The sequence below is a fragment of the Stenotrophomonas sp. 05N423 genome, from assembly GCF_056397145.1.
The window spans coordinates 56920-170922 of the sequence record NZ_JBFTMV010000002.1; the positions used below are offsets into that span (position 1 = coordinate 56920).

A 114003-nucleotide genomic window follows, 5' to 3' on the forward strand; every position below is an offset into this window, starting at 1 on the left:
GCGGCGCAGGTACAGCGCCTCACTGGTTTTCATGGTGGCGGACATCAGTTGCCCTCCTTGCGGGACAGGCGCAGCAGCATCAGGCGGGCGATGGCGAGTACCACGAAGGTGACGATGAACAGCACGAAGCCGAGCAGCAGCAGGGCCGAGCGGTAGGTCTCGGTGGCTTCGCCGAAATCGTTGGCGATCAGTGCGGCGATGGTGGTGCCCGGCTCCAGCAGCGAGGGTGTCAGGCGCACGCTGTTGCCGATCACGAAGGCCACCGCCATGGTTTCGCCAAGGGCGCGGCCGAGGCCGAGGAACACGCCGCCGATCACCGCCGAGCGGGTATAGGGCAGGACGATGTCCCAGCTCACTTCCCACTTGGTCGAGCCCAGCGCGTAGGCCGATTCCTTCAGCCGGGTCGGCACGGTGAGGAACACTTCGCGCATCACCGAGGAGATGAAGGGGATCACCATGATTGCCAGCACGAAGCCGGCGGTGAGCATGCCGATGCCCAGTGGCGGGCCCTGGAACAGCGGGCCAATGACCGGCAGCTCGCCCAGATAGTCGTTGAGGAACGGGGTGACGTATTCGGTCATCACCGGCACCAGCACGAACAGGCCCCACATGCCGTAGATGATCGACGGGATGCCGGCCAGCAGTTCGATGGCGGTGCCGACCGGGCCGCGCAGCCAGCGCGGGGCGACTTCGGTCAGGAAGAAGGCGATGCCGAAACTGACCGGCACGGCGATCAGCATGGCGATGACGGCGGTGACGAGGGTGCCGTAGATCGGCGCCAGCGCGCCGAACCGGTTCTCGACCGGATTCCAGTCGGCGGTGTAGAAGAAGCTCAGCCCCTGCTCCTGCAGGGCATGGCGTCCGCCCCACAGCATCGACAGCGCGGCGCAGGCCAGTGCGGTGAGCACCAGTACGACGGTGACGATCAGGAACCCGCGGAACAGGCGGTCGTTGCGGGCGTCGCGCAGGTCGCGCGAGGTGGGCGGTGCGAGGGACGATGCGGTGGCATTCATGGCAGCGGCATGGCCTGTGGGGGAGGGCGGCGGGAGGCGGTGCGGAGCGCCGCGCCCGGCGGGCGCGGCGTCCTCTCACGGGGTCCCGGTCACTTGAACTCGCTGGCCCAGTAGCCCTCGATCTGCGTCACCAGTTCGGCCGGCAGCGGCACGTAGTGCAGGTCGTTGGCCTGTTGCCGGCCGTTCTCGAACGCCCACTTGAAGAAGGCCAGCGTGTCCTGGTTGCGCTTGGCGTCCTTGGGCTGCTTGTGCATCAGCATGAAGTTGGTCGCGGTGATCGGCCACGCCTGTTCGCCCGGGGCATTGGTGATGACCAGGTTGAAGTCCTTGGCATTGGCCCAGTCGGCGCTGGCGGCAGCGGCGGCGAAGGTCTCGGCGGTCGGCTGCACCCAGTTGCCGGCGGCGTTCTGCATCGACGCATACGGCATGCCGTTCTGCAGCGCATAGGCCAGCTCGACATAGCCGAGCGCGCCCTTGATCTGCTGCACATAGGACGCAACGCCTTCGTTGCCCTTGCCGCCGACGCCGTCCGGCCACTGCACCGAGGTGCCTTCGCCGACCTTGTCCTTCCACTCGCCGCTGACCTTGGACAGGTAGTTGGAGAAGTTGAAGGTGGTACCCGAACCGTCGGAGCGGTGCACCAGGGTGATCTTGGTGTCGGGCAGGGTCACGCCCGGGTTGGCGGCGGCAATGGCCTTGTCGTTCCAGGTCTTGATCTTGCCCAGGAAGATGTCGGCGAGCAGCGCGCCGCTCAGGCGCAGCTGGCCCGGCTGGATGCCTTCCAGGTTCACCACCGGCACCACGCCGCCGATGGCCGACGGAAACTGGCCCAGGCCGGCCTGGGCCAGTTCCTCGGAGGAAAGCGGCTTGTCGGACGAGCCGAAGTCGACGGTGCCGGCCTTGATCTGGGCGATGCCGCCGCCCGAGCCGATGGACTGGTAGTTGATCTTCGCGCCGGTGGCGGCGTTGTAGTCGGCCGACCACTTGGAGACCAGCGGGAAGATGAACGAGGCGCCGGCGCCGGAGATCTCGGCGGCGACCTTGTCACCGGCGGCCGGTGCCGATGCCGTGGTGGACTCCGGGCTGGAAGCGGCGGAATCGCTCTTGCCGCCGCAGGCCGACAGGCCCAGCGCGATGGCCAGGGAAAGGGCGGCAAGGCCGGTCGTGTGCAGTTTCATGGGAGCTCCATGGCGGGAGAAGTGCCGGCGTCGCCGGCGGATGCGGCTATGAAATGATGTTTTTGTTACAGCCTGATTACATCGGGCGGGGAAGGGGAGGCGGGAGCGGGAAAGGGGGGCTTCGCAGGAGCCTCGAATCGCGGACATGCCGCGTTCCACAGGTCGACGCCCCGGGCGCACCATCACTTCGCGCTTCCCCGTTCCCGCTTCCCGTTCCAATAAAAAAAGGCGCGGATCACTTGATCCGCGCCCGAGGCGACGAGGGAGAGGGACCCGCCGGCTCTTTGCCTGATTACTTCAGGTTCTGCTGGTTCCAGTAGGTCTCGATCTGGCGGACCAGGGTGTCCGGCAGCGGGACGTAGTCCAGCGACTTGGCCTGGTTCTTGCCGCTGCTGTAGACCCAGCGGAAGAAGTCGGTGGTGTTCTTCAGGCTGCCCGCCTTGGAACGCTTGCGCACCAGGATGAAGTTGGTGGCGGTGATCGGCCAGGCATTGGCGCCCGGGGCGTTGGTGATCACCAGGTTGAAGTCGCGGGCGTTGGCCCAGTCGGCGCTGGCGGCCGCGGCGGCGAAGGTCTCGTCGCCCGGCTGCACGAAGCGGCCGGCGGCGTTCTTCATCTGCGCATAGGCCAGGCGGTTCTGCAGCGCATAGGCCAGCTCGACATAGCCGACGCCACCGCGGATCTGCTTGACGTAGGCGGCGACGCCTTCGTTGCCCTTGCCGCCGATGCCGACCGGCCACTGCACCGTGGTGCCTTCGCCGACCTGGCTCTTCCAGTCGGCGCTGACCTTGGACAGGTAGTTGGTGTAGTTGAAGCTGGTGCCCGAACCATCCGAGCGGTGCACGACGGTGATCTTCAGGTCGGGCAGGGCCAGGCCGGCGTTCAGCGCGACGATGGCCGGATCGTTCCACTTGCTGATCTTGCCCAGGAAGATGTTGGCCAGGGTCGGGCCATCCAGCTTCAGCGCGCCCGGCTGCAGGCCCGGCACGTTGGCCACCGGCACCACGCCGCCGATCACCGACGGGAACTGCGCCAGGCCCGAGGACGCCAGGTCTTCGGACTTCAGCGGCGCATCGGACGAACCGAAGTCGACGGTGCCGGCCTTGATCTGGGCGATGCCGCCGCCCGAACCGATGGACTGGTAGTTGACCTTGTTGCCGGTGGCGGTGGCGTAGTCGGCCGACCACTTGGACATCACCGGGAAGACGAACGACGCACCTGCGCCCGTGATATCGGCGGCCTGCGCGGCCAGGGCGAACGAGGCAATGGCGGCGCCGGTGAGCAGGCGGAGTTTGAAGGAAGACATCGCGGTGTGGCTCCTGAGGGTAATGGTGACCGGCGCTGGCCGGCAGACCGCTATTGCAGGGGCTGACCATGAATCTTTTGCGACCCGGCGATGACGATTCGATGACAGTCGCGCCCTTTCGCCGCTGTCGCCACAACGTCATCGCGTTGTCGCATTGCTGTCATGTGGTTAACGGAATCTTCGCAAAACGCTTGTCCGGCGATCGTGCTGGGCGGGCGTCCACCTGAAGCCCTTCCACATCCCTTGGAGAGATCCCCGATGCGTTCCCATTCGCTCGCCCTGGCAGTCGCCGCCAGCCTCGGCCTGGCCTCGGCGCCGGCCTTCGCCGCCGGCCCCGCCGTGACTCCCGCGCAGATCGAACAGTTGCAGGCGCAGATCGCCGCCCTGCAGGCGCAGGTGCAGCAGTTGCAGACCCAGTCCGAATCGCTGCAGGCCCAGTCCGACGCGCAGTCGGAAGTGAACGTCACCCAGGCGCAGGCTCTGGAAGGCGCGCAGAAGACGCAGACCAGCGTCGACAAGCTGGCCAAGCTGGTCAACGACAACAAGATCGGCGGCCGCATGTTCTTCGATGTCAGCAGCATCGACCAGAAGACCAACGGCAAGAAGACCGACGCCACCGGCACCGGCTTCGATGTCAAGCGCTTCTACCTGACCGTCGACCACAAGTTCAATGACATCTGGTCGGCCAACCTGACCACCGACTTCCAGTACAGCTCGGCCATCGGCAACACCGAACTGTTCGTCAAGAACGCCTACGTGCAGGGCACGTTCGATCCGGCCTTCGTGCTGAAGATCGGTGCGGCGGGCATGCCGTGGACCGGCTATGTCGAGAAGTACTACGGCATGCGCTATGTCGAGAACACCCTGACCGACCGCCTGAAGTACGCCAACTCGGCCGACTGGGGCGTGCACGCCAGCGGCGACCTGGGCCAGGGCATCAACTACGCCGTGTCCGTGGTCAACGGTGCCGGCTACAAGAACCCGAGCCGCAGCAAGGGCGTGGACGTGGAAGGCCGCCTGGCATGGGAAATCACCCCGGAATTCGCGGTCGCCCTGGGCGGCTACAGCGGCTACCTCGGCCAGGACAAGCAGACCAACAGCGCCGAGAAGCGTTACAGCCGCGGCGACGTGATGGTCGCCTATGCCGGCCCGGTGTTCCGCCTGGGTGGCGAATATTTCACCGCCAAGAACCTGAGCCAGGTGCAGCAGACCGTCGCCTCGCCGGTCAGCGACAAGGCCACCGGTTGGTCGCTGTGGAGCAGCGTGCGCCTGGCGCAGACCGCCAACGGCGACGTCAGCGTGTTCGGCCGCTATGACAACACCGACACCAGCAAGACGCTCAACCCGTTCCGCGAGGACAAATACTGGAACGTCGGCGTCGAGTACCCGGTGCTGAAGAACTTCAAGCTGGCCGCGGTGTACAAGGACACCGATGCCACCGTGGGTTCGCTGGCCAGCCCGTCGCAGACCAAGACCAAGGAACTGGGCATCTGGGGCGACCTGAAGTTCTAAGGTTCCGTTCCCCGGTGTGATGCATGCGACGGCGGGCTTCGGCCCGCCGTCTTCGTTTCACCATCGCCGCCCCTGCGGAAGGCCGGGAGCGCGGTAACGGCGCAGGTCGCGGATCACATTGTGGGCAGTCCGGTTTGCGCGCCGGCCCGCAGCGACGGATCGGCGCCATCGGGGTCGATGCCGCGTCCGCGGCTGGCCATGCCGCCGCATCAGGCGACGGTTTTGTCCTTGTAATGACACAGGTCGCGGATCACGCACTGTGTGTGGGCAATCCGGTTTGCGCGCCGGCCCGTAGTGGCGGATCGGCGCCATTGTGTCGAAGCCGCGCCTGCGGCAGGCAGTGCCGACGCGTCAGGCAGCGGTCTTTTCCTTGTAATGACACAGGTCGCGGATCACGCACTGTGCGCAGTCCGGTTTGCGTGCCTTGCACACATAACGGCCGTGCAGGATCAACCAGTGATGCGCATCCTGCAGAAATTCTTCGGGAATCACCTTCAACAGCCCGTCCTCCACCGCGCGCACATCCTTGCCCGGCGCCAGGCCGGTGCGGTTGGAGACGCGGAAGATGTGCGTGTCCACCGCCATGGTCGGTTCGCCGAAGGCGGTGTTGAGCACCACGTTGGCGGTCTTGCGGCCGACCCCGGGCAGGGCTTCGAGCGCGGCGCGGTCGGCCGGCACCTCACCGCCATGTTTTTCGACCAGGATCGCGCAGGCGGCGATCACGTTCTTCGCCTTGGCGTTGAACAGGCCGATGGTGGAGATGTACGGCTTCAGGCCATCCTCGCCCAGGGCAAGGATGGCCTGCGCGGTGTTGGCCACCGGAAACAGCTTGCGCGTGGCCTTGTTCACGCCCACGTCGGTGGCCTGCGCCGACAGCGTCACCGCCACCAGCAGCTCGAACGGCGTGCTGTATTCCAGTTCGGTGGTCGGATGCGGATTCAGTTCGCGCAGGCGCGTGAACATCTCCCGCACCTGCTCGCGGGTCATGCGTTTGGAAACAGGAACGAGCGGAGAGGAACGAGGAACGGGAGAAGAGCGCTGTTTCTTCACGTTTTTCGCTGCTTTGGCGCCCGCTTTTGTTTCGGCCTTTGCTTTCACTCGATCCTCTTCACTCGTTCCTGGCTTTCGCCTGGGCGCGGGCCAGGATGGCCGCCGCGGCCGGGGGCAGGGCGGGCTTGCGGTCGGGAGCCGGCGGCGGCGCGCGCCGTGCCTCGCGTTCGGCCGCGCGGCGCGCCAGGCGCACGCTGCGGGCGCGATGGCGTTCGCGCGCCGCCCAGGCGCCGCGCAGGCGCTGCTGCGCCTGTGCCAGCAGTCGTGGCAGGTCCGGCTGCCGCGGGTCCAGCGTCGCGTCGCCGGGCTGGGGCACGTAGTCCATCAGGCCGGCATCCAGCGCGGCGTCCAGATCGTCGTCCAGCACGTGCTGCAACAGCAGGAGGGGGGATATGGAGGGAACGGGCATCGCGGCGTAGATCAGCAGTTGCGGAATTCCGGCTTGCGGCGTTCGAGGAAGGCGCTGGTGCCTTCGCGCATGTCCTGGGTGGAGAACATCAGCCCGAACTGGGCGCTTTCGTACTCCAGGCCTTCTTCGATGGCGCATTCGCCGCCGACGTTGACCGCGTCGAGGGTGCCGCGCAGCGCCAGCGGTGCGGCGTTCGCCAGCTGCGTGGCGATCTTCAGCGTTTCCGCCTCCAGTTCGGCGGCCGGCACCACGCGGTTGACGATGCCCAGCTGCTGGGCGCGGGCGGCGTCGATCGGCGCGCCCAGCAGGCACAGCTCCAGTGCCGCTGCACGGCCGGCCAGGCGCAGCAGGCGCTGGGTGCCGCCGAAGCCCGGGATCAGGCCGAGGTTGATCTCTGGCTGGCCGACCTTGGCGCTGTCGGCGGCGATGCGCAGGTGGCAGGCCATCGCCAGTTCCAGGCCGCCGCCCAGGGCGAAACCATTCACCATGGCGATCACCGGCTTGGGCAGGCGCTCGATGCGCCGCATCAGGCGCTGGCCCAGCAGGGAGAAATCGCGCCCCTGCACCGGTGTGAGGCTGTTCATCTCGGCGATGTCGGCCCCGGCCACGAAGGCCTTGGCGCCGGCACCGGTCAGGACCACCACCCGCACGTCGCCGGCCTGGGCGGCCTCGGCGAAGGCCGCGTCCAGCGCTTCCAGGGTCTGGCGGTTGAGCGCGTTGAGTTTTTCCGGGCGCTGCACGGTGAGGGTGCGGACGCCATCACGGGTGCTGATCGAAACCGGTGCGTCGGACATGCGGACTCCAGGAAAAAGTTAAGAAAAAGTAATCGGGGAACTCCGGCCACGACCGTTGGTCAGAAGCCCTTGTCGTCAGTGGCGGTCCGCCGTTGTGGCGGCTATCCTAACCCGTCGCCTCTAGCGGCATGGTTGCCCTGAGACATCTTTCCTGGAGAACTGTTTGATGAAGTTGCGTTCTATCGCGGTCGCCGTGGCCGCTCTGGCCCTCACCGGCACTGCAATCGCCCAGGACATTTCGTCCGAGAAGGGCAAGCTGAGCTACTACTTCGGATACGACTACGGCAACAACCTGGCCGAGCTCACCGGCCGCGGCGAACAGCTGGACATCGCCTCGGTGGTCAAGGGCCTGCAGGACGCCTATGCGAAGAAGCAGCCGGCGATCACCAGCGACCAGCTGAAGCCGGCTGTCGAGGCGTTCCAGCGCCGCGAGCAGGGTCGTGCCGAAGCCGCCAAGGCCGAGTACGAGAAGGCCGCTTCCGAGAACAAGACCCGCAGCGACCAGTTCATGGCCGCCAACAAGGCCAAGGCCGGCGTGCAGACCCTGCCCAGCGGCGTGCAGTACCGCGTGATCGAAGCCGGCGCCGGCGCCAAGCCGACCCAGGCCAGCACCGTCGCGCTGGAAGTGGCCGGTCCGTTCCCGTATGGCCAGCGTCCGCAGGAGGCCCGCCCGGCCCAGCAGATCCCGTCGATCAAGGTCAGCGAAGTTGAAATGGCGGCCATGCGCGAGACCCTGCTGCAGATGCCGACCGGCGCCAAGTGGGAAGTCACCCTGCCGCCGGAGAAGGCCTACGGCGCCGATCCGCGCACCCCGTTCCCGCCGAACGTGGCCGTGCAGTTCGAAATCAAGCTGGTCAGCGTCAAGTAACCAGCAAGTGACGGAACGACGCGCCGGTGGCCTCCACCGGCGCGTTTTTCGTTTGTGCGGCCGGCCGTTCCATGGCGACAGGCCCGTCCATGCGGCGCCATCGCGTCGGGGACGATTGCAGTAGGCTTGGGAGTGTCGTGACCGATGGATGCCGTACGCCGTGCCATTTCCAGTCCCTGCATCGGAATCTGCTCGCTGGATGGCGCCGGCCGCTGCCGCGGCTGCCTGCGCACGGGCGACGAGATCGCCGGCTGGATGCGCATGAGCGAGCAGCACCGCCAGCACCTGATGCGGGACGTGTTGCCGGCGCGCGCGCTGGAAGCCGGCTCGCTGGCCGCCGCGCTGCCGGGCCATGAGCGCCTGCTGCGCGCGTTGAATCCGCTGGCCACCGCGCCTACCGACAAGGGCTGGAACTACAGCGAACTGGCTGACCTGCTGCCGCCCGGCCCGCCGGCCGAGGCGGCGGTGCTGGCCGGGCTGGTGCCGCGCCCGCAGGGCGTGCAGGTGCTGCTTACCCGCCGCACCGAGACGCTGCGCAACCATGGCGGCCAGGTCGGCTTTCCCGGCGGGCGCATCGAGCCGGGCGACCGCAACCCGGTGGCGGCGGCGCTGCGCGAGAGTGGCGAGGAGATCGCGCTGCCGCATGAGCGGGTGCAGGCGCTGGGTTATCTCGATCCGTTCGTCACCATTTCCAGCTTCCGCGTCACGCCGGTGGTGGCGGTGATCGACCCGGCGTTCGTGCCGGTGCCGGAGCCGTCGGAAGTGGCCGAAGTGTTCGAGGTGCCGCTGGATTTCCTGATGGATCCGGACAACCTGCGCCAGGTCGAGATCGACCACCGCGGCCGCGTCCGCCACGTACTCGAATACACCTGGCCGGGCCAGCGCATCTGGGGCGCGACCGCGGCCATCCTCTACAACCTGCGTCGCCGACTGGAGCAGACCCCATGAATGCCATCGACCCGCCGTGGACCACGCTGGTGGACGCGGCCTCGCTTGCCGCAGTCCTTGCCTCCACATCGCCGCGCCTGGTCGATGCGCGCGCCACCGCCAGCACCGCCACGCGGCTGGTGGACGCGCGCTTCTCGCTGGCCGATCCACAGTCCGGCGCGGCACAGTACGCGGCGGGGCATCTGCCCGGCGCGGTGTACGCCGATCTCAACCGCGATCTTTCCGACCTGTCGCGGCAGGGCCACGGCCGTCATCCGCTGCCGGACAGCGATGCCTTCGCCGCCACGCTGGGGCGCTGGGGCATCGGCCCGGACACGCAGGTGGTGGTCTACGACGCCGGCGATGGCAGCATGGCGGCGGCGCGGCTGTGGTGGCTGCTGCGGCTGATCGGCCACCGCAAGGTCGCGGTGCTCGATGGCGGGCTGGTGGCATGGCAGGCCGCCGGGCAGCCGCTGGTGGCCGATGAGACGCAGGTGCCGCCGCTGCCGCCGTATCCGGGGCGCTTCGATCTGGACCAGGTCGCCAGTGCCGACGAAATCGCCGCGCGCCTGGCGCAGGCGCCGGGCTGGCTGATCGACGCGCGCGCCGGCGAGCGCTATCGCGGGGAGGTCGAGCCGCTGGACCGCGTTGCCGGCCATGTGCCCGGTGCGCTCAACCGCCCGTTCGCGCTCAACCTGCGCGATGGCCGGTTCCGACCCGCCGCGGAGCTGCGTGCCGAACTGGAACCGCTGCTGGGTGCGCGTGCGCCGGGCGAGGCAGTGATGATGTGCGGCTCCGGCGTCACCGCCTGCCATCTGCTGCTGGCTTTCGAGATCGCCGGCCTGCCTGGCGCGCGGGTATTCGCCGATTCGTGGAGCGGCTGGTCGTCCGATCCCTCGCGCCCGGTGGAGCGGTCGTAGCCGCAGCCGCAGGAGCAGTTGACGCCGCCGCTACGGGTGCTCCGGCAGGCGTTGCAGCGGGATGGCGGCCAGCACGTCGTCCCACGGGAACCGAGGCCCCGGATCACGCTTGCGCGGCACCTTGAGCGATGGGGCGTCGCTGGCCGCCACCTGTTCGGTATCCAGGTCCTCGTGGCCGGCGACCCAGCGCAGTGCCGGCAGGCGCTGCGGCAGCCAGCGCAGCAGCGCGACCAGCGCGGCGATCTGCGCCTGCGGATACGGCTCATCCATCGCCTGGTGGCGGGAATCCAGCCAGTCGGGATAGCGGCCGGTGTTGACCAGTTCGATGCCGAGCGCGCGCGGGTTGATGCCGCGTACGTGGTGGGCGCTGCGCTCGGGCGCGACGTACTGGTGGATGCTGCCGTCGCGATCGATGTAGTAGTGGCCGCTGTTGCCGGTGCCGCTGTCGTAGAGCACGCGCTCGCCGTATTCGCGCGCCATCGCCAGGTCCGGCAGCTCGGTGCAGTGGATCACCACCAGGTCGATCGCCACCGGCTCGCGCAGCGGCAGCAGCGGCTCGTAGGGCAGGGGCTCGAGGTGGATGGCGGGCATCGCGTGCATCGGCGGATGCTAGCATTGCCGCCCCGTTCCGCTTCGTTTCACGGTGTCCGATGAGCCGCGGCCATTGCATTCTTTCCCACGGTTTCGAGAGCGGTCCCGAGGCGACCAAGGTCACCGCGCTGGCCGACGTGGCGCAGCGCCTGGGCTGGACCCATGAGCGCCCGGACTACACCGATCTGGATGCCCGTCGCGACATCAGCGAGGTGGGCGACGTGCCCGGGCGCCTGCAACGCCTGATCCGCCTGGCCGGCGAGGCCGCCGCGCGCGGCCCGGTGGTGCTGGCCGGTTCCAGCCTGGGTGCCTATATCTCTGCCATCGCCTCGCTGCACGTACCGGTGCGCGGGCTGTTCCTGATGGTGCCGCCAACGAAGATGGGACCGATGCCGGCGCTGGACGCGGCGCCGGTGCCGACCAGCGTGGTCCATGCCTGGCGCGACGAGCTGATTCCGCCCGCCGCGGTCATCGACTGGGCGCAGGCCCGCGCCGCGCGCCTGCTGCTGGTCGACGACGGCCATCGACTGGAGAACCATGTCCAGGCCTCGACGCGGGAATTCGAGGCCCTGCTGCAGACACTGTAGGGCGGGGCAACGCCACGCGGGGGGCTGCATCGGCAATGTCCGCCGGGCACGGCAGGGCCGGCCACGTACAATACGCGCCCCGGCATCGCGCCCGCCTTCTGTGATCGTCACCCCGTGAAATTCTTCGTTTCCTGCGCCAAGGGCCTGGAGTACCTCCTGGCCGACGAACTGCTGGCGCTGGGCCTGTCCAGGGCCACCGCCACCATCGCCGGGGTCAATGCCGAAGGAGAACTGCGCGACGCGCAGCGCGTGGTGCTGTGGTCGCGCCTGGCCAGCCGCGTGCTGTGGCCGCTGACCGAATTCGACTGTCCCGACGAGACCGCGCTGTACCACGGCGTGCTGGCGATGCCGTGGGAAGACCATCTCGATGCCGAGCTGACGCTGGCGGTCGATGCGCATGTCTCTGGTACCGCCATCACCCACGCGCGCTTCGCGGCGCAGCGGATCAAGGATGCGGTGGTGGACCGCCTGCGCGGGGAAGGCCTGGAGCGGCCGTCGGTGAACGTCGAGTTGCCGGATGTGCGCATCAACCTGTCGCTGCGCAAGGGGCGAGCCACGATCTCCATCGACCTCGGTGGCGGTTCGCTGCACAAGCGTGGCTGGCGGCTGGCGCAGAACGACGCGCCGCTGAAGGAAAACCTCGCGGCCGCGGTGCTGCTGCGCGCCGGCTGGCCGAAGATCCATGCCGAAGGTGGTGGCCTGCTCGACCCGATGTGCGGCGGCGGCACCCTGTTGATCGAAGGCGCGCTGATGGCGGCCGACGTGGCCCCCGGCCTGCAGCGCCATGGCAGCCTTCCGCCCAGCCGCTGGCGCGGCTTCGACCAGGTGCAGTGGCGCGAACTGACCGCCGAAGCGCGCGAGCGCGAGCGCATCGGCCGCGCCGCGCTGAAACAGGTCATCCACGGCAGCGACCTCGACCCGCAGGCGATCCGCGCGGCAAAACAGAACGCGGAGGAGGCCGGCGTCGGCGAAGCGATCTGGTTCGGCGTGCGCGACGTGGCCGATGTGCAGGTGCCGCCGCAGGAAACCGGCTGCGTGGTCTGCAATCCGCCCTACGACGAACGCCTGGCCGCCGACGCCGCGCTGTACCGTCGTCTCGGCGACGCGCTCAAGCAGGCGGTGCCGCAATGGCGCGCCAGCCTGCTGTGCGGCAATGCCGAACTGGCCTTCGCTACCGGCCTGCGCGCGCGCAGGACCTACCAGCTGTTCAACGGCGCCATCGAGTGCACGCTGATCGTCTGCGATCCCATCGCGGTGGCCGGTCGCGCGGACGATGGCCGGCCGCGCGAGCTCAGCGAGGGCGCGCAGATGGTGGCCAACCGCCTGCGCAAGAACCTGAAGAAGTTCAAGAGCTGGCGTGCGCGGGAGAACGTGAGCTGCTTCCGCGCCTACGATGCCGATCTGCCGGAGTACGCGGCGGCCATCGACGTCTACCAGGAGGACGGCGGCAAGCGCCGCACTTTCCTGCACGTGCAGGAATATGCCGCGCCGGCCGCCATTCCCGATGCCGACGTGCGCCGCCGCCGCAACGAACTGCTGGCCGCCGCGCGCGAGGTGTTCGAGGTACCGGCCGAGCAGGTGGCGCTGAAATCGCGCGAGCGTGGCAAGGGCGGCAGCAAGTATGGCCGCTTCGAACAGCGCGGCGAGTTCATCCTGGTGCGCGAGAACGAAGCGCTGCTGCGGGTGAATCTGTTCGATTACCTGGACACCGGCCTGTTCCTGGACCACCGCCCGCTGCGCCGGCACATGGCCGAACAGGCGCGCGGCAAGCGTTTCCTCAACCTGTTCTGCTACACCGGCGTGGCCAGCGTGGAAGCAGCGGTGGCCGGCGCGGCCTCGACCACCAGCGTCGATCTGTCCGGCACCTACCTGCAGTGGTGCGCCGACAACCTGGCCCTGAACGGCATGGGCGGCAGCCGCCACCAGCTGGTGCAGGCCGATGCGATCCAGTGGCTGGAGGCCGAACGGGGTCAGTTCGATGTGATCTTCTGCGACCCGCCGACCTTCTCCAATTCCGCGCGCGCCGAGGACTTCGACGTGCAGCGCGAGCAGCTGCGCCTGCTGCGCGCGGCGGTGGCGCGGCTGGCGCCGGGCGGGGTGCTGTATTTCTCCAACAACTTCCGCCGCTTCAAGCTGGAAGAAAACGCGATCGCCGAGTTCGCACGCTGCCGCGAGATCAGCGCCAAGACCATCGGTCCGGATTTCGAACGCAATGCGCGCATCCACCGCGCGTGGGAGCTGCAGCGGCTGCCTTAAGCGCGGCACGGGCCGTAGGAGCGCACTTGTAGGAGCGCACTTCAGTGCGCGAAGGGGCCTTCCCGGTAAAGCCCCTTCGCGCACTGAAGTGCGCTCCTGCCAGCATGCAGGGAGCCACGCCGCGCGCCAGCGCCCGCCGCCGGCGCTTCTAGGGATGCGTCGGCTCCAGCACGATGCAGTCCACCGGGCAGGGCGGGATGCACAGCTCGCAGCCGGTGCACAGGTCGGCCAGCACGGTGTGCATGTACTTCGCGCCGCCGACGATGGCGTCCACCGGGCAGGCCTGGATGCACTTGGTGCAGCCGATGCAGTCGGCCTCGATGATGACCGCCACCTGCGCCGGCTTGTGCTCGCCGCGACTGCGGTCGAAGGGCCGCGCCGGCACGTCGAGGATGCGTGCCAGCGTGCGCGCGCCAGCATCGCCGCCGGGCGGGCAATGGTCGATGCCCGCCTCGCCGCGCGCCATTGCTTCGGCGTACGGGCGGCAGCCCTCGTAGCCGCATTGCCCGCACTGGGTCTGCGGCAGCACCCGGTCCAGGCGTTCGATCAGTTTTTGCCGTGTGTCTTGCATGCGTGGAGTGGAGTACGGTCGCGCGGGAGTCAGGAGACGAGTTTGCCGCGGTACCAGCGCTCGTGCGCCAGCGCCAGCATCGCCTTGTCCTCGCGGCTGTCGCCATAAGCGTGGATGCGCCGGAAGGCACCCAGATCGAACAGCCGGCGGATATGCGCCACCTTGCGCGGGCCGCAATCGCCGTCGGCGTAGCGGCCGGTCAGGCGGTTGTCCTGCACTTCCAGCCGGTTGCAGATCACCTGCAGGCCCCACGCGTCGCACCACGCCTGCAGGTACAGGTCGATGGAGGCCGAGACCACCGCCACGGTATGCCCCTGCGCCTTGTGCCACTGGATCTGCTCCAGCATCTCCGGGCGCATCATGCCCGGCAGGTGCTCGCGGGCGTAGTCGGCGGCCATCTGCGCGATCTCGCCGGCATGGCGGCCGGTGAACACCTGCGCGGTGACCCGGCGGCGGATGCGCTCGGCCGAGATCAGCTTCAGGCGGAAGGCCAGCAGCCACGGCCCGACCCGCCACCAGGCCTGCGCGCGCTGCTCGGGCGTGGCCACGCGCCGCAGGAAGCGGCTGTAGGTATCGCAGACAGTGATGGTGTGGTCGAAATCGAACAGCGCCAGTTCCATTGTTCCAGTGCCGATATAGGGCCCCCTCAGGTGAAGGGGGCGGCCGCGAAGCGGCGGGGGAATGGCGGGCGGGGAGCGGGGGCCATGGTCTGCGTGGGCAGGCCATGGGGCATCAGCCGCATGGCGGCTGGTGTCAGCGGACCGGCATGCCCGGCTGCGCGCCGCTGTCGGCGTCGAGCAGGGCCAGCGCGCCGCCATCGAAGCCGGCCGAAAGGATCATGCCTTCGCTCAGGCCGAAGCGCATCTTGCGCGGCGCCAGGTTGGCGATGAACACCACGCTGCGGCCGACCAGCTTTTCCGGCTCGCCGTAGCTGCCGCGGATGCCGGAGAAGATCTGGCGCTGGCCGAGGTCGCCGGCATCGAGCAGGAAACGCAGCAGCTTGTCCGAGCCTTCGACGAAGCCGCATTCGAGCACCTTGCCGATGCGCAGGTCGAGCCTGGCGAAATCGTCGATGCCGATGTACGCGGGCGCTTCCCCTTCGGCCTTGGCCTCCGCCTTCGCTTCGACCTTCGCAGGCTTTTCGGCCTTGGCCGGCTTGGCGTCGGCGGCGGGCGCGGCGGCGAGGGTGTCCTTGGAGGCGTCGGTCATGGCGTCGATCATCTTGGGGTCGATACGGGTGAACAGCGCCACGTAGGTGGCGATGGTGTGGGCGGTGAGCGGCCGGGCGATGTCGTCCCAACCGTGCATCGGCGCATCGAGGAAGCCTTCGGCCTGCTGCGCGGTGGCCGGCAGCACCGGCTTGAGCGCGGCGACCAGCACGCGGAACAGATTCAGGCCCTGGGTGCAGACGGCCTGCAGTTCGGCATCGGCGCCTTCTTGTTTGGCGATCACCCACGGCTTGGTGTCGTCGATGTACTTGTTGGCTTCGTCGGCCAGCGCCATGGTCAGGCGGATCGCGGCGGCCGGGTCGTTGCGCTCGTACGCCTCGCGCACCGGCGCCAGCGCGGCGACGAAGCGGTCGTACTGGGCCGGGTCCGGCAGCGCGTCGGCCAGGCGGCCGTCGAAGCGCTTGCTGATGAACCCGGCGCAGCGGCTGGCGAGGTTGACGAACTTGCCGACCAGATCGGCGTTCACCCGCGCGGTGAAGTCGGCCAGGTTCAGGTCCAGGTCGTCCACGCCGCCGGAGGACTTGGCGGCGAAGTAGTAGCGCAGCGCTTCCGGTGCCAGGCCTACGTCCAGGTAGGTGCGGGCCATGACGAAGGTGCCGCGCGACTTGCTCATCTTGGCGCCATCCACGGTCAGGTAGCCGTTGACGTGCAGTTTCGTCGGCGCGCGCAGGCCGGCGCCGTGCAGCACCGACGGCCAGAACAGGCCATGGAAGTTGACGATGTCCTTGCCGATGAAGTGGTGCAGTTCGGTGTCGCTGCCGGCGGCCAGCACCGCGTCGAAATCGTCGCCGGTCTTCGCGCACAGGTTCCTGAAGCTGGACAGGTAGCCGATCGGCGCGTCCAGCCACACGTAGAAGTACTTGCCCGGCGCGCCGGGAATCTCGAAGCCGAAATAGGGCGCGTCGCGGGAGATGTCCCAGGCGCGCAGGCCACCTTCGGCGTCCAGCCATTCGGCCAGCTTGGCCTTGACGCCCGGCAGGGCGACGTCGCCGGCAAGCCAGTCGCGCAGGAAGTCCTGGAAGCGGCCCACTTCGAAGAAGTAGTGCTCCGAATCGCGGATCTCCGGCGTTGCGCCGGACACCACCGACTTCGGATCGATCAGGTCGGTCGGGCCGTAGGTGGCGCCGCAGACCTCGCAGTTGTCGCCGTACTGGTCGGGCGACTTGCACTTCGGGCAGGTGCCCTTGATGTAGCGGTCGGGCAGGAACATGCCCTTGGCCGGGTCGTAGAACTGCGCCACCGAGCGGCGGCTGATGTGGCCGGCGGCGTCGAGCCTGTTGTACAGCGCTTCGGTCAGTTCGCGGTTGGCGGCCGAGTTGGTCGAGTCGTAATGGTCGAAATCCACGCCGAAGGCAGCGAAGTCGCGCTCATGGCTGGCCTGGATGTTGGCGATGAAGGTTTCAGGGGACACCCCGGCCTTCTCGGCGGCCAGCATGATCGGCGTGCCATGGGTGTCGTCGGCGCAGACGTACCAGACCTTGCCGCCCATCAGCCGGCGCGCGCGTACCCAGATGTCGGCCTGGATATAGCCGACCAGGTGGCCCAGGTGCAGCGGGCCGTTGGCGTAGGGCAGGGCGTTGGTGACGAGCGCGGTACGGGTCATGGCCGTTGGGGAGAACAGGGGGACCGCGGATTATCGCATGCCGCGCCGCGGCGGCCGGAATACCGCCCGCCGGATAGGCGAAACCCGGCCTTGGCCGGGTTTTGCGGGAGCAACAGGTGGAAAGCGTGTCTTACATGCGTTCCCAGGTCTGCGACTTGCAGATGAACATGATGCAGCCGGAAACCTGCAGCTTGGCACCGCCCTCGATCAGCTCCATCTTCGACTTGTAGACCTTGCCCTCGTCGGGCTTGAGGATGTTGCCGCCGCTCCACTTGCCGGCGCCGTCGGCGCGCATGTCGCGGATGATCTCCATGCCGGTGATCGGCTTGTCCTTGCGGTCGTCGCTGCACTTGTCGCAGGTCGGATTGGGACGGCTGGGGTTGAGCAGTTCGACGATGCGGCCGTGCAGGCTGCCATTGCTGGCGCGGCTGATCTCGACGATGGACTTGGCGCGGTGGGTATCCGGGTCGATCTGGCGCCAGCGGCCTTCGGCGCTGGTGTTGTCGGCCTGCGCGGCGGTGATGCCGGCCATGGCCAGCGGCAGGGCCAGCAACAGGGTCTTGAAGGTCTTGCGCATGTGTCCCCTCCCAGGGCGGGTGTTCGGTGGCCGGCAGAGCCGGGTTGCAGCCGAATGTAGCTCCATTCGTGGAGGTACGGAAGGGTGGGGGGAGTCAGGAGCGAGTGGAGAGGAGCGAGAAGCGCATGGCGGCCAAAGCAACGGCATCGCGGGTTTCCGTTTTCCCCCCGTCCCGCCCTTCTTCACTCACTCCTGGCTCTCATACAGCTCCAGCGGCAGGTCGTCCGGATCGGCGAAGAAGGTGAAGCGGCGACCGGTGTATTCGTCCACGCGCACCGGTTCGCAGGCCACGCCCTCGGCCTGCAGGTGGGCCACGACCGCGTCCAGTGCGGCGACGCGGAAGGCGAGATGGCGCAGGCCGCGCGCTTCCGGGCGGCTGGGTCGCGGCGGCGGTGCGGGGAAGGAGAACAGTTCCAGCTGGCCGCCGTCGGGCAGGCGCAGGTCCAGCTTCCACGACTGGCGCTCGGCGCGGAAATGCTCGGCGACCACCTCCAGCCCGAGGATGCGCGTGTAGAAATCGCGCGAGCGCGCGTAGTCGGAGGCGATCAGCGCGACATGGTGGATGCCGTGCAGCAGCTTCATCATTTCGTTTCCTGCCAGCGCCGGGCGATCTCCAGGGCCAGCGGGTACGGTTCCGGATCGTTGCGGTTGGTCAGCACGATCACCGTCAGCTTCTGCTTCGGGTAGCGCAGGATCACGTTGCGGAAGCCGATGCTCTCGCCGCTGTGCCACAGCGCGTCGCCGTTGATGCGCCAGCCGAAGCCGTAATACGGCACGTCCGGTTCCGGCGTTTTCGTCGCCGGGCTGAAGGCAAGCCGCAGCGAATCGCGGCGCAGCAGGCGTTCGTCGTACAGCGCGGCGTCCCAGCGGGCGAGGTCGTCGATGGAGGAATAGATGCCGCCGTCGCCGAGCACGGCGCTGGTGGTGCTCTGGTCGGTGCGCTGCCAGCGGCCGTCGATCTCGCTGTAGCCGTAGGCGCGGGTGGGCACTTCGTCCACGCCGTCCTGGTGGGCGAAGGTGGCGTCCATGCCCAGCGGCAGGAAGATGCGCTGGCGCAGGAAGCTGGCGAAGTCGCTGCCCGAGGCCTTGCCGACGACCAGCGCCAGCAGCGCGTAGCCGCTGTTGCTGTAGCGGTAGTCGCTGCCCGGCGCGAAGTTGGTGCGGTTCTCCTTCTCCAGCAGGTGCAGTACGTCGATGTCGTGCACCTGGCGGGTGTCGGCCGGATCCATGAGGTCTTCGTAATCGAGCAGGCCGCTGGTGTGGCTGAGCAGGTGGCGCAGGGTCATCGCGTCGGCCACCGCCGGCAGGCTGGGCAGCCATTTCTTCAGCGGGTCGTCGATGGACAGCTTGCCGTCCTCGGCCAGCAGCAGGATGGCGGCGGCGGTGAACTGCTTGCTCACCGAGGCCAGGCGGAAGTTGGTCGCCGGCGAGACCGGCGTGCCGTCCTCGACCACCGCCAGCCCGTAGCCGCGCCGGAACACCGGCTGCCCGTCCTTGAGCACCAGCACCGCGGCACCGGGCACGCGGCCGTCATAGCGCTGCATCAGGCCGTCGATGCCGGCATCGGGTGGCGCGGCAGCGGCGGCTGCCGTGGAGAACGCGAACAGGCACAGCGGGGCGAGTCGGGACATCCACGGCAACATGGCGGCTCCTTGGGCGGGGTCAGTTGTTCTTGCTGGCGATCCAGCGGTCGATCTTGGCTTCCAGAATATCCAACGGCATCGAGCCGTCCTTCAAGACCTCTTTGTGGAACTCGCGCGGATCGAAGCGTTGGCCCAGCGCGGCCTGCGCCTTCTCGCGCAGGCGCCGGATCTTGATCTCGCCCACGCGGTAGGCCAGGGTCTGCCCGGGCAGGGCCATGAAGCGTTCGACTTCGGCGGCGGCGTCGGCGGCGCTGAGGTCGGCGTTCTTCACCATGTAGTCGATCGCCTGCTGGCGGCTCCAGCCGGCCGCGTGCAGGCCGGTGTCGGCGACCAGGCGCACGGTGCGCAGCAGGGTGGTCTGCAGGTAGCCGAGGCGGTCGTAGGGATCGCGGTAGATGCCCATTTCATCGCCCAGCGATTCCGCGTACAGGCCCCAGCCCTCGACGAAGGCGACGTCGCCGCCGAGCCGGCGGAAGCGCGGCAGGGTGGAGAGTTCCTGCTGCAGGCCCAACTGCAGGTGGTGGCCGGGGATGCCTTCGTGCAGGTACTGCATCGGCACTGCCCAGCGCTTGCGCGAGGGCAGGTCGCGGGTGTTGACCTGCAGCACGCCGGGCTGGCTGCCGTCGGCCGAGGACGGCGGCTGGTAACTGGCGGCGCTGGCGGTCAGCGCATGTTCGGCCGGCACCGGCTGGATCGCCAGCGCCGCCTTGGGACGGGTGCCGAACAGCGCCGGCAGTGCCGCATCCACCTGCTGGCCGACCTCACGGTAGCGCGCAAGCAATGCGCTCTCGTCGCGGAAGGTGAACTGGCGGTCACTGCGCATGGCGGCGAAGGTCTTCTGCGCCGACCCGCGGATCTTCGCTTCCTTCATCACCCCGGCGATGCGCTCCTGCAGGTCCTTGACCTCCTGCTCGCCGAGTTCGTGGATTTCCGCCGGCGTGCGCGAGGAGTTGGTCAGGCTGGCGATGGTGTGTGCGTACCAGGCCTGCCCGTTGGGCAGGGCGCCCAGGCCATCGGTGACGCGCGCGGCAGGCAGGTACTGGGTGGCGATGAAACCGCGCAGCGCACGGTAGGCCGGCAGCAGCCGGTACTCGATCATGCGCTTGTACTCGGCGGTCAGCCGTTCCCGGTCCTCGGCGGAGAAGTCTTCCGGCATGTTGCGGACCGGCGCCCAGAAAATGCTCTCCTCGGCGCTGGGCTTGATCACCGCGTCCAGCTGCGGCAGCACCTTCTCCATCAGCGCGCGCGGCTGCACCACACCGGCGGCCATGCCTTCGCGCATGTTGGCGATGGCCTGGTCGAACAGCGCCGGTACGGCCAGCGAGCGGCGCGACCAGTTCTCGTAGTCCTTCACCGTGCGGAACGGCTGCGCGCCGGCGCCGGAGCCGAGCACCGCGATGATGCTGGCCAGGTTGTTGTAGGGGTTGATCGGCAGCATCCACGACGGGTACTGCTCGGCGGCCAGCGAGATGTGCGCGTCGCGCACGAAGATTTCGTAGCTGAGCAGGTCCTGGCCCTGCAGGCCCTCCTTGCCCACCGCCTCGGCCTTGCCCTGCCATTCGACCATGAAGTCGTGCGCCTGCTGGCGCGAGGCCGGCGACAGGAAATTGGGCAGCTGGTCGTTGAAGCGCGGATCGCCCTGGAAGGTGGCCTGCAGCGGATTCAGCCGCATCGAGGCGTCCCAGTATTCATCGTAGATCCGGTTCAGGCGGCTGGCGTTGTCCTGCGTGATGGGCAGCGGTGCGCGGGCCGGGCGGGTGGCCGGCCGCGCCGCGGGCCTGCCGCTGCGCGCCTTGGGTTTGGCGGTGCGGGATTGCGTCGCGGTCGGGCGCTGGCTCTTCTTCTTCGCGGCCTCGGCGGGCGCCGCAGCGGAGAACGTCAGAAGGGTCGCTATGGCAAGCGCGAGAAAGCGAAGCGGGCTGGAGGACATCGGTGATTCCGGAAACGCACAAGCCCGGGAGCTTGCCCGATATTGCCGGATACGGCCAGACAGCGCGGCGCCGTGGAACGGCGCCGTACAGCCATGGTCGATGCCATGGCTGCGGCGGAGCGTTGCGTCGCCGGGGTTTCAGCGCTCGCCGGCGCGGGTGAACGGCACGCTTTCCGGGGCGACCGCGCCGCCGGAGATGATGAAGCTCATGGCCTGGTCCACGGTCCAGTCGGTGGGCGTAAGCAGTTCCACCGGCACGATTTCCAGGTAGCCGGACGTCGGATTGGGCGTAGTCGGCACATACACCGCGGCCAGCTCGCGGCCGGTGCCGTGTTCGCGGATGACGCGAGTCACCAGGCCCACCGACTTCATGTCGCGGTGCGGGAAGTCGATCAGCACCACGCGCTGGGTGCTGCCCGGCTGGGTCTGCAGGATGTCCAGCAGCTTCTTGGCGCTGTCGTAGATGACGCTGGCCAGCGGGATGCGCCGGATCACCGCGCCGAACCAGCGCAGCAGGCGCTGTCCGATCACGCGGCGGCTGAGCGCGCCGACCATCAGGATCACCAGCAGCGTGGCGAGCAGGGCGAACACGTCCTGCATCCATTCCACCCGCACCCAGCCCAGGTAATGGGGAAAGTACGCGGCGATGCGCTCGGACAATGGCACCACCAGCGGACTGCTGATGCCGGACAGGAGCACGAACACGAACTTGATCACCACCCAGGTCAGCCAGATCGGCAGCAGGGTCAGCAATCCGGTCAGGAACAGGCGCTGCAGGGAGGGGCGGTGGGGCGCGGTGGAAGCTTCGGGCGACATGTGCGGATTGTAGCGTCGCCGGCTGTTGCGGAGCATGGCGATTGCGCGCCGCTGTGTTGCCGTATATGTAACAGTCCTTGGCCGCGCGTCCCGTGGTGGAGGGTGGCACGAATCCAGGGAGGAGCGATGGGCAAGGCATTGCGATGGTTGGTCGGGAGCCTGGCCGGGCTGCTGTTACTGATGGGGGCGATCATGCTGCTCTCGAGGCTGTTGCCGCCGTCGGCGGCGCAGAAGCGCGCGCTGGTGGCATTGGAGGCGCCGCGCGACATGCCAGGCAGCAATGCGTACGCCACGCTTGCCACGCTGGGTATGGAAGGGGCACGCGAGCAGCGGCAGGCGCAGGTGGATGCCCACGTGGCCGAATACGCCGCATGGCATGCCGGTTTCATCGCCCACACCCAACGCGTTGGCGGATGGGATGAGGCAACGATGGAAGCCCGGCCGCAGCTTGGCGCCGGGGAGAACGCCCTGTCGTTCGATCCGGTGCTGTGCAGGCAGGCCACGGGCTGCCTGGACCGGGTGCGTGGGCAACCGCAGGCCGTAGCCGACGCCTTGCTGCCGCAGGCCACCGTGCTGGCGCAGATGGACGAGCTGGCCGCGCATGGCCACTACCGATCGCCGCTGCCGCCGGATGCGGCCACGCCGGTGCCGGCCATGCGGCCGCTGTTTGTGCCACTAGCAGCGCACGCGCTGGCCCACGTGCAGGGCGACAGCCAGTGCGCACTGGCCGGGCTGTGCCGTGATGCCGGTACCGGGCGCATGCTCCTGGACCACGGCGACAACCTGCTCACCGGCATGGTCGGCGGCGCGATGCTGGCCGCCAATGCAGAGCTGTTCGCCGATGTGCTGGCCGAGCTGCCGGTGGATGCGCCAATACCGGCCGCGTGCTTCCCTGCGCTGGCGCCGTTGACGCCGCAGGAAGCCAGTAACTGCGCCAGCATGCAGGGGGAATTCACGATGGTCAGCAGCAGCTATTCGCGGACGGCGCAGGTGATGCCGGAGGCGCCCGGGTGGGTCACGCCGCAGATGGCGAAGCTGTTGTACGACCGCGACAAGAGCGTGGCCCGCGTGGCCGAGACGATGGGGCAGGCCTGCCTGCCGGAAACCTGGCAGGCCATTGCCGAGGACCGCACGTTGCCGCCGCCGCCGGTGCTGTCGATGTGGCGGCTGGAATGCGCGGCCAATGCCGTGGGCTGTGTCCTGAGTGGCATTGCCGGGCCGGCCTATTCCAGCTACGTGGCGCGACAGCAGGACACGGCCGCGCGACTGCGGTTGCTGCAGGCCGCGTTGTGGCTGCGTGGGCAGGCGGTGCAGGGGACGCCCGTACCATTGGCCGAACGCGTGGACAACCTGCCCGCCGGGCTGCGCAGCGCATACCGCCCCATCACCCTCTCCGCCGACGGCACGGCACTGGAAACGCCGGCCTATGGCAAGGACGGGCAGGTGCTGCGGATGCCATTGCCGCAGGCATTGTCCAGCCGCTGACGCGCGACAACCGCAGGGGGGCTTCCGTTGTGATTGAAGCCGCGACTACGGCCCGTTCTGGCGCGCTTCCGGCTTGAGCCGCACATAGACCTGCTTGCGCACGCGGGCGACCACCTCGCCCTGCGCATCGAGGATGTCGTTGGCGAACCAGCGCAGGTGCTTTTCACCACCGGCGGTGGCGGCGCGCACCTCGTCGAGAGTCGCCTCATCGAGCCGGAATTCGGTGGCGACCGTGCCCTTGCCGGGTTTGACGAATTCGATCTCGCCGGCCTTGTCCCATACGTAGTAATCGCGGCCGAGGTTCTGCAGCAGGCACAGCATCCAGAACGGATCGGTCATCGCGAACAGGCTGCCGCCGAAATGGGTGCCCACGTAGTTGACGTTCCACGGGCGCTGGCGCAGTTCGACGCGCACATGGCGGTAGTCGGCGGCGATGTCGGTGACGTGGATGCCGGTGAACAGGAACGGCGGCCAGAGGTTGATGCCGAGGCGGAACGTGCTGGCTTTCATGGCGTGGCGGCGTGCAAGGGGGATCGAGTCTAGCATTCGCCCCCGTATGGAGTGCGCGCGACGCGTCAGCCGGCCGGTGTCACCCGGTAGCCATCCCGGCCAGCGGCCTTGGCCTGGTAGAGAGCGGCGTCGGTGTCGCGGAACAACTGCGCCGGCAGGCCATCGGCATCGGGCACGATGGTTCCCAGGCCGGCGGTGACGCTGATCCTGGCCTGGCGCCCCTTGCCCACGGCGATGCCGGCCTGGCGGACGCGGGCGAGGAGGGCTTCGATCAGTTGGGTCGCGCCTTCGCTGCTGGTATCGGGCAGCACCAGCGCGAACTCGTCGCCGCCGAAGCGCGCGGCCAGGTCGCGCGGCCGCCGCGCCAGTTCGCCGATCAGGCGCGCGGTCTGCTGCAGCACGAGGTCGCCGACGTGGTGGCCGAAGGTGTCGTTGTAGTGCTTGAAGTTGTCCAGATCGATCAGGACCAGGCTCAACGGCCGCCCGCTGCGCCGGGCCGCCTCGTACTCCAGGTGCAGCGCTTCCTCGAAGCGCATGCGGTTGGCCAGGCCGGTCAACGGGTCGCGGTTGGCCTGGCGGCGCCAGTAGCGCATCTGCCACAGCCCCCATGCCAGCAGCATCAGCATGGCGCCGGCGACGGCCGCCGCCGGTGCGAACCACAGGTCGAAGCCACGCAGCAGGACCAGGCTGAGCAGCAGGGGGAGTGCAAGCGCCGCGACCGTGACCAGCCAGGGCGACAGCCGCCGCTGGGTCATGCCCAGCGCACACAGCGCCACCAGCGCGACGACCGCTCCGGACTGGACGAGTGGAGGCAACGGCAGGATCACGTGTCCGCCCAGCAGCATGGAGGCGACGTTGGCCTGGTACTCGGTGCCGCTCATCCAGCTCTCGCGCGAGGTCGGCGTGAGCAGGCGCGGGGCGATGCCGCTGGCGGTCATGCCGACGATCACCAGCCGGTCGCGCAGCAGTCCGGGCGGCAAGCGGCCTTCGAGCACGTCGATATAGGATACCTGCGGGAAGGTGCCGGGCGGCCCGGCATAGCGCAGCCGCACGTAGTTGTCGCGCCGCCACTGGTAGGGCGAGGCGGTTTCCGGTGCCGGGTCGCCGAGACCCGGCACCGGGCCGTCCTTGCCGCTCAGCGCCAGGCCCAGTGCCGGCCAATAGGCCGAGCCGACGCCCGCCTTCAGGTACAGCCCGCGGGCGATGCCGTCGCCATCGACCTCGATGTCGGTATGCGCCAGTCCCTTGGCGGCGGAGGCCAGCACCGGCACCGGCAGCAGTTCCTCGGGCACCGCTTCGTCGCCGGCCGCCGCGGCCAGCACCGGCAGTACGACATTGCCGCTGCGCTTGATCGCGGCGGCCAGTTCCAGGTCCTGGGTGGCGTCCTTGCGGTCGGGCTCGGGGAACATCAGGTCCAGCGCGACGCGGCGCGCGCCGGCCTCGTGCAGGCGGTCCAGCAGGCGCGCATGCGTACCGCGTGGCCAGGGCCACTGTCCCAGCTGCTGCAGGCTGCGCTCGTCGATGGCCACGATGGCCAGGCTGTCGTCGGGGGGATAGTCCCAGCCGCCCACCAACTGGTCGTAGACATGTTCGTCCTGCTGCCAGAACAGGCGCGCCTGGCTGGTCCATCCGGCCAGGATCCCGAGGACGGCGGCCAGCAGCAGCCGCTGCGGCCAGGGCAGCAGGAGTGCCCTCATAGGGCCAGCAACAGCAGGGCGCCGGCTCCGGCGCCGTAGCAGAGCTTGCAGGGCAGGCGGATCTGCTGGGCGGTGGAGAACGGCCCGGCGTAGCCGTCGTCGTCGATGTACTGCACCCGCACGTGCAGGGTGCCGCCGCGCCAGGGCTGCTTCATCGAAATCTCGGGCGCGGTGGTTTCGCGGTCGAGCAATGGCGCGCTGAAATCGCCGCGGCGGTCCACCTGCACGCGATAGCGCTGGCCGTCGGCGCCGGCTTGCCAGCGCAGTGTCAGCTGGCCTTTGCCCGCCTGCGCCGGCTGCAGGCCGGGATCCGGCGCGGCATCGCTGATCCGCAGCGGCAGGGCCTGCCCATAGCGGCCGCCCTGGCCCTGCGCGTCCACCGACGCGACCCGCCAATAGTAGTCGCCGGGTGCGAGCGCGACAGGCGAGCGCAGGCGGGTGGCGTCGGTCCGGCGTTCGGCCAGCGGCTGCCGGAAATCCGGCTCGCGCGCGATCTGCAGCAGGCTGCCGGTGGCACCGGTCACCTGCGCCCACGCGAACCGCGGATGCGCCTGGTTGAGGGTCTGGCCGTGCAGGGGGGCGGTGGTCAGCGGCGGCGGCAGGCCGTCGGGAACCTGGAAGTCGTGGGCGCTGTCGTGGCCCTCGACACCCTCGGCATCGACGGCGCGTACCAGCAGGCGCAGCTGCCCGGGCGGCAGGTCGTCGATGCGGATGCTGGAATCGCGGGTGTCGCGCGCGAACAGCAGGACGTCGGGCGCATCGGCGCGCACCACCTCGACGCGGTAGCCGCGCGCCTGCGGCACGGCCTGCCAGGCGGCCAGCAGCGGCAGCGGTTCAAGCCGCAGGCCGGCCGGGTCGAACGCCGGTGCGGCGAGCAGCGGCTGGACCGGCGCCGGCGCCCGTGCGGCGGATGCGCTCAGGCTGGCCTGGCCGGGATCGACCATCTGCTGGCCATGGCGGTTGCCCACCTGCACCCGGCCTTCGACCACCTCGGTGGCGGCCGGGTCGCCATCCTGTCCCGCGCTGACGCGGAACACGGTGCCGCGCACGCTGCTGGTGGCGGTGGGCGCGGTGATCATGTAGCGCGACGCCGGCCCCTGCGCCGGAGTCACCCGGTTGCTGCTGCGGCCGCGCTGCAGGCGCAGGCGGGTATCCACCATGCCGGTGGCGCCATAGCTGCTGAGCTGGTCCAGGCGCAGCTCCGAATTTTCGCGCAGCAGCAGGCGCGAATCGTCGGCGAAGGCCAGGGTGATGCTGGCGTCGGCGCCGGTGCGGATACGGCTGCCGATGGGCAACTGCATGCCTTCGCGGGCGGCGCTGGCGGCACGGTCGTCGCCTGCGATCTCGACCTGGCCGCGCACGGCCACGACACGCGCCGGCGCGGGTTCCACCCGCAGCCAGGCGATGGGGAAACGCAGCACCTGGCCCGGTGGCAGACGGTAAGGATTGGAAACCGCGTTATGGCCCTGTAGCTCTTCCCAGGACACGGTCGGCTTGAGATAGCGCGTCCCCAGGTCCCACAGGGTGTCGCCCGGGCGCACGCGATAGGTCCAGTCCTGCGCGCTGGCCGCGGCCGAACACGACAACGGCAGCGTGGCCAGCGCGATCTGGAGCAGGGCGGTCAGGCGCAACGCACGTCGGTTGAACAACATCATGGGCAATCGGTCCTTCAGTCGCGGGAACCGGAGCCCGGTGCTGCTCGCGCCCTCCATCCCCCAGATGGCACGGCAGGAGTGCCGCGCGTCATCACTACGATGAACGGCGCATTATCGGGCAGGCGGTGTTTCGCCTGCCTGAACGCACAATGACACTCAGAACAGCAGCGACGACATGCGGCGGCGGTAACGGCCGACGAGGTCTTCGTCCTCGACGACGCGGAACGCGTCGATCAGCGCCTTGCGCGGCAGCCCTTCGCTGTAGTTGCGGTCGACTCTGAGCATTTCCAGGAATTGCTCCAGCGCCGCCTCGTCCTGCCCGCCCAGCAGGTGGTGGATGCCGAGCAGATGGCGCGCTTCCAGATCGTTGCCGTCGGCCTGCACGCGTGCGGCCAGCGCATCGATCGATGGCGCCCCGGCCAGCGCGGCGTGGAAGTCCAGTCGCGCGCGGGCACGGACGGCGCGGTCGTCGGTGGCAAGGTTGGCAGGCAGGGCATCGAGCAGCTGGCTGGCCTCGCGTACGTCGCCGGTCCTGATCAGGGCCAGCGCCAGGTCCAGCTTCAGCTCGGCCTTGTCCGGCTCGGCGGCGATGGCCTCGCGCAACGCGGCGACCTGCGACAGCGGATCCAGCGGGGCGGCCTCGGCTTCGACCTCGGCAGGCGCTTCGGCCGGGGTGACGCCGTGCTGGGCCAGGAACTCGCGCAGTTGCCCTTCCGGAAGGGCGCCGGGGAAGCCATCGACGATCTGCCCGCCCTTGACCAGGAAGACAGTGGGCACCGAACGGATCTGGAATGCGGCGGCGATCTGCTGCTCCTTGTCCACGTCGACCTTGGCCAGCTCGAAGGCGCCGTGGTAATCGCCGGCCAGCTTCTCCAGGATCGGCCCCAGCGTCTTGCACGGCCCGCACCAGGTCGCCCAGAAGTCCACCAGCACCGGCGTCTGCAGCGATTTCTGCAGGACCTCGGTCTCGAAGGTCTCGGTCGTGGCGTCGAAAACGTAGGGCAGATCGGACATCGCGGTGCTCGCAGGGAAAGTTCTCGCCCGAGATGGTGGCAGAGCGTACGGATGCAAGTCGATGTAAAAAATATTTGACATCAAGCTGGGTGAATGTAATGTCTACATTACATTTCGTATGCCATGGGTGACATCGTGAACAAAGGGAAGGTCGCGGGGTTGGCGGTCGTGGCGGCACTGGCGATGTGGCTGCTGCTGGCCGGGCCGGCGCGGGTGCTGGGCTTCGATAGCGGCAACATCGGCGTGCTGTTGCTGATGGGCGCGATGTGGGCGGCCTTGCACGGCATCGGCCGGGCCACACGCGAGGATCTGGAAAGCGCTGGTTCGCCGGGCGAGTGGAAGGCGTGGCTGGGGCTGGGCTTCATGTCGCTGGCCATCGTCTATGGCCTGGCCAAGGCACCGCTGTTCCTGCACATGACGCGCTGGAACGATCCCGATGCCGGCGCGGTCGCACGCAACCTGGTGATGCTGCTGGTTGCATGGACCGTGTTGTCGCAGCTGCTGGATTCGCGCTGGAAGGGCGCCGTACGCGGCGACGAGCGCGATCGTGGCGTCGAGCAGGTCGCGGCGGCATGGGGCCGTGGCGCGCTGGTCGCCGGCGTGGTCGGCATCGCCCTGATGCTGGGCCTGTCGCCGGCGGAAAAACTGCAATGGGCCAGGCCTTTCGTCATCGCCAACCTGCTGGTGTGCGCGTTGATGGTGAGCTGCCTGGTCGAGTATGCGGCGACGGTACTCCAGTACTGGCGCGACCGACGTGGGGCCAGGGCATGAAGTGGCCACAGGACGTCGAACATGTCATGGAGGAAGGGCGGATGAAGGGAAGGGAGATGCTTGCGGCGATGAACCGGCACGAGAAGACGGCATGGCTGGTGCTGGCCGCATTCGGCCTGTCGGCCGGATTGGTGGGGTGGCGGCTGTTCTTCTCCAATGGCGGGTTGGAAAAGAATGTCGGCTATCAGGCTTGGCTTCTGTTCTGGGTCGGGTACTTTTTCTTCATCCGCAAGGACAGAACGCTGGTGGCCGACGAGCGCGACAGGATCATCCAGGCGCAGGGCATGCGGGTCGGCTATATCGCCTTGATGCTGATGCTGGTGGTCGTTTCGGTGCTGGCGGAAGGCTATGGGGATTTCGTCGCTTCACGCACCGGCTATTGGCTGGGGAACTTTCTCGTCTGGTTGATCTGCATTTCCTTGAGCCTGCATGCAGCGGTCATCGTCTGGCACTACTGGCGAGACCGTCGATGAGCGGCACGCCGATCGGCAACGACATCCGCCGGCTGCGCTTCGAGCGCGGCGAAATGACCCAGCAGGCACTGGCCGACGCCTGCGGCGTGACCCGGCAGACCATCATCGCGCTGGAAGCGGGGCGGTACGCACCGTCGCTGGAACTGGCGTTCCGCATCGCGCGCGCGTTCGGCGTCGGTGTGGAGGATGTGTTCCGCTGGCAGGACTGACCTGCGCGGACAAGCCGTCGTGGTTTCCGGACGGTGGACATGCAGCGGCCCGCCGTGTGGCGGGCCGCTCTCATGTCCGCGCGATGCGGCGGATCAGGGGTGCGCGGGCTGTTCCTGCGCGGCGGCGGCGGGTGCGTTGCCTGCCATGGGCGCCGGAGCGGCGCTGGCGGGCAGCGACAGTTCCGGGTTGACCTGCTGCGCCTGCAGCGCCTTGATCTGCTGGTTCAACGCTTCCAGCTGGGTGTTGGTGGCGCGCAGGTCCGAACTGAGCGCGACCGCCTGCTGCTTGCGCTCCTGGAGCGCGTTGCTGACCTGCAGCGACTGCTGGCGCTGCTGTTCGGCTTCCTGCTGCAGGCCGCGCAGGCGACGCTCGTTGAGCGCGACCAGTTTTTCGCTGTAGGCCTTGCCTGCCTGCAGGCGGATGGTGTCCAGGTAGACCTGGGCCAGTTCTTTGGTCTGTTCGGCGAAGGTCTGGTACAGCGTCTCGGCGCTCTCGGCCGATTCGGTGCGGATCACGCGCCAGAATTCCTTTTCATGGAACAGGGCGACGTAGTAGTTCAGCGACTCGGCATGGAACAGCAGGCTGGCGCCGTAGTTGCCGTTGTAGGTGGTGCGCATCTCGGTGAGTTCGCGGTTGCCCATCAGCCGCTGCAGATCGTTCACCGTATTGCCGATGACGCTGTCTTCGCTGCGGGCGGGCGCCGCGGGAACTTCGGCCTCGCCGCGCTGCCAGCGTCCGGCATGCGCATCGGGTGCGGCGGCCAGGCCGGCCAGTGCAAGCAGGGCGCAGAACAGCCACGCGGGTAACGTATCCATCGTTCTCATAGTCCTCGAATCCCCCGGATCGCGACAACCGCCGGACTGTCCATGCCGGCGGTGATTGGCGCCGAGTCTAGCATGTGGAAAACGGCCGGAAATCCACCGCCGGTCGCTGTTTTTCGTGCTGCTGCAGCCATCAGTAGACCAACTGCGCCGGGGTGCACTGGATCGACTGTACGTGCACGTCGGTGCGGCCAAGTTCCAGCCCGAGCACCTCGGCCAGCGCCTGGGTAAGCAGGGTGCCGACGCTGTTGAGGAGGGGCTTGAGGAAATCGAGCACCGGCTTCAGGACCAGGCACAACAGGCCGTTGCAGGTCACCGGGCCGCTGCCCGGACTGGTCACGCCGCTGCCACTGTAGGCATCCAGCAGGCCGCCCGGTGCGGTCTGGAGGTAGGAAGTCAGATTGCGCTTGAGGCAGTCGTTGTAGGCCAGATTGCCGAGCAGGCTGTTGCAGCGCTCGACGGCCAGGCCACCCAGCAAGCTGCCGAGCAGGCCGCTGAGTGCGCCCAGACCCTGGCCGGTCGCCGTGGCACGGTAGCCTTCCCAGACCGAACCATCGTGGAAACATGTGTCCAGATTGAGCAGGCCACAGGCGTAGGGCACGCCCTTGGTGACGTTCCAGTCGAGTGGTGGAAGCCCCTGGCTTCCCGTACGCAGCAGGTTGATGGTGCGGTCCACATCGTAGCGGCCGCCGCCGGGATTGGCGGCTTTCAGGAACTGATCGGCGAGGTTGGCGGCGGTGGTGGGCTGGTTCATTCCCTGGCCACGGGGGTCGAGCATGCGCGAGACGACCTTGAGCAGTTCGTCCACCAGGCGGTCGACCGTATCGCCAACCGCCAGCGGGTTGATCCGGGTCGAACCGGTCTCGCCCGCGGCCAGTGTCAGCGACTGGCTGCCGGCGAGGGCGTCGATGCTGATCCTGTCGTTGATCAGAGGGGCGCCCAGCAGGGTCAGCAACTGCTCGTTCTGCAGGCGGGTGTCGCAGACCTCGCTCCTGGAGAACACATCGGCGGCAGGCACCTTGCCTACGCAGCTGCGCAGCACCGAGGCATCGACGCGGATGGTCGCCGTCGGCGGCGCCTGCCCGCATTGCAGCGAGGTCAGCGTGCCCATCGCATTGGTGACGTCGGCATAGACCGGCAGTTTCAGCCGTGTCCCGAGCGTGGACAGGACCTGGCCCAATCCGGGGATCTTCTCGCTGTCGATATCGATCGCCACGCGGACTTGGGCGTTGTAGGCGCGTGCACCGACACCGCCGATGGCGATGGACGGCGGCTCGATGATGCCAGCGCGCACGTCGACCCCGCCGACGAGGGCGAGATTGTCCACCGCCACGCCGCGGCCGCGCGAAGCGATGGCGATGGCGGTGGTGACCAGGTCCATCGCATTGACATCGGCCTGCAGCGCGCTGCCGATGGTGCCGTCGGGCGCGACCACCGCCGCGAACAGGCCGCCAGCCTGCCCGGTGCTGCCAAGCTGGAGATCGAGGCGGTCCAGGTCCAGTTGCGTGCCGATCCGGTTGGCCAGTGCATCCAGACGCAGTCCTGCCATGCCGTTGCGTTCCAGCACGGTCGTGGTGGCATTCAGAAGCCGGCCCAGCGAGACCTTGTTCGCCGCCAGGAACTGGTTGAAATCGGCCACGCTCATGTCGACGTCGACCGGAAAGCCCAAGGCGTCCAGCAGGCCCGCTGGCGTGATCCTGGCCTGGGCCAGGCCGTCGTAGGCGAGCACGGTGGCGGTATCGACGTTGACGCCGACCAGGCGCAGGACATTGCCCAGCGGCGAGTTGCCGTTGACTCGAAGCAACTGGGAGCCGACGGTGAATACCGCGCTGGGCGGCGTGCGCTTGGCCACGGCCTGGGCCTGGACGGTCGGAAGGCCGGCGTTCTGGCCGAAGAAGGGTACGGCGGCGCGGCGCGTGGTGACCTTGACCGCGTTGAGTGGGTGGTCGCCGTCGATGGTTTCGCGGAAATGGTCCGCGGCCGGATTGGCGATACCCCAGTTGCCGCAGACGATCGCGATGCTGCCCGCGAACCGGTTCTGCTCGATCGCGTTCTGGCGCGAGGCGCGGTTGTCCTGGTTGTCGGCGCTGCACAGTTCCAGCCGCTGCGCACCGGCGAGTGCGGCCAGATCGGCGACCTTCTGCGCCTCGCGCTTGGCCCAGTAGAGATGGCCGATCTCCACCAGGCCGAGGATCGCCACCAGGCCCAGCAGCAGCAACATCATCATCACCGAGCCGCCGCCGCGCTGGACAGGGAGGAAGCGCGCGCCGAAGGCGCGGAATGGTTGCGGACGGGCGCGCGGCGCGGTCATGGCGGCCTCAGCGGCTGGACCGGCCACTTCCCGAGGCGGGCAGTGCGGCGTCGAAGTATTCGGGAACCGGATGCTTGAAGCTGTCGAGATAGCGCTGGTAGCTGCGGCTCGCCGCTTCGCCCAGCATCGGCAGCGCGTTGCCGGCCTGCGTGCCTTCGGCCTGCAGCCGGAGCAGGGCCCGGGTGGTTTCGCCGATCCCAGCAGGAACGAATGCGGGTGCATCCGCCGCTGGCGACGGCGAAGCGTTCTGCCGTATTGCCGGTTCCGTGGCGGCGATCGGCACGGCGGGCATGTCGGTACGTGCGGTGAGCGGCAGGTGCTGGGCATTGGCCGGCGGCCATGGCATCGCCAGCAGCAGGCACAGCACGAAGAGGGAACGTGTCATGGCATCACCTCATCGGAGCGGTCGGACGAAGGAGCGAAGCGTTCGAGCATGGAGCCGGGCGGACGCTGGACGGTATCGCCTGCGGCTACCGGCGAAGCGGGCGATGCCTGCGCCTGCGCCGGTGCGGTGGGCGGCGAACGCAGCGTGGCGTACAGACGGATGACTTCATCGCGCACCGGCCCGGAAAGACGGGCGCCGCGCATGATCGTCTCGGCCAGACCGGATTGGCCGGACAGCAGCGCCCAGAGCGCCAGGTTGGCGGCCGCGCGCGAACTGTCCGGTGCCAGTTCGGCGGCCTTGGCCAAGGGCGCGCGCGCATCGGCGATGCGCCCGGACTGCAGCAGGGCGAAGCCGAGATCGCCGAGGTAGCGCGGTTCCAGCGGTTCCAGGCGCACCGCGTTGGCGAGCGCCAGCTGCGCGTTGTCGCGGTCGCCGGCAGCGGCGGCGACAAGGCCGAGTCCATGCCAGGCGGGAGCGGCCTGGGGGCCGCGTACCAGGCTGCGGTAGAGCGCGGCGGCGGCATCGCCATTGCCGGTCTCGCGCTGGGCGTCGGCTTCCAGTATCCGCAGGTCGGGGGTATCGCCGAACCGCTTCCTGAAGGCGTCCACATGCGCCAGCGACGCGTAATACGCGCCCTGGTCCTGCATCTGCCGGATCAACGCCAGATACATGCCGCGATCGTCCTGCGGCGCCGGTTCCAGCGTTGGTTCCAGCGGCGGTTGGCGGTAGGCCGTTCCGCCATGCGCGCAGGCCGCCAGCAGCAGGACGAGCAGCGGGGGCAGCACCGCGCGGTTCATGACTTGCCCATCCCGGCGAGCGCGCTCGCCAGGGCAAGGACGGCGGGACCCGACAGCACCAGCATCAGCGCCGGCAGCAGGGTCAACATCATCACCACGGTCATTTTCACGGACAGTTTCCCCACCTTTTCCTTCATCTTCATCCGCCGCTGCTCACGCAGCCGCATGCCGAACTGCCTGAGCGGTTCCTGCACCGCGCCGCCGTGCTGGTGCACCTGCAGCACCATCTGCACCAGGCTGCGCAGGTCGTCGTTGCCGAAGTCCTCGGCAAGGCGGCGCAGGGACTGCGCGCGGCTGCGGCCGCGGGTATAGGCGGCGTTGGCCTGGCGGATCTCGCCTCCCAGCGTCGGGATAGCCATCTGCAGCTTGTCGCCGATCATCTGCAGGCTCTGGTCGATGCTGAAGCCCACACCCTGCAGCAGGCGCAGCAGGTCGATCAGCAGCGGCAGCTCATCGTCGACCCTGCGCCGCAGGCGGCCGGCCCAGCCGCGCAACGCCAACTTGGGCAGCAGGATGCCCAGCGCGAATCCGCTGACCACCAGGGCCGCGGCACGCAGGCCATGCGGCTGCACCAGCAGCAGGCCGAGCACCGGCAGCAGTGCGGCCAGCAGCACGCGCAGCGCCAGGAAGGCGGTGGCGCCGGCATGGTGGTTCCAGCCGACCTGTTCGAGCAGCAGCCGGTCTTCGGGGGCCAGCAGCATCTTCTGCAGGCGGCTGCCCTCGAAGTGTTCGCCGATGGTGCTGAGTTCGGCGAACAGCGCCTGCCAGCGGCCGCGCGGCGGCGGTACCGGCTCGGGCGGCTTCTGCGCATGATCCAGTGCGTGCTGCAGGGTCGCCTTGACCTGCTGCGCGCGCCGGTCCTGGAACAACAGGCCGGCGGCGGCCAGCAGCAGGGCCAGCGCCACGCAGGCGACGGCGAGGGCGAAGAGCAGGTTCATGCGCCGGTCTCGAGGATGGGGCGCGGCGGCAGGGGCAGGCATCGGTTCATATCGATTTCGCCAACCGGTACAGGACGAACGCGCCGCCAGCTTCCAGCGCGACCGCCAGCAGCAGGAGCTTGCGCCCCAGCGGCTCATGGAACATGGGCTGGAAGAAATCCGGATTGAGCAGGGCCATGGACAGCGCCGAGACCACCGGCAGCAGGCCCAACACCCAGGCCGACATGCGCGTTTCGGAGGTCGTCGCCTGCAGTTCGCGCTGGACTTCTTCCATGTCGCGCATGAAATCGCTCATGCGCTGCAGGATCTGGTCGCTGCGGCCGCCGATGCGGATGCTGGTGCCGAGGATCACCGACAGCATTTCCAGCGGCTGCAGACGATACGCCTGGGCTGCCTGCAGCAGGGCACGGTCCAGGTCCATGCCGGCGCGGGTATAGCCCAGCGCGTTGTCGAGGATGGGGCGCAGCGGCGGCGTGACGTTCTGCGTGGCGCTCTGGAAGGCCATCGACAGGCTGTTGCCGATGCCGGCCATGCGCACCATGTTCTCCAGGAAATCCGGCATCTGCGCGATCAACCGCTGGCGGACCTTGCCGATGCGCCGCTGCAGCCACAGACCCAGGCCGAGCGCATACAGCAGCAGCGTGAGCGCTCCGGCCCAGGCCGAGCCCAGGCGGATGGCGGCGCCGACCGGCAGGACGAGGGCGGGCAGGCACAGCAGGACGAGCATGCGCCGGCTGTCGTGCAGGCCCGCGCGGCGCAGCAGTTCGGCCCAGCGTTGCCGGGGCGGTTGCGCGATGGCTGTGTTGCCGGGCACGGCGGCGGTTGTCGGCGCCAGCCGGGTCTCGGCGTGCAGCGCGGCGGCGCGCTGCTGATGGCGCGCGGCCACGCCCCACCACAGATGGATGGCGCCAACCGCCAGCAGCAGGGCGATGCTGGCCACCAGCAGCGCCCCGCTCACGGCAGTTCCCCGAGCGAGGCCTGGCGCAGTTCCATGCGGAACGGTTCGAGCTTGTGGCAATGCGGGTGGAAGCCGAGACCGAGCCAGCGGTCGCGCTCGCGGCTGTCGGTGTCGATCCAGCTTTCGTGCTTGAACAGTTCCTGGCTGCTGATGATGTTGTCGCTGACGCCGGTTATTTCGGTGACGGACAGGATCACGCGGCGGCCGTTGCCAAGCCGCGAGATCTGCACGATGAAGTCGATGGCGCTGGCGATCTGCCGGCGCAGGCTCTCTTCGCTGCCCTGGAAGCCGGCGAAGCCGGCCAGCATCTCCAGCCGGTACAGGCAGTCGCGCGGTGAATTGGCGTGGATGGTGGCCATCGAGCCGTCGTGGCCGGTGTTCATCGCCTGCAGCATTTCCAGCACCTCGGCGCCGCGTACCTCGCCCACCACGATCCGGTCCGGGCGCATGCGCAGGCTGTTGCGGACCAGGTCGCGGATGTTGACCGCGCCACTGCCGTCGAAACCGCCCAGCCGGCTTTCCAGGCGCACCACATGCGGATGGTTGAGCGACAGCTCGGCGGTATCTTCGATGGTGATGACGCGCTCGTTGTGCGGGATGAAGGTGGCCAGTGCGTTGAGCAGCGAGGTCTTGCCGGAACTGGTGCCGCCGGAGATCAGGATGTTGCAGCGCCCGCGCACCATCGCGTTGAGCAGCGCGTAGATGGGCTTGTCGAAGGCGCCGCGGCCGAGCAGTTCGTCGGGCGTGAACGGATCCTTGCGGAACTTGCGGATCGAGACCATCGGCCCGTCGACGGCCAGCGGCGAGATGATCGCATTGAGGCGGCCACCATTGGGCAGGCGCGCGTCGACCATGGGGTTGGAGTCGTCCAGGCGCCGGCCGAGCGGGGCGATGATCCGGCGCAGGATGCGCAGCAGGTGGCGGTCGTCGCTGAAGCGTTGCGGCGCGCGCTGCAGCACGCCGCCGCTGGAGACATGCACGTCCTTGTAGCCGTTGATGAGGATGTCCTCGATCTCCGGGTCGTACAGCAGGTCGTCCAGCGGGCCGAAGCCGATCAGTTCCTTCTGCAGCGCGATGGCGACGGTCTCCATCTCCTGCGCGTTGACCGGGATCTTCCATTCCTTGACGAAGGCGGCGGTCTGCGCCTGCACGAACCGGGCGATGGTCGAGGGCGACCAGGCGTCGATGTCGACCCGCTCGTCCTCGATGTGGTTGAGCAGGTATTCGTGCGCGGCCGAAAGCATGCTCTGGAACTGCTCGGTCTGGTCGAACGGCACGCCCGGCGGCGCGTCCGCCTCGATGGCGGGAGGCACCATGCGCTGCGGCAGTGGAGTGACTTTGTCTTCCATGGTTAGCGACCCAGGAGAGAGGCGAGGCGGGCGATGGGGGAGGTGATCGGCGCCGCGTCGCGGCCGCCGGCCAGGTGCTGCAACAGCGGCTGCAGGGCGCGTACGTACGGGTCGCGCGGCGCGCTCTCGGTGAGCAGGCGGCCGAGCCCGGTGCTGGCGCGCAGCGCCCGGCTGCGCTCGGGCAGCGTCGCCAGCAGCGGAAGGGCGAAGCGCTCGGCGATCTGACGGTCGCTCAGGCCGCCGTCCGGGTCGTAACGGTTGACCAGCAGGTGCAGGCGTTCGTCGCGCAGTTCGCGTTGTTCCAGGTCGCGCACGGCCTGGTCCAGCGAGACCAGCGAGCCGATGCCCTGGTCGGCGACCAGCCAGATCTCATGCGCCTGCTTCAGCAGCGCGGGGGGAACCTGGGACATCGGCATGCCGCCCGTGTCGGCGACGACCAGCGGGAAGATGCCACGCAGCTGGCGCAGCAATGCCGCCGGCTCGTACACGGGGGGCAGGACGGTGCCGGCCATGCCCAGCAGCGCCAGGCCGCTGCCGTGGTGGGCCAGGGCGGTGGTGGCGAAGGTGGGGTCGATGCGCTCGACGTTGCGCAGCGCTTCCTCGTAACCGAAGTGGCTTTCCACGCCCAGGTAGAGCGCGCCATCGCCGTGGGGCTGGCCGAGATCCAGCAGCAGGACCGGGTTGGCGGCCCGCCCGCCGCTGCCGGGATGGCGCAGGCGCGCGGCCAGCTGTGCTGCCAGATGGACGGCGAGCATGCTGGCGCCGACGCCAGCGCGCACGCCATGGAGCAGGACCAGGCGTCCGGCGGGTGCGACGGCCGGTGCGGGCGTCGCCGCCGTGGGGGAGGGAGGCGGCAGGCGGGTGATGCGCTCGAATACCTCGAGCATCTGCGCGGCGGTATTGTCGATGTCGATGAAATCGCGCACGCCGGCGCGTACCGCCACCAGCAGGTGATGGGCCTGTTCCGGTCCTTCGGTTCCGACGCCGACCAACGGCAGCGCGCAGGCCGTGGCGGCCAGCTGCCGCGCCAGATCGGACGAATAGCCGGCGTTGCCACCGCAGTAGTCGAGCAGGACCAGCGGCGCGCCGGCGGCAACCCTGGCCAGTTGCGGCGGCGGCACTTCGCGGCTGTCCACCCAGGTGAGCTGCGCATGCCCGGACAAGGTCGAGCCCAACCGCGCCATGTGCCGGTTGTCGGGGGCGTAGAGCACCAGTTGCAGGGTCGGGGTCTGGTGCATGAGCGGCAGTGGCATGACCGATGGCATGGCGGGCGTCAGCGGGAGAAGCCCGGCAACTGGTCGGGCGAGGCCGGGTGCAGCAGCCACGAACCCCAGACCGGCAGGTGTGGCGTGGCTTCGCGCTGGCCCGGCAGCGGAATGTCGGTGCCCTTGGCCAGCGGCCGCACCAGACGCGGGGTGACCACGATCACCAGTTCCTTGTCTTCGCGCTTGTAGTCCAGGTTGCGGAAGAACGAGCCGATCACCGGGATGTCGCCCAGCAGCGGGATCTTGTTGACCATCGACGACAGCTGGCTGCTCACCAGCCCGCCGATGACGAAGCTCTCGCCGTCGCCCAGTTCGACGGTGGTGTCCGCACGCCGGGTGGAGATGGCCGGGATCTGCACCCCGTCCAGGCTGATGCCGCGGGTGTAGTCCAGGTCGCTCGCCTCGGGCGCCACTTTCAGCGCGATGCGGTCCGGCGACAGCACCGTGGGAGTGACCGTCAGGCCGATGCCGAAGGGCTTGAACGTCACCGTGGTGGTGCCCAGGCCCTGCGGTTCGAGGATCGGCAGTTCGCCGCCGGCCAGGAAGCTCGCGCTCTGGCCGGACAAGGCCACCAGGGTGGGCTCGGCCAGCACGCGGGCCATGCCGTTGCTCTGCAGCAGGTCGATGCTGGCGTTCCAGCTGTGGGGGAGTGAACTGGCGACCAGCTTGAAGGCCGAGGACAGGGCGCCGCCACTGCCGCTGGCGCCGGACGGCGACGTGAAGCCGTAGCTGAAGCCGCCGTTGGTGTTCCTGAAGTTCACGCCGATCTGGCGGAGCACGCTGCGATTGAATTCGACCACCTTCACTTCCACCTGCACCACGCCGCCGCTGGCGATGGTGGATACGTCGTTGATGACGCCCTTCTCGCCGATCGCGCTGGCCACCGCCTTGCGCGCCGACTCGTGCGCCAGCAGCGTGGGCGTTTCTCCCTGCAGCAGGCCCTGCCCGTCCTGCACGGCCACGGCGGGGGAGCGGGCATCGAGCAGGCCGCGCTGCACCGCGCTGCGGACATCGACGCGGATGCGGGTCGGCGCGGATTGCTGGCGCTGCCACAGCATCAGCGTGGTGCTGCCGGCGCTCCTGCCGACCAGCAGCACGTGGCGCTTGTCGCGCAGGGAAGTGACGTCGGCGATCTCCGGGTCGGCGATGGCGATCCGTTCCACATCCGCGGGCAAGGTCCACGGACGCTGCTCGTGGAGTTCCAGCTGCACGGACTCGCTGGCCATCGCCTGGGCCAGGGCGATGGCCGGCAGAACCGCTGCCAGCGTCGCGGTGGTCAGGGACAACCGGAGCAGGGCGCGGGGCAGGCGATGGGCAGGCTTTGCCATGGTCGAACTCCCTTTCACGGCGAGGACAGCGGGGTGGCGGGACTGGAGCCGCGCACGATCTCGATGCTGCCCGCGGCCGGAATGCGCCGCGGCAAGGCCCGTTGCGGTACGGCGGCGGCGATGGCGGGCGGCGCGTTCCGCGTGCCGGCCAGCCCGCCCAGGTCGACGCCTGCGAACGCCTGGTTTTCCGGCCGCTGCGCCTCTTCGGCCGCCATGCCATCCAGCCCGCGGCGCAGGGTCAGCACCGGCGCCGGTGCGGTGAACAGGGTGTTGTCGGCCACCGCGGTGTCGACCGGATTGCGCAGGGCCAGGAACAGCTTGCCGCTCTGCGCGCCGAGTAGCAGGCGTCCGATCATTTCCACCGGAACGGCCAGCACCGCGGTCCTTGCCGGTGTCGTCGCCGTACTTCCGCCACCGGCACCGCTGCCGCTGTGCCCGATGATGGACGAGGCGCGGCTGCCGGGTTCCGGCGCTCTGGTTTCTTCAGGCGCTGCCGGGTCCGCGGTTGGCGCCGCGGACAGCATGTCGCGCTCGCCGTAGCCCAGCACGCGCAGGCGCGACAACAGCAGGCGCGCCTGCATGCCGCCCTGCTGGGAGCCCGCGGTTCCGGCCACGCCGGGCAGGCTCATGAACACATCCACATGGTCGCCCGGCGCGACGCGGTTGCCGGCGCTGGCCAGTTCGTCCACCGGCACCGCCACTGCCCGCTCGCCGGGATTCAGGGCCAGGGCGATGCCGCGCGATACGCCGCTGCGCGGTATCGGCTGCCCGGCGTCGATGTCCTGCAGCAGGACGCCGCCGGTCACCTCGCCCACGTAGACGAAGGCGCCCGGTGGTTGCTGGGCGAGCGTGGCGACCGTCAGGTCGTTGGCAGTCAACGGCATGCCCGCCGTCAACGGCCTGGCCGCCACGACCACGTCGTAACGCGGTGCCGGCGCGGCCGTGGGCGAAGAAGCCTGCACCGCCTGCGGCGAACGGCGCCCGATGCCGATGGCGATGATCGCCAGCAGCACGGCGATCGCCAGGAGCAGTACTGCCGTGATTCTTATGGCCCTGGGCATGGTGCTTTCCCCCCTTGGAAGCGTGTGGCGTCAGTTGCCGCCGGTATCCAGTTGCACGATGGCGCTGCTGCGCATCCGCTCGCCCATCACCCAGCCCAGCAGGCGCCCGGTCCCGGGAATGAAGGGGTGGCGGTCGTAGTCGTAGGAAACGCTGACCTGCATGCAGCGCGTCGTACCGTCGTTCGCACAGGGATAGGCGTCGGATACGACGATGGGTTCGGCCGCCGCGCCCTGGCAGTCGGCGGCCTGCCCGGAAAAATCCAGCAGCCATTGCATCGAGCGCGCCGAAGCCTGGCAGGCGTTGCTGCGGCGCGCCGGGACATCGCCATAGCGCAGGGCGGCGCGCGCGCCTTCTCCCGCGGCCAGGGTCAGCGACTGCTGCGCGGCGAAGATCATCACCCCGGTGAAGGTGACCAGCAGCAGCGGCAATATCCCCAGCATCAGCAGGAGCGCATATTCGATGCTGACCACCCCGCGCTGCCTTTTCATATTGAATCCGTGGTCCGGTTGTTTATCCATGTGAAACCCCGGTGAAAATAATCAGCAGGGTCGCGATGCCGAGATAGGCGGCATAGGGAATTCCCCTGCGTCCCTCGCGCGATGCTTTCATTTTCCTGGACAGTTCGCTTTCATTCACGAATCTATATGCGCGGATCACCGGTGGATAATGGGCGATGAAATCCGGTAGCACCCTGTTCTTCGCGGCGATCCAGGCCGCCGCGTGTGCCCCGGCAAGCAGGCTGGCGATTATCCAGAGCGGCAGGAGGGCGTTGCCGCCCAACAGCAGTCCCAGTACCGAAAACAATTTCACGTCGCCAGCGCCCATCCAGCCGACCAGGTGGAACGGAAGCAGGAGCACCAGGCCGAGCAGCAGGCCGGTCATCGCATCGGTGAAGCCGGTCGAAACCGGTGGCAGCATCAGCATCGCCACGACGCCGGCCATTGCCGCCGCCAGCAACCCGCGGTTGGGAACGCGCCGGGCGTACAGGTCGGTATATACGACCTGCAGGCCCAGCACCGCCGCGATGGCTGCCGACAACGGAGGCACGGCCGCGTGCCTGTCAGGCGAACGCAGCGGTGACGGCTGCCGTCAGCTGGGCGAACAGCGTCGTGAAGAAAGTTCGAAGTGCCGGGCCGGCGATGACCACCAGCGCACCGGCGACCACGGCGGCGAGCAGGCCATACTCCAGCGCGGTGACACCGTCTTCTTCTGCGAAAAACCTGCGGATCTTGGCGTTCATGATGCTCTCCATGAAAGCCCGGGGCCGGCAACGCGCCGGGGTACGCCGGGCGAACGCGGGTGGGCGACACCCGCCGGGATTGTCCCGGGCATGCGGCCTGGCCGGAGGGGATGAACGCAGCTGGTCCGGGGCCTCCGGATAATCGCACCGGTATTCCCCCGTATTCCCCCTTTGGCATGGCAGGCATGCCCGAGGAGGATCATTTCAATTCGGATCCGGCGCGCATACACATATTCGGCAAGATATTGCGGAAGTGCGTATCTGTGATGTATTTCTCCATTTGTGCGATCCTCGTACACATGGTCGTCCCGGCATATTGGTTATGTATTGCCGGCGGAACGGGGTGGGCCGGGTGTGGTTTTTCATGCGGTTTCCAGTCCGCGGTTCAATCAAGGGGGGATGCGCCGGGGCGCCGGCCGTATCCGAAGGTCAGGCTTACGACGGGATACCCGTCCGGGCATGGGCGTTCACATGGATGCGATGATCTGTGATCGGCATTTGAAGTCGTTCGATTTGTCCACGTTGGGAGGCGTCCTGCGCGTCTGCCACGTCGAACTGGTATTGCTCGATGGCCAGCCGCCGATGGCCGCGGTGACGTCGTTCGTCCACGACCAGGCGCTGCTGTGCACTTTCGAGATCGCCGCGCGGGCGCGCGGGCGGTTCATGCTGCCGGTGGACTGGTGCCTGCTTGGCTGGATGGAAACGGTGGACCCGGAAACCAGCTGGTGCCACGGCGTGCCGCTGTCGTCCGGGGGAATCATTTCGGTGATGCCGGAGGGCGTCACCGAATTCGCGCTGGGGGCGAACAGCCGGGTGACGTTCGTGCTGGTGCCGTTGCGGCGTTTCCAGGAGCGCGCCGCCAGCCGCCGCCTGGGCAGCATCGATGCCGGCGGCCTCGATGTGCCCCTGGTCAGCGGGCGCGAGCTGCCACCGCTGCAGGATCACTACCAGGGCCTGCAGCAGCGCATCCGCTGTGGCGAAGTCACTTCGAACGAGATCGACGCGCTGCTCGATGCGCACGCCGGCGAACTGTTCGCCAACGGGCCGGTGGAGCGCCGCGTCAGCAGCCGCGCGCGCCGCGTGCGCTATCTGATCCTGCGGCGGGCGGAGGACATGATGCGCGCCAACATCCGCCGGCATATCTACATGCAGGAACTGTGCGATGCGGCGGGCGTCAGCGAGCGTGCGCTGCGCTATGCCTTCGAGGAACTGGTCGGCATATCGCCGGTGCGTTACCTGTCGATGCTGCGCTTGTGCGAAGCGTGCCGCACGCTTTCCTCCGCCGATGCCGGGCGCAAATCGGTCAAGTCGATCGCACTGAGCTGCGGTCTGTGGGACCTGTCGCGGTTTGCCGACAATTACCGGCGCGTATTCGGCGAGCTGCCGAGCGAAACCCTGATGCGGGGCACGTTCTCCGACTCTTGAAACCAGCGCGATCGGCCGCGTTTGCCGATTCCGTGCATGGGCTTGCCGGGAGTGCGCACAGGTTTGCCGGATAGCCATAGCGATGTGCCGGATACAGGCAAAGCATGCGGTCGGTTCCTGATGTAGTGCGATCCAAGCGATGAAGCCAGCCATCGGGGCGGGACAGTCGCATTGCACGGGGACTGATCATGAATCGCATCTACAGACTGGTATGGAACCGCGCCCTGAATGCCTTCGTCGTGGGTTCGGAACTGGCAAGCGCGGCAGGCAGGCACTCGGGCGGGTGCCGCCTGCAGGCAGGCCGGGCGGGCGTGCCGCTGGGCATGGGAAGCCTGCTGATGCTCGCGATGGCCTCGCCGGCGCAGGCCGGCGACGCGCGCCTGGACGATCTGCAGGCACTGGTCGCCAAGTACGCCGCGCAGGATGCTCCCGTGCCGGCACTCCCCGTTGCGGGCGTACCGGTGGCGTCCACGGTCCATGTGCCGGTGCAGGCGGTCGGTAACCTCGTGCAGACGGTGCCGGCACTCCCGCAGGTGGTCGGGGCGGTGACCGTGCCGGTGGAGGCCGTTGCTGCCTCCATGCCCCGGCTGCAGGTCGCGGCGGCGGCCAAGGTCACACTGGCCCGGCCCGTGGCGCACGTCGTCACCGGCGCGACCAAGGCCGTGGCCGCATTGCCGGGCATCGCCGGAAAACTGCCGCAGGCGCTGGTCCTCAAGGAGGATGGAGCGACCGGCGGAATCGTGGGCACCGTGCAGGCGGGCCTGCAGGCGCTGGGCAACGTGCTGTCGCCAGGCAAGGACGACAGCGGTGGCAACCCCCTGCGCAACACGCTGGTTTCGACCGCGGGCGCGGTGGAGGAATTGACCGGTGGGCTGGTCAAGGGCAGCCATGCCGGTGCACTGCTCGATGGTCTGGTCGACGGGAGCGCGCCGGTTCTCGACGGCGTCGGCGACAGGACGGGCACGCTGGTCGGCCAGCTCACCGGCTCGGCTTCGCTCGGCAACGGCCTTTCGCAGACCGTGGCCACCGCCACGCAGGGGCTGCAGGCGACGACCGGCGCACTCGGCCAGGGCAATGTGGGCGGAGCCGTGCAATCCCTGTTGGGCACCGTCGGCGGGACGGTATCCACGGCGACAGGAACCGTCACCGGCACGTTGTCGGGCCTCACCGGCTCCGCATCGGGGCTGGGCGGACTGCAGCAGGTGATCGATGGCGTCACCGGCGGCCTGGCCGGCGGCGTGTCCAACGTGGTCGGCCAATTGACCGGACAACCGGCCGTGGCTGCCGGTGGCGGCGTGCCAGCCGGCGCGCGCCCGACCGGCCTTGTAGTCGGCAACGGCGGACTGGTCGGCACCGTCGACCAGCTGGCCGGTCCTTCGCTCTCGACCCTGTTCGGTGGCGACGGCTATGTACGCAACGGCGGGCTGGCGATGAGCAACGCCAACATCGCGCAGGCGTACTCGGTGGCCACGGTGGCGGGCCTGCCCGTGGTCAATCTCAGCCCGGTCGGGCAGGTGCTCGATGGCCTGGGCGGCCTGGCCACCGGCGGGAACTCGCATATGACGCTGATCGGTGGCGTCACCTCGGACAACTACATCTACAACATCAACAACGGCAAACCCAACGGGCTGCTGGGGCTGGTGCTGCCCGACGGCGCGCCGGCATGGGCCGCCAAGTGCGCGGACCCGCTGGGGCTGGGACTGGTCAAGGTCGATTGCTGGGGCGTCAACGCGGCGCAGGATTACCAGGTGCTGATCGGCGATGGCGCCTATGCCAACGGCTCCAAGGAGGTGGTGATCGGCACCAACGCCGAGCACCGCCTGGCGCGGCAGGACGCGAATGCGGCCTTCCCCGGCGCCGGCACCGGCGCGACCGGCGTGCCGACGGCCGACTATGACGCGCGGCAGGGCCATTCGGTGGTGATCGGCGACAGCGCCTCGGGCTCGGCCAACGGCCAGACCCTGATCGGCGCGGGGGCCACTTCGGACAAGGCCAACAGCGTGGCGCTGGGCTACAAATCCAATGCCGACCGCGGAGGCAGGAACAACTACACCGCCTTCGGCCTGGCGGCGCCGCAGAACTCGATCGGCGAGGTCGCGGTCGGCTCGGCCGGGCGTGAGCGGCAGATCACCCACGTCGCCGCCGGCCTGGAGTTGACCGATGCGGTGAACGTGGCCCAGCTCAAGGGCGCGCTGTCGCTGATCGCCGGCGTCAGCCAGTCGGCGGTCACCTATGACGACGATGCGCAGGGCAATCCCGACTATGGCCATGTGACCCTCGGTGGCGGCAACGCGCCGCAGGGTACGGTGGTGGGCAATCTCGCCGCCGGCGCGGTGGCGGCCGGCAGCATGCAGGCGATCAATGGCGGCCAGTTGTACGGGTTCGGCAATTCGCTGGCGGCCTTCGTCGGCGGCGGTGCGGTGTTGAACGCCAACGGCACGCTGTCCATGCCGTCCTATGCGCTGAACGCCATCGGCGCCAACGGCCAGTTGTCTCTGAACCAGTACGCGGGCATCGGCGCGGCCTTCGGTTCGATCAGCGATTCGCTGGCGCATCTGCGCGGCCTGCTGGTCACCACGACGCCCACCAACGGTGGAGGCGGCACCGGCAATGCGTATTTCGCGGTGAACTCGACCAAGGCCGCGGCATCGGCCACCGGCCAGGACAGCATGGCCGCCGGTCCGCAGTCCACGGCGTCGGGCGCGCAGTCCGTCGCGTTGGGCGATGGCGCCACGGCCACGGCCGACGGCAGCGTCGCGCTGGGCGCCGGATCGGTCGCCGATCGCGCCAATTCGGTGTCGGTGGGCAGCGCCGGCCACGAGCGCCAGGTCACGCATGTGGCCGACGCCACCGAGGCCAGCGACGCGGTCAACCTGCGCCAGCTGCAGGCTTCGCAGCAGGGCACGGTGCGCTACGACCAGAACGGCGATGGCAGCACCGACTACGGCAGTGTGACCCTGGGCCAGCCGGGGAAGGGCGTGGTGATGCACAACGTCGGTGCCGGCGTGGCCGACACCGATGCGGTGAACGTGGCACAACTCAACAAGGGACTGGGGGACGTCATGGACTGGTCGAAGAACTACACCGATCAACGTTTCGGCGACATCGGCCGCGACATCAACCGGGTCGACAACCGCGCTTCGGCCGGCATCGCCTCGGCGATGGCGATAGCCGGCCTGCCGCAGCCGACCGAGGCCGGCAGGCGCATGGCCTCGTTCGCGGCCAGCACCTTCCATGGCGAATCCAGCATGGCGGTGGGCATCTCCGGCGTCACCGAGGGTGGGCGCTGGATCTACAAGCTGAGCGGCTCGGCCAACACCCGCGGCGATGGCGGCGTGACCGTAGGCGCGGGCATCCAGTGGTGACCGGACCACGGGGCCGGCCGGTCCGGCCCCGCTGGGCATGGCGGACAGAACGGAGCGGGGAGCATCGAATGAACACGAAATGGACGACGATGGCGGTGGCGGCCCTGCTGGCCGGCTGTGGTGGCGCGCCGGTACGCGGGGATTTTCCCGACCCGGCCCGCGCCTACCCGGCCGGGGGCACCTACGTGAGCCTGGATGGATTGCGCCAGTACGCGCCGGGCATGAACAAGCAGCAGTTGTACGCCCTGCTGGGTACGCCGCATTTCGGCGAAGGCATGTGGGGCGTGCGCGAGTGGAATTACCTGTTCAACTTCCGGCGGTCGGTGGGCGCGCCGCCGGTCCAGTGCCAGTTCCAGATCCATTTCGACGGCAAGGGCGTGGCGGTGGGGCAGTCGTGGAAGCCGGCCACCTGTGCGGCCCTGCTGGAACCGGTACCGGTCGCCGCGGCACCGGTACCACCGCCGGCCGTGCCGCGGCCACCCCTGCGGATCTCCGCCGATGCGCTGTTCGCATTCGACAGCGCCGAACTCTCCGACAAGGGACGGGCGCGGCTGGATGAAGTGGTCGCCAGCCTGGGCGCGCGGGCCGGCACCGTGTCGTTGACGGTGATCGGCTTCACCGACCGCATCGGTAGCGACGCCTACAACCTGCAACTGTCGCGGCGCCGCGCCGGCGCGGTGCGCGACTACCTGGTGGCGCGCGGTGTTCCCGCCGGTTCCGTGCGGGCCGAAGGGCAGGGCAGTACGCAACCGCTGGTCGAATGCGGGAAGTCGCCGCATGCCGAACTGGTGCGCTGCCTGGCGCCGAACCGCCGCGTGGAGATCGCGGGAATCGGCGATTGAGCCGGCCACGGCCCATGCAGGCGTGCGTGGAGCCGGCGCAGCCTTCACAATCGCCGGCGTTGGCTGGTGCGCGCATGCGCCGGCGTCGAAGGGATAGGATGCGGATGGTGTGGAAACAGATGCTGCGCTGGGCGGGACCGGCGTCGGTGGTGGTATGGCTGGTGGCGCTGGCGGTCTTCGGTGCGCGCCTGCCGTTCTACGACCAGATGCGCCACCCGGTTTCGCTGCTGGGTGCGACCGGCGTTCCCGGTGCCGGGATGTTCAACGCGGTGGGCTTCGTGCTGCCGGGCCTGCTGGCGGCGCTGGCCGCGCTCGGCCTGGCGCTGCGCATGCCCGCCGCCGCCTCGCGTCCGCTGCGCGTGGCGGGACAGATGCTGCTGCTGGCCGGGCTGGCGTTCGCGGCGATGGGGGTTTTTCCGCTGGACGTGGACGACATCGAGAACCGCGCCAGCCAGGCCCATGCCAGCGTCTGGCTGCTGTGGCTGGTTGCGTTCTGCGCGGGCGCGGCGATGCTGCGCGTGGGCGCCGCGCGGGATGCGGCATGGCGTCCGGTCGCGACCCTGGCCGTGGCCTGCGCGGTATGGATGCTGTGCAGCGCCTTCGTGTTTGGCAGCGTCATGCCGGTGGCGATGGCGCAGCGGCTGGCCTTCCTGGGCTGGGCGCTGTGGCTGGCGCTGCTGGCGCGGCTCGCGCCGCGCTGAACGGGGGCGGTGCGCGCTCCCTGCAACGGAGCGCGCGCGGCCGTCACTGCTTGTAGATCACCCCGTCCTTCATCACGAAGCGCACGTCCATCACCGCGTTGATGTCCTCCAGCGGGTTGGCGGCCAGGGCGATCACGTCGGCGCGCTTGCCCGCTTCCAGCACGCCCTGGTCGTCCACGCCCAGCACCTGCGCGGCATGCACGGTGGCGGCCTGCAGCGCATACGCGGCGGGAATGCCGGCTTCGACCATGTAGATGAACTCGCGCGCGTTGTCGCCGTGCGGGCCCACGCCCTGGTCGGTACCGAAGGCGATCTTGACCCCGTTGCGGTAGGCCTTGGCCGCGGTCTGGCTGATCAGCGCGCCGATGCGCGCCGCCTTGGGCCGCACCACCTCGGGGAAGTAGCCGTCGATCGCCGCCTTCTCGGTGACGAAGCGCCCGGCATAGAAGGTGGGGACGTACCAGGTGCCGTGCTGCTTCATCAGCCGCATGACCTCGTCGTCCATGTAGGTGCCGTGCTCGATGCTGGTGACCCCGCCCAGCACCGCGCGTTTCATGCCCTCGGTGCCATGGGCGTGGGCGGCCACGCGGAAGCCGTAGTCGTGCGCGGTATCGACGATGGCCTTGATCTCGTCCACGGTGAACTGCGGCGCGTCGCCGGAGCGCGCGTAGCTGAGCACGCCGCCGGTGGCGGTGATCTTGATGACGTCGCTGCCTTCCTTGTAACGCTGGCGAACCGCCTGGCGCGCATCGTCCACCGAGTTGACCACGCCCTCGACGGGGCCGGGCGGGCCGATCAGGTGCGAGAGCTGGTCGTTCCAGCCATTGGTCGGATCGGCATGGCCGCCGGTGGTGGCGATGGATTTGCCGGCGGCAAAGATGCGCGGCCCCTTCAGCAGCCCGTGGTTGATCGCGTCGCGCAGGTGCGGACTGACTTCGCCGCCGAGGTCGCGCACGCTGGTGAAGCCGGCCATCAGCGTCTTCTCGGCATAGCCGACCGCGCGGAAGGCATAGTCCACCGGGTCCAGGCGGAAGCCTTCGGAATAACTCTGCGGGCTGGACTGGCTGCCCAGGTGCACGTGCAGGTCGGTCCAGCCGGGCAGGCAGACCTTGTCACGCAGATCGACCGGACGCGCCCCGCCGGCGTCGGCATCGGCACCGCTCAGCACCTGCTGGATGCGGCCGTCGGCCACCACCAGGGTGTGCGGCCCCTTGAGCTGGCCGCTGCGCGCGTCGAACAGGCGGCCGCAGTGCACGGCGACGGGTTCGGCCCAGGCCGGCGCGCAGGCCAGCAGCAGGACAGCGGCGAGGTGGCGGCGGATCGGCATCGGTCTCTTTCCCCAGGATGTGGTGGCGGCAGCATAGCGGGCCGGCGCGGGAAACCGGCGCGGCGTCGGGGGGAGTCGCGGGCGGTGGCAGGCAGGGATCCGCAAGTGGTTGATATTGCAGAAAGTTTGTTTTTTCCGGAGGTGTAGGGATGGGCCGGATTGGAGCACTCTGGTGCACTGCGGTACGCTGTCCCGCTTTGCCGCCGTCCCAACGCGTTCATGTCCAGCGTCGAAACCAACATCTACGATCCCCAGCAGGTCGAAACCGCTGCCCAGAAGTACTGGGAAACCACCCGCGCCTTCGAGGTCGACGAAACCTCGGACAAGCCCAAGTACTACTGCCTGTCGATGCTGCCGTATCCGTCCGGCGCGCTGCACATGGGCCACGTGCGCAACTACACCATCGGCGACGTCATCAGCCGCTACAAGCGCATGACCGGCCACAACGTGCTGCAGCCGATGGGCTGGGACGCCTTCGGCCTGCCGGCCGAGAACGCGGCGATCAAGAACAACACCGCGCCGGCCAAGTGGACCTACGCCAACATCGACCACATGCGCAGCCAGCTCAAGTCGCTGGGCTACGCGATCGACTGGTCGCGCGAGTTCGCCACCTGCACGCCGGACTACTACGTGCACGAACAGCGCATGTTCACCCGGCTGATGCGCAAGGGCCTGGCCTACCGCCGCAACTCGGTGGTGAACTGGGACCCGGTCGACAACACCGTGCTGGCCAACGAGCAGGTCATCGACGGCCGCGGCTGGCGCTCGGGCGCGCTGGTGGAGAAGCGCGAGATCCCGCAATGGTTCCTGCGCATCACCGATTACGCCCAGGAACTGCTGGACGGGCTTGACGAACTGCCGGGCTGGCCGGATTCGGTCAAGACCATGCAGCGCAACTGGATCGGCCGTTCCGAAGGCCTGGAGATCCAGTTCGACGTGCGCGACGTGGACGGCGCCGCACTGGATCCGCTGCGCGTGTTCACCACCCGCCCGGACACCGTGATGGGCGTGAGCTTCGTTTCCATTGCCGGCGAACACCCGTTGGCGGTGCATGCGGCGAAGAACAACCCGGCGCTGGCGGCGATGCTGGCCGAGCTGAAGCAGGGCGGCGTCTCCGAGGCCGAGCTGGAAACCCAGGAAAAGCGCGGCATGGACACCGGCCTGAAGGCCATCCATCCGGTCAGCGGCGAACAGGTGCCGATCTGGGTCGCCAATTTCGTGCTGATGGGCTACGGCACCGGCGCGGTGATGGCCGTTCCGGGTCATGACCAGCGCGATTTCGAATTCGCCAGCAAGTACAACCTGCCCAAGAAGCAGGTCATCGCGCTGAAGTCGCCCAAGAACGACGACGAGCGCAGCTATGACCCCAGCCGCTGGCAGGACTGGTACGGCGACAAGAGCCGTGAGACCGAACTGGTCAATTCGGCCGAGTTCGACGGGCTGGATTTCCAGGGCGCGTTCGAGGCACTGGCCGAGCGTTTCGAGCGCAAGGCCCAGGGCCAGCGCCGCATCAACTACCGCCTGCGCGACTGGGGCGTGAGCCGCCAGCGCTACTGGGGCTGCCCGATCCCGGTGATCTACTGCGACAAGTGCGGCGCGGTGCCGGTGCCGGAAGACCAGCTGCCGGTGATTCTGCCTGAAGACGTGACGCTCAACGGTACCGGCTCGCCGATCAAGGCCGACCTGGAATGGCGCAGGACCACCTGCCCGGAATGCGGCGCCGCCGCCGAGCGCGAGACCGACACCTTCGACACCTTCATGGAGTCGAGCTGGTACTACGCCCGCTACACCTCGCCGGGCGCGCGCGAGGCCGTGGACAAGCGCGGCAACTACTGGCTGCCGGTGGACCAGTACATCGGCGGCATCGAGCACGCGATCCTGCACCTGATGTACTTCCGCTTCTTCCACAAGCTGCTGCGCGATGCACGCATGGTGGACAGCAACGAGCCTGCCCGGAACCTGCTGTGCCAGGGCATGGTGATCGCCGAGACCTTCTACCGCCCCAACGCCGACGGCTCCAAGGACTGGTTCAACCCGGCCGACGTGGACGTGGTGCGCGACGAGCGCGGCCGCATCACCGGCGCCACCCTGCGCGGCGATGGCCAGCCGGTGGTGATCGGCGGCACCGAGAAGATGTCCAAGTCCAAGAACAACGGCGTCGATCCGCAGGCGATGGTCGCCAAGTACGGCGCCGATACCGTGCGCCTGTTCTCGATGTTCGCCGCGCCGCCGGAGCAGTCGCTGGAGTGGAACGAGGCCGGCGTGGACGGCATGGCCCGCTTCCTGCGGCGGCTGTGGGCCATGGTGCACCGGCATGTCGCCGACGGCAGCGCGCCGGCGCTGGACGTCGCCGCGCTGGACGCCGGGCAGAAGGCCATCCGCCGCAAGACCCACGAGACCATCGGCAAGGTCGCCGACGACTACGGCCGTCGCCACGCCTTCAATACGGCCATCGCCGCGGTGATGGAACTGCTGAACGTGCTGGGCAAGTTCGACGACGCCAGCGCGCAGGGCAGGGCCGTGCGCCAGGAAGCGCTGCAGGCCGCGGTGCTGCTGCTCAACCCGATCACCCCGCATGCCTGCCATGCGATGTGGCAGGAGCTGGGCCACGGCGAGACGCTGCTGGAAGACCAGCCGTTCCCGCAGGCCGACGCCGGCGCGCTGGTCAAGGATGCGCTGACCCTGGCGGTGCAGATCAACGGCAAGCTGCGCGGCACCATCGATGTCGCCGCCGACGCCAGCCGCGAGCTGATCGAGGCCGCCGCCAAGGAAGAGCCCAACGCGGCCAAGTTCCTGGAAGGCCTCACCGTGCGCAAGGTCATCATCGTTCCGGGCAAGATCGTCAACATCGTGGCGGGTTGATCCGCCTGCGGCGCGTCCCCGATGGTTCGCCATCCGGGCGCGCGGCGGCGCGTTTGTCATCCGCTGCGGCTTGTGGTCTGTCGCGGCGCCCCCCCATCCGCGCTTGCGCGCGGATCGCCCCCCAACCTGGGGGGCTGGGGCCTGGCAACCGGCTTTTTCGCGAATGCTTCCGAAGCAGGAGCGCGTGAGTGCCTGCTCAGGCTCAGCGTTGCCTCCGCACGCTCGGTGTGCATTTGCGAACAGTGAATCAGCGATGCGGTTTCATCCCTGCTCACACCCGATGGGCGATGATGCGGGCCGTTTTCTGTTGCCGCTCCCGGCCGGCTCCGCCAGACTGTGCCCATGACCCGATACCTGACCGCCCTCGTCCTTGCCGTGAGCCTGACCGGTTGCGGCTTCCACCTGCGCAACAAGCTCACCCTGCCGGACGACACGCCGGCGGTGAAGGTCGAATCGGCGGTGCGCTACAGCGAGCTGGTCAAGCTGCTGGGACGCGGGCTGCATGCCTCCGGAGCGGTCGTCATCGACGAGGACGCGCCCGGCAAGGGCGCGGCCCGGCTGCAGATCCGCTCCGAGCGCTGGGGTGACCTGCCCATCGCCATCGACGCGCAGGGCCGCACGCAGGAATACAGCATGCGCTACGCGGTCGTCTTCGCCTTCCATCGCCCGGACGGCAGCGTGCTGGTGCCGGAGCAGGTGATCGAACTGTCGCGCGACTATGTGTCCGAGCCGACCGACGCCACCGGCACCACCACCGAGCGCGAGGTCCTCGCCGACGAACTGCGCCGCGAGATGTCCGCCTCGATCCTGCGCCGCATCGACAGCGTGGTGCGCGCGCAGATGGAGAAGGAACGCACTGCCGCTCCGGCGGCCGGCAAGGGCGACTGACGCATGCCGACGATGGCTGCACCGGCGCACGGGCGCTGAAGCGATGGAACTCCGTCCCGAACAGCTCACCAGCCAGGCCGGCGCACAGCCGCTGGCCCCGGCCTACCTGATTGCCGGCCCGGAACTGCTGCGGGTGCTGGAAGCGGCCGATGCGGTACGCGCCAGGGCGCGCGCCGAAGGCATCGGCGAGCGCGAAGTGTTCGATGCCGACGGGCGCGATTTCGATTGGGGCCAGCTGGCGTCCAGCTTCAACGCGCCGAGCCTGTTCAGCGCGCGGCGGCTGGTCGAACTGCGCCTGCCCAGCGGCAAGCCGGGCAAGGAGGGTGCGGAGGTCATCAGCGAGTTCTGCGCGCAGCCGCCGGCCGACGTGGTGCTGCTGATCACCGCCGGCGAGTGGAGCAAGTCGCACCACGGCAAATGGGCCGACGCGGTGGCGCGCATCGGCGTGCTGTCGGTGGCATGGGCGATCAAGCCGCATGAGCTGGGCGACTGGATCGAACGCCGCCTGCGTGCCAAGGGGTTGCGTGCCGAACCGGCCGCCGTGCAGCGCCTGAGCGAGCGCGTCGAAGGTAACCTGCTGGCCGCCGCGCAGGAAATCGACAAGCTCGCGCTGTTGGCCGAGGGCCGGACCCTGGACGTGGCGAGGATGGAGGCGCTGGTCGCCGATGCGGCGCGCTACGACGTGTTCCGGCTGGTCGAGGCGGCGTTCTCCGGGCAGCCGCCGGCGGTCATCCGCATGCTTGCGGGGCTGCGCGCCGAGGGCGAGGCGGTGGCCGCGCTGACGCCGATCCTGATCCGCGAACTGCTGATCACCGCCGGGCTGGCGCGGGTGCAGGCCAGCGGCGGCAACCTCGCCGGCGAGATGAAGGCGCGCGGCATCTGGGAGTCGCGGCAGGCGCCGTTCAAGCGCGCGCTGCAGCGGCACCCCGCGCCGCAGCGCTGGGAGCGCTTCGTGGCCGAGGCCGGGCAGGTCGACCGCATGGCCAAGGGCCGCGCCGAGGGTGACCCGTGGCTGGCGCTGGAGCGCCTGCTGCTGGCCGTGGCCGAAGCGCAGGCGGTACGCCTGCTGGCCCGCGGGACGCGCTGACCGTGATCTCCGCGCCGGGGCCACGCGCAGGCCGGCCCGATCCGGATCTGCTGCTGATCTACGGCGGCACCTTCGACCCGGTCCACAACGGCCACCTGGCCATCGCCCGCTGCGCGCGCGACGAGTTGCATGTGCCGGTGCGGCTGATGCCGGCCGCCGATCCGCCGCACCGCCCGCCGCCGGGCGCCGATGCACGGCAGCGCACGCGCATGCTGGAACTGGCGGTCGCCGCTGAGCCCGGCCTGCAGGTCGATCGCCGCGAACTGCGGCGTGCCGCGCGCCAGCCGGGCCTGCCTTCGTGGACCGTGGACACGTTGCGCGAAATCCGTGGCGAGATCGGCGTCGTCGCCCCGGTGGCGCTGTTGATGGGCGCCGACAGCCTGTTGGGCCTGCCGACCTGGCATGAATGGGAACACCTGCTCGACTTGGCGCACTTCGTGATTGCCGAACGCCCCGGCAATGCGCTGGACGGGCAGTTGCCAGAAGTACTGGCTGCACGGTTGCGCGGTGCCTGGGCGGACGATGCCGCGTGCCTGCGCGAGCGGCCGGCCGGCCGGGTCTGGCGACTGCACCAGCCGCTGCACGCCGAATCGGCCACCGCCGTGCGCGGCCTGATCGCCGGCGGCGGCGACTGGCGCGGCCTCGTGCCGGATGCCGTGGCCGCCTACATCACCGCCCACGGCCTGTACGGCTGCGCCACGGCGTGAATGCCGGGCGGGGCCGGGTTCTCTATAATCGCCCCTTCATTCATCGAGTTCCGCCGCTTTGACCACCGAAGCCCAAGTCATCAAGACCCAGTTGCCCAATCCGCCGCCGTCCGTTCCGGCCCTGCTGGCTTCCGTCCATGCCGGACTGGAAGAACTCAAGGCCAAGGATGTCGTGGAGATCGACGTCCGCGGCAGATCCAGCGTCGCGGATTTCATGGTCATCGCTTCGGGCACCTCGACCCGCCACGTCAAGTCCATCGGCGACGAAGTGGTGCGTTTCGCCAAGAACCTGGGCGTGATGCCGCTGGGCGTGGAAGGCGAGCGCGAGGCCGAGTGGGTGCTGGTGGACCTGGGCGACGTGATCGTCCACGTGATGCTGCCGCGCGTGCGCGAGTTCTACGCGCTCGAGCGCCTGTGGACGGTGGGCGACCAGCCGCCGTCCGCCGACGGGGAAGAGCAGGAAGCCGGCTGATCCACCCGGCGGGTACCTCGCGACGGCGCCGCAGGGCGCCGTCTTCGTTTTCGACGCCATGCCGGGAGCCGCGCCATGAAAGCCAGATTGATCGCCACCGGGGAACGCGCGCCGTCATGGGTGGCGCAGGGATTCGCCGAGTACCAAAAGCGCCTGTCGCACTGGCTGCCGCTGGAACTGGTCGAGATCGAGCCGGGCCTGCGCGGCAAGGGCCGCGACCCGAAGCGCGCCATCGAGGACGAGGGCAGGCGCGTGCTGGCGGCGCTGCCGAAGAATCCGTACGTGGTGGCGCTGGATGTGCCCGGCCGCCAGCTCAGTTCCGAACAGCTCGCCCAGCGCCTGGAACACTGGCGCGCGCAGGGCCGCGACCTCGCGTTCCTGATCGGCGGCCCGGAAGGGCATTCGCCCGAGGTATCGGCGATCGCCGACGAGAAATGGTCGATCGGCCCGTTGACACTGCCGCACATGCTGGTGCGGCTGGTCGTCGCCGAACAGCTTTACCGCGCCGCGGCGATGTTGGCCAACCATCCCTACCACCGGGCCTGATGCCTGCGATGTGGGAGCAGGCTTTGCCCGCGATGGGTTTGTAGGCCGGTCCCTCCGCAACAGCCCGCACGCCCGCATGCCGGGATTTCAACGCAAAGCCCATCGCCGCTGAAGCGGCTCACCTGCGCGCGCATGAATGCCGCAATGCGTGGATGCAGAGCCTGCTCCGCAAGCGGCTGTGCCGCGTGTGCCGGGCAAGCTCGGCACACGCAACTTCGTGCATTGCGCAAGGATCGACGAAGGAGGCTCGACAGCGGGCGGTGGCAGGCATGGCGGCGTTGGGCTTCCGCCTCCTGCTGGCTGCATTCGCAGGAACAGGCTTTGCCTGCGGTGGGCCTGCCTGATGGCACTCATCGCCGCTGGAGCGGCTCCCCGCAGCGCCCCCTGTCGAAAGTCATGGTGACTTCCGGTTGCGCTCCGCGGTGACACGGACTTGAAGCACTCGGACCGTGCCGTGCGCGCCACTACCTTGGCGTCCACGGCTCGACGCCGGTGTCATCCGTTCTGTAGGCCCGACCATGCAAGCAAGCATTCACATCCTCCCGCGCCTGCGCAGTCTGCCGCTGCTGTTGCTGCTGTTGTCCGGCAGCGCGGCCGCGCAGGTCGCGCCCATGCCTGACCCCGCCGCCTACCTCGCGATGAATGGCGGCGGTGGCGAGGCCCGCCTGGAAGACGCCGAGGCTTCCTGCGAGCAGTTGTATGCGGAGGCCCGACAGCTGGAGCAGCAGATCGCCGCGCTGCCCAAGCCCGCGGATCCGGGCGAGCTGGCCAGGCGCATGCAGGCCAACATGGAAAACGCGCAGAAATCGATGATGGCCGGGCAGCGCGTGCGCGGCGTCGGCTCCTCCCTGCTGGCGATGGTCCCGGGTGTCGGCGGCATGGCCGCCAGCGCACTGGGGGGATTGGCGGGTCGCGCCAGTATGGATGGGCTCAACAAGGCGATGGAAAAGAACATGGACGAGCAGCAGGCCTACATCGACGCGGCGATGGCTGCGGACCGCCTGCACGGCCGCCAGCAGCACGTGACCAACCTGTTTGTCTCGAAGGGCTGCAGGCCATCGCAACTGAACCGGCAACGGGCGGGGGCGGACGCGCGCACGCTGGCCGGCGACAAGGACGAAGACGATGCCGTGCCGGCGGCCATTCCCGTCCAACAGGAGCCGGCACTGATGATGCCGGTAGATCCTTCCGGACCGGCCGTACCAGGTACGCCCGCTGCCGTGAACGACGAACCCGACGATTGACTCCTGCTGCCGCCCGCGGCAATCGAACGGCTTTCCGGCGCATTCCTGTTTCCTCTTCCGCTCCCGGCCATGCCTGCGCTCCCCCCTTGAGTGCAGGCTGGCCCGGAGCGGCTCCGGAAAGCCGCGCCGCAGGGCACCCCGAGATTCACAGACTCCCACTGGCGCGCCTGCGCGCCGGCCCGGCATGCCATTGCCAGCGCAAGGAAAGAAAACCATGCAGTACCCGAACTCCGCACGCATCCGGGCCATGCAGAACGGGCCGGCGGCAACCACGACACCCGCATCGGCGTGGGTCTGGGCAACGGCAACGGCAACGGCAAATCCGCGCCCGCGATGGGCGTGCAACACGGCATCGGCATGCGCGCTGCGCTGACGACCGGCGGTGCGTTCGCAAGCAGCGAAAAGCCCGTATCGGCGGGTTTCGGCATCGGCCTGTAACCCGCATCCAACCGCGCTCGACAACGGCGCATCACATCACTTCAAAGATCAAGGGAACACCATGCGTCACTTTCACGTCATCCACAAACACCATCCGCTGGCGCTTGCATTGCTCATCGCGTTCGCGGCCCCGGCTGCCCACGCCGGCAAAGTAGTCAGCGGCACCAACAACAATGCCGATGGCGATGACGCCGTGGTCGCCGGTGGCGAGCGCAACACCGCCGATGGGTTGAGGAGTTTCATTGGCAGTGGTTTCCTGAACCGTACGGCGGGTCAGGAGGCGTTCGTCGGGGGCGGCACGGACAACTCGGCGAACGGCATGTATTCGGTGATCGCCGGAGGAGAAAGCAACAGCATCAGCGCCGATGGTCGCTCGGCCTTCGTCGGTGGAGGGCGCATCAACAGGGCGTGGGGCGAGTACTCGACCATTGCAGGGGGGCGCAAGAACTCGGCCAATGCGAGTTTCGCCACCATCGGCGGAGGTGATGAAAACTGGGCGACGGCGGGGTATGCCACGGTTGCCGGTGGCTTTACCAATCGCGCGATGGCGTATGCGGCCACGGTTGCCGGTGGCTACACAAACACGGCGGGCAAAGTCTATTCGTTCGTGGGCGGAGGCTTCGAGAACACGGCCAACGGGGAGTACTCCGTCGTGACGGGCGGTGCCAGCAACACGGCGTCGGGGAATTTCTCCGTCGTGACCGGCGGGGCCAACAACATGGCAACCGGGCCGTACAGCCAGGCCGGCGGCCACTATGCGTTTGCCACTGGCTACGGCTCGTTCGCATTCGGCACGTGGATCGACCTGAACGGCGATGGTGCGACGACGTTCGAGGAACTCACCCAGGCCAATGGCAACAACAGCATCGCCATCGGTTCGGCGGCGCATGCGCTGGGCGATTTTTCCGTCGCGGTGGGCGCGAAGAATTCGGCGGCCGGCTATGCGGCGGCTTTCGGCCACGAGAACAGGGCGGCTGGCCCCGGCTCGCTTGCGGCAGGCCTGCAAAACACCGCCAGCGCGGACTATTCCACCGCCATGGGCTATGACAACAGGGCCTCGCAGGGCTATGCGACGGCGGTCGGCGTCGGTAACACCCTGGGAGGAACCCAAAGCAATGCCTTCGGTTATCGCAACCTGACCGACGGAGCCTTCGCCTCCGCGCTGGGTAGCAACAACCGTGCTTATGGGCGCAGTTCCAGCGCGGTGGGCGATGGCAACATCGTCAGCGATTTCTATTCCAGCGCGTTCGGCTACCAAAATTACGCCGCGGGCGGTTCTGCCGCGCTTGGCAAAGGCAATGAAGTGATCGGCACCGGCAGCGTCGGTGTCGGCAGTGGCGCGTTGATCGGCCGCTATGCGCGAAATGCGGATGGCAGCATCCGTCTCAACGGCAACGGCAAGCCCGTGGTCGAGCAGGCCGTGAGCTACGCCATCGCCATCGGCGCGAATGACGGCGGCGAGAACACCCGCATCGGCGACGGTGCGACCAGTGCCATCGCGATCGGCCGCACGGCTTCCATCGCGGACGGCGCGATCGATGCCATCGCCATCGGCCACGGTGCGCAGGTGCTGATGCCCGGCAGCGTGGCGATTGGCGCCAACGCGCTGGCAGATCGCGGCCACAGCGTCTCCTTCGGCGCGGCGGACGACGAGCGCCAGTTGATCCACGTCGCCGCAGGTACCGAGGACACCGATGCGGTCAACCTGGACCAGGTGCGTGGACTCGCCAATGTGCTGGGCGGCAGCTATGACAGTTCCGGCGTATTCAGCCATCCCGGGTTCCATATCCAGGGAAGCGCCGTGAATGACGTTGTCTCTGCCTTCAATCTTGTGGACAGCAAGCTGACCGGGCTGAGCAGGCGCATCGACAATCTCAGTGGCGGTGGTGGCGGCATGACGCAGCAGCAGGTGCAGGATATCGCCAACGCCGGCGATGCCAGCACCCTGCAGAGCGCCAAGGATTACACCGACCAGAAGATCGCCAGCGTCGGCGGCATGACCGAGGCGGCGGTGCGCGAGATCGCCGACACCGGTGATGCGTCCACCTTGAGCAATGCCAACCAGCATGCCGATGCCGGTGATGCAAGCACCCTGCAGAGTGCCAAGGACTACACCGACCAGCAGTTGCAGAGTGTCGGCACCATGACCGAAGGCGTGGTCCGCAACATCGCCGCCGAAGGCGACGCGGCCACGCTTGCGTCGGCCAACAGTTACACCGACAGCAGCGCCACGCAGACGCTGACCTCGGCCAAGACCTATACCGACCAGAAATTCGCAGCCTGGAACGACCGCTTCGAAACGCTGCGCGGAGACATGGACCGGCGTTTCCAGCAGCAGGACCGTCGCATCGACCGCATGGCGGCAATGAGCGGTGCGATGGCCGGCATGGCGATGAATACCGCCGGCCTGTCCGGGGAGAACCGCGTCGGTGTCGGCGTCGGTATGCAGGGCGGTGAAAAGGCGATGGCCGTGGGCTACCAGCGCGTGCTGGGCAAGCGTGCCAGCGTGTCGCTCGGCGGTGCGTTTGGCGGAGGCGAGAAGACGCTGTCCGCGGGCGCCGGCTTCAGCTGGTGATGCATTGAAATGAAGCGGACCGGGCATGCGTGCCGGCGCCTGTGAACGGGCATCGGCCGCCGGCTTAGAGTTTCCCGCCCTGTTTTTACGACTGTCCCGGTCCACGGGTGTGGGCCGTTTTCTCTCGGGGGACTGCACATCGGGACCGGGGCCTTTCTGTCGCGTCAATGGCATCCATGCGCCCATATTCCGCGAATGCAGCCAGGGCGGGCGGTGACGAACCTGCAGCATGCCATTGCCGCCACGGCCATGGCTCCTGGAACAGAGGGGGCAGGGGCGCTGGCCCTGCCTGCGCCTGCATGCGGAAAGCCGTAGCGGATGGGATCTCCGCAAAGAGTCCGGATGCTTTCTTTTGGAGGTAGGCCTTGAAAAAAGTCCAGATCGACGAATTTTTCGTCAAGGGCGATGGTGTCAGAACAAGCAACGCCCGGGAAGCCGGGGCCGCGGCGGATATCCCCGGGCTTTGGGCACGGTTTCACGCGGCGCATCCGGACCTGGAGATGCCGATGTATGGCGTCTATTCCGGCTATGAATCCGACGCTTGCGGAGAATTCACCGTTACCGCCGGAACAGAGGTGGAAGGGGCGGAAGAAGGCGCGATCGCGATAAGGTCCGGGACATATCTGGAGTTTTCGGCGGAAGGTGCAATGCCGGCCGCGATCATCCAGGCCTGGGAGGCCGTATGGGCGCATTTTTTGGTGGCCCACCCCTACGCCAGGGCGTACGGGACGGACTTCGAGCAGTACAGCGGCCCCGGGTCTGCGCGTATCTGCATCGGGATAAGGAAGAGCAGCCAAGGCCACGCGGCCTGCATTGGCGGAGAGGTGTCGCATGGATAGGCTTGTCGTGGTGGCCCGCTGGGTCTTCGCTTCGTTCTATACATTCGTGGGTGCTTCATGGTTCTTTTCCAGGTTGTTCGGCATCCCATTGCCGGATCACAAGGGAACACCGGAAGCAGAGGCACTCGTGGCTGCGCTTGCCAGCAGCGGGATTGTCGATCCACTCATCTTCACGACCAGCCTGGCCGGCGGCCTGCTGCTGTTCTTCCGGAGAACCGCTCCTCTCGCGATTGCGGTCCTCGCGCCGCTGGTGACCGGGATTTTTCTCTTCCATCTTGTTCTCAACCAGAGCTGGCCTTGGGGCGTCTTCAATTTCTGCTATCTGGCGATATTGGCCTGGCTGCATCGCTCCGCATTCAAACCGCTGTGGGATCACGGGGTGCCGCCTGCCCTCCAGCCGCGCGACCAACAATGAGAGCCATGAAATGAAGCAGACATGCAGCGGCAGCTGCCATTGCGGAGCCGTCCGCTTCGAGGCGGATATCGATTTCGGAAAAGGCACGGTGAAGTGCAACTGCTCCATCTGCACCAAATCCAGGGCCTGGGTGGCGATCATCCCGCCGGAGGCATTCCGGCTTGTCCAGGGCGGGTCCGAATTGTCCGGCTACCAGTTCGGCCGCATGACCGTTCACCACTGTTTCTGCAGGCACTGCGGCATCCACACCTTCGCACGTGGATTCCACGAGGCCGTTGGCCGGGAGTTCTATACGGTGCCGGTGTCGTGCCTGGACGAGGTGAGCATCGGCGATGTGTTCACGGGTCAGGTGTACTACTCGGATGGGCGCAACGACAACCCTCACCAGGCACCGTCCGAAGTCCGCCATCTGTAGCGCGGTGACGGCCGGGATGTTCTTCCTGCCCTGGCTGACGGAATGCATGCTCACGCATGCAATGCCTCTTTTCCCCGGATTCCCCACGCATGATGGCGACGCGTCGATGGTCCCGGGTACGCGGTTGACGCTTGCCGCCCGTCCGCCGGGCAGCTGCATCACCGATTGCTTTCACCACCAGTCCCATGGCCTTGCCGCACAGGCCCGCGCCAATTGCTGCTGCGCGCCCATCTGGCTTCCATCGACATCTGCGGGTGGGGCGAGCTGCGCGATGGTGCCGATCCGGCCGGGAGGCTGGAAGATGACGGCGCGATCGCACGGGTGATCGCGGCAAGCAGCGGCGAAAGCAAATGCACGCATGGGCGGGAACTGTTTTTCCCGGCAGCGGTGCCGGATCGCGCCACGCCAGGCTTCGCCACGCGATTGCGGGCCGCCTGTCCCGACGGCGTGGACATTTTCTGGAGAATGTGGACGGGCGCTGCATCGATCTGGTGATGCCCCTGCTCAATGCCGGGGCACGCATGCCCTTGTGCGGGCATGATCGACGACGACCGCTGGGCATGTGGATGGGAACCGCCCGCGGGCTCCCTCAACACATGCTGGAACGACAATCGCGTGTGAGCGCCTTCACCCGGCGCGACATCTCCGGCTTGAATCCCCGTTATCTTTCCGATTCCGATTTCGTCAGCGGGATCGGCCTGTTGCTGCAGCGGAAAGCTGCGCTGGCACCAGAAGGTGATGGCGGGACTGGATGCATTGCCGTCCGCCCTGGCACTGCTGGTGCGGGGTGAAAATCGGGGCAAGCCGCGGGTGCGCCTGGATTGGTCATCGGGCGGTCGCTGGGGCCGCCAGGCATTTTCTCCATATGTTTCCGCCGGGCGCCAGAGTGCGGCGTCGTGGGCCCTCGGCCGGGCTTCCCTCAATTCACTTTCTTGCCGGATCGCACTGCCGGTCGCCGCACCGTGGGCGGCTTGTTTTCATGGGCGCATTCCTGCCAGAAGTCATGGTGACCTCCGGCGGCGGCCTGTCGGGGCGGGGACTAGGAGCACTCGGACGCCGCCGGGTGCGGCACTACTTTGCGTCTGCGCCCGCGGTTCCGGACCGGCGCTTTCGATTGCAGGAATGTGGTGTCGGCAATGCCCGGTCAAGCCCCGGGCATGGGTCCGGCCTGCCGCTGTTTTCGCAAGCCCATGCGTGCATCGCAAGCGCATTTCCCATGGAGAGAGTCAATGAAGAAACAGCCAACCATCAAGCGCAGCACCCTTGCGATACTCCTGGCCGCCTGCCTGGCCCAGGGGGCGGTTCATGCGCAGAGCACCACCGGCAGCATCTACGGCACGGTTCCGGCCGGGCAGGGCACCAGCATCGTGGTGCAGAACGACAGTGGCCTGAGCCGCACGATTTCCGTCGAAGCGTCGGGCCGATACAGCCTGGGCAACCTGCCGGTCGGTACCTACACCGTCATCCTGCAGCGCGATGGCCAGACCGTCGACACGCGCAGGGGCGTCACCCTGCGTGTCGGCGCAGGTACGGATGTCTCGTTCGGCAGCGGGGATACCCGCACGCTGGACACGGTGGAGGTCGTGGCCGCGAACGTCCCGAAGGTGGACGTGACCACCACCGATACCCGCACCGTGGTTACCGCCGAGCAGTTGCGGCGGCTGCCGCTGGCGCAGAACGCCGAGGCCATCGCCATGCTTGCACCAGGCGCGGTGGAGGGCAACGACTACCAGTTCGGTCTCGGCAATCATGGTGGCGCGATAGCCTTCGGCGGCGCCAGCGTCGCCGAGAACGCCTATTACATCAACGGCTATTTTTCAGGTACGCCAACCACCAATGTGGGCGGCTACAGCCTGCCGTACGGTTCGATCGCGCAGCAGGAAACCTATACCGGCGGATACAGCGCCAAATATGGCCGTTCCGTCGGTGGCATCATCAGCCAGGTGGGAAAGAGCGGCAGCGACGAGGTGCACTTCGGCGGGCAGATCACCTGGTCGCCCAAGCGGATGCGGGCCAGTTCGCCGGACCGCTATTACCCGAACGAGTCCTTCCCGGTGGTGGCCGGGCATCAATACCAGTACATCAACCCGGCATTGGCCGGGGCGCTTTACAGCCGCGGTGACGAGAATTTCAAATGGGGCAGCACCTACAGCGGCTATGTCAGCGGCCCGCTCATCAAGGATCGTCTGTATGGTTTCGTGGCTGGTGAGGTCGACATCGGCAATGATGTGAAGGCGCCCACGGCCGCCGGTGGCGGCAAGCTTCTGGTGCAGCGCTCGCGCGACCCCAAGCTCTATGCGAAGTTGAACTGGAACATCAGCGACGACCATCTGCTCGAATACACCTACATGGGGCGGGGGTATCACGACCAGGGTGACTACTACCGGTACGATTTCCCGACCGCGACACGCGGCGCCTATCTGGCTCCCTACGGAAAGACCCGCGAGAACGACGAGTTCTCCATCACCAAGTACACCGGTTTCCTCACCGATACGCTGACCGTCAACGCCACCTATGGCCGGCAGCGGCTGTCCTATCTGGAGCAGGGCGGGATTCCGGCGATGGAACTGCCCTACATCAGCGGCGGTACGTATCAGAATCCCGCCTACTGGCCGGCCGGTACGCCAACCAGTGGCATCACCAATGCACAGTCCACGGTGTCGGAGACCGATGCGCGCGACTACACCACCGGCCTGCGCGCCGAGCTGGAATGGGTGATTGGCGACCACACCCTGGTCGGCGGTATCGACAACATGAAGTTCACCGCCCGCAACGAGGGCAGCACGCAGAAGGGCGATTACTGGATCTACGGGAAATCGAACCCGGCGTTGCCGATCAACGAGGATCTGGACGTGGGGGCGCCTGGTGGCGAGGGCTATTGGGTCGATCACTACACCTATTCGACCGCCACTTCGATGTCGCTCAAGCAGCAGGCCTACTACCTGGAGGACCGCTGGCAGGTGAGCGACGACATCATGCTGTCGCTGGGCCTGCGCAACGACAAGTTCACCAACTACAACGTGGCCGGAAAGCCGTACGTGGCCAGTGGCGACCAGTGGGCGCCGCGCCTTGGCGCCAGCTGGGACGTGTTCGGCGATTCCACGCTGAAGGTATTTGCCAACGCCGGGCGTTATTTCCTGGCGATGCCCAATGAGGTGGCGGTGCGTGGCGCGGCGGCGGCCTACCATACGGACGAATACTTCACCTATACCGGTATCGCCGCGGACGGTTCGCCAACCGGCCTGACGCGGGTGCCGACCGTGGGTGGCAACCCTGCCGGGCCGGGCGAGGTTTCGGCCAACCACGAATTCGGGCAGGCGAAGGACCCGGCGACGGTTGCCGCCAGCAATCTCAAGAGCCAGTTCCAGGACGAATACATCCTCGGTTTCGAGAAAACCCTGGGCAACAGCTGGCTCTATGGTGGCAAGTTGACCTACCGAGACCTGAAGAGCGCCATCGACGATATCTGCGATGCGGATGCAATGCTGGACAAGATCGCCGCGCTCGGCGATTCGGCCAAGGTGGATGCCGACGCCGTATACGGCATCGGCTGCTGGCTCGGCAATCCCAATGCCACCAATACCTTCAAGCTGGCCAATGCCGACCATACGGGCTACTACACGCTGTCGATGTCGCCTTCGGACTGGGGCTGGCCGTCCAGGCTCAAGCGTACGTATACCGCGGTGGATCTGTTCCTTGAGCATCCCTTCGATGGCAAATGGGAAGGCCGCATCGACTACACGTGGAGCAAGAACAAGGGCAACACCGAAGGCCCGGCCAATACCGACACCGGGCAGGGCGGCTCGGAGCACGATTCCGGCGTTTCGCTCAGCCAGAACTGGGACATCGCCGCGATCATGATGCATGCGGACGGCTACCTGCCGAACGACCGCCGCCACCAGATCAAGGCACGCGGCAGCTATGCGATCAGCCCGGAATGGACGGTCAGCGGCAACCTGCGGATCATGTCGGGCAGTCCGATCAACTGTTTCGACTATTACGGCGAGGGCGGCGCGCCGCTGAGCGATCCGCTCGGCTATCGCGGCAGCTACCACACCTGCTTCGGCGAAGCGTCGGCCCCGGGCAAGAAGTACCTGCCGTGGACGCGCCAACTGGATCTCGGCGTGACCTACCGCCCGGTCGCCTTCGGCGACATGCTGGCGGTGAGCGTGAATGTGTTCAATGTGTTCAACCAACGCGAGACCACGTACATACAGAGCAAGGTGCCGGGCAGTCGTGGTGCGCCCTACACGGTGGTCAACACCTACAACATGCCGTTGAGCTTCCAGACGCCGCGCTATGTGATGTTCTCGGTGTCGATGGACTACTGACGGGACGGGGAGTGAATGTCCGGCCTTCGAGGCCGGTCCCGCATGCCGGCGCCATGGTGCGCCGGCATGCGGATGCTGTTCCTGCGCTGCCTTCAATGAAGATCACGGGATGGAAGAGTCCGTGAAGACAGGCGTCCCTGCTGGGCGATCCGGCTCGAGGCGGATATCGATTTCAAAGCGGGTGGAGCGGGCGCAGTTGCTCCATCATCATCAAGACCAGGATAGGTCGGCCATCGTCACACCCGATATCTCGTTCTGCTCAAGGCGCGGTCAGGCTGTCCGGCCGGTTGTCCGGCCCCGGGCTCGTTCATCGCCGCCGTTGCGGGGGTACCGTGTTTTCCCGTTCGAACGTGGGCGTCATGCGCCGATGGGTAGGGATATCTGCTCCATACCGGGGCTCGCGCTTGATCTGTGGGCGTCGATGGGTGTCCGGGGCGCGCGTCCGCAGCAGGGACGGATGCAATGACGACCTTCTCCCTTCTTCCAGGATCCGCCATCCACGATGCATGGGCAGCCGGGAATCCCGCAGGGAATCCCGTTCAGGCTGATGCCCGCCAACTCCCGGGGACGGTTCTTGCCACATGGCGTGCCACGGGAGCGCAAGGAAGCCGGCCGTACTGGCCACTACCATTGCGGATGAGGTTCATATAGAATTCGCGTCCCCGCCCGAATAGCTCAGCCGGTTAGAGCACTTGACTGTTAATCAGGGGGTCGTTGGTTCGAGTCCAACTTCGGGCGCCAGATTCGAAAGGCCTGCATCGCGAGATGCGGGCTTTTTTGTTGTGCGCTTTTTGCCGGGCCAGCATTCCTGGCCGGGAATGCAAAGGCCCGGGCATGCCCGGGCCTTTGCGGTTCGCGATCCGCGATGGGTCAGTTGAAGGTGTATTTGGCGCCCAGCGTGTAATAGCGGCCGATGGCGCCGCTGTAGTGCAGCGGGTTGTAGTTGACTGCGCCGTAGGTCAACGGATCGAGTGGAGCGATGCGGTCGGTGAGGTTCTGTACCGAGCCAAAGACCTCGAAGGCATCGGTGACGCGCCAGCGTCCGGACAGGTCGATGGTGTAGAACGAGGCCAGCTTGCAGCCCTCCGGGGCGTCCGTGCCGTCGGTGAAGTGGTTGGCGCAGCTGTCGCCCTTGAAGGCGACGTTGTCCATGCTGCCGATGTAGTTGGCGATGGCGCTCACGCTGAAACGGTCGAGATCCCAGGTGAGGCCCAGGTTGATGCGGTCCTTGGGCGTGCCGATGCAGTTGGTGACGTCGCAGTTGCCGTGCGTGCCGGCGTACTCGTATATGGCGCCGTTGCCATCGTCTCGCTTGAACGAGTTGATGCGCGTCCACTGCAGGTCCGCCACCAGCTTGCCGTAGTTGCCCATGGGGACGCGCTGGCGGATGTCGAAATCGAAGCCGCGCACCGTGGTCTGTGCGGAGTTGATGTAGTCCACGCTCACCGCCAGCAGGCTGCCGCTGTTGGGAATGCCCGGCAGGTCGTTGTCCGAACGGATGCCGCGGCCGGCGGCTAGGGCCTGGTCCGTGTCGCCCTGGTTGATCTCGTTGGTGCGCTTGATCTGCCAGGCATCGAAGGTCAGCGTGGTGGTCGAGGTCGGGTCCAGCACCACTCCGGCGGTGTAGCTCTTGGATTTCTCCGGCTTCAGGTTCGGATTGGCCGAGGTGATGATGGCCAGGTTGACGGCGCAGTCCGCGGCGGTGGCGCCCGGCACGGGCGTGCCACCGGGGCAGCGGACCGGATCGCGCGCGGTGCTGAAGGCCGCCAGTCCGCCATCGCCGGATTCGGCCGCGCCCGGGGCGCGGAAGCCCTCGGCATAGGTCGCGCGCAATGCGATCCAGTCGGCGGGGGTCCATTTCACGCCGAGCTTGGGGGTGGTGGCGGTGTCGCCCCCTTCATACTTGTCGACGCGGAAGGCGCCGGACAGTTCGAGGGAGGGCAGCACCGGCGCCACCATTTCCACGTAGGCGTCGGTCACCTTCTGCGTGCCCCGGTAGGCCGAATAGCCCAGGCCGATGATGTCGCCGATATCGGTATAGGTCTGCGGATCGAGCTGCGCTTTCTGCCGGCGGTACTCGGCACCGAAGGCCAGCCCCAGCGGGCCGCCGCGCAGGTCGGTGAGGCTGCGCGAGGCCTTGAAGTCGATCATGTCCAGGCTGGTGTAGGCATTGGCGCGGATCGTGGGCGAGATGTAGTCGTACAGGGCCTGCGAGTTGCGCCCGGCATCCGAACCTATGTACCACCAGCCGACCGGGCTGTTCGGGTCGGTCAGTGCCGTGCGCACATGGCTGTAGCGCAGGAATCCCCTGCGCTCGTTGACCAGCTGCGTGGCCGAATGCAGATAGGCGGTATCGATATCCCAGCTGCCGACCGTTCCCTTCACGCCGACCAGGAAGCGCGTGAACTCGTTGGTATTGGTGGTGACGCGCGGGCCTACGTCGAAGGCGGCATAGCGCAGGCGCGCATCCACGCCCAGCGGATTGTCAGGGTGGCCGGCCCCGAGCACGGTGGCGCCACTGCCACTGCTGGCATTGACCGGCCCGCCGGGATACCCCCACGAGCCGGAGACGCCGCTCGGGGTGTTGTAGAACTCGGTCTTCTTCTTCGAGTAGCCGAACTCGCCGTACAGCTCGAAGTTGTCCGACAAGGCGAAGGTGCCGCGCGCGAACAGGTTGCCGAATTCCTCGCTCGGGCTGAGGCTGCGGAAATCCTGGGTTTCCCACAGGCAGCCACCGCCGGCATCGGGAGGGTTGATCTTCGAGAACTGCGCGCATCCGGGCAGGGACTGGTAGATCCCTGTCAGCGGATCGCGGATGCTGCCCACCGGCGAGTTGCCGGCAACCGTGCCGCCGGCGGTGATGGCGCCGTTGAGCGGAAAGAACTGACCGCCGGCGATGCGGTCATAGCCGTAGGGGCTGAGATCGCCGTTGCCGATCCACTTGCGGTTGCGCCGGTCGGAGATGCGGATGCCGTCGGTCTTGCTGACATCCAGGCTGATGAAGGCATTGAAGCCGTCCTCGGCCAGGTTGCCGATGCCTGCGGTCAGCGACCCCTTGCGGGCGTTGCCGTCGCTGTCGCCGGACATGCCATAGGACGCCTTGGCGATGGCGCCGGTGAAATCACTGCGCAGGATGATGTTGACCACGCCTGCGATGGCGTCGGAACCGTAGATGGCCGATGCGCCATCCTTGAGCACTTCCACGCGCTCGACGGCATCCATCGGGATGACGCTGAGGTCGGTGAATACCTTCTGGCCATCGTCGGCCAGGCCGTATGGCGCCATGCGGCGGCCATTGAGCAGCACCAGGGTCGAGGCTGCGCCGAGGCCGCGCAGCGAGATGCCGGAGCCGCCGCCGGCGAAGCCGGTGCCGAAACTCTTCGGGATGGAACCGGCGCCGTCGCTGGTCAGGGTCTGCAGGTACTCGGCGATGGTGGCCTTGCCGGTGCGGTCGATTTCCTGGCGGGTGATCACCTGCACCGGCGACGCGGTTTCCGTGGTCACCCGTGGAATGTTGGATCCGGTGACGGTAATGCGATCCAGGTTGGTGGTTTTTTCATCCGGGGCGTTCTGGGCGAAAGCCGCCGGGGCGGTGAAGGCCAGCGCCGCCGGCACCAGCAGCAGGCGCGCGAGGCTGGCGGAGATGGAATCGCAGAGGCGGTTCTGGCGGCAGGCGGGCTGCCGATGGGTCGGATGTTTCACAGTCTTCTCTCCAGGGGAACTGCGGCAGGAGACCGCCGGAAAGGCGGCCGGGGGACATCGACGGCCGCGAATCTAGGTTTTCCCCGGGTGAGATGAAGGTGAAAAATCGATTAATAGGCGGGCTTCCAGAGATGGCCCGCAAGGAAGCGTTCAGCTGCGCTTCCCTACGGGCCGGAAGGGCCTCAATTCAGCTTGAAATCGACCGGTACCAGGCCATAGGCCTGTACAGGGCGGCCGCTGTCGGTGGCCGGCTGGAACTTCCACTGCCGCAGCACCTGGGCGCGCGCGGCATTGTCGAGGCTGCGGTTGCCGCTGCTGCGCTCCACGCTCACTTCCAGTGGCGAGCCATCCACGCCGACCAGTACACGCAAGGTCACCGTGCCCTGCGCGCCGACACGCAGGGCGTCACGCGGGTAGGCGGGCGCGGGGGCATGCAGGTAGCGCAGCTGCACGCCCGCCAGCGGCGCCGGTGGCGCGATCGAATCGGCGACCGGGCCGGTGTCGACGGGCGTGCCAAGGTCGGCGGGTTGCGGGATGACCGCTTCGGTGGCGAAGACCGGCATCGGCGCGTTGTCCACCGGAGCGGGCAGGGTGTGCTGCGTCGGCGGCGGTGTCTGCCTGACCACCGGGACCGGTGCAGGCGGCGGAGGCGTCGGCACCACGGGGACGATTTCCGGCAGCTGCCAGCGCGGTTCCTGGCGGACGGCGTCGCTGCGGATGGGAACCTGCGACAGCGGAATCAGCAGAAGTCCCGCCGCCAGCGCGTGCAGGGCGATGGCCGTGCTGTAGGCGAGGATGCGGGAGGTGTCGAAACGGATCGGGGAAATGCCGGATTGCGTGCGGACCATGTGCCACCTCCATGCGAGGGTGTGTGCTGGAGAACAACGCTCGGTGACGCGGGACGGGGTTGCGTTGGGTTCCGGCCCGCGTGGAGCCAGTGCGCCTGCAAACCGGCGATCCGGCAAGCGGGGACGGATTTTCCGCTCAGCTGCCAGACAGGAAAACGGCGCCCGCAGGCGCCGCTTCTTGGGAACAGGATGTACAGGCGGATCAACGGCCCAGTTCGAACACCACGTCCAGGCTGACCGACAGCGTGGTCTCGCCCGGCGCTACCGCCGTGTCCATCTCGGCCTTGGCCGAACGCGCCATCGCCATCATCGGCATCGGCGGACGGAAGCCGCCGCTGCTGCCTTCGGAGATGCTGACGATGCGGCGCACGCGCAGGCCCAGCGACTTGGCGTAGGTCTCGGCGCGGGCCTGGGCCTTCTTCAGCGCGGCCACGCGGGCTTCGTCGTACACCGGCTCGGGCTGGTCGATCTCGAAGCTCGGGCCGTTGATCTGGTTGGCGCCCTGCGCGGCCAGACTGTCGAGCACCTTGCCCAGCTTGGCGATGTCGCGCACCTTCAGGCTGACGGTGTTGCTGGCCTGGTAGCCGATGATCTTCGGCGCCTCGTTGTCGGCATAGCGGTACTGCGGGCTCAGGTTGATGCCGCTGGTCTGGATGTCGCGCTCGGCGATGCCGGCGGCCTTGATCGCGGCCATCACCTTGTCCATCTGCACCGCGTTCTCGCGCATGGCCGTATTGCCGTCGGCGGCCTGGGTGACCACGCCGGCCGACAGCACGGCCACGTCCGGTACGCGTCGCGCCTCGGCCTGGGCGGAAATGTTGAGCACGGTGGCATCGCTGGCCACGACGGCCGGGGCGTTCTGGGCATGGGCGGTCATCGGGGCTCCCGAAGCGAAGGACAGGGCGAGCAGCAGCGGGGCGAGGGTGGAATGGCGCATGTGGATCCTCCTTGGATGGATGCGAGGGTGGTGCGGTGGCGATGAACGGGCGGTGAGACCGGACGGGGTCGCGATGGTGGCGGCGGCTTTGCCGATCGTTCAGCCTGGCCCTCCACCCTGCAATGGAGCAAAGCGTAGGCGGGAACGGCCATGCATGGCGAGCTGCCCGTGCGTGCCGGATGGCAGGCGCGGCTGCAACGGGCGCAGGTTATGCTTCGCCGATGCTCTATCTCGCTTCCCGCTCTCCCCGCCGCAACGAACTGCTCGCACGCCTGGACATCCCGTTCCGCGCGCTGGACCTGGACGTACCGGAAATCCGTGGCGCCGACGAACCGCCGGCGGCCTATGTGCGCCGCGTCGCGCTGGACAAGGCGCACGCCGGCCTGGCGCGGGTCACCGACGACCCGCGGGCGGTGGTGCTCGGCTCGGATACCGAAGTCGTCCTGGGCGACCGGGTCTACGGCAAGCCAGCCGACGCCGCGGATGCCGTGGCCATGCTGCGCTCGCTGGCCGGGCGCAGCCACCAGGTCGTCACCGCGGTGGCGCTGGTGGCGGAGGGGCGCGAGGAACTGATCGTCGTCGAATCGGAGGTGACGTTCGCGGCGATGGCCGAGGACGAGATTGCCGCCTATGTCGCCAGCGGCGAACCGATGGGCAAGGCCGGCGCCTACGCCATACAGGGCGGCGCCGAACGCTGGATCAGCCGGCTCGCGGGCAGCTATTCGGGCGTGATGGGGTTGCCGTTGCAGCAGACCGCCGCCCTGCTGCGCGGGTTCGGCGCGACAGGGAAGGATTGAACGGATGTCCGAAGAAATACTGGTGAACGTCACTCCGCGCGAAACCCGCGTGGCGGTGATCGAGAACGGCATGCTGCAGGAGCTGCACATCGAGCGCGGCTGGCGCCGTGGCGTGGTCGGCAACATCTACAAGGGGCGGGTGCAGCGGGTGATGCCGGGCATGCAGGCGGCCTTCGTCGAGGTCGGGCTGGAGCGCGCCGCGTTCCTGCATGCCAACGACGTGGTGCGGCCGGCGCCGGTGGCCGCCGATACCGATGAAACCGCGCCCAGCCTGCCGCTGCCGTCGTCGGTGCCTATCGTCGAGCTGCTGCGCGACGGCCAGGACGTGGTGGTGCAGGTGGTCAAGGACCCGATCGGCACCAAGGGCGCGCGCCTGACCACGCAGATCAGCATTCCCTCGCGCTACCTGGTGCTGCTGCCGCAGTCGAAGATGGTCGGGGTATCGGCGCGGATCGAGGACGAGGCCGAGCGCGCCCGGCTCAAGACGCTGGTGACGGAGATCTCCGCCCAGCATGGCGGCTACGGCTACATCGTGCGCACCAATGCCGAAGGCCAGCCGGCCGAGGCGCTGGCCGAGGACATCTCCTACCTGTCGCGGGTCTGGAACGTGGTCGAACGCCGCGGCCGCGAGGCGCCGCCGCGCAGCATCATCTACGAGGACCTGAGCCTGCCGCTGCGCTCGGTGCGCGACCTGATCCGCAAGGACGTGGAGAAGGTGAAGGTCGACTCGAAGGAGACCTTCGCCCAGCTGCAGGCCTTCGTCGCCAAGTACATGCCGGTGCTGGCCGAGAAGCTGGAGCTGTACACCGGCGACCGCCCGATCTTCGACCTGTACGGCGTGGAGGACGAGATCGGCCGAGCGCTGGACAAGCAGGTGCCGCTCAAGTCCGGCGGTTACCTGGTCATCGACCAGACCGAGGCGATGACCACCATCGACGTCAACACCGGCTCCTTCCTCGGCCAGCGCAACCTGGAAGAGACCGTGTTCCGCACCAACCTGGAGGCGGCGCAGGCGGTGGCGCGGCAGCTGCGGCTGCGCAACCTCGGCGGCATCATCATCATCGACTTCATCGACATGGTCGATCCCGAGCACCGCCGCCAGGTGCTGCGCACGCTGGAGAAATCGCTGGCGCGCGACCACGCCAAGACCACGGTCTACGACTTCTCGCCGCTGGGCCTGGTGGAAATGACCCGCAAGCGCACGGTCGAGAGCCTGGAGCGGCAGCTGTCCGAGCCCTGCCCGGAATGCAGCGGGCGCGGCAGCATCAAGACCACCGAGACCGTCACCTACGAGATCTTCCGCGAGATCACCCGCGCGGTGCGCCAGTTCGACGCCGCGCGGCTGCTGGTGATCGCCTCGACCAAAGTGGTGGCGCGCATCACCGACGAGGAGTCGGCGGCGGTGGCCGAGCTGGAGGAGTTCCTCGGCAAGAGCATCCGCTTCCAGGCCGACGACCAGTACCTGCAGGAGCAGTTCGACGTGGTCCTGCTGTAGCGGGGCACCGGGAGCCGCTGCCAGGCAGCGGCTGGCAGGGACGGCGGGAAGGCCGTTGCATTGCGATTCCGGCTGCGACAGGCATTCTTTCCCACTTTCCTCCCGTTCTCCGCCCCTCCGGTCCCGTTCCCGATGCCCGTGCTGTCGCGCTACCGCTTCCGCCACCTGCGCCGCCATGCGATCTATGCGCTGGCCGTGGTGCTGGTGGTCGTGGCCGTGCTGGTGGGCAGCCTCAGCCAATTGCTGCCGCTGGTGGAGCGGCACCCGGACAAAGTGGCGGCCTGGCTGAGCGAACGCGCCGGCCAGCCGGTGGCGTTCGAACGCCTGGACACCGCCTGGACCCGGCGTGGGCCGTTGCTGCGGCTGGACGGCCTGCGCATCGGCCAGGGCGAAGGCGTGCGCATCGGCCAGGCCGAGGTGCTGGTGTCGCTGTACTCCGGTCTGCTGCCGGGCGCGCCGCTGACCGAGCTGCGCCTGCGCGGACTGGCGCTGACCCTGCAACGGGCCGACGACGGCCGCTGGTCGGTGCGCGGCCTGCCCAGTGCCAGCGACGCCGGCGACCCGCTGGAAACCCTGCGCCGGCTCGGCGAGCTGCAGGTGATCGGCGGCCGCCTGCGGCTGGATGCGCCCTCGCTGGGTCTGGACGCGGAGCTGCCGCGGATCGACCTGCGCCTGCGCGTTGATGGCACGCGCCTGCGCGCCGGTGCCCGCGCCTGGATCGCCACCGACGCCGCGCCGGTGACCGCGGTGCTCGACTTCCAGCGCCAGCGCGGCGATGGCACCGCCTGGATCGCCGCGGCGCCGGCCGACCTGTCCGCGTGGAGCGCGCTGCTGCATTTCGGCGGCATCGACGTGCGCCAGGGCACCGGCACGGTCCGCAGCTGGGTGGCGCTGAGCGATCACCGCGTGGCCTCGGTCATCGCCGACGCCACGCTGGAGAAGGTGGAATTGGCGGGCGCGCCGTTCGCCGCCGGCGGCAAGGCGCCGACCACCCGCTTCGACAGCCTGCAACTGCGCGCGCGCTGGCGGCACGAAGGCGCCGACTGGCGCGTGGATGCGCCGCAACTGCGGGTCGCCACCGGCAAGGACGGCACGCAGGTGCTCGACGGCCTGCACCTGGGCGGCGGGCACGATTTCGCGCTGCGCGGCCGGCGCATCGATGCGACGCCGCTGTTGCGGATCGCCGCGCTCAGCGACGCGGTGGAGCCGGGGCTGCGCCAATGGCTGCTCCATGCCGCGCCGGTCCTGCGTCTGGCCGATGTGGACATCGCCGGCCAGGTGGGCGGTGCCATGCACGGCACCGGCGAACTGGAGGAAGCCGCGTTCGCCCCGGTCGGCGACAGCCCGGGGCTGAGCGGGCTGCGAGGCCGCTTCGAGGGCGACGGCCAGGCAGTGGCGCTGCGGCTGCAGCCGGCCCACGCCATGCGTTTCGACTGGCCGACCGGTTTCGGCGTGGTCCACGACCTGAAACTGGACGGGCAGGCGGTGGTCTGGCGCGAAGGCGCCGGCTGGCGCGTGGCCACGCCGGCGATGCGCGTGCAGGGCAATGATTACGCCGCCAACGTGCGCGGCGGCCTGTGGTTCCAGGGCGATGGCACGCGGCCGTGGATCAACGTGGCGGCGGAGCTGGACGATGTGCCGATCACCGCCGCCAAGGGGTTCTGGGTGCGCTCGCACATGAGCCAGGCGGCGGTGGACTGGCTGGACGGCGCGCTGGTGGACGGACAGCTGCGCGGCGGCACCGGCCTGGCGGTGGGCGACCTCGACGACTGGCCGTTCGACGGCAACGACGGCCGCTTCGAGGCGGGCGGACGCATCGACAACGGCACCCTGCGTTTCTCGCACGACTGGCCGGCCATGACCGGCGTCGATGCCGACATCGCCTTCATCGCCAACGGGTTCGCGCTGCAGGGCAAGGGCAACCTCGGTGGGGTCAAGGTCGATGCTTTCCGCGCCGGCATCGCCGACTTCCACGAATCGCTCCTGAAAGTGGACGCGCGCACCCTCGACGACAGCGGACACCTGCTGGCGCTGCTGCGGCGCAGCCCGCTGCATGCCGCCTACGGCGATACGCTGGACGCGTTGAGCGCCAGCGGGCCGGCCGCGGTCAATTTCGGCCTGTCGCTGCCGCTGCACGAGGGCGAAGGCCGGGTCAACGGCGACGTGGAACTGCGCGGCGCGACCCTGGCCGACCGCCGCTGGGACCTGCGTTTCGACAATGTGCGCGGCAAGGCCGAATACGGCAGCGACGGCTTCCGCGCGCCGGCGCTGCAGGTCCGCCACAAGGAGCACGACGGCGTGCTGTCGCTCAGCGCGGGCACGCCGGTAAGCGACCCGGGCAATGCCTTCGAGGCGGAACTGACCGCCTCGCTGGGCGCCACGGATCTGCTGGACCGCGCGCCGGAACTGAAGTGGCTGCAGCCCTATGTGCACGGCACCTCGCGCTGGACCATCGGCGTGGCGCTGCCGAAAACGCCCGAAGGCAGTCACAGCGAGCCGCCGACCACGCTCAGCCTGCGCTCGGACCTGCAGGGCACGCGGCTGCAGCTGCCGGCGCCGCTGGACAAGCCGGCCGCCGATGTCCTGCCGACCCGGGTGACCGCCAGCCTGCCGCTGGGCAGCGGCACCACCGAGGTCGCCTTCGGCCGGCGCATGGCGCTGGCCGCGCGCACCCGCAACGGCCGGACCGGTGTACAGGTGACCATGGGCAGCGACCGGGTGAGCCGCGAGCCGCCGGCCGACGGGCTGGTGGTGGATGGCCGCACGCCGTCGCTGGACGCGCTGGAGTGGATCACGCTGGCGCGCGGGCAGGGTGACGGCGGCGATGCCGATGGCGTCGCGCTGAAGCAGGTGGACGTGCTGGCCGACCAGCTGCTGCTGGTCGGCGGCCGCTTCGACCAGACCCGGCTGCGCCTGCGCCCGGGCAATGGCGCCGTCGCGGTGCAACTGGAGGGGCCGGCGCTGGCCGGCGACCTGCTGGTGCCCGAGGCCGATGGCGGCACCGTCAGCGGCACGCTGGCGCGGGTGCACTGGCAGGCGGCAACGGCCGCGGCCGGCGAGGCGGGCGACCATCCGGCCGAGCCGGTCAACCCGGCGAAAATCCCCCCGTTGTCGCTGGATATCGGCGACCTGTCCTTCGGCAAGGCCGAACTGGGGCAGACCACGCTGCGCACCCGCCCGCTGGCCGATGGCCTGCAGGTGTCGCAGCTGCGGTTCCGCTCGCCGAAGCAGGCCATCGACGTGACCGGCCAATGGCGCGGCACCGGCGCACAGGCGCGGACCGGCTTCGAAGCGAGCGTGCACAGCGAGAACCTGGGCGGGCTGCTGGACAACCTTGGCTATGGCGGGCAGTTGCGGGGCGGCCAGGGACAACTGCAGTTCAACGCCGGCTGGGACGGTGCGCCGTCCGCGTTCAACCTGGCCGGGCTGGAAGGCACGCTGGACATCGACATCCGCAACGGCCAGATCCTGGAGGTCGAGCCGGGGGCGGGACGGGTGCTGGGCCTGCTCAGCATCGCCCAGCTGCCGCGCCGGCTGATGCTGGATTTCCGCGATTTCTTCTCCAAGGGGCTGGCGTTCAACCAGGCCGAGGGCCGGGTGGCCTTCGGCGACGGGCTGGCCCGCACCGACCGCATCGGCATGCAGGGCCCGGCGGCGGACATCGCCATCCGCGGCCAGGCCGACCTGCGCGCGCAGCGGTTCGACCAGACCATCGAGGTCAACCCGCGCTCGGGCAACCTGCTCACCGTGGTCGGTGCCGTCGCCGGCGGCCCGGTCGGCGCGGCCGTGGGCGCGGCCGCCAACGCCGTGCTGGGCAAGCCGCTGGGCGAGATCGGCGCCAAGACCTACCGCGTCACCGGCCCATGGTCCGACCCGAAGGTGGAAGTAGTCGACCGCGATGCCCCGCGCCTGCCGCCGCCGGCGGTGAGCCCGGCCAGCGCCGGCACGCTTTGACCGCTTCTGCCGCATGCTTGCGAACCGCAGGCCTGCCCCCATCTGGAAAGCCATGACCGACAACGCCCTGATGCTTGCCGAATCCCGCCTGCTGCTGCCGGCCGGGCTGGACGCCAACCGCCTCGAACGCACCTTCGGCACCCTGCTGGGGCCCGGCGTCGATTTCGGCGACCTGTATTTCCAGCACTCGCGGCGCGAGAGCTGGAGCGTGGAGGACGGCATCGTCAAGGACGGGGCGCATTCCATCGAGCAGGGCGTGGGCGTGCGCGCCATCGCCGGCGAGAAGACCGGCTTCGCGTACTCCGACGACATCCAGCCGGCGGCGCTGCTGGCCGCCGCGCAGTCGGCGCGGGCGATCTCGCGCGATGGCGGCACCTGCAACGCCAGCGCGCTGGTGCGCGGCGGCAGTCGTGCGCCGGCTTCAATCGGGTTCTACCCGGCGCTGGACCCGGTGGACAGCCTCGGCAACGAGGCCAAGGTGGAGGTGCTCAAGCGCCTGGACCGCTACCTGCGCGCCGCCGACCCGCGCGTGCAGCAGGTGATGGTGAGCCTGTCCGGTGGCGTCGACACGGTGCTGATCGCGCGCAGCGACGGCGTGCTCGGCGCCGACGTGCGTCCGCTGGTGCGCTTGAACGTGCAGGTGATCGTCGAGCAGGACGGCCGCCGTGAGTCCGGCTATGCCGGCGGCGGCGGGCGCTACGGTTACGGGGAACTGTTCGCCGACGGGCGTCCCGAAGCCTTCGCCCGCGAGGCGCTGCGGCAGGCGCTGGTGAACCTGGAGGCGATCCCGGCGCCGGCCGGGGTGATGCCGGTGGTGCTGGGCCCCGGTTGGCCCGGCGTGCTGCTGCACGAGGCGGTCGGCCACGGCCTGGAAGGCGATTTCAACCGCAAGGGCACCAGCGTCTATGCCGGCCGCATCGGCGAGCGCGTGGCGTCCAAGGGCGTGACCATCGTCGACGACGGCACCCTCGATGGCCGCCGCGGTTCGCTCAACATCGACGACGAAGGCACGCCGACCCAGTGCACCACGCTGATCGAGGACGGCATCCTGGTCGGCTACATGCAGGACACGCTCAACGCGCGGCTGATGGGCGTGGCGCCGACCGGCAACGGCCGTCGCGAGTCGTTCGCGCACATGACCATGCCGCGCATGACCAATACCTACATGCGCGCCGGCCAGCATGATCCGCAGGAAATGATCCGCTCGGTGAAAAAGGGCCTGTACGCGGTCAACTTCGGTGGCGGCCAGGTCGACATCACCAGCGGCAAGTACGTGTTCTCGGCGACCGAGGCCTACCTGATCGAGGACGGCAGGATCACCGCGCCGGTGAAGGGCGCGACCCTGATCGGCAACGGTCCGGAAACCATGCAGAAGGTACGCATGATCGGCAACGATCTGGCGCTGGACGAAGGCGTGGGCATCTGCGGCAAGGACGGGCAGAGCGTGCCGGTCGGCGTCGGCCAGCCCTCGCTGCTGATCGACGGCCTCACCGTGGGCGGTACGCAGGCGTAGCGCCGCCGCTGGCCGGCAAGGGCGAAGTCTCGTGATGCGCGGGGGTGCCGGCCAGCAGCCGGCGCTACCGGGAGTTGCCCATCAGGGGCGGACGCTCAGTCGCGTGCGGCGGCCTCGTCGTCGAGGTCATCGAAATCATGTTCGACGTCTTCCTCGTCCTGCCCGGCGGCAGCCTGCGCCGGCAGCATCAGGTCGCGCAGCACCTGGTAGATCTCGCGGAACGCGCGCGGCGGCTTGTTCTTCGCCTTTTCCGCCAGCGCATTGCGCACCAGGGTGCGCAGTTCCTGGCGGTCGGCGCCGGGGTATTCGTCCAGCAGTTCGGCCAGCGCGGCATCGCCTTCGGCCAGCAGGCGCTCGCGCCAGTGCTCGATGCGGTGCATCAGCGCCACCGCGCGCTTGGAGGTCTCGCTGTTGGCTTCCAGCGCATCGCGGATGGCTTCCAGCACGGCGTCGTCCTCGCGGCGCATCTGCTTGGCCAGGAACGCCAGCTGGCGCTTGCGCGCGCCGTGCGAGGTGATGCGCTTGCTGTACTCGATGTGCTCGAGCAGGTCTTCGGGGATGGGCAGCCGCGCCAGCTGCGCAGCCGTCAGTTCCACCAGCTTCTCGCCCAGCGCCAGTACTTCCAGCGCTTCGCGCCGGTTCTGGCTGCGGCTCTCGCTGAAAAATTCGCCGGTGTCTTCGTCGCGTCCGCGCATTGCCTTGTTACTCGATTAAAGTTGATCCATTAAGCCCTTCTCCCGCGGGGAGAGGGGGAGGGTACGGGCAGAGCGCCGTGCCCTTGTCCGGCGCCGCGCGCCACCTTCCTGCCCCGTTCCGCAGGGAGAAGGAAAAGCCGAATACCTGAAAGGATAAAGCATTGAACACCATCACCACCGGAACCTTCGCCGCCGACGACAGCCTGCAGCGGCTGGAACACCTGGCCGGCATCTCCCAGCGGCTGCTGGAAAAGGCCCGCGCGCTGGGCGCCAGCCAGGCCGAGGTCAGCTGCAGCGAGGACCGCGGCCTGGACGTGAACGTGCGCCTGGGCGAGGTGGAAACGGTCGAATCCACCCACGACCGCGGCATCGCCGTCACCGTGTACTTCGGCCAGCGCAAGGGCAGCGCCAGTACCGCCGACCTGCAGGAAGGCAGCCTGGAGGCGACCGTGGCCCAGGCCTGCGCCATCGCCCGCCATACCGAGGACGACGAAGCCGCCGGCCTGGCCGACGCCGCGCTGATGGCGCGCGATTTCCCCGACCTGGATACCTGGCACCCGTGGACGCTGGAAGCCCGCCACGCGGTGGACCTGGCCCTGGCCTGTGAGGCGGCCGGGCGCGGCGCCGACGCCCGCATCGCCAATTCCGACGGCGCCTCGGTGGCGACCGCGCAGAGCCTGTCGGTCTACGCCAATTCGCATGGTTTCATCGGCCGCGAGCGCAGCAGCCACCACTCCATCGGCTGTGCGCTGATCGCAGGCCAGGGCGATGGCATGCAGCGCGACGGCTGGTACAGCAGTGCGATCGCCCGTGCCGACCTGCAGGACCCGGAGGCCATCGGCCGGCGTGCGGCCGAGCGCACGGTCGCCCGCCTGCAGCCGCGCTCCCTGCCGACCGGGCAGGTACCGGTACTGTTCGCCGCCGAGGTCGCGCGCTCGCTGGTCGGTCACCTGCTGTCGGCCATCTCCGGCGGCGCGCTGTACCGGCGCGCCAGCTTCCTGCTGGACAGCGCCGGCACGCAGCTGTTCCCCGATTGGTTCCACATGGACGAACAGCCGCTGCTGCGCCACGGCCTGCGCTCGTGCGCGTTCGACGGCGAGGGCGTGGCCACGCGTGATTCGACGCTGGTGAGCGGCGGCGTGCTGCAGCGCTACGTCCTGGGCAGTTACTCGGCGCGCCGGCTGGGCCTGCAGACCACGGCCAACGCCGGCGGCGTGCACAACCTCAAGGTCGCGACCAATGCCGGCGACCTGCAGTCCATGCTGTCGGGTATGGGTACCGGGCTGCTGGTCACCGAACTGATGGGGCAGGGCGTCAACGGCGTGACCGGCGACTACTCGCGCGGCGCCGGTGGTTTCTGGGTCGAGAACGGGCAGATCGCCTGGCCGGTGGACGGCATCACCATCGCAGGCAATCTGAAACAGATGTTCGCCAGCATCGAAGCGGTGGGCAGCGATGTCGATCCGCGTTCGCATATCTCGACAGGATCGATCCTTGTCGGGAGAATGACGGTCGCGGGCGACGATTGACGTATTCTTCGGCAGCCGCCGCTGCGGGGCGATCCAGGGGACCGCGGATGACAGCCACCCCACACATTCCACAAGACCAAGGGTAAAGGGAAACACCATGAGCGATTACGAGAACAGCACTCCGCCGGCGGCCGGCTCCGACGACAACACCCTGGCCATGCTGGTGCACCTGTCGGGCATCATCCTGGGCTTCATCGTGCCGCTGATCATGTGGCTGGTGAACAAGGACAACCCGCAGAAGTCGTTCCTCACCGACCAGTCCAAGGAAGCGTTGAACTTCCAGCTCACGCTGCTGGGCGTCTACATCATCGGCACCATCCTTTCGATCATCCTGATCGGCGCGCTGATCAACCTGGTCGCCTGGATCGCCTGCATCGTGCTCAGCATCGTTGCCGGTCTGGCAGCCAACAAGGGCCAGGCCTACCGCTATCCGTTCGCGATCCGCCTGATCAAGTAATCCGGCGGCAGTGCGACGCAACAGAAAAGGCCCGGGATTCCCGGGCCTTTTCTGTTGCGTCGTCCGGAGCCTGCTCCATCGCGCCGTGGTGTGCGATGAAGCAGGCGAAGCGTCAATGCGAGCGGCGGATCGCCAGCTCGGCCAGCGCCGACAGCGCCCCGGCACGCGGGCCGAACGGCGCCAGCGCGTCGCGCATGTCGATGGCCAGCGCTTCCAGCCGCGCCTTGGCGCCGTCCATGCCCAGCAGCGCCGGGAAGGTGGATTTGTCCTGCGCCGCGTCCTTGCCGGCGGTCTTGCCCAGCTGCTCGGAGCTGGCCTCGACGTCGAGGATGTCGTCGCGCACCTGGAAGGCCAGGCCGAGCGCGTCGGCGAAGCCGTCCAGCCGCGCCAGCTCGGTCTCGCCGGCGCCGCCGCACAGCGCACCCATGCGTACCGCGGCGCGGATCAGCGCGCCGGTCTTGAGCGCATGCATGCGCTCAAGGTCGGACAGCGGCTGCTGGCGGCCGGTGGCGTCGATGTCCAGCGCCTGCCCGCCGCACATGCCGGCCGCACCGGAAGCGGTCGCCAGGGTGCGCAGGCAGGCCACGGCCAGCGCTGGCGGCAGCGGGGCTTCGGCGAGCAGTTCGAAGGCACGGGTCTGCAGCGCGTCGCCGGCCAGGATCGCGGTGGCTTCGTCGAAGGCGACGTGGGTGGTGGGGCGGCCGCGGCGCAGGTCGTCGTCGTCCATCGCCGGCAGGTCGTCGTGCACCAGTGAATAGGCGTGGACCAGTTCGACCGCGCTGGCCGGCGCATCGAGCAGGGCCGGGTCGGCGTCGAACAGGTGGCCGGCGGCGCGCACCAACAGCGGCCGCATGCGCTTGCCGCCACCCAGCGCGGCGTAGCGCATGGCCTGGTGCAGGCGCTGCGGTGCCGCGTCGGGGTCGGGCAATACGGCGTGCAGGTGCTGTCCGGTGCGTTCGATCCAGCCGGCGAACAGGGCCTCAGTCGACATCGCCGGCCTGTTGGAACGGTTCGGATTTCTCCGGCTGCGCCGGATCGGTAAGCAGGCGCACGCGCAGTTCGGCCTGTTCCAGCGCCTGCTGGCATTGCCGGTACAGGCCGACGCCGCGTTCGTAGGCGGCCAGCGACTGCTCCAGGCTCAGCTCGCCGGTTTCCATCTTCTCCACCAGTTGCTCCAGTTCTTCCAGCGACTGCTCGAAGTGGGCGACCGGCGAGGTCTCGTTGGGGGACTTCTTGGACATGGGGGAAGTGTGAGCGGCGGGCGGTAGCGGGTCAATTCGCGCTGCCCGGCGCCAGCCAGCGCAGCCGTGCATCGCGCGCCTGCAACCAGTCGTGCAAGGGCGCGGCGACGATGCGGTCGCCAGCGGCGAGCACCTGCGCGCCATCGCACAGCAGCGGCAGGTGCGCGCGCAGCCAGGGCGGGATGTCCGAGGCCTGCAGGCGGTGCTTGAGCAGGTGCGAATGGCTGCGGCCGGGCAGGTGGATGCGTTCGCCGCCCTGGCGCTGGCGTACGCGCAGCGGTGCGTCGAAACCGGGAGTGCCGTGCAGCGCCAGCACGCCGCCATCGGGCAGTGCCAGGGGCGCGCGGCCGTCCCATTCGGCCTGCCAGCCGGGCGGCCATGCGCGCCTGCCGGGGGCGGCATGCAGGCGGTCGCGCCAGCGCACGATGCGCGCGTCCCGCCAGCGGAATTCCGCCTGCCGGTCGTGGCCGGCGCCGAGCAGGTCATGCCGGATGCGGGCCACGCCATTGCCCGGCAGCGGCGGCAGGCCGCATTGCCGGACCCACAGGCGCAGCACGCGGGCGCACGTGGCGGCCGGCAGCGCGGACAGCGCGGCGACTTCGAGTGAATTGCCGTCGTCGCGGCAGCTGTCCAGCGCCTGTTCGTCGTGGTGATGCAGCAGCGTCGCCGCCTCGCCGGCGAGTTCGGCGCTGCGCGCGAACATGGCGGCCGCTTCCGGCCAGCGCGTGGCCAGCAACGGCATTACCGCGTTGCGCAGGAAGTTGCGGTCGAAGAGGTCGTCGCCGTTGCTGGGATCTTCGATCCAGCGCAGACCGTGCTGGCGGGCATGGGCTTCCAGCGCAGCGCGCGGGGTGTGCAGCAGCGGCCGCCACAGCCGCCCGCCAGCGAAGTCGCGGTGCTCGCGCATCGCCGCCAGACCGTCCACGCCCGAACCGCGAAGGGCACGCAGCAGGAAGGTTTCGGCCTGGTCGTCGCGATGATGCGCCAGCGCCAGCCATTCGCCCGGCCGCAGCAGTCCGGCGAACGCGGCATGGCGGGCGTGGCGCGCGGTGGCCTCCGGGCCTTCGCCGGCTCCGGCGTCCACCCGTACGCGCACGATCTGCAGCGGCACCTGCCATTGATCGCAGACCTGCTGGCAGTGCGCGGCCCAGTCGTCGGCGGCCGGCTGCAGCCCGTGGTGCACGTGCACGGCGCGCAGGCCGCGCTCGCGTGCCGTCGGGGCGTTCGCCAGCAGGTGCAGCAGCACGGTCGAGTCCAGCCCGCCGCTGAAACCGGCCAGCACCGGCGCGGTGAGGTCAGTCAGCGGTGACAGGCATGATTCCATCGCCGCATTGTAGGAGCGGCTTCAGTCGTGAGGGGCATACAGGCGGATCGTTCTTCCGCGCATTGGCGGCCAAGAAGGGACAGGAAACCCCTCTCCCATGCGTTTCAACGCGCGCCGGACGCTCCGGAGAAGCAAGCCCTTTCGCTACGGCGAGTCCGGCAGCACGTTGCCTTGACGATCGACGCGGAAACGCATGCCGCCGACGATGCCCGCATGGCCATAGGCATCGGGTGTGCCTTCGTGGCAGCCGTTGCAGGCTCCGGCTTCCCGTTCCGGAACGGGAAGCCCCAGTCGAGGCGCGTGGCGAAGGCCGGCTGCAGGCCGGTGCCGTGAGCCGATCCGGCCATCCACCCGCGCCGGGGTCAGGCCGTCGGCGAAGTAGTCCGGACCGTTGTCATGGGTGACGACCGGCAGACCGGCGCCATCGCGGCGGACGTAGTAGTACTGCCGGCCTGCCTGCAGCGCGGCCAGTCCGTTTTCATGACGCACATCCCTGTGCGTCACCCTTCGCGCGGCTTCGCCGTGAAAAACGGCCGTCCTGCCGTTTTTTCATCGAATCGAAGCCGCGCCAGCGCCCCGGTGCTGATGGCGAGCGTGCCCGGCTCCGTCTGCCGGCAGCCGGGCAGTACCTCGAAGCGGTCGGTATCGCGGCGATGGCAGGGTTCCCGGCGCAGGCCAGGGCGGGCAGCAGGGCCTGCGACAGCAGTGCCGCCGCTGGCCCCGACGTGTGCCATCGCGCGTGGTTCAAGGCGCCTTGCGTTCGAACTTCGCCGGCTGCGGCAGGTCCACCGGCACGCCCTGCGCATCGCAGGTGCCCTGCGCGCACAGGCGTTCGCGCAGGCGCGGAGTGGCCTGCACGATCAGGTGGTAGATCGCGTTCTGCTCCATCGTGCCGCGCACCGCCACGCTGCCGGGACCGCGCGCCCAGATGCCGACGTCCTCGCCGCCATGCGACTCGGCCTTGGCCGGGACCAGCGCTTCCTGCATGTAGTCCGGGTGCTCGGTGTCAACGTGGGTCAGGTCGGGGCGGCCCTGTGCCGGCTCATAGCTGCTGGGCGTGTGCGGGAAGGTCTTGGGGCCGGCCGGCTGGCGGTTGCTGGCGCCGGTGTAGCCGGGGCCGTTGGCGTAGCTGAGCGTGGTGTAGGGCAGGCCGGTGGCGTCGCGGGCCAGGTCGATGCCGCCGGCGCCGTCCTCGCCGCCCTTGTCCTTGACCTTGCCCAGGATCGCGTTGCCGCGCGCCGGGTAGCCGACGAAATTGAGCGTGTGCGAATGGTCGGCGGTGACGATGATCAGGGTGTCCTCGGCCGAGGTCGCCTCGACCGCCGCGCGCACCGCGTCGGACAGGGCGATGGTGTCGCCCAGCGCGCGCGCGGCGTTGCCGCTGTGGTTGGCGTGGTCGATGCGCGCGCCTTCCACCATCAGCACATAACCTTCCTGGTGCCTGGACAGGTTGGCGATGGCGGCGCGGGTCAGTTCGGCCAGCGACGGTTCGCCGGCCGGGTCCTTTGCGCGGTCCTGCTCGTACTGCATGTGGTCGGGTTCGAACAGGCCCAGCAGCGTCGGCGCGCCGGCGGCGGCCTTGAGCTGCTCGGCGTTCCACACGTAGGCGCCCTGCGGATGCGCGGCCTGCCATTCGGCCACCAGGTTGCGGCCGTCCAGGCGCAGGCCGACCTTGTCGGCGTATTCCGGGTCCTGCTCGTTGACGGTGGTGAACTGGCCACGGCCGCCGCCCAGGGCGACGAGCGGGCCGCGGCCGTAGCGCGAGGTCGACAGCAGCTGCTGGGCGATGTCCACGCAACCGGCCGCACGGGCCTTTTCCGGCAGGTCGGTGTCGTTCTCCCAGTTGCGGTCCGGCGAATGGGCGTAGGTCGCGGCCGGGGTGGCGTGGGTCAGGCGCGCGGTGGAGACCACGCCGGTGGCCATGCCGGCGCTGTCGGCCAGCTGCAGCCAGGTCAGGGCGTGCTTGTTCAGGCTGTCGGCGCAGTCGCTGCGGTTGCCGGCGCTGACGCCGATGGCGCCCATGTGGGTCTTCACGCCGGTGGTGATGGCGGTCATGGTGCCGGCCGAATCCGGCGTCTGCGAATCGGTGTTGTAGGTCTTGCTGAAGGCGGTAGCCGGGAATCGCTCCCAGGACAGCAGGTTCTCCTCGCCCGGGTTGCCGTGGCGCTGGCCTTCGAGGATGCGCGCGGCGGCCACGGTGGTCAGGCTCATGCCGTCGCCCAGGAACAGGATCACGTTCTTCGCCCTGCCGGCCATCGCGCCGTTGGCGGCGGCCTGCGCGGCGCCGTTGCGGTACCACCATTGCGGCGTCTCGCCCTGCGGGTGGCTGACTGCCGGCACTTCGACGGCGAAGGCCTGCGGCGCCCTGGGCGCGGCGGTGCTGGCGCAGGCGCCGAGCAGCAGGGTGGACAGGGCGGCGAGCAGGGGAGTGGCGTGGCGCATGCGGTCGACCATCGATCATGAACAGACGGCCATTATGACAAGCCAGAAAAGGCGTGCCGATGACACGCAGCTTTTCCGCACGGGGATCGTGCCGCCACCGGGCTTGCGCTATCGTTCCGGTCCCTGAAAAAGTTCCCGGATCACCTCTATGAAGCTGGTTTCTGCCTGGTTGCGGATCCCGTTCTGGCAGCGCGTGGCTGGCGGCTTCGTGCTCGGTGCGCTGGCCGGCTGGGTGCTGGGCCCGGCCGCCGACGTCTGGTTCGGCCCGCTGGGCGAGCTGTACGTCACCCTGATCAAGATGATCGCCGTGCCGCTGGTGTTCTTCGCGGTGATCAGCGCCATCGGCTCGCTGCACGGGCAGAAGTCGGTGGCCGCGCTGGGCGGACGCACCTTCCTGTGGTTCATCGTCACCGCCGTGCTGGCGGTGTGCGTCGGCCTGGGCGTGGGCACGCTGATGCAGCCGGGCACCGGTGGCCTCACCCTGGCGATGGACAGCGCCTACACCCCGCGCGACGTGCCGTCGGTGGCCAAGGTGCTGATGGACGTGGTGCCGTCCAACGTGTTCTACGCGCTGTCTGGCATCGGCACCCGGATCAACGCCGCCGGCGATACCGTGCTGGCGGCCGGGCGCGGTTCGATCCTGCCGGTGATCTTCTTCGCCGGCCTGCTGGGCTTCGCCATGGTCAAGCTCGGCGACAAGGTGGGCGAGGCGCGCAAGCTGGCCGGGCAGATGAGCGAGGTCATGATCCAGGTCACGCGCTTCGTGCTGGAAATGACCCCGCTGGGCACCTTCGGCCTGATCGCCGGCCTGGTCGGCAGCTATGGCTTCGAGAAACTGCTGCCGCTGGGCAATTTCGTGCTGGCGCTGTACGTGGCCTGCGCGCTGCACATCGTGGTGGTCTACAGCGGCCTGCTGCTGGCGCATGGCCTGAACCCGATCAAGTTCTTCCGCGGCGCGGCGCCGGGCATGCAGGTGGCGTTCGTGGCGTCGTCGAGCTTCGCGGCGATGCCGGTGGCGATGCGCTCGATCACCGCCAACCTCGGCGTCAACAAGGACTACGCCTCCTTCGCCGTGCCGCTGGGCGCCAGCATCAAGATGGACGGCTGCGGCGCGATCTACCCGGCGCTGTGCGCGGTGTTCATCGCCCAGTACACGGGCGTGCCGCTGACTCCGGAACAGTACGTGGTGGTGCTGATCGCTTCGGTGCTGGGCAGTTTCGGCACCGCCGGCGTGCCGGGCACGGCGGTGGTGATGGCCACCGTGGTGCTGAGCGCGGCCAACCTGCCGCTGGAGACCATCGGCTACCTGTACGCCATCGACCGCGTGCTGGACATGATGCGCACCATGACCAACGTCACCGGGCAGATGGTGGTGCCGGTGATCGTGGCCAAGGAAACCGGGCTGCTGGACCAGCAGGTCTACGATGCCCCGGTCCGCGCCGGCGTCGGGGTGGACTGACCGTCCGTCGGAGGCATGACCTCCGGCGGATATCCGCATATCGCGGGCGCATTATGGTGGCGGCGGCCGTCCGGCCTGCCCATGACAACGAAAGGAGTCGCTCCATGATGCTGCAACGAATGCTCCTGCTGGCCGGCTGCGCGCTGGCCGGCACGGCGGCTGCCGCCAACGCCGACCAGTGGCGGGTGCCGGTGGCGGTCGAGAAACTCGACAACGGCCTGACCGTGGTGGTGTCCGAGGACCACAGCGCCCCGGTGGTCGGGATCAGCGTGGTCTACCACGTCGGCATGCGCCTGGAACCGCGCAACCGCACCGGCTTCGCGCACCTGTTCGAGCACCTGATGTTCCAGGGCACGCCGCAGGCGCGCAAGGGCGTGTTCGACAGCGTGATCACCGGCGGCGGTGGCCGCAACAACGGCTCCACCCGCGCCGATTTCACCAACTACATCGAAACCGCGCCGGTGTCGGCGCTGGAGCCGATGCTGTGGCTGGAAGCGGACCGCATGCGCACGCTGGACTTCAACCCGGAGACGCTGAAGAACCAGCAGGACGTGGTCAAGGAGGAGATCCGCAACAACGTGCAGAACCAGCCCTATGGCGGTTTCATGTGGATCGACATCGGCCAGCACGCGTTCTCCAAGTGGGAGAACAACCATGACGGCTACGGCAGCTTCAAGGATCTGGAGAACGCCAGCCTCGATGACGTGCGTGGTTTCCACCGCGACTTCTATGGCCCCAACAACGCGGTGCTGTCCATCGCCGGCGATGTCACTCCCGAACAGGGCTTCGCCCTGGCCAGGCGCTATTTCGGCGATATCCCGGCGCGACCGACGCCGCCGCGCCCGGATTACAAGGAAGGGCTGAACACCCAGGAGATCCGCCTGCAGCAGTCCGACGCGCTGGCGCAGGTGCCGGCGCTGGCGGTGGGTTGGAAGATGCCCGACCGCGGCAGCCGTGACCAGGCGCCGATGGCGGTGCTGGGCGCGTTGCTGGCCGAAGGCGATGCCTCGCGCCTGCACCAGGGGCTGGTCAAGGGCCGCCAGTTGGCCTTGAACGTCGAGTCGCTCTATGGCCTGACCAGCGCCTGGGAGTACGACGGCCCGACCCTGTTCGTGGTGTTCGCGATGTACAAGCCAGACCACGACGCCGATGCGGTGCTGTCCGGCATCGACGCGGAAATCGCCAGGGTTGCCAGCGAAGGCGTGGATGCGGCGACGCTGGCACGGGTCAAGACCCAGCTGCTGGCGCAGTGGTATGACGGCCTGGAAATGTTCCTGGACCGCGCCGATGCCCTGGCCAAGCTGCAGACCCTGTGGGGCGACGCCAACGTGGTCAACCGCATCCCGGGCTGGATCGAGACGGTCAGCGCCGGCGATGTGCAGCGTGCTGCGCGTACCTACCTGACCACCGCCAACCGCACCGTCATCGACCGCAAGCCGGCGGCGATGCTGGCTCCCGCCGAGCAGAAGTGAGGACACCGCCATGATCAAACCAATGCCGTGCCTGCTCGCGATGGGCCTGGCCCTTTCGCTTGCCTCCGGCGGCGCCAGCGCCGCCACACCCGAACTGCCTGCCAGCCTGCCGGGCTATGCCGCGGACAAGCCGCTGCCGGTGCCGGACATCGCGCGCAAGACCCTGAGCAACGGCCTGGAAGTCTGGGTCGTGCCGCGCCAGGGGTTGCCGCGCGTGGACTACGTGCTGGCCATGCGCGACGCCGGGCTGGCCGCTGATGCCGCCGCCACGCCCGGTTTCGCCACCGTGCTGGCGCAGCTGCTGACCGCGGGCACCCAGGCGCACGACGCGCGCCAGATCGCCGAACTGGCCCAGGGCATGGGCGGCAGCGTCGGTGCCAGCGCCAGTGTCGATGGCCTGCTGCTCAGCGGCCAGGCGCTGGCCTCTCAGGCCAAGCCGATGCTGACCCTGCTCGCCGAAGTCGCGCGTACGCCGTCCTTCGCCGCCGACGAAGTGGATCTGGCCCGCGCCAACGCCGCCCAGGAACTGAAGGCCGCCGAGGCGCAGCCGGGTTTCCGTGCCTCGCGCGCGCTGCTGAAGGCGGTCTACGGCGACCACCCGTATGCACGCACGCAACTCGACCACGCCACCTTGCCGGCACTGACCCCGGCGGCGCTGAAACAGGAACACGCGCGCCGCTTCCGTCCGGGGCATGGCCTGCTGGTGATCACCGGCAGGATCGATGCCGCCACCGCGTTCGCCGAGGCCGAACGCGTCTTCGGCGACTGGAAGGGGCAGGGCGAGGCCGTGGCGGACACGGCACCGGCACCGCGACAGGCGGCGGCGCAGCGCGCGATCCTGCCGCGGCCGGGCAGCGTGCAGTCCACGTTCCGGATCGGCCGCCCGGCCATCGCCGCCACCGACCCGGACTATGTGCCGCTGCAACTGGCCAGCACCGTGCTGGGCAGCGGCATCAGCAGCCGCCTCAACCAGAACCTGCGCGAGGAAAAGGGCTATACCTACGGCGCCGGCGCAAGACTGGCGGCCCTGCGTGCCGGAGGCAATCTGGCGGCCTCGGCCGACGTGCGCAACGAAGTCACCGGCGCATCCTTGAAGGAGTTCTTCAAGGAATTCGATCGACTGGGCAAGGAGCCGGTACCGGCCGCGGAACTGGAGTCGACCAAGCGCTACGTCGCCGGCGGCTACCTGATCAGCAACCAGCTGCAGGCGGCCGTGGCCGGCACCCTGGCCGGCAACTGGCTGGCCGGACTTCCTGCCGAGTTCCTTGGCCAGTACGTGGGCAGGATCCGCGCCGTTGATGCCGCGAAGCTGCAGTCGGTGGCGGCGCGTTACTACGCGCCGGATTCGCAGTCGGTGATCGTGGTCGGCGACCGCGACGCGGTGGCGCCGCAGCTGGAACCGTTCGGCAGGTTCAGCGTCGAGGAACGCTGAGGAAACCGCATCCGGGCCGGATCGCTTCCGGCCCGGATCGCGGTGATGCCGCACACGCATGACGGCCGGACGTTCGCCTCGATGCGGCCTGTCGCTCATGGCGAAGATCCGCACCGGTTACCGCGGCGTCGCCAGTGGAAGAAATCTGGCCGCCCGCCGATCCGGCAACCGGACCGGGTGTGTAACCCCCTGTAGCGCCAACCTGTAACCCGACTGATACACCGCGCTTTGACGCCCATGCGCTGCGTCGCCATGCGCTCGAGCCAGCTGTGTGGAGGGTGTGGGGTGTAAAGGGCGATACAGGCGAACCATCTCGAGTCTTATTTCAAGTCTTTGTTTTTAAATGAAAACATGGCTTGGCATGGATGCTGCTCCGCCTCCCGCGTTGACCGGGGAGGCAGGGCGATGGCAGGCAGGAACCCATATCCGTTTTCGATCCTGATCGGATGCGTGCTGGCGATGGGCGCCAGCGGCACCGTCCAGGCTTCGGGCGCGCGCCAGGGCGTGAAGGCGCAACCCGGCGAAATCGTGCTGCTGCGCGATGTTCCCACCCGGCCGGCATACCGGATGCAGCCGCCGGGAATGGCGCTGATCGTCGATCCCTCGCCGCGCCGGGAGCTGGCCGCGGCACTGGGCACCGGCGGTGGCATCGACGAACTGGATGAGGACGGCTATGCCTCCATCGACTCGGCGATGGACCGGCCCTCGTCCGCGCATGCCGGGCAGACCACCGTCGAACGGGTGACCGGCGGCATGGTCGGCACTGCGCTGGGCCATGCCGTGGGCGAGGGCGGGATGCTGTCCGGCGCCCAGCTCGCGCGGACCATCGGTGGGCCGATGGGGGCCGTCGGTGGGGCCACCCGCGGTATCGGCGACCAGGTGCGCGGTGCGCTCGCGCAGTTCCCGATGGGCCAGCCGGCCGGACCGGGAGGCCGTTGAAATGGCCGCGCGCGCTCTCCGTGGTCGCATGCCGGTCCTGCTCCTGCAGATCCTGTTGTTGTCGGGCAGCGCCGCTGCGTGGGCGCAGCAGGCCGACCCCTACGCGCCGATGCTTGCCTACCTGCAGGAGAGCAGCCGCATCGACGGCAATGCGCTGGCCGGCAGCCAGGGCGCGATCCGCGTCAACCAGGCGGCGGGCGATCTCAATCTGCAGGCCAATCTGCACAGCGTGGCAGTCGGTCGCCTGGCCGATGCCGGCATCCATGTGCGCCAGTCGCAGGCGGACAGCCAGGCCACCGCGCCGTTGGCCGCCTCGGCCAGCATCGGCGGCAATGCGCTGGCTGGCGCAGGCGGCCTCGTTTCGATCAATCAGGCCAGTGGCGGCGGCAATGCGGAGCTCAACTCCGTGGCCGTCGCGCTGGCCGCACAGGGCATACGCGAAGCGGGGGACGAAGCGATGGCTTCGCCGTCCGCGTTCGCGTCGGCAGGGGAGCGGTTCGTTGCCGGCGATCCACGCGCCATCCGAAGGGTGGCGGTGGAGGCATCCGCGTTGCGCGGCTTCGGTGGTGTGCTGCAACTCAATCAGATAGCGGGATCCGGCAATGCCGTGGAAAACAGGATCGGCATTTCCGTGCAAGGCGTCCCGTGAACAAGGTTCCATCCACCCGATGCATCAGAAAACCTGAAGAGGGCACCATGAAAGCGAATGTCAAATGGACGGTACTCGCCATGGCCGTTGCCGCGCTGGTCGCCAGCACGGCGGCGAGTGCGGCGGACGACCAGAACGCCAGCGCCGACATCGATCACAAGCACAACGTGACCGAAACGCGCACCAACACCAACACCAACACGAATACCAACACCACCACCAACGACACCAGGAACAACACCCAGAACACCACGGTCGATACCGACGTCGACCTGAAACTGGATGCTGCCGCGACGCTGCGCTACTGGGATTCGCGCTCCAACACCGAGGTGCGCGAGGATGTGCAGAAGACCTCCAGCGTCACTTCCGACGAACGCAAGGAGAAGAACAACCACGGCGTGGACGTGAACCTGGAGAAGGACCTGCGCCTGGGCTCGAACATCCAGTTCTCCGGCGATCCGACCATCAGCGGTGACATCAACATCGACTCGGCGGCGATCGCGGTGGTCGACAACCGCCAGTCGATTTCCGGCAACACGGCTGAGAACGGCCTGGTGGAGAACTCGGCGTCCATCGCCGACGACGTCGGCTCCACCGCCTCGGGCAACCTGGGCTTCAATGCCGCCGCCGGCGACAACAACACCCAGGACAACGCGGCTTCGCTGTCGGCGGCCGATGCGTCCTTCAGCTTCGGCATGGCCGATGCCGAGGTGTTCGTCAACCAGAGCGGCATGAACAACATGACGATGAACCACGGCGTGACCAACAGCGCGGGCATCGGCGGCAACGCCTTCGCCAACGCTGCCGGCAACATCGGCGTCAACGTCACCTCGGGCAACAACAACGAGCAGAAGAACGCGCTCGCCGCCTCCGTCGCCACCTCCGCCTACGCGCAGTCGAGCATCAGTTCCAACCAGGTATCCACCGGCAACCACGTGGAGAACAACGGGTACTACGACTACGTGGTGGACAGCTACACGCTCAACCTGAGCGGCCGCGTGGCGGGCAATACCAGCGGTACCGGCAGCGGCACCTACAACGGCACCGGAAACTCCTACCAGAAGACCAACTTCTATCCGGACAACTGGACCGGCGACACGCATCCGGGCGGCAGCCAGACCGGGCACAGCGACTGGGACTTCCAGACCCAGGGCGCGGTCGCCAACCCCAACCGCCCGGGCGTGGGCGGCATGGCCTGGGATACGGATGAGCACGGCAACCTGTCGTTCTCGGAAATGGGCACGGCTGATCTGGTGGCCAGCCTGAGCGGGCAGGTGGTCGACGTCGACTGGATCGCGGTCAATGCCACCAACACCGCCAGCCTGTCCGGCAGCGCCTTCACCGGGGCGTCGGGCAACATCGGCGTGAACGTCTCCGCCGGCACCGGCAACCTGCAGGCCAACAGCCTGGCGCTGGCGGTGGCGCAACCGTCCACCGGCGGTGGTGGTGGAGGCGGTGGCGGCGAAGGCGGCGGCCAGTGACAGTCGTGGCCCGCCATTGAGCGGCGGGCCATGGCACGAGCGATCCGCCCGGCCATCCGCCAATGGCCGGGCGATCCCGGGAGCCCTTGTTCCGTCCCCCTGCGGGCAAGGGCTCCCACCTGCCGAATACGCACCGGAGATTCTCCATGTACCGAAGGATGTTGCTGCTGGCCTGGGCTGTGTCCACGGCATGGCCGTGTGCCGCCGGGGACGTCGCCTTCAGCGGCGTATTGCCCAACGGCGCGGTCTACCGGCAGCCGGTGGAGAGCATGCAGGAGCGGCGCTTCCGCAACCTGGTGAGGCAGCACACCGACTACAGCTGCGGAGCGGCGGCGCTGGCCACGGTGCTGCGCTACGCCTACCACCTGGAAGCCGACGAATCGACGGTGATCGAGGGAATGATGGGCGTGTCCGACCCGGCGCTGGTCCGCCAGCGTGGCTTCTCGCTGCTGGACATCAAGCGCTATGTCGAATCGCTGGGCATGCGCGGCCGCGGTTACCGCATCAGCGAAGAGCGGCTGCGCTCGCTGCGCGTGCCCGGGCTGGTGCTGATGGACGTGCGTGGTTTCCGCCATTTCGTCGTGCTCAAGCAGGTGCGCGGGGACATGGCCGAACTGGCCGATCCGATCCTGGGCAACCGGGTGGTGCCGCTGGCGGATTTCCTCGCCGCATGGCCCTCGCGCGCGGTGTTCATCGTGATCGGCAGCGATTTCGACCGCAACACCGTGTTGCTGCTGCCCAGCGAAAAGCCCAGTGCCCGCGCGCTGTACGCGCGGCAGGGCGCGACAGCCATCACCGACGCCGAACTGGTGGATTTCGGCTTCACCCATGCCGATCTGTTTTGAAGGAACCGGATCATGAACATCGCGATGTACGCCGGCCTGGTGCTGGCAGTGGCAACGGCCTTCCCCGTGCATGGTGCCGAGCCAGGCAGCGCGCCGGGCAGGAAGCCGCAGGAAATCCCGGACGCGGAACTGGGCCTGATGCGCGGCCGCTACATCGTGGGCGGCAATGCGGTGGCGTGGTTCGGGGTGACCATGATCTCCACCTGGCAGACGGCGTCCGGCCAGCAGTTGCAGGGCGCGCTGACGCTGGCGATGGATTTCAGCAAGGGCAGAGTCCCGAAAATCAGCTTCACGCCCAGCGTGAGCATCACCGCGGCCGACGCGCCGCTGCCGGATACCGGCGGGCGCAGCGTCGACGGCAGCGGGCTGCGCAACGTGGCCGGGCTGGTGCAGAGCGTGCAGGTGGCCGGTGAAGGCAACCTGGCCAGCAACGCCATGCACCTGACCGTGCGCGATGGTGGCGTGGTGCCCGACGGTGGCGGCACCTCCAGCGGCCAGGCGTTGCGGCAGTTGGAAGGCGCCAGCGCCGTGGCCGCATTCGATGGCGACGCGGCGCACGTGCTGCTGCAGATCGACGGCCAGGGCGCGGTCGAGCAGTGGCTGCGCAGCGGCAGCGTGGGCCAGCGCATTGCACTGACCGGCGATGGGCAACAGGCCGCCAATCGCCTGCAGATCGACCTGGTGAGGCAAGGCCTGGCCGACAACCTGCCGCTGGCGCAGAACGTGGCGCAGGCCATCGCGCTGACCCGCGGCGGCATCGCGACAGGGTATTGAGCCGGCGTGGCCGGTAACGGCAACTGGGCATCGAACGAGGAATCCGACAATGAAACAGCTGGCGATGGCGGCGCTGGTAGGCCTTGCAGTGTGCTCGCCGAAAGTCGCGGCGCAGGCGCAGGCCACCGATGACGAGGCGGGTGTCAGGGCATTGATGGCGCAACTTGAGACGCTCAAGGCCAGCTATGCGCAGGAAGTACGCAGGCTGCGGGAGCTGGACATGCAGGTACAGGCGATGCAGGCGCGCATCAGCGGCAAGGCCGCGACGGCAACGCCGGCGGCCCCGGCTGCGCCACCCGCGGCGCCGCCCGCCGAGAGCGAGGGCTATGCCAGCAGCGCGAGCGAGGCACGCGCCGCGAAGGAGTCGGCGCGACGCAGCGTGGACGACGTGAAACAGCAGCAGTCGGCCCTGTTCAACCGCCGGCTGACGCTGGAAAACAGCCTTACCTACGCGCGCTATGACCGCAAGCAGCTCACCCTCAATGGATTCCTGGCGCTGGATGCGATTTTCCTCGGCAACATCGCCATCGAGAACGTGGAATCGGACTCGCTGACCTACAACTTCGCCGCACGTTGGGGCGTCAATCCGAAGCTGACGCTCAACCTCGATGTGCCTTACATCGCGCGCAAGACGATCTACCAGAAGGGGGGCGCCGGCGGTTCGGCGGCGGCGGTGGCGCAGGAGGAAACCCACGGTGCGGGCATCGGCGACATCACCGCCAGCGCGAACTACCGCTTGTTCCAGGAAGGGCCAAGGCGCCCGGAGACGGTGATGACGGTGGGCATCACCGCGCCCACCGGCCGCGAACCCTATGGGCTGGACTGGAAGGTGATCGAACGCGACGACGACGACTTCATCCGTTTCGCGGTGCCGGCCGAGCAGCCCACCGGCAATGGATTGTGGCAGGCCAGCGTCGGCCTGTCGGCGGTGAAGACCGCCGATCCGGCCATCCTGTTCGGCAACATCGGCTACATCCGTTCGTTCAAGCGCAGCTTCGCCGACATCGACTCCAATCCGGACACAGTCAATCCGGGGCAGGTGGAGCTGGGCGACTCGTACTACTTCGGCGCCGGTGTCGCGTTCGCGTTCAACGAGCGCACCAGCCTGAGCATTTCCTTCAGCGACAAGCTCAGCGCCCGCGCATCGACGCGCTACAAGGGCGGGCAGTGGGTCAAGGTGATCGGCAGCGACGCCAACGCCGGCACCCTGAACTTCGGCGTGACCTACGCGCTGACGCCCAGGACCACGCTGGTGAGCATGCTGGGCATCGGCCTGACCCCCGACGCACCCGACTTCAGCCTGGCGTTCAAGGTGCCCTACATGCTGTAACCGGAAGCCGGCGCAGGGATCAGCGCAGGCTCTCCAGCTGCAGGTGGTGCTTGCGGCACAGCCGGTAGACGGTGACGCGCGAGACCTTCATCAGCCGCGCGCAGGCGCTGATGTTGTAGTGGCTGCGCGCCAGGCAGGCCACCAGCGTTTCACGCTCGTCGCGCAGACGGGCGTCCTGCAGGTGCGCGCGGGTTTCAGCCGGTGCGGCCAGTTCCAGGTCTGCGCAGTCGATCAGTTCGTTGTCCGTGGTGATGGCCGCCCGCAGCACGCGGTTGAGCAGTTCGCGGACATTGCCGGGCCAGTGGAAGTCCGCCAGCGCCTGGCGCGCGTCCGGGGTATACCCGCGCGCGCGGATGAGGTGGCGCGCGCGGAATTCCTGCAGGAAGTGCATGGCGAGCAACTCGATATCGCCCTCGCGGCGGCGCAGGGCCGGCATGGTCAGGCGCAGCACGTTCAACCGGTAATACAGGTCGCTGCGGAAGCGGCCCTGTTCCATCGCCTGTTCCAGGTCCACGTGGGTCGCGGCCAGCACGCGCACGTCGACATGGATCGACTGGTTGCTGCCGATACGCTCGATCGTGCCTTCCTGCAGCACCCGCAGCAGGCTGGTCTGCGCTTCCATCGGCAGGTCGCCGATCTCGTCCAGGAATACGGTGCCGCGGTGCGCGCTCTCGAACAGTCCGGCGCGCCGCGCGGTGGCGCCGGTGAAGGCGCCGCGCTCGTGGCCGAACAGTTCGGACTGCAGCAGGGTCGGCGCGATCGCACCGCAGTTGACCGCGTGGAAGGGGTGTCCGTTGCGCGGCGACAGGCGGTGCAGTGCATGGGCGGCCGCTTCCTTGCCGGTGCCGGTTTCGCCGGTGACGAGGACCGGCAGGTCGACCGGCGCGAACTTGCGCAGGGTCGCGCGCATGGCGAGCATCGCGCTGCTCTGGCCCATCAGGCAGGCGAGCGCATCGTCGGACCCGCCCGGCGTGGATGTTTCCTGCAGCGATGCCAGTTGCCGCAGCAGTTCGGCAGGGTCCAGCGGATGCGGCAACCGGTGCCGGCAACTGGACAGCGCATGCCGGAGCTGGATATCGCCATCGTCCGGCGCCGGCGGCAGCAGCGCGAGCAGCGGAAGATGGCGGTACGCGGTGGCCACTTCGGCGGCGGCCGCGAGGTCGCTGCCGGAGCACGTCCTGAAATCCAGCACGCCGATCACGATGTCTTCGCTGCGCATCCCCACGCCGCCGGCCTGCGACAACGACACCGCGCGTATGTGCCAACCGCTGGAAGCCAGCAGCGCCCGTTCCGTCGAACAGGGCGTCCCGAACCAGATGACGCAGCGGCGGGAGGGAGCAGGTGTTGCGGACATGGCGGTCACCTTGCTGCAAGCGACCAACTTATACCTTTCGTAAACCGCACGGAATGCGCAGGAAGCCCGAATATGTGCCTGAATACGCTGGAAAAACCGGGTGGTGGGCATTCATCCGGCCGGCTGCCTGCCCGCAACGAAAAAGCCGCGGCAGTGCCGCGGCTTTTCGGGGATCGGGAACAGGTTGCCGGTTACAGGTCCAGGCGGCGCGCCTGCATGAACTTGTCGCCCCAGTAGCCGCTGAGCAGGGTATCGGTGCGCACGTCCTTGCCCGTGCTCGGGGCATGCAGGAAGCGACCCTCGCCGACATAGATGCCGACATGGTCGACGCGGCCCCTGCGGCCGAAGAACACCAGATCGCCGGCGACCAGCGCCGAGCGGTCCTTGATCAGTTCGTTGCTGGTCTGGCTGGCCATCTCGCGCGAAACGCGCGGCAGTTCGACGCCCAGGGCGGTGCGGAACACGTAGCCGACCAGGCCGCTGCAGTCGAAGCCGGCGTCCGGCGAGGTACCGCCCCAGCGGTACGGGGTACCCAGCAGGGTCATGGCGCGGCGCAGGATCGACTGCACCTTGCCGTCGCTGTCGTTGGCCAGCGCGGAGTCGGTGGCGCTGGCAACGCTCTTGGAGGCGTCGTAGGCCGAGAGCAGGCGGCCCAGGTCGCCAGCGAACATGGCCGAGCGGTCCATCAGCGGAATGGTGTCGTTGGCGGCCAGATGCGGGAGCAGGGCGGCCAGGGTGGCGGTCGCGGCGGCGTCGGCCTTGCTGCGCTGGGTTTCGGTCTTTGCGGCTGCCGGCTTTGCGGCGGCGGGGTCGGCTTCCGGGGCGCTCTGGGCGAAGGCCGGAACGGCGGTAATGGTCAGCGCCGCGGCGCACAGCAGCCGGCGGAGCGCGGGAAATCGGTGACCGGGTTGACCCGGATGGGACGGATTTTTGTTCGTCACGCGGCAGTCACGGAAATAGCGATGGGCGATCATGCCCTGTGAAAGGCCCGTATAGGTACAAATTTCGTTAAGTTTTCATTATCTACCGTGACTTTTTTCACACTTCAGCGCAGCACGCGCTTGGCGCCGGTGTAGTGGTCGCGCCAGTAGGCGCCGTCCAGATAGTCCAGCCGGACCGTGCCGCCGGTGCTCGGCGCATGCACGAAACGGCCTTCGCCGACATAGATGCCGACATGCCAGACGTTGCCCTTGTCGCCGAAGAACACCAGGTCGCCGGCCGCCAGCTGGCGCGGTTCGATGCGTGGCCCCTGCAGGGCGGCCAGTTCCCGCGAGGTGCGTGGCAGGTCCAGCGCCAGCATGTCGCGGTAGACGTAGCCGACCAGCCCGCTGCAGTCGAAGCCGGACTCGGGCGTATTGCCGCCGTAGCGGTAAGGGGTGCCGACCAGGCCCAGCGCCCGCATCAGTACCGACGAGGCGGCGGCCGGGTTGGCCGGCGTCACCTGCGGCCAGGCATGGGAGGCGGAGGGAGGCGGCGAGGGAGGCGGCGATCGTCTGGCAGGCGCATGGCCGCAGGCGGCGAGGACGGCGGCCGCGGCGAACAGGGCCGGCAGCCGCCAGCGGCGGTACCGGAAAACTGGCGTGATGTGCATGGAGCCCGGATAATGCGCCACCTCAAGACGGCTGCCATGATGGCTGCCTCCCCGTCGGCCGGCAAGGCCGTCCCAACGTCTGCCAGCGGGCAGCCACTGAAGAGTTGCGCATGAAGATCGAAAAAGACCGCGTCGTCCGTTTCCACTACACCGTTTCCGAAGCCGGCCAGGAGCCGATCGAAAGCTCCCGGGAGCGTGGCGAACCGCTGGCGATCCTGATCGGCCACGGCAACATCATCCCGGGCCTGGAGACGGCGATGATGGACAAGGAAGCCGGCGAGAGCTTCGGCGCGGACGTGAAGTCGGCCGACGCCTACGGCGAGCGCCGCGAGGGCCTGACCCAGCGCGTGCCGAAGAAGCATTTCGGCAACACCCGCCTGGTCCCGGGCCAGCAGGTGATCCTGCAGACCAACTTCGGCCCGCGCGCCGTCACCGTCGAGAAGGTCGGCATGACCGTGGTCGACGTTGACCTGAACCACCCGATGGCCGGCAAGGACCTGCACTTCGACGTGGAGATCGTCGAAGTCCGCGAGGCCAGCGAGGAAGAAGTGCAGCACGGCCACGTGCATGGCGACGGTGGTCACCACCACTGATTGCCGACCGGCATGCTGCAGCGAACGGCCCGCCCTGTGCGGGCCGTTCCGTTTCCGGCGACCGGACGGTGGCGATGACCGCATGCTCTAATCGCCGGTCCATCCACGGGGGGACCACGTAACGTGTCCATCGCCACATTCCAGCCGATCGCGCCGGACGAACGCATCGCCACGCTCGACGTGCTGCGCGGACTGGCGCTGCTGGGCATCCTGCTGATGAACATGGAGGCCTTCGTCGGCCCGATGGACCTGTCCAGCACCGGCATCGACCCGCACTGGCAGGGCGTGGACCGCTGGGCGGATGCTTTCGTCTACATTTTCGTGCAGGGCAAGTTCTTCACCCTGTTCTCGCTGCTGTTCGGCGCCGGCTTCGCGGTGATGGCGCAGCGCGCCGAGGCCGCCGGGCGCGACTTCACCCGCTTCTACCTGCGCCGCAGCCTGGGTTTGCTGGGCATCGGCCTGGCGCACGCGCTGCTGCTGTGGTCCGGCGACATCCTGGTCGCCTATGCCCTGCTGTCCTTCCTGTTGCTGGCCTTCCGCGAGGCGCCGCGCGGCTGGCTGCCGGCGATGGGCGTACTGGCCTATATGGCGGCGGTGGGGTTGATGCTGCTGCTGGGCGCGATGGTGACCCTGATGCCGGCCGATGCCGCGGCCACCCAGGCGGCCCATGCGCAGGCGGCGATCGAGGCGCAGCGCCAGGCCTATGGACACGGCACCTATGCGCAGGCGGTACTGCAGCGGCTGCGCGATTTCGGCGCGTCGCTGGGTGCATTGCTGGTGGTGGGGCCGCAGGTGCTGGGCATGTTCCTGATCGGCAGCTGGTTCGCGCGCAGCGGCGCCATCGCCCGGCCCGATGGGCATCGCCGCCTGTTCGCCTGGCTGCGCTGGGGTGCCCTGCCGCTGGGCCTGGCGCTGATGCTGGCCAGCGCGTGGTACCAGCCCTGGCTGGCGCCGGGGCGTTTCGACCTGCGTTCGGCCGCGGCCTATGCCGCCACGTCGGTCGCCGGCCTGCTGATGTGCCTGGGCTATCTGGCCTGGGGCGTGCGCTGGAGCCATGCGCTGCGCGGGCTGGCGCCGGCCGGGCGGATGGCGTTGAGCAACTACCTCGGGCAGTCGCTGGTCTGCACGCTGCTGTTCTACGGCTACGGGCTGGGGTGGTTCGAGCAGATGGGGCGCGCGTGGCAACTGCTGTTCGCGGTGGCGCTGTTCGCCGCGCAGGTCGTGCTCAGCCGGGCCTGGCTGCGCCATTTCCGGTTCGGGCCGATGGAATGGCTGTGGCGGGCGATCACCTATTGGCGCCTGCCGCCGTTGCGCCGCGATGAGGCGGGGGCGAAGTAACCGCAACGGGGAGGCGGGGCATGGCATGCTCGGCATCAGCATGAGCAGCCGGAGTGGACAACCGATGGCCGACTTCACCGCAGGGCGCGCGCCGATGATCGCCCTTTCCCCATGCCGCACGGAGTTCCTGCAGTGAATACCCGATCGTTCGACGTGGTCGTGCTCGGCGGCGGTTCCGGCGGCCTGGCGGCTGCGTTCCGCGCCGCGTCCCATGGCGCGAAGGTGGCGATGCTGGAGCCTTCATTGCTGGGCGGCACCTGCGTCAACGTCGGCTGCGTGCCGAAGAAGGCGATGTGGCTGGCGGCCGACCTGGCCGAGCGCATCGCGCTCGCCTCGCAACTGGGATTCGATGTGCCGGCTGTGCCACAGGTGGCATGGCCGCGGCTGCTGCAGCGCCGGCAGGCATACATCGACGGCATCCACGCCAGCTACCGCCAGCGGCTGCAGGACACCGGCGTGGCGCATATCGCGCAGCGCGGCCGCCTGCTGGATGCGCAGACGGTGGAGTGCGGCGACGGCACCCGGCTGCATGCCCGGCACATCGTCATCGCCACCGGCTCGCATGCGCTGAAGCCGGACCTGCCCGGTGCCGCGCTGGGCGGCGTGTCGGATGATTTCTTCGCCCTGCAGGCGGCACCGGCGCGCGTGGCCATCGCCGGCGGTGGTTACATCGCGGTCGAACTGGCCGGCGTGCTGCATGGGCTGGGCAGCGAGGTGACGTTGCTGGTGCGCGGGCAGCGCCTGCTGGCGGAGTTCGATGTGGAGGTGACCACCCAGCTGGCCGAAAACCTGCGCCTGCAGGGGATTGCCGTCCGCTTCGGTTGCCAGGTGCAGGCGCTGGAACGGCGCGATGGCGGCATCCATGCACGGCTGCAGGGCGGCCCGGCCGATGCCGTGTTCGACACCGTGCTGTTCGCCACCGGCCGTGCGCCAAGCACGCGCGGGCTCGGGCTGGAGGCGGTGGGCGTGGCGCTCGACGACCGCGGCGCCATCGTGGTCGATGCGTTCCAGGACACCTCCGTGCCCGGCATCAGCGCGGTCGGCGACGTGACCGCGCAGGCGATGCTGACGCCGGTGGCGATCGCCGCCGCACGCCGGCTGATGGATCGCCTGTACGGCGGCCAGCCGGAGGCGCGGCTGGATTACGACAACGTACCCAGCGTGGTGTTCTCGCACCCGCCGTTGGGCAGCGTCGGCCTGAGCGAGGAGCAGGCGCGCGCGCGCTTCGATACGGTCAGCACCTACCACAGCCGGTTCCGGCCGATGCTGCAGGCGCTCGGCGACGGGCAGATGCGCACGCTGTTCAAGATGGTCTGCGCCGGCGCGGACGAGAAGGTCGTGGGCATCCACCTGCTGGGCGAGGGCGCCGACGAGATCCTGCAGGGCTTCGCGGTGGCGCTGAAGGCCGGAGTGACCCGCCGGCAGATGGAGGACACGGTCGCGATCCACCCGACCTCGGCCGAGGAAGTGGTACTGATGCGCTGAGCGCGTCGCAGGCGGGATAATGCCGGGGCCATCTTCCCCGGATGCCCTCATCCCGTGACTGCTTCTTCCAGGCGCGTTGCTGCTGCCGCACCGCCGTCGGTGCCTGTTCATTCGCCGCTGCCGACCACCTCGCGCCGCCTGCTCGCCAGTGGCCTGCTGCTGGCCGCCATCGGTGCCATCGCCGCCTCGGGCAAGGCGGTGATCGTCAAGCTCGCTTACCGCCATGGCGCCGACGCCACCACGCTGCTGGCGCTGCGCATGCTGGTCGCGTTGCCGTTCTTCGTGGCGATGGGTGCATGGGCCGCGCGCCGGACGCAACCGCTGTCGCGCGGCGACCTGTGGCGGGTGGCGGTGCTGGGTTTCAGCGGCTATTACCTGTCCAGCTACCTGGATTTCCTCGGGCTGCAGTACATCAGCGCCACGCTGGAACGGCTGATCCTCTATCTCAGCCCGACCCTGGTGGTGCTGATCGCGCTGGTGGTGCTGCGGCAACGGCCGACGCGGCTGCAGGTGGCCGCGCTGCTGGTCAGCTACCTCGGCGTGCTGCTGGCGTTCGGGCACGACATCCAGCTCGACGGCCGGCGCACGCTGATCGGCTCGGCGCTGGTGTTCGCCAGCGCGCTCAGTTACGCGGTCTATCTGTTCGGCAGCGGGCAGGCGGTGGCGCGGATCGGCGCGGTGCGCCTGACCGCCTACGCCAGCACCGTGGCCTGCGCGCTGTGCATCGGCCAGTACCTGCTGCTGCAGCCGCTGGCGGCGCTGGGGAAGCAGCCGGCGCCGGTGTACTGGCTGTCGCTGCTCAACGGCACCGTGTGCACGGTGCTGCCGGTGCTGGCGATCATGGTCGGGGTCAAGCGCATCGGTTCCTCGCTGGCCGCGCAGGTGAGTATGCTGGGCCCGGTATCCACGATTGTGCTGAGCGTATGGCTGCTCGACGAACCGATGGGCCCGTGGCAGAGCGCCGGCACCGTGCTGGTGCTGCTGGGCGTGCTGCTGGTGGGCAGCGGCGTGGCCAGGAAGCGATGAGCAGCGCCGACGCCCCCGGCGCGGGGCACGCCCGCATCCTTGCGGTGATCAGGGCGATCCCGCGCGGGCAGGTGATGGGCTATGGCGAAGTGGCGGCCAAGGCCGGGCTGCCGGGCCGCGCGCGGCTGGTGGCCAAGCTGCTCGGCGCCAATGAAGACCGGACCCTGCCATGGCACCGCGTGCTGCGTTCGGATGGGCGCATCGCCATGCCCGAGGGCTCGGCTGGCTGGCGCGAGCAGGCCCAGCGCCTGCGTGCCGAAGGCGTGCAGGTCGAGAACGGCAGGGTCAAGCGCGAGCGGCCGCCGCGCGATCTGGATGCCGAGATATGGGGACCTGTTTGAAGCAGGAACAAGTGGAGAGAAACGAGGAACGAGAGCAGTGGCACGTTGTGCCAGTGGGTCCCGTGTGAGTGGATCGAGAGCGCAGCTGACAGTCGGCACTCGCGGATGCATCCGGGGGAAAGCCCCCTGAGTCAGGGGGCGGCCGCGAAGCGGCGGGGGTGTGGAAGCACGAGATGGGGCCCGCGGTTTGCGTCGCAAACCGTGGGGCGTCAGCGCGAAGGCGATGACGCATTCCCCCTGAGTCAGGGGGCGGCCGCGAAGCGGCGGGGGTATGGAAGCACGAGATGGGGCCCGCGGTTTGCGCCGCAAACCGTGGGGCGTCAGCGCGAAGGCGATGACGCATCGGCGAGGGTGACGCCGCATCCCCGGCTATCATGGCCGCAGTTCCCAAGGATGCCGCCATGTTTCCCCGATTGCCCACCGTCACCAAGGCGCTGCTGATCGCCAACGTCGTCCTGTTCGTCCTGCAGCAGCCCTTCCTGCTGGGGCTGCAGACGTTCGAGCCGTTCATGCTGTGGCCGATCAGTTCCGGAGGCTTCGACCCGTTCTCGCCGGGGCAGAACTTCCAGCCCTGGCAACTGCTGACCTACGGTTTCCTGCATGGCGGCTTCAGCCACTTGTTCTTCAACATGCTGGCGTTGTTCATGTTCGGTGCGCCGCTGGAACTGACCTGGGGCGAGAAGCGCTTCGCCACCTATTACCTGGTGTGCGTGGCTGGTGCCGGCCTGTGCCAGTTGCTGGTGGCCGCGCTGGTGGGCGAGGGCGGGCCGGTGCTGGGCGCGTCCGGCGGCGTGTTCGGCCTGCTGCTCGCGTTCGGCATGCTGTTCCCGAACCAGCGGGTGATGCTGCTGTTCCCGCCGATCCCGATGAAGGCGCGCACCTTCGTGATCGTGTTCGGCGCCATCGAACTGATGCTGGGCTTCACCGGCTGGCAGCCGGGCGTGGCGCACTTCGCGCACCTGGGCGGCATGTTGTTCGGCTGGCTGCTGATCCGCTATTGGCGCGGGCAGCCGCCGTTCAACCGCCGCGGCGGTGGTGGGCGGCCGAACCATCTGCGCCGGGTGAAGTGACGCGCAAAATGCGCGTCACGTAGGAGCGCAGTTCACTGCGCGATGGCGACTTCCCGGTAAAGCCGCATCGCGCAGCAGGCTGCGCTTCTACGGAAGGCAGGAAACAAAAAACGCCGGGAGCGGTTTTTGACATCGCTTGCCCATGGCTCGGAGGGTTCCCGCCCGGATGACGGAAACGAAAAAGGCGCGGGATCCCGCGCCTTTTTCGTGGTCCATGCCGGTCGGCCGGTCAGCGCCAGACCTTGATCTGCTCTGCCTCGGTGCGCTGCATCGGCTGGCCCGGCCTGCACTGGAACGCCGCGCCGAACGCCGGCAGGTTGGCCAACGGGCCGTTGGTGCGCCAGCGGCCCGGTGCGCGGGGTTCGGCGGTCAGGCGCTGCACCGCCTCGTTGGGCGAGAGCTGCTGCGGCCACAGCGAGGCCCAGGCGCGGAAGAAGGCCTGGCGGTCGGCCGGCTTGGCGTCCGGCTGCGCGGCGGTGAAGGCGTCCCAGGCGATTTCCACGCCGGAGATGTCGGCCATGTTCTCGTCGCGGGTCAGCTCGCCGTTGACCTTGGCATCCTTCACGCCGGGGAACGGGTAGCCGCTGTACTGCGCGGCGACGCGGTTGCCGATCAGCGTCCAGGCGCTCTTGTCGGCCGGCGTCCACCAGCTGCGCAGCTCGCCCCTGGCATCGACCAGCGCGCCCTTGGCGTCGATCGCGCGGCTGATCTCGTGCGCGACCAGCGCGCCGTACGCGCCGAACTTGCCCGGGGTGCCGGCGGCATCGGTGAAGATCGGGCCCTGCAGCGCGGCGGCGGTGACGATCAGGCGGTTCTGCGCCAGGTCGTAGGACAGCGCCGGCTGCTGCGGCAGCACATCCCAGCGGCGGTCGGCGTTGCCCTTGCCGATGCGCTTCATTTCCTGGGCATGGCGCCAGGTCGAGGCGATCAGCATGTTGCCGCCGAAGCTGCCGCGGCCCATCGGCTGCACGGTGTAGTCCAGGTCGCGCAGCGGCTTGCCGATCTCGATCTTGAGCGCGGCCAGCTTGGCCTCGGCCTCGCTCTTGGCCTCGGCACTCATCCAGGTGCTGCGCTTGACCGCGGCGATCTGCGCTTCGCGGATCTGGTCGACCATCAGGCCGGCCTGACGCAGCGCGTCGCGGCTGACATAGGCGGCGGCGTACTCGTGGCCCAGCATCGGGCCGGCGGCGACGTTGATCGCCTCCAGCACCTGCTCCGGGCGAGTCGGCGCGATGGCCTGGCCACGCAGCACGCGGCCGCGGAACTCGAACTCGGCGTCGCGGTAGGCCTTGGACAGGTACGGTGCCATCGCATCGCCTACGCGCCAGCGCAGGTAGGCCTTCCACTGGTCGGCCGGCAGGCGGGTGATCAGGCCATTGAGCTGCTGGAACAGCGCCGGATCGGACAGCGACACCAGGTCGTCATTGACGCCCTGCGCCTTGAGGAAGGCGTCCAGCTGCAGGTTCTTGTAGCGGCCGGTCAGGTCTTTGGTGGACACCGGCGCGTAGTTGTTGAACGGGTTGTTGATGCCGGCCAGCGGCTGCGCGTTGCGCGCCAGCTCGGTTTCCAGCTGGATCACCAGCGCCGATTCGGCGTCGAGCCTGTTGGCCGGGGTGCCGGTCAGCGCCAGGATCTGCTTCACATAGGCGCGGTAACGGCCCATCAGCGCGACCGTGTCGGCATCGGTGCGGGTGTAGAACGCCGGATCGGGCAGGCCCATGCCGCCCTGCATGAAGTAGCCGATGTGGCGGTCCAGCGCCTTCAGGTCCACGTCCGGGGCGAAATTGAACGCCACCGGGATGCCGACCTGGTGCAGCGCGGCGATCGAGGCGGGGATGTCCTTGGCCTTCTTGATCGCATTGATGCGGCCCAGCAGCGGCGCGATCGGCCTGGAGCCGTCGGCCTCCACCGCGGCTTCGTCCAGGCCGCTGGCCCAGAAATCGCCCAGCAGCTTCTGCACATTGCCCTGCGGCGCGGTCATCGCGCGCTCGAGCAGCTGGCGCTGCTGGCTGCGGGCGTTGTCGGCCAGCTGTCCCAGCGCCGTCACCGCGCCGACCTGCGGCACCGGGTTCGCCTTGAGCCAGTCCGCGTTGGCCTGGTCATGGAAATCGGAGCAGGCGGGGCTGACCGCCGGTGCGGGGGCGGCTTTCTTGCGGGCGGCATCGGCGCCTGGCGCGGACAGCACGGCTGCAAGGCCGAGGGCCAGCGCCAGGGAAAGCGGGCGAACGTTGGGCATGTGGAGCGAATCCATCAAGGATTGAAAGTGGGCGGAGTTTAACAAGCCGGCACCGGCGCGGGTGTGGGTGCGCTCCTGCCTGGAAAAACGAAGGCCCGGATCGCTCCGGGCCTTCGTCGGTACCGCGCGGGTCAGCCGCGGATCACCAGATCACCACCTGCTTGTCGCCGGTGCGGACCATCGGCGCGCCGGCCTTGCACTGGAACGCGGCGGCGAAGGTCGGCAGGTTCGACGGTGCGCCCATGGCACGGAACTGTGCCGGGGCGTGCGGATCGGTGGCCAGGCGGACCTTGGCGTTCTCCGGGGTGTACTTGGTGCGCCACACGGTCGCCCAGTTGAAGAAGAAACGCTGGTCGCGGGTGAAGCCATCGACCTTCGGGTCTTCCTTGCCGGCGCTGGCCTTCTGCAGGGCGTCGTAGGCGGTGGCCAGGCCACCCAGGTCGGCGATGTTCTCGCCCAGGGTCAGCGAGCCGTTGACGTTCTGGTCGCCCACCTTGTACTCGTTGAACTGGTTGACCAGCTTGCCGGTGCGACTGGCGAAGCCCTTGGCGTCGGCCGGGGTCCACCAGTCCTCCATGTTGCCGGTCGGCCCGAAGCGCGCACCCTGGTCGTCGTAACCGTGGGTCATCTCATGGCCGATCACCGCACCGATGCCGCCGTAGTTCAAAGCGTCGTCGGCTTTGGGGTCGAAGAACGGCGGCTGCAGGATGGCGGCCGGGAACACGATCTCGTTCTGCATCGGGTTGTAGTAGGCATTGACCGTCTGCGGGGTCATGCCCCACTCGGTCTTGTCCACCGGCTGGCCGATCTTGGACAGCTCCCACTTGTAGTTGAACGCGGTGGCTGCGCGGATGTTGCCCAGGTAGTCGTCGTGGCTGGTCTGCAGCCCGCTCCAGTCGCGCCACTTGTCCGGGTAGCCGATCTTCGGCGTGAAGGTTTCCCACTTGGCGATGGCCTTGGCCTTGGTTTCATCGCTCATCCAGCTCAGATTCTGGATACGCTCCTTCAGTGCGGCGGCCAGGTTCTTCACCAGTTCTTCCATCTTGGCCTTGGCTTCCGGCGAGAAGGCCACCTTGACGTACAGCTGGCCGAACGCATCGCCGGCCTCGCCTTCGATGGTGCCCAGCACGCGCTTCCAGCGGGCCTTGATTTCCTTCTGGCCATTGAGCGCCTTGCCGTAGAAGTCGTAGTTCTCCTGCACGAAGGCATCGCTCAGGTACGGCGAGGCGCCGTCGACGGTGTGGAAGCGCAGGTAGGCGCGCCACATGGCCGGGTCGGTCTCGCCCAGCATCTTGCTCACTTCCTGGTGGAAGGCGGGGATGGCCAGCGAGAACTTCTCCGGCGCGGCGATGCCCTGGGCCTGGAAGAACTGGGTCCAGCTGAAGTTCGGGGTCAGCTTGTCGGCATCGGCCACGGTGACTGGGTTGTAGTATAGCGACACGTCGCGCGACAGCTCGACGCTGGACTTGGACGCCTTGGCCAGGCGGGTCTCGAACTTGACCACGTCCTCGGCCTGCTTGGCGGCGTCGGCCGCGGCTACGCCGGACAGTTCCAGCACCTTGGCCACATGCGCCTGGTAGGCCTTGAGCTTGTCGGCCTTCTTGGCGTCAGTGTAGTAGGTGGTGTCCGGCAGGCCCAGGCCGCCCTGGCTGGCGTAGGCCATGTTCATCGACGAATTCTTGAAATCCGCTTCCGGACCGAAACCGAACAGCACGTTCTCGCCCTTGGCCGCGCTGGTGCGCAGGTAATTGGCGATGGCGTCCTTGTCGGCCAGCGCGTCGATGGCGTCCAGATCGGCCTTCAGCGGGGCGATGCCCAGCGCGTTGATCTTGGCTTCGTCCATGCCCGAGGCCCAGAAGTCGCCGACGATCTTCTCCACGCCGGTGGCGTTCTTGATCGCTGCGACCTGCTCGGCCAGCTGGTGCTGCACGGCGACCGAACGCTCGTCCAAGATGGTGAAGGCGCCCCAGCTGGTGCGGTCGCCGGGGATCTCGTTGGCATTGAGCCATTTGTCGTTGACGTAGCCGCCGAAGTCGGTGCAGACGTCCTTGCTCGGGTCCAGGTCGGCCGCGGTGAAGGCGTTGTAGGCCGGCAGCTTGGACTCGTCCAGCTTCAGTTCGGCGGCGGCTTCGGGAGCCGGCGCGGCGGCGGCAGCGGCCGGGGTTTCTTCTTTCTTGCAGCCGACCAGCGAGGCCGAGACGGCCAGGGTCAGCAGGAGAATCTGGGGTTTGCGAACGATCACAGGAGGCCTCCAGGCCGGATTCGGTGCATGGGGTGAGACCCCGATCACAGGGGCGTGCGCAGAAGATACGCCTGTAACCGTCATGGAAAGGGTGTCGAAGGTCATGCCGGTGGCCGGGGCCGGCGGCGGGCAGGGAGTGATATACAAGGTCCATGACAGACAACTCTTCACGGCAGTGGGATGCGGTCCTGGTCGGCGGTGGCCACAACGGACTGGTCTGCGCGGCCTACCTGGCCAAGGCCGGCAAACGGGTGCTGGTGCTGGAGCGGCGCGACGTGGTCGGCGGCGCCGCGGTCACCGAGGAATTCCACCCCGGTTTCCGCAACTCGGTGGCGTCCTATACGGTGTCCCTGCTGCAGCCCAGGGTGATCGAGGATCTGCAGCTCGAACGCCACGGCCTGCGCGTGGTGCCGCGGCGGATCAACAACTTCCTGCCGCTGCCCGATGGCCGCTACCTGCTGGCCGGCGGCGCGCGCACCCGTGAGGAGGTGGCGAAGTTCTCCGCCCGCGACGCCGAGCGCCTGCCCGCATACGAACAGCGGCTGGAGATATTCGCCGACGTGCTGCGCGCGGTGGCGCTGCAGCCCCCGCCGAACGTGACCGAAGGCGGCTGGCTGCGCGCGCTGCCCGAACTGTGGAAGGCTGGCCGGCTGGGGCGCCGCCTGCAGGGGCTGGACGCGGGCCTGAAGCAGGAGCTGCTGGACCTGTTCACGATCTCGGCGGCCGAGTATCTGGATCGTTGGTTCGAGAGCGAGCCGATCAAGGCCCTGTTCGGTTTCGACGGCATCGTCGGCAATTACGCCAGCCCGTATGCACCGGGTACCGCCTATGTGCTGCTGCACCATGTGTTCGGGCAGAGCAACGGCGTCAAGGGCGCCTGGGGGCATGCCATCGGCGGGATGGGCGCGATCACCCAGGCGATGGCGCGTTCGGCGATCGAGGCCGGTGCTGTGATCCGCACCGGCGCCGGCGTGGAGCGGGTGCTGGTGGAGGGAGGGCGGGCGACCGGTGTGGTGATGGGGAGCGGTGAGGTCATCCGCGCCCGGGCGGTGGTCGCCAACGTGAATCCCAAGCTGCTGTACGAACGGCTGTTCGATCCCGCGGACGTACCCGCCGCCACCCGCGAGCGGATGGCGAACTGGCGCTGCGGTTCGGGCACCTTCCGCATGAACGTGGCGCTGTCGCGCCTCCCCGGTTTCAGCGTGCTGCCGGGGCAGGGCGACCATCTCACCGCCGGCATCATCATCGCCCCCAGCCTGGACTACATGGACCGCGCCTGGCAGGACGCGCGCCGCCACGGCTGGTCGCGCGAACCTGTCGTGGAGATGCTGATCCCCAGCATGCTGGACGACTCACTGGCGCCGCCGGGCCAGCATGTCGCCAGCCTGTTCTGCCAGCACGTCGCCCCGCAGCTGCCGGACGGGCGCAGCTGGGATGATCACCGCGAGGAAGTGGCCGACCTGATGATCGCCACCGTCGAACGCCATGCCCCCGGCTTCGCTGCCTCGGTACTGGGCCGGCAGATCCTCAGCCCACTGGATCTCGAACGCACCTTCGGCCTGGTCGGCGGCGACATCTTCCACGGCGCGCTCAGCCTCAACCAGCTGTTCAGCGCGCGGCCGATGCTGGGCCAGGCCGATTATCACGGCGCGATTCCCGGGCTGTACCTGTGCGGCTCGGGCACGCATCCCGGAGGGGGAGTGACCGGGGCGCCGGGGCATAATGCGGCACGGGCGATACTGGGGATTACGCGGCATTCCTGATGGGCCGCCCGGCCGCATGCGGAGGCTCGCATCGTTGCGCCAAGGATATGGACATCCGTCTTTTCCCTGATGCGAAAACAGCCGCATGAGGCGGCTGTTTTCGAGAACGCGGAAAAATCAGTGAGCGGGCTTGTCGACCGTGATGGTCGGCATCGCATCGTCGGTTTCCGGTTCCGGGGCATCCTGCTGTGGCGCGACTTCCGGAATACGCGAGCTCTTGTCGGCGTCAACCGCTGTAGCCGCCCCGACCGTCACGTTGGCGATCCGCGGTTCCTTCCATACCGAATCATGCCAGGCCTGGTACTGCTTGGGATCCCAATAGCGTTTTTCGTAGAACTTGCTGCCGTCGATGGCTATGTCGCTGTCGGGAATATAGATCTTCACATTGCCGGCGAAGCCGGTACGGCTTCCGGTCATCTTGAGGCGTTCGCGCCTGAGCACGGTGGCAATGCGGGGCAGCGACGCCTGGTCGCCATAGCGGGCATAGACCTGCTCGCCTTCGCTGATGGCGCGGGCGCGTTCGCTCTCGCTTAGTTCTTTCCAGTACTGCTCGCGCAGGCCGAGGAATCCGCGATAGCCCCGTTCGGCGGCCAAGTCCATCCATGCATAGGCCAGTGCGCGATCGGCCTCGGCTCCCCGGCCCGACCACAGCATTTCCGCCACCATGCCCTGCGATGGCTTGTCGGCATAGTAGGCCGCGCGCTGGAAGTAGCGCATGGCTTCGGCGTATTCCTGCTTCTTGTATTGCTCCAGGCCGAGCAGCCGATAACGGATGTCCGGATGGCTTTCCAGAAATCCTGCCGCACGCATCATGGGGTCCGCTGCGGGATCCACCAGTTTGGCCGGGGCCGATTGCCCTGCAGCCATGCCTGCAGGAGCAAGGCACGACAGCAGCAGAAACGCGGGGAGAAGTATCGTCGCACGGTGACGCATGGTGGGCTTTCCTTGGCACGGAACCTGTGGGTAGGCGACCAGTATTACCCGGCCCATTCCCGGGAGAATGGGCCGGATGTCATGGCTGCGTTCCGCCAGGAATCAGTTGGCCTTCTTGCCGCCGCCGATATGGCGGTCGAAGAAGGACAACATTTCCGTGTAGAGACGCTGGTTGTTCTCTTCCTTGT

The 114003-nt window shown here is 68.4% G+C and carries 101 protein-coding genes and 1 tRNA gene (2 of these 102 cut by a window edge); 52 read left to right on the plus strand and 50 right to left on the minus strand.

Annotation, left to right across the window (positions count from 1 at the left end; all coding sequences use genetic code 11):
* The 4 genes from pstA to pstS (AC1DGW_RS04145) all read right to left on the minus strand — a co-directional run.
* Positions 1–33: the 5' end (the start) of a phosphate ABC transporter permease PstA gene (gene pstA / locus AC1DGW_RS04130; RefSeq protein ID WP_478020659.1), read on the minus strand. 828 nt of this gene lie to the left of the window's left edge; 33 of the gene's 861 nt are visible here — the first part of the coding sequence; its start codon is at positions 31–33; its stop codon lies beyond the left edge, outside the window.
* 11 nt (positions 34–44) lie between these two features.
* The gene (gene pstC / locus AC1DGW_RS04135; RefSeq protein ID WP_478019731.1) at positions 45–1013 is read right to left on the minus strand and encodes a phosphate ABC transporter permease subunit PstC; all 969 of its coding nucleotides are present in this window, start codon (positions 1011–1013) and stop codon (positions 45–47) included.
* 89 nt (positions 1014–1102) lie between these two features.
* Positions 1103–2191, minus strand: a complete 1089-nt coding sequence (pstS, locus tag AC1DGW_RS04140; protein ID WP_478019733.1) for a phosphate ABC transporter substrate-binding protein PstS — start codon at positions 2189–2191, stop codon at positions 1103–1105.
* Between the two features lie 292 nt (positions 2192–2483).
* Positions 2484–3497 carry a phosphate ABC transporter substrate-binding protein PstS gene (pstS, locus tag AC1DGW_RS04145; RefSeq protein ID WP_478019735.1) on the minus strand — a complete coding sequence of 338 codons (1014 nt, stop codon included), beginning with the start codon at positions 3495–3497 and terminating at the stop codon, positions 2484–2486.
* Positions 3498–3755: 258 nt separating this feature from the next.
* On the opposite strand from pstS (AC1DGW_RS04145), the gene AC1DGW_RS04150 reads away from it, so the two are divergent.
* Positions 3756–5009, plus strand: coding sequence for a porin (locus AC1DGW_RS04150; RefSeq protein WP_478019737.1), 1254 nt, complete (start codon positions 3756–3758; stop codon positions 5007–5009).
* A gap of 351 nt (positions 5010–5360) precedes the next feature.
* Here AC1DGW_RS04150 and nth read toward each other — a convergent pair whose 3' ends face one another.
* From nth to AC1DGW_RS04165, 3 genes are all read right to left on the minus strand, one after another.
* Entirely contained in the window at positions 5361–5996 is a 636-nt protein-coding gene (gene nth / locus AC1DGW_RS04155; RefSeq protein ID WP_478019739.1) for an endonuclease III, read from the minus strand.
* A gap of 121 nt (positions 5997–6117) precedes the next feature.
* Entirely contained in the window at positions 6118–6468 is a 351-nt protein-coding gene (locus AC1DGW_RS04160; RefSeq protein WP_478019741.1) for a hypothetical protein, read from the minus strand.
* Positions 6469–6479: 11 nt separating this feature from the next.
* Positions 6480–7262 (minus strand): enoyl-CoA hydratase/isomerase family protein, encoded by a 783-nt coding sequence (locus AC1DGW_RS04165; RefSeq protein ID WP_478019743.1) that lies wholly within the window; start codon positions 7260–7262, stop codon positions 6480–6482.
* A gap of 166 nt (positions 7263–7428) precedes the next feature.
* On the opposite strand from AC1DGW_RS04165, the gene AC1DGW_RS04170 reads away from it, so the two are divergent.
* From AC1DGW_RS04170 to AC1DGW_RS04180, 3 genes are all read left to right on the plus strand, one after another.
* Entirely contained in the window at positions 7429–8130 is a 702-nt protein-coding gene (locus tag AC1DGW_RS04170; RefSeq protein WP_478019745.1) for an FKBP-type peptidyl-prolyl cis-trans isomerase N-terminal domain-containing protein, read from the plus strand.
* Positions 8131–8274: 144 nt separating this feature from the next.
* Positions 8275–9078 carry a CoA pyrophosphatase gene (locus AC1DGW_RS04175; protein ID WP_478019747.1) on the plus strand — a complete coding sequence of 268 codons (804 nt, stop codon included), beginning with the start codon at positions 8275–8277 and terminating at the stop codon, positions 9076–9078.
* A complete protein-coding gene (locus tag AC1DGW_RS04180; protein ID WP_478019750.1) occupies positions 9075–9977 on the plus strand; it encodes a sulfurtransferase in 903 nt (300 codons plus the stop codon). Before AC1DGW_RS04175 ends, AC1DGW_RS04180 begins: the two co-directional genes overlap by 4 nt.
* Before the next feature lie 30 nt (positions 9978–10007).
* Here AC1DGW_RS04180 and AC1DGW_RS04185 read toward each other — a convergent pair whose 3' ends face one another.
* Positions 10008–10577, minus strand: coding sequence for an N-acetylmuramoyl-L-alanine amidase (locus AC1DGW_RS04185; protein WP_478019752.1), 570 nt, complete (start codon positions 10575–10577; stop codon positions 10008–10010).
* 50 nt (positions 10578–10627) lie between these two features.
* On the opposite strand from AC1DGW_RS04185, the gene AC1DGW_RS04190 reads away from it, so the two are divergent.
* A complete protein-coding gene (locus tag AC1DGW_RS04190) occupies positions 10628–11155 on the plus strand; it encodes a hypothetical protein (RefSeq protein WP_478019754.1) in 528 nt (175 codons plus the stop codon).
* Between the two features lie 114 nt (positions 11156–11269).
* The gene (rlmKL, locus tag AC1DGW_RS04195) at positions 11270–13411 is read left to right on the plus strand and encodes a bifunctional 23S rRNA (guanine(2069)-N(7))-methyltransferase RlmK/23S rRNA (guanine(2445)-N(2))-methyltransferase RlmL (RefSeq protein WP_478019756.1); all 2142 of its coding nucleotides are present in this window, start codon (positions 11270–11272) and stop codon (positions 13409–13411) included.
* Positions 13412–13559: 148 nt separating this feature from the next.
* On the opposite strand, the gene rnfB is transcribed toward rlmKL, so the two are convergent.
* The 8 genes from rnfB to AC1DGW_RS04235 form a co-directional block, all read right to left on the minus strand.
* Positions 13560–13982 carry an Rnf electron transport complex subunit RnfB gene (gene rnfB, locus AC1DGW_RS04200; protein WP_478019758.1) on the minus strand — a complete coding sequence of 141 codons (423 nt, stop codon included), beginning with the start codon at positions 13980–13982 and terminating at the stop codon, positions 13560–13562.
* A gap of 29 nt (positions 13983–14011) precedes the next feature.
* Positions 14012–14602 carry an HAD family hydrolase gene (locus AC1DGW_RS04205; RefSeq protein ID WP_478019760.1) on the minus strand — a complete coding sequence of 197 codons (591 nt, stop codon included), beginning with the start codon at positions 14600–14602 and terminating at the stop codon, positions 14012–14014.
* Positions 14603–14735: 133 nt separating this feature from the next.
* Positions 14736–16814 carry a methionine--tRNA ligase gene (gene metG / locus AC1DGW_RS04210; protein WP_478019762.1) on the minus strand — a complete coding sequence of 693 codons (2079 nt, stop codon included), beginning with the start codon at positions 16812–16814 and terminating at the stop codon, positions 14736–14738.
* A 130-nt stretch (positions 16815–16944) separates the two neighbouring features.
* Positions 16945–17391, minus strand: a complete 447-nt coding sequence (locus tag AC1DGW_RS04215; protein ID WP_478019764.1) for a DUF2147 domain-containing protein — start codon at positions 17389–17391, stop codon at positions 16945–16947.
* 186 nt (positions 17392–17577) lie between these two features.
* Positions 17578–17973: an SMU1112c/YaeR family gloxylase I-like metalloprotein gene (gene gloA2, locus AC1DGW_RS04220; protein ID WP_478019766.1), complete on the minus strand. Its 396-nt coding sequence runs from the start codon at positions 17971–17973 to the stop codon at positions 17578–17580.
* Entirely contained in the window at positions 17973–19022 is a 1050-nt protein-coding gene (locus AC1DGW_RS04225; protein ID WP_478019769.1) for a serine hydrolase domain-containing protein, read from the minus strand. Before AC1DGW_RS04225 ends, gloA2 begins: the two co-directional genes overlap by 1 nt.
* Positions 19023–19053: 31 nt before the next feature.
* A complete protein-coding gene (locus AC1DGW_RS04230; RefSeq protein ID WP_478019772.1) occupies positions 19054–20964 on the minus strand; it encodes a DUF885 domain-containing protein in 1911 nt (636 codons plus the stop codon).
* A 138-nt stretch (positions 20965–21102) separates the two neighbouring features.
* On the minus strand, positions 21103–21780 hold the full coding sequence (locus AC1DGW_RS04235; RefSeq protein ID WP_478019775.1) for a DUF502 domain-containing protein: 678 nt from the start codon (positions 21778–21780) through the stop codon (positions 21103–21105).
* 192 nt (positions 21781–21972) lie between these two features.
* Here AC1DGW_RS04235 and AC1DGW_RS04240 point away from each other — a divergent pair, with 192 nt between their 5' ends.
* Entirely contained in the window at positions 21973–23265 is a 1293-nt protein-coding gene (locus tag AC1DGW_RS04240) for a hypothetical protein (RefSeq protein WP_478019777.1), read from the plus strand.
* 45 nt (positions 23266–23310) lie between these two features.
* Here the strand turns inward: AC1DGW_RS04240 and AC1DGW_RS04245 are convergent, their stop codons facing one another.
* The 4 genes from AC1DGW_RS04245 to trxA all read right to left on the minus strand — a co-directional run bounded on the left by AC1DGW_RS04245 (position 23311) and on the right by trxA (position 28141).
* Positions 23311–23775 carry a DUF4442 domain-containing protein gene (locus tag AC1DGW_RS04245; protein WP_478019781.1) on the minus strand — a complete coding sequence of 155 codons (465 nt, stop codon included), beginning with the start codon at positions 23773–23775 and terminating at the stop codon, positions 23311–23313.
* Between the two features lie 65 nt (positions 23776–23840).
* Positions 23841–25472, minus strand: a complete 1632-nt coding sequence (locus AC1DGW_RS04250; protein ID WP_478019783.1) for a CHASE2 domain-containing protein — start codon at positions 25470–25472, stop codon at positions 23841–23843.
* Positions 25469–27127, minus strand: coding sequence for a FecR family protein (locus AC1DGW_RS04255; RefSeq protein ID WP_478019785.1), 1659 nt, complete (start codon positions 27125–27127; stop codon positions 25469–25471). The genes AC1DGW_RS04250 and AC1DGW_RS04255 overlap by 4 nt, the downstream gene beginning before the upstream one ends.
* A 156-nt stretch (positions 27128–27283) precedes the next feature.
* A complete protein-coding gene (gene trxA / locus AC1DGW_RS04260; RefSeq protein ID WP_478019787.1) occupies positions 27284–28141 on the minus strand; it encodes a thioredoxin in 858 nt (285 codons plus the stop codon).
* A gap of 135 nt (positions 28142–28276) precedes the next feature.
* Here trxA and AC1DGW_RS04265 point away from each other — a divergent pair, with 135 nt between their 5' ends.
* The 3 genes from AC1DGW_RS04265 to AC1DGW_RS04275 are packed head-to-tail and all read left to right on the plus strand — an operon-like array spanning position 28277 to position 29594.
* Entirely contained in the window at positions 28277–28912 is a 636-nt protein-coding gene (locus tag AC1DGW_RS04265; protein WP_478019789.1) for a hypothetical protein, read from the plus strand.
* Positions 28909–29385 carry a hypothetical protein gene (locus AC1DGW_RS04270; RefSeq protein ID WP_478019792.1) on the plus strand — a complete coding sequence of 159 codons (477 nt, stop codon included), beginning with the start codon at positions 28909–28911 and terminating at the stop codon, positions 29383–29385. Before AC1DGW_RS04265 ends, AC1DGW_RS04270 begins: the two co-directional genes overlap by 4 nt.
* Positions 29382–29594 (plus strand): helix-turn-helix transcriptional regulator, encoded by a 213-nt coding sequence (locus AC1DGW_RS04275; protein ID WP_478019794.1) that lies wholly within the window; start codon positions 29382–29384, stop codon positions 29592–29594. Before AC1DGW_RS04270 ends, AC1DGW_RS04275 begins: the two co-directional genes overlap by 4 nt.
* A 93-nt stretch (positions 29595–29687) precedes the next feature.
* Here AC1DGW_RS04275 and AC1DGW_RS04280 read toward each other — a convergent pair whose 3' ends face one another.
* The 13 genes from AC1DGW_RS04280 to AC1DGW_RS04340 form a co-directional block, all read right to left on the minus strand.
* Entirely contained in the window at positions 29688–30410 is a 723-nt protein-coding gene (locus tag AC1DGW_RS04280; RefSeq protein ID WP_478019796.1) for a DUF2968 domain-containing protein, read from the minus strand.
* Between the two features lie 139 nt (positions 30411–30549).
* On the minus strand, positions 30550–32643 hold the full coding sequence (locus tag AC1DGW_RS04285; protein ID WP_478020661.1) for a TadG family pilus assembly protein: 2094 nt from the start codon (positions 32641–32643) through the stop codon (positions 30550–30552).
* 91 nt (positions 32644–32734) lie between these two features.
* The gene (locus AC1DGW_RS04290; protein WP_478019798.1) at positions 32735–33112 is read right to left on the minus strand and encodes a DUF3613 domain-containing protein; all 378 of its coding nucleotides are present in this window, start codon (positions 33110–33112) and stop codon (positions 32735–32737) included.
* Positions 33109–33909, minus strand: a complete 801-nt coding sequence (locus AC1DGW_RS04295) for a tetratricopeptide repeat protein (RefSeq protein ID WP_478019800.1) — start codon at positions 33907–33909, stop codon at positions 33109–33111. Before AC1DGW_RS04295 ends, AC1DGW_RS04290 begins: the two co-directional genes overlap by 4 nt.
* Complete coding sequence (locus AC1DGW_RS04300; RefSeq protein ID WP_478019802.1) at positions 33906–34847, minus strand: type II secretion system F family protein; 942 nt, start codon at positions 34845–34847, stop codon at positions 33906–33908. Before AC1DGW_RS04300 ends, AC1DGW_RS04295 begins: the two co-directional genes overlap by 4 nt.
* A gap of 46 nt (positions 34848–34893) precedes the next feature.
* The gene (locus tag AC1DGW_RS04305; protein WP_478019804.1) at positions 34894–35805 is read right to left on the minus strand and encodes a type II secretion system F family protein; all 912 of its coding nucleotides are present in this window, start codon (positions 35803–35805) and stop codon (positions 34894–34896) included.
* On the minus strand, positions 35802–37154 hold the full coding sequence (locus AC1DGW_RS04310) for a CpaF family protein (protein WP_478019806.1): 1353 nt from the start codon (positions 37152–37154) through the stop codon (positions 35802–35804). The genes AC1DGW_RS04305 and AC1DGW_RS04310 overlap by 4 nt, the downstream gene beginning before the upstream one ends.
* 2 nt (positions 37155–37156) lie before the next feature.
* Complete coding sequence (locus AC1DGW_RS04315) at positions 37157–38407, minus strand: CpaE/TadZ family protein (RefSeq protein WP_478019818.1); 1251 nt, start codon at positions 38405–38407, stop codon at positions 37157–37159.
* Positions 38408–38427: 20 nt separating this feature from the next.
* On the minus strand, positions 38428–39747 hold the full coding sequence (locus AC1DGW_RS04320) for a type II and III secretion system protein family protein (protein WP_478019820.1): 1320 nt from the start codon (positions 39745–39747) through the stop codon (positions 38428–38430).
* 14 nt (positions 39748–39761) lie between these two features.
* A complete protein-coding gene (gene cpaB / locus AC1DGW_RS04325; protein WP_478019822.1) occupies positions 39762–40808 on the minus strand; it encodes a Flp pilus assembly protein CpaB in 1047 nt (348 codons plus the stop codon).
* Between the two features lie 30 nt (positions 40809–40838).
* Positions 40839–41297, minus strand: coding sequence for a pilus assembly protein (locus AC1DGW_RS04330; RefSeq protein WP_478019824.1), 459 nt, complete (start codon positions 41295–41297; stop codon positions 40839–40841).
* Between the two features lie 22 nt (positions 41298–41319).
* Entirely contained in the window at positions 41320–41847 is a 528-nt protein-coding gene (locus AC1DGW_RS04335) for a prepilin peptidase (RefSeq protein WP_478019826.1), read from the minus strand.
* A 22-nt stretch (positions 41848–41869) separates the two neighbouring features.
* On the minus strand, positions 41870–42049 hold the full coding sequence (locus AC1DGW_RS04340; RefSeq protein ID WP_478019828.1) for a Flp family type IVb pilin: 180 nt from the start codon (positions 42047–42049) through the stop codon (positions 41870–41872).
* Positions 42050–42562: 513 nt separating this feature from the next.
* On the opposite strand from AC1DGW_RS04340, the gene AC1DGW_RS04345 reads away from it, so the two are divergent.
* The 4 genes from AC1DGW_RS04345 to AC1DGW_RS04360 all read left to right on the plus strand — a co-directional run bounded on the left by AC1DGW_RS04345 (position 42563) and on the right by AC1DGW_RS04360 (position 48382).
* Positions 42563–43474 (plus strand): helix-turn-helix domain-containing protein, encoded by a 912-nt coding sequence (locus AC1DGW_RS04345; RefSeq protein WP_478019830.1) that lies wholly within the window; start codon positions 42563–42565, stop codon positions 43472–43474.
* Between the two features lie 188 nt (positions 43475–43662).
* On the plus strand, positions 43663–46839 hold the full coding sequence (locus AC1DGW_RS04350; RefSeq protein ID WP_478019832.1) for an ESPR-type extended signal peptide-containing protein: 3177 nt from the start codon (positions 43663–43665) through the stop codon (positions 46837–46839).
* 68 nt (positions 46840–46907) lie between these two features.
* A complete protein-coding gene (locus tag AC1DGW_RS04355) occupies positions 46908–47681 on the plus strand; it encodes an OmpA family protein (RefSeq protein ID WP_478019834.1) in 774 nt (257 codons plus the stop codon).
* Positions 47682–47785: 104 nt separating this feature from the next.
* Positions 47786–48382 carry a DUF998 domain-containing protein gene (locus tag AC1DGW_RS04360; protein ID WP_478019836.1) on the plus strand — a complete coding sequence of 199 codons (597 nt, stop codon included), beginning with the start codon at positions 47786–47788 and terminating at the stop codon, positions 48380–48382.
* A 43-nt stretch (positions 48383–48425) separates the two neighbouring features.
* Here AC1DGW_RS04360 and AC1DGW_RS04365 read toward each other — a convergent pair whose 3' ends face one another.
* Positions 48426–49709 (minus strand): metal-dependent hydrolase family protein, encoded by a 1284-nt coding sequence (locus AC1DGW_RS04365; RefSeq protein ID WP_478019838.1) that lies wholly within the window; start codon positions 49707–49709, stop codon positions 48426–48428.
* A 219-nt stretch (positions 49710–49928) separates the two neighbouring features.
* On the opposite strand from AC1DGW_RS04365, the gene leuS reads away from it, so the two are divergent.
* The 16 genes from leuS (at position 49929) to AC1DGW_RS04445 (ending at position 67269) form a co-directional block, all read left to right on the plus strand.
* The gene (gene leuS, locus AC1DGW_RS04370) at positions 49929–52571 is read left to right on the plus strand and encodes a leucine--tRNA ligase (protein WP_478019840.1); all 2643 of its coding nucleotides are present in this window, start codon (positions 49929–49931) and stop codon (positions 52569–52571) included.
* Positions 52572–52913: 342 nt separating this feature from the next.
* Positions 52914–53459 (plus strand): LPS-assembly lipoprotein LptE, encoded by a 546-nt coding sequence (locus tag AC1DGW_RS04375; RefSeq protein ID WP_478019842.1) that lies wholly within the window; start codon positions 52914–52916, stop codon positions 53457–53459.
* 43 nt (positions 53460–53502) lie between these two features.
* The gene (holA, locus tag AC1DGW_RS04380; RefSeq protein WP_478019844.1) at positions 53503–54546 is read left to right on the plus strand and encodes a DNA polymerase III subunit delta; all 1044 of its coding nucleotides are present in this window, start codon (positions 53503–53505) and stop codon (positions 54544–54546) included.
* Positions 54547–54548: 2 nt separating this feature from the next.
* Entirely contained in the window at positions 54549–55253 is a 705-nt protein-coding gene (nadD, locus tag AC1DGW_RS04385; RefSeq protein WP_478019846.1) for a nicotinate-nucleotide adenylyltransferase, read from the plus strand.
* Positions 55254–55311: 58 nt separating this feature from the next.
* Positions 55312–55725 carry a ribosome silencing factor gene (gene rsfS / locus AC1DGW_RS04390; protein WP_478019848.1) on the plus strand — a complete coding sequence of 138 codons (414 nt, stop codon included), beginning with the start codon at positions 55312–55314 and terminating at the stop codon, positions 55723–55725.
* A gap of 75 nt (positions 55726–55800) precedes the next feature.
* Positions 55801–56271, plus strand: a complete 471-nt coding sequence (gene rlmH, locus AC1DGW_RS04395) for a 23S rRNA (pseudouridine(1915)-N(3))-methyltransferase RlmH (RefSeq protein ID WP_273082062.1) — start codon at positions 55801–55803, stop codon at positions 56269–56271.
* A 518-nt stretch (positions 56272–56789) separates the two neighbouring features.
* Complete coding sequence (locus tag AC1DGW_RS04400) at positions 56790–57515, plus strand: hypothetical protein (RefSeq protein ID WP_478019850.1); 726 nt, start codon at positions 56790–56792, stop codon at positions 57513–57515.
* 288 nt (positions 57516–57803) lie between these two features.
* On the plus strand, positions 57804–57953 hold the full coding sequence (locus AC1DGW_RS04405) for a hypothetical protein (protein ID WP_478019852.1): 150 nt from the start codon (positions 57804–57806) through the stop codon (positions 57951–57953).
* Between the two features lie 61 nt (positions 57954–58014).
* Positions 58015–60528 (plus strand): YadA-like family protein, encoded by a 2514-nt coding sequence (locus AC1DGW_RS04410; protein ID WP_478019854.1) that lies wholly within the window; start codon positions 58015–58017, stop codon positions 60526–60528.
* Positions 60529–60893: 365 nt separating this feature from the next.
* A complete protein-coding gene (locus AC1DGW_RS04415; RefSeq protein ID WP_478019856.1) occupies positions 60894–61367 on the plus strand; it encodes a GyrI-like domain-containing protein in 474 nt (157 codons plus the stop codon).
* Positions 61360–61782: a hypothetical protein gene (locus AC1DGW_RS04420; protein ID WP_478019858.1), complete on the plus strand. Its 423-nt coding sequence runs from the start codon at positions 61360–61362 to the stop codon at positions 61780–61782. Before AC1DGW_RS04415 ends, AC1DGW_RS04420 begins: the two co-directional genes overlap by 8 nt.
* 10 nt (positions 61783–61792) lie before the next feature.
* Positions 61793–62197, plus strand: coding sequence for a GFA family protein (locus tag AC1DGW_RS04425; protein WP_478019861.1), 405 nt, complete (start codon positions 61793–61795; stop codon positions 62195–62197).
* 213 nt (positions 62198–62410) lie between these two features.
* Positions 62411–62692 carry a hypothetical protein gene (locus AC1DGW_RS04430; protein WP_478019863.1) on the plus strand — a complete coding sequence of 94 codons (282 nt, stop codon included), beginning with the start codon at positions 62411–62413 and terminating at the stop codon, positions 62690–62692.
* Positions 62692–62988 carry a hypothetical protein gene (locus AC1DGW_RS04435; protein ID WP_478019865.1) on the plus strand — a complete coding sequence of 99 codons (297 nt, stop codon included), beginning with the start codon at positions 62692–62694 and terminating at the stop codon, positions 62986–62988. The genes AC1DGW_RS04430 and AC1DGW_RS04435 overlap by 1 nt, the downstream gene beginning before the upstream one ends.
* 438 nt (positions 62989–63426) lie before the next feature.
* Positions 63427–66528 carry a TonB-dependent receptor gene (locus AC1DGW_RS04440; protein WP_478019867.1) on the plus strand — a complete coding sequence of 1034 codons (3102 nt, stop codon included), beginning with the start codon at positions 63427–63429 and terminating at the stop codon, positions 66526–66528.
* 664 nt (positions 66529–67192) lie between these two features.
* Positions 67193–67269, plus strand: a tRNA-Asn gene (locus AC1DGW_RS04445).
* A 129-nt stretch (positions 67270–67398) separates the two neighbouring features.
* Here AC1DGW_RS04445 and AC1DGW_RS04450 read toward each other — a convergent pair.
* The 3 genes from AC1DGW_RS04450 to AC1DGW_RS04460 all read right to left on the minus strand — a co-directional run bounded on the left by AC1DGW_RS04450 (position 67399) and on the right by AC1DGW_RS04460 (position 72015).
* On the minus strand, positions 67399–70230 hold the full coding sequence (locus AC1DGW_RS04450) for a TonB-dependent receptor (RefSeq protein WP_478019869.1): 2832 nt from the start codon (positions 70228–70230) through the stop codon (positions 67399–67401).
* A gap of 182 nt (positions 70231–70412) precedes the next feature.
* The gene (locus AC1DGW_RS04455; protein WP_478019871.1) at positions 70413–71078 is read right to left on the minus strand and encodes an energy transducer TonB; all 666 of its coding nucleotides are present in this window, start codon (positions 71076–71078) and stop codon (positions 70413–70415) included.
* A 202-nt stretch (positions 71079–71280) separates the two neighbouring features.
* Entirely contained in the window at positions 71281–72015 is a 735-nt protein-coding gene (locus AC1DGW_RS04460) for an SIMPL domain-containing protein (RefSeq protein ID WP_478019873.1), read from the minus strand.
* 221 nt (positions 72016–72236) lie between these two features.
* Between AC1DGW_RS04460 and AC1DGW_RS04465 the strand changes: the two genes are divergently transcribed.
* The 4 genes from AC1DGW_RS04465 to tldD all read left to right on the plus strand — a co-directional run bounded on the left by AC1DGW_RS04465 (position 72237) and on the right by tldD (position 79774).
* On the plus strand, positions 72237–72812 hold the full coding sequence (locus AC1DGW_RS04465) for a Maf family nucleotide pyrophosphatase (protein WP_478019876.1): 576 nt from the start codon (positions 72237–72239) through the stop codon (positions 72810–72812).
* Positions 72813–72816: 4 nt separating this feature from the next.
* Entirely contained in the window at positions 72817–74307 is a 1491-nt protein-coding gene (gene rng, locus AC1DGW_RS04470; RefSeq protein WP_478019878.1) for a ribonuclease G, read from the plus strand.
* A gap of 132 nt (positions 74308–74439) precedes the next feature.
* Positions 74440–78261, plus strand: coding sequence for a YhdP family protein (locus AC1DGW_RS04475; protein WP_478019880.1), 3822 nt, complete (start codon positions 74440–74442; stop codon positions 78259–78261).
* A 52-nt stretch (positions 78262–78313) separates the two neighbouring features.
* Positions 78314–79774: a metalloprotease TldD gene (gene tldD, locus AC1DGW_RS04480; RefSeq protein WP_478019882.1), complete on the plus strand. Its 1461-nt coding sequence runs from the start codon at positions 78314–78316 to the stop codon at positions 79772–79774.
* A 95-nt stretch (positions 79775–79869) separates the two neighbouring features.
* Here the strand turns inward: tldD and yjgA are convergent, their stop codons facing one another.
* The gene (gene yjgA / locus AC1DGW_RS04485) at positions 79870–80469 is read right to left on the minus strand and encodes a ribosome biogenesis factor YjgA (protein WP_478019884.1); all 600 of its coding nucleotides are present in this window, start codon (positions 80467–80469) and stop codon (positions 79870–79872) included.
* A 161-nt stretch (positions 80470–80630) separates the two neighbouring features.
* On the opposite strand from yjgA, the gene pmbA reads away from it, so the two are divergent.
* Positions 80631–81998, plus strand: coding sequence for a metalloprotease PmbA (gene pmbA, locus AC1DGW_RS04490; protein WP_478019886.1), 1368 nt, complete (start codon positions 80631–80633; stop codon positions 81996–81998).
* Between the two features lie 97 nt (positions 81999–82095).
* Positions 82096–82455 (plus strand): DUF4870 domain-containing protein, encoded by a 360-nt coding sequence (locus AC1DGW_RS04495; RefSeq protein WP_456116524.1) that lies wholly within the window; start codon positions 82096–82098, stop codon positions 82453–82455.
* A 112-nt stretch (positions 82456–82567) separates the two neighbouring features.
* Here AC1DGW_RS04495 and AC1DGW_RS04500 read toward each other — a convergent pair whose 3' ends face one another.
* From AC1DGW_RS04500 to AC1DGW_RS04520, 5 genes are all read right to left on the minus strand, one after another.
* Positions 82568–83446 (minus strand): polyprenyl synthetase family protein, encoded by an 879-nt coding sequence (locus AC1DGW_RS04500; RefSeq protein ID WP_478019888.1) that lies wholly within the window; start codon positions 83444–83446, stop codon positions 82568–82570.
* Positions 83436–83696, minus strand: coding sequence for an exodeoxyribonuclease VII small subunit (locus tag AC1DGW_RS04505; RefSeq protein WP_478019890.1), 261 nt, complete (start codon positions 83694–83696; stop codon positions 83436–83438). Before AC1DGW_RS04505 ends, AC1DGW_RS04500 begins: the two co-directional genes overlap by 11 nt.
* A 31-nt stretch (positions 83697–83727) precedes the next feature.
* Positions 83728–85020 (minus strand): tRNA lysidine(34) synthetase TilS, encoded by a 1293-nt coding sequence (gene tilS / locus AC1DGW_RS04510; protein ID WP_478019892.1) that lies wholly within the window; start codon positions 85018–85020, stop codon positions 83728–83730.
* A 144-nt stretch (positions 85021–85164) separates the two neighbouring features.
* Complete coding sequence (locus AC1DGW_RS04515) at positions 85165–85509, minus strand: WG repeat-containing protein (RefSeq protein ID WP_478019894.1); 345 nt, start codon at positions 85507–85509, stop codon at positions 85165–85167.
* 255 nt (positions 85510–85764) lie between these two features.
* On the minus strand, positions 85765–87462 hold the full coding sequence (locus tag AC1DGW_RS04520; protein ID WP_478019896.1) for an alkaline phosphatase: 1698 nt from the start codon (positions 87460–87462) through the stop codon (positions 85765–85767).
* Between the two features lie 148 nt (positions 87463–87610).
* On the opposite strand from AC1DGW_RS04520, the gene AC1DGW_RS04525 reads away from it, so the two are divergent.
* From AC1DGW_RS04525 to AC1DGW_RS04565, 9 genes are all read left to right on the plus strand, one after another.
* Positions 87611–88921 carry a dicarboxylate/amino acid:cation symporter gene (locus tag AC1DGW_RS04525; RefSeq protein ID WP_478019898.1) on the plus strand — a complete coding sequence of 437 codons (1311 nt, stop codon included), beginning with the start codon at positions 87611–87613 and terminating at the stop codon, positions 88919–88921.
* Between the two features lie 104 nt (positions 88922–89025).
* On the plus strand, positions 89026–90393 hold the full coding sequence (locus tag AC1DGW_RS04530; RefSeq protein ID WP_478019900.1) for a M16 family metallopeptidase: 1368 nt from the start codon (positions 89026–89028) through the stop codon (positions 90391–90393).
* Positions 90394–90403: 10 nt separating this feature from the next.
* Positions 90404–91825 (plus strand): M16 family metallopeptidase, encoded by a 1422-nt coding sequence (locus AC1DGW_RS04535; RefSeq protein ID WP_478019902.1) that lies wholly within the window; start codon positions 90404–90406, stop codon positions 91823–91825.
* A gap of 405 nt (positions 91826–92230) precedes the next feature.
* The gene (locus AC1DGW_RS04540; RefSeq protein WP_478019904.1) at positions 92231–92764 is read left to right on the plus strand and encodes a hypothetical protein; all 534 of its coding nucleotides are present in this window, start codon (positions 92231–92233) and stop codon (positions 92762–92764) included.
* 1 nt (position 92765) lies between these two features.
* On the plus strand, positions 92766–93413 hold the full coding sequence (locus tag AC1DGW_RS04545) for a hypothetical protein (RefSeq protein WP_478019906.1): 648 nt from the start codon (positions 92766–92768) through the stop codon (positions 93411–93413).
* A 47-nt stretch (positions 93414–93460) separates the two neighbouring features.
* Positions 93461–94894: an adhesin gene (locus AC1DGW_RS04550; protein WP_478019910.1), complete on the plus strand. Its 1434-nt coding sequence runs from the start codon at positions 93461–93463 to the stop codon at positions 94892–94894.
* 146 nt (positions 94895–95040) lie between these two features.
* Complete coding sequence (locus tag AC1DGW_RS04555) at positions 95041–95739, plus strand: C39 family peptidase (RefSeq protein WP_478019912.1); 699 nt, start codon at positions 95041–95043, stop codon at positions 95737–95739.
* A 12-nt stretch (positions 95740–95751) separates the two neighbouring features.
* Positions 95752–96513: a hypothetical protein gene (locus AC1DGW_RS04560; RefSeq protein ID WP_478019914.1), complete on the plus strand. Its 762-nt coding sequence runs from the start codon at positions 95752–95754 to the stop codon at positions 96511–96513.
* A gap of 49 nt (positions 96514–96562) precedes the next feature.
* Positions 96563–97843: a transporter family protein gene (locus tag AC1DGW_RS04565; RefSeq protein WP_478019916.1), complete on the plus strand. Its 1281-nt coding sequence runs from the start codon at positions 96563–96565 to the stop codon at positions 97841–97843.
* A gap of 19 nt (positions 97844–97862) precedes the next feature.
* Here the strand turns inward: AC1DGW_RS04565 and AC1DGW_RS04570 are convergent, their stop codons facing one another.
* The 3 genes from AC1DGW_RS04570 to AC1DGW_RS04580 all read right to left on the minus strand — a co-directional run bounded on the left by AC1DGW_RS04570 (position 97863) and on the right by AC1DGW_RS04580 (position 100788).
* Positions 97863–99197 carry a sigma-54 interaction domain-containing protein gene (locus AC1DGW_RS04570; protein ID WP_478019919.1) on the minus strand — a complete coding sequence of 445 codons (1335 nt, stop codon included), beginning with the start codon at positions 99195–99197 and terminating at the stop codon, positions 97863–97865.
* 191 nt (positions 99198–99388) lie between these two features.
* Complete coding sequence (locus AC1DGW_RS04575; protein ID WP_478019921.1) at positions 99389–100138, minus strand: C40 family peptidase; 750 nt, start codon at positions 100136–100138, stop codon at positions 99389–99391.
* 104 nt (positions 100139–100242) lie between these two features.
* Positions 100243–100788: a C40 family peptidase gene (locus tag AC1DGW_RS04580; protein ID WP_478019923.1), complete on the minus strand. Its 546-nt coding sequence runs from the start codon at positions 100786–100788 to the stop codon at positions 100243–100245.
* Positions 100789–100898: 110 nt separating this feature from the next.
* Between AC1DGW_RS04580 and AC1DGW_RS04585 the strand changes: the two genes are divergently transcribed.
* The 6 genes from AC1DGW_RS04585 (at position 100899) to AC1DGW_RS04610 (ending at position 106641) form a co-directional block, all read left to right on the plus strand.
* Positions 100899–101381 (plus strand): FKBP-type peptidyl-prolyl cis-trans isomerase, encoded by a 483-nt coding sequence (locus AC1DGW_RS04585; protein ID WP_478019925.1) that lies wholly within the window; start codon positions 100899–100901, stop codon positions 101379–101381.
* Between the two features lie 123 nt (positions 101382–101504).
* Positions 101505–102719: a DUF418 domain-containing protein gene (locus AC1DGW_RS04590; protein ID WP_478019927.1), complete on the plus strand. Its 1215-nt coding sequence runs from the start codon at positions 101505–101507 to the stop codon at positions 102717–102719.
* A gap of 132 nt (positions 102720–102851) precedes the next feature.
* Positions 102852–104204 (plus strand): glutathione-disulfide reductase, encoded by a 1353-nt coding sequence (gene gorA / locus AC1DGW_RS04595; RefSeq protein ID WP_478019929.1) that lies wholly within the window; start codon positions 102852–102854, stop codon positions 104202–104204.
* A 99-nt stretch (positions 104205–104303) separates the two neighbouring features.
* Positions 104304–105230 carry a DMT family transporter gene (locus tag AC1DGW_RS04600; protein ID WP_478020663.1) on the plus strand — a complete coding sequence of 309 codons (927 nt, stop codon included), beginning with the start codon at positions 104304–104306 and terminating at the stop codon, positions 105228–105230.
* Positions 105227–105571, plus strand: coding sequence for an MGMT family protein (locus AC1DGW_RS04605; protein ID WP_478019932.1), 345 nt, complete (start codon positions 105227–105229; stop codon positions 105569–105571). The genes AC1DGW_RS04600 and AC1DGW_RS04605 overlap by 4 nt, the downstream gene beginning before the upstream one ends.
* Before the next feature lie 401 nt (positions 105572–105972).
* Entirely contained in the window at positions 105973–106641 is a 669-nt protein-coding gene (locus AC1DGW_RS04610) for a rhomboid family intramembrane serine protease (RefSeq protein ID WP_478019934.1), read from the plus strand.
* A 229-nt stretch (positions 106642–106870) separates the two neighbouring features.
* On the opposite strand, the gene AC1DGW_RS04615 is transcribed toward AC1DGW_RS04610, so the two are convergent.
* The gene (locus AC1DGW_RS04615; RefSeq protein ID WP_478019936.1) at positions 106871–108877 is read right to left on the minus strand and encodes a M13 family metallopeptidase; all 2007 of its coding nucleotides are present in this window, start codon (positions 108875–108877) and stop codon (positions 106871–106873) included.
* A 142-nt stretch (positions 108878–109019) separates the two neighbouring features.
* Positions 109020–111116, minus strand: a complete 2097-nt coding sequence (locus AC1DGW_RS04620) for a M13 family metallopeptidase (RefSeq protein ID WP_478020666.1) — start codon at positions 111114–111116, stop codon at positions 109020–109022.
* A 155-nt stretch (positions 111117–111271) separates the two neighbouring features.
* Here AC1DGW_RS04620 and AC1DGW_RS04625 point away from each other — a divergent pair, with 155 nt between their 5' ends.
* Complete coding sequence (locus AC1DGW_RS04625) at positions 111272–112882, plus strand: phytoene desaturase family protein (RefSeq protein WP_478019938.1); 1611 nt, start codon at positions 111272–111274, stop codon at positions 112880–112882.
* A 117-nt stretch (positions 112883–112999) separates the two neighbouring features.
* Here AC1DGW_RS04625 and AC1DGW_RS04630 read toward each other — a convergent pair whose 3' ends face one another.
* The gene (locus AC1DGW_RS04630) at positions 113000–113815 is read right to left on the minus strand and encodes a hypothetical protein (protein ID WP_478019940.1); all 816 of its coding nucleotides are present in this window, start codon (positions 113813–113815) and stop codon (positions 113000–113002) included.
* A gap of 102 nt (positions 113816–113917) precedes the next feature.
* Positions 113918–114003: the 3' portion of an alpha/beta hydrolase family protein gene (locus AC1DGW_RS04635; RefSeq protein ID WP_478019942.1), read on the minus strand. Its footprint extends 1900 nt past the window's final position; 86 of the gene's 1986 nt are visible here — the last part of the coding sequence; its start codon lies beyond the right edge, outside the window; it ends in the stop codon at positions 113918–113920.

Bases quoted from the DNA above. Each gene is read 5' to 3' on its own strand.
- AC1DGW_RS04240 (WP_478019777.1), top strand. From the start codon at position 21,973: ATGCTGCTCTCGAGGCTGTTGCCGCCGTCGGCGGCGCAGAAGCGCGCG.
- AC1DGW_RS04525 (WP_478019898.1), top strand. From the start codon at position 87,611: ATGAAGCTGGTTTCTGCCTGGTTGCGGATCCCGTTCTGGCAGCGCGTG.
- AC1DGW_RS04475 (WP_478019880.1), top strand. From the start codon at position 74,440: ATGCCCGTGCTGTCGCGCTACCGCTTCCGCCACCTGCGCCGCCATGCG.
- pstS (WP_478019735.1), bottom strand. From the start codon at position 3,497: ATGTCTTCCTTCAAACTCCGCCTGCTCACCGGCGCCGCCATTGCCTCG.
- AC1DGW_RS04170 (WP_478019745.1), top strand. From the start codon at position 7,429: ATGAAGTTGCGTTCTATCGCGGTCGCCGTGGCCGCTCTGGCCCTCACC.
- AC1DGW_RS04420 (WP_478019858.1), top strand. From the start codon at position 61,360: ATGGATAGGCTTGTCGTGGTGGCCCGCTGGGTCTTCGCTTCGTTCTAT.
- AC1DGW_RS04375 (WP_478019842.1), top strand. From the start codon at position 52,914: ATGACCCGATACCTGACCGCCCTCGTCCTTGCCGTGAGCCTGACCGGT.
- AC1DGW_RS04630 (WP_478019940.1), bottom strand. From the start codon at position 113,815: ATGCGTCACCGTGCGACGATACTTCTCCCCGCGTTTCTGCTGCTGTCG.
- AC1DGW_RS04180 (WP_478019750.1), top strand. From the start codon at position 9,075: ATGAATGCCATCGACCCGCCGTGGACCACGCTGGTGGACGCGGCCTCG.
- AC1DGW_RS04355 (WP_478019834.1), top strand. From the start codon at position 46,908: ATGAACACGAAATGGACGACGATGGCGGTGGCGGCCCTGCTGGCCGGC.
- AC1DGW_RS04400 (WP_478019850.1), top strand. From the start codon at position 56,790: ATGCAAGCAAGCATTCACATCCTCCCGCGCCTGCGCAGTCTGCCGCTG.
- AC1DGW_RS04365 (WP_478019838.1), bottom strand. From the start codon at position 49,709: ATGCCGATCCGCCGCCACCTCGCCGCTGTCCTGCTGCTGGCCTGCGCG.
- AC1DGW_RS04275 (WP_478019794.1), top strand. From the start codon at position 29,382: ATGAGCGGCACGCCGATCGGCAACGACATCCGCCGGCTGCGCTTCGAG.
- AC1DGW_RS04460 (WP_478019873.1), bottom strand. From the start codon at position 72,015: ATGCGCCATTCCACCCTCGCCCCGCTGCTGCTCGCCCTGTCCTTCGCT.
- AC1DGW_RS04270 (WP_478019792.1), top strand. From the start codon at position 28,909: ATGAAGTGGCCACAGGACGTCGAACATGTCATGGAGGAAGGGCGGATG.
- AC1DGW_RS04570 (WP_478019919.1), bottom strand. From the start codon at position 99,197: ATGTCCGCAACACCTGCTCCCTCCCGCCGCTGCGTCATCTGGTTCGGG.
- AC1DGW_RS04545 (WP_478019906.1), top strand. From the start codon at position 92,766: ATGGCCGCGCGCGCTCTCCGTGGTCGCATGCCGGTCCTGCTCCTGCAG.
- AC1DGW_RS04455 (WP_478019871.1), bottom strand. From the start codon at position 71,078: ATGGTCCGCACGCAATCCGGCATTTCCCCGATCCGTTTCGACACCTCC.
- leuS (WP_478019840.1), top strand. From the start codon at position 49,929: ATGTCCAGCGTCGAAACCAACATCTACGATCCCCAGCAGGTCGAAACC.
- rlmH (WP_273082062.1), top strand. From the start codon at position 55,801: ATGAAAGCCAGATTGATCGCCACCGGGGAACGCGCGCCGTCATGGGTG.
- AC1DGW_RS04520 (WP_478019896.1), bottom strand. From the start codon at position 87,462: ATGCGCCACGCCACTCCCCTGCTCGCCGCCCTGTCCACCCTGCTGCTC.
- AC1DGW_RS04425 (WP_478019861.1), top strand. From the start codon at position 61,793: ATGAAGCAGACATGCAGCGGCAGCTGCCATTGCGGAGCCGTCCGCTTC.
- AC1DGW_RS04250 (WP_478019783.1), bottom strand. From the start codon at position 25,472: ATGAGGGCACTCCTGCTGCCCTGGCCGCAGCGGCTGCTGCTGGCCGCC.
- AC1DGW_RS04230 (WP_478019772.1), bottom strand. From the start codon at position 20,964: ATGTCCTCCAGCCCGCTTCGCTTTCTCGCGCTTGCCATAGCGACCCTT.
- AC1DGW_RS04360 (WP_478019836.1), top strand. From the start codon at position 47,786: ATGGTGTGGAAACAGATGCTGCGCTGGGCGGGACCGGCGTCGGTGGTG.
- AC1DGW_RS04540 (WP_478019904.1), top strand. From the start codon at position 92,231: ATGGCAGGCAGGAACCCATATCCGTTTTCGATCCTGATCGGATGCGTG.
- pstS (WP_478019733.1), bottom strand. From the start codon at position 2,191: ATGAAACTGCACACGACCGGCCTTGCCGCCCTTTCCCTGGCCATCGCG.
- tldD (WP_478019882.1), top strand. From the start codon at position 78,314: ATGACCGACAACGCCCTGATGCTTGCCGAATCCCGCCTGCTGCTGCCG.
- AC1DGW_RS04550 (WP_478019910.1), top strand. From the start codon at position 93,461: ATGAAAGCGAATGTCAAATGGACGGTACTCGCCATGGCCGTTGCCGCG.
- AC1DGW_RS04580 (WP_478019923.1), bottom strand. From the start codon at position 100,788: ATGCACATCACGCCAGTTTTCCGGTACCGCCGCTGGCGGCTGCCGGCC.
- AC1DGW_RS04215 (WP_478019764.1), bottom strand. From the start codon at position 17,391: ATGCGCAAGACCTTCAAGACCCTGTTGCTGGCCCTGCCGCTGGCCATG.
- holA (WP_478019844.1), top strand. From the start codon at position 53,503: ATGGAACTCCGTCCCGAACAGCTCACCAGCCAGGCCGGCGCACAGCCG.
- AC1DGW_RS04310 (WP_478019806.1), bottom strand. From the start codon at position 37,154: ATGGAAGACAAAGTCACTCCACTGCCGCAGCGCATGGTGCCTCCCGCC.
- AC1DGW_RS04235 (WP_478019775.1), bottom strand. From the start codon at position 21,780: ATGTCGCCCGAAGCTTCCACCGCGCCCCACCGCCCCTCCCTGCAGCGC.
- AC1DGW_RS04610 (WP_478019934.1), top strand. From the start codon at position 105,973: ATGTTTCCCCGATTGCCCACCGTCACCAAGGCGCTGCTGATCGCCAAC.
- AC1DGW_RS04410 (WP_478019854.1), top strand. From the start codon at position 58,015: ATGCGTCACTTTCACGTCATCCACAAACACCATCCGCTGGCGCTTGCA.
- nth (WP_478019739.1), bottom strand. From the start codon at position 5,996: ATGACCCGCGAGCAGGTGCGGGAGATGTTCACGCGCCTGCGCGAACTG.
- gloA2 (WP_478019766.1), bottom strand. From the start codon at position 17,973: ATGAAGCTGCTGCACGGCATCCACCATGTCGCGCTGATCGCCTCCGAC.
- AC1DGW_RS04185 (WP_478019752.1), bottom strand. From the start codon at position 10,577: ATGCACGCGATGCCCGCCATCCACCTCGAGCCCCTGCCCTACGAGCCG.
- AC1DGW_RS04190 (WP_478019754.1), top strand. From the start codon at position 10,628: ATGAGCCGCGGCCATTGCATTCTTTCCCACGGTTTCGAGAGCGGTCCC.
- AC1DGW_RS04150 (WP_478019737.1), top strand. From the start codon at position 3,756: ATGCGTTCCCATTCGCTCGCCCTGGCAGTCGCCGCCAGCCTCGGCCTG.
- AC1DGW_RS04605 (WP_478019932.1), top strand. From the start codon at position 105,227: ATGAGCAGCGCCGACGCCCCCGGCGCGGGGCACGCCCGCATCCTTGCG.
- AC1DGW_RS04465 (WP_478019876.1), top strand. From the start codon at position 72,237: ATGCTCTATCTCGCTTCCCGCTCTCCCCGCCGCAACGAACTGCTCGCA.
- AC1DGW_RS04165 (WP_478019743.1), bottom strand. From the start codon at position 7,262: ATGTCCGACGCACCGGTTTCGATCAGCACCCGTGATGGCGTCCGCACC.
- AC1DGW_RS04435 (WP_478019865.1), top strand. From the start codon at position 62,692: ATGCCCCTGCTCAATGCCGGGGCACGCATGCCCTTGTGCGGGCATGAT.
- AC1DGW_RS04205 (WP_478019760.1), bottom strand. From the start codon at position 14,602: ATGGAACTGGCGCTGTTCGATTTCGACCACACCATCACTGTCTGCGAT.
- AC1DGW_RS04615 (WP_478019936.1), bottom strand. From the start codon at position 108,877: ATGCCCAACGTTCGCCCGCTTTCCCTGGCGCTGGCCCTCGGCCTTGCA.
- AC1DGW_RS04315 (WP_478019818.1), bottom strand. From the start codon at position 38,407: ATGCCACTGCCGCTCATGCACCAGACCCCGACCCTGCAACTGGTGCTC.
- tilS (WP_478019892.1), bottom strand. From the start codon at position 85,020: ATGGAATCATGCCTGTCACCGCTGACTGACCTCACCGCGCCGGTGCTG.
- AC1DGW_RS04505 (WP_478019890.1), bottom strand. From the start codon at position 83,696: ATGTCCAAGAAGTCCCCCAACGAGACCTCGCCGGTCGCCCACTTCGAG.
- AC1DGW_RS04285 (WP_478020661.1), bottom strand. From the start codon at position 32,643: ATGATGATGTTGCTGCTGCTGGGCCTGGTGGCGATCCTCGGCCTGGTG.
- AC1DGW_RS04300 (WP_478019802.1), bottom strand. From the start codon at position 34,847: ATGAACCTGCTCTTCGCCCTCGCCGTCGCCTGCGTGGCGCTGGCCCTG.
- AC1DGW_RS04350 (WP_478019832.1), top strand. From the start codon at position 43,663: ATGAATCGCATCTACAGACTGGTATGGAACCGCGCCCTGAATGCCTTC.
- yjgA (WP_478019884.1), bottom strand. From the start codon at position 80,469: ATGCGCGGACGCGACGAAGACACCGGCGAATTTTTCAGCGAGAGCCGC.
- AC1DGW_RS04440 (WP_478019867.1), top strand. From the start codon at position 63,427: ATGAAGAAACAGCCAACCATCAAGCGCAGCACCCTTGCGATACTCCTG.
- AC1DGW_RS04160 (WP_478019741.1), bottom strand. From the start codon at position 6,468: ATGCCCGTTCCCTCCATATCCCCCCTCCTGCTGTTGCAGCACGTGCTG.
- rng (WP_478019878.1), top strand. From the start codon at position 72,817: ATGTCCGAAGAAATACTGGTGAACGTCACTCCGCGCGAAACCCGCGTG.
- AC1DGW_RS04255 (WP_478019785.1), bottom strand. From the start codon at position 27,127: ATGATGTTGTTCAACCGACGTGCGTTGCGCCTGACCGCCCTGCTCCAG.
- AC1DGW_RS04330 (WP_478019824.1), bottom strand. From the start codon at position 41,297: ATGAAAAGGCAGCGCGGGGTGGTCAGCATCGAATATGCGCTCCTGCTG.
- AC1DGW_RS04535 (WP_478019902.1), top strand. From the start codon at position 90,404: ATGATCAAACCAATGCCGTGCCTGCTCGCGATGGGCCTGGCCCTTTCG.
- AC1DGW_RS04565 (WP_478019916.1), top strand. From the start codon at position 96,563: ATGAAACAGCTGGCGATGGCGGCGCTGGTAGGCCTTGCAGTGTGCTCG.
- AC1DGW_RS04340 (WP_478019828.1), bottom strand. From the start codon at position 42,049: ATGAACGCCAAGATCCGCAGGTTTTTCGCAGAAGAAGACGGTGTCACC.
- AC1DGW_RS04555 (WP_478019912.1), top strand. From the start codon at position 95,041: ATGTACCGAAGGATGTTGCTGCTGGCCTGGGCTGTGTCCACGGCATGG.
- AC1DGW_RS04320 (WP_478019820.1), bottom strand. From the start codon at position 39,747: ATGGCAAAGCCTGCCCATCGCCTGCCCCGCGCCCTGCTCCGGTTGTCC.
- AC1DGW_RS04280 (WP_478019796.1), bottom strand. From the start codon at position 30,410: ATGGATACGTTACCCGCGTGGCTGTTCTGCGCCCTGCTTGCACTGGCC.
- pstC (WP_478019731.1), bottom strand. From the start codon at position 1,013: ATGAATGCCACCGCATCGTCCCTCGCACCGCCCACCTCGCGCGACCTG.
- AC1DGW_RS04290 (WP_478019798.1), bottom strand. From the start codon at position 33,112: ATGACACGTTCCCTCTTCGTGCTGTGCCTGCTGCTGGCGATGCCATGG.
- AC1DGW_RS04625 (WP_478019938.1), top strand. From the start codon at position 111,272: ATGACAGACAACTCTTCACGGCAGTGGGATGCGGTCCTGGTCGGCGGT.
- AC1DGW_RS04560 (WP_478019914.1), top strand. From the start codon at position 95,752: ATGAACATCGCGATGTACGCCGGCCTGGTGCTGGCAGTGGCAACGGCC.
- trxA (WP_478019787.1), bottom strand. From the start codon at position 28,141: ATGTCCGATCTGCCCTACGTTTTCGACGCCACGACCGAGACCTTCGAG.
- cpaB (WP_478019822.1), bottom strand. From the start codon at position 40,808: ATGCCCAGGGCCATAAGAATCACGGCAGTACTGCTCCTGGCGATCGCC.
- AC1DGW_RS04585 (WP_478019925.1), top strand. From the start codon at position 100,899: ATGAAGATCGAAAAAGACCGCGTCGTCCGTTTCCACTACACCGTTTCC.
- AC1DGW_RS04225 (WP_478019769.1), bottom strand. From the start codon at position 19,022: ATGTCCCGACTCGCCCCGCTGTGCCTGTTCGCGTTCTCCACGGCAGCC.
- AC1DGW_RS04495 (WP_456116524.1), top strand. From the start codon at position 82,096: ATGAGCGATTACGAGAACAGCACTCCGCCGGCGGCCGGCTCCGACGAC.
- AC1DGW_RS04500 (WP_478019888.1), bottom strand. From the start codon at position 83,446: ATGTCGACTGAGGCCCTGTTCGCCGGCTGGATCGAACGCACCGGACAG.
- AC1DGW_RS04175 (WP_478019747.1), top strand. From the start codon at position 8,275: ATGGATGCCGTACGCCGTGCCATTTCCAGTCCCTGCATCGGAATCTGC.
- AC1DGW_RS04530 (WP_478019900.1), top strand. From the start codon at position 89,026: ATGATGCTGCAACGAATGCTCCTGCTGGCCGGCTGCGCGCTGGCCGGC.
- rnfB (WP_478019758.1), bottom strand. From the start codon at position 13,982: ATGCAAGACACACGGCAAAAACTGATCGAACGCCTGGACCGGGTGCTG.
- AC1DGW_RS04245 (WP_478019781.1), bottom strand. From the start codon at position 23,775: ATGAAAGCCAGCACGTTCCGCCTCGGCATCAACCTCTGGCCGCCGTTC.
- AC1DGW_RS04295 (WP_478019800.1), bottom strand. From the start codon at position 33,909: ATGAACCGCGCGGTGCTGCCCCCGCTGCTCGTCCTGCTGCTGGCGGCC.
- metG (WP_478019762.1), bottom strand. From the start codon at position 16,814: ATGACCCGTACCGCGCTCGTCACCAACGCCCTGCCCTACGCCAACGGC.